This window comes from Variovorax sp. AC194 (assembly GCF_979257995.1).
Window position 1 is genome coordinate 4,262,738 of record NZ_OZ409823.1, and the last position, 111,006, is coordinate 4,373,743.

Consider the following 111,006-nt stretch of genomic DNA (forward strand, 5'->3'; position numbering starts at 1 on the left):
TCGCAGGCGCACTTCGAGCGCCTGCACGGCCAGCGCGTCGCCGTCGGCGCCGCTCTTGAGCCATTCCAGAACTTGGTCGCTGGCGGCATCGTGAGCGCAGGCGCGCAGCGCGCTCATCAGCGTGGCTGCGGCGCGCGTGGTCGAGAGCTTCCAGCCGGTTTCGTCGTGCGTGACGATGCCCTGTGCCTTGAGCTGGGCGCTGATGCGGCGTGTGAGCGCGCGGTCGGTGGCGATCAGCGCGACCGGCGCGCGGCCTTCGGCCAGGTGGCGCAGCACGCAGGCGGCGGCGAGCTCGGCCTCGTCCTCGGGGTCTGCGGCCACATGCGAAGCCGCGGGGTCCACGGGCGTGTTCGCGGGCACCAGCGAGAGATGCAGCGCGTGGTCGCCCCACTGGGTGCACAGCGTCTGGGTGAGCGGATCGGTCTGGAAGCCTTCGAGCACGATCAGCGCATCGACCTGGTTGCGCGTGCTCTCGCGCAGCAGCACGTCGGTTGCGTAGCCCGAGGTCGCGGCCCAGGCGACGGCGATGCGGATCAGCGCGCTTTCGATGCGGAACCACTCCGACTCGCTGCCTGCCTCGGCCACCTGCCCAGCACGCTGGGCCCATTCGCCGACGCGCGCATCGGGCAGCGATGCCGATGCAAGCGGCGCGAGTTGGTAGGCCAGCTCGACGACGCGGCCTGCCAAGGCGAAGCGCTCGTTGTTGAAGCCGGCCTGCGACAGCAGCGCCTGGGCGGTGATGAGATCGCGCGCCATGTCGAACGCGATGTCGTAGCCTGTCGGGAGAAAGCCGCCTGCGCTGCGCGCCCAGTTGTGCGTGGTCTCGAAGCGCGGCACGAAGCCCGCGCTGCCGCAGCGCGCCCACATGCCGCGCGCCACGCCCATCAATTGCGCATACGGCACCAGCACCACGGTGCGCGCCGCATGCAGCTTGCGCTCGGCGAGCGCGCGGACGATGCGTGCGACGACGCCGTCGGCGGGGTCGCACCACAAGGCGTGGACGGGGTGGCCTTCGTTCATGTTCTATCGAGGGGTTTGAGAGGGCGTTGAGGTGACACGCCGGGCCTTTGGCTATCGCCGCCATAGCGGTTGCGCATGGCACGTCACCCCTTGGTTTCTGTCACAATGACCTGCACTTTAGCTGCACCGAAACTCTCTGCGCACAAGGACACATCACATGGCCAGCGAACTCATCAAACACATCTCCGATTCCTCTTTCGAAGCCGACGTGCTCAAGTCCAGCCAGCCTGTGCTGGTCGACTACTGGGCCGAATGGTGCGGCCCCTGCAAGATGATCGCCCCGATCCTGGACGAAGTGTCGGCCACCTACGAAGGCAAGCTGCAGATCGCCAAGCTGAACGTGGACGAGAACCGCGACATCCCCGCCAAGTTCGGTATCCGCGGCATCCCCACGCTCATGCTGTTCAAGGACGGCCAGCTGGCCGCCACCAAGGTCGGCGCCATGAGCAAGGCGCAACTCACGGCCTTCATCGACCAGCAACTCGCCTGAAGGCATTTCACCCGGCCAATGCGCAATGCATTGGCCGGCGCGTTTTTCCTGTCATAATCTCCCACAGATCACCGGCCCTTTCAGGCAACCGGTTCGAGTTCCCCGGTTAGTGCAGCAGTTCTCGCTACACATTCAACCTCCCCCCGTTTTCCGTTTCGATTACCCCGCGAGGGGTCATTCCATGCACTTAAACGAACTCAAGGCACTGCACGTGTCTGAAGTCCTCAAGCAGGCTGAAGCGCTTGAGATCGAAAACGTCGGCCGCATGCGCAAGCAGGAGCTGATGTTCGCGATCATCAAGAAGCGCGCAAAGGCCGGCGAACAGGTCTTCGCCGACGGTGTGCTCGAAATCCTGCCCGACGGCTTCGGCTTCCTGCGCAGCCCCGACACCAGCTTCACCGCCAGCACCGACGACATCTACATCTCGCCCAGCCAGGTGCGCCGCTTCAACCTGCACACCGGCGACATGATCGAAGGCGAAGTGCGCACGCCCAAGGACGGCGAGCGCTACTTCGCGCTGACCAAGCTGGACAAGGTCAACGACGGTCCGCCCGAGCAGAACAAGCACAAGGTGATGTTCGAGAACCTGACGCCGCTGTTCCCCAAGGAACAGATGAAGCTGGAACGCGACGGCGTCAAGGGCGAAGAGAACATCACGGGCCGCATCATCGACATCATCGCCCCCATCGGCAAAGGCCAGCGCGCCCTGCTCGTGGCACCGCCCAAGAGCGGCAAGACGGTGATGATGCAGCACATCGCCCACGCGATCAGCGCCAACTACCCCGACGTGCACATGATGGTGCTGCTTGTGGACGAGCGCCCCGAAGAAGTGACCGAAATGCAGCGCACGGTGAAGGGCGAAGTCATCGCTTCGACCTTCGACGAGCCTGCCGCCCGCCACGTGCACGTCGCCGAAATGGTGATCGAGCGCGCCAAGCGCCTGGTCGAACTCAAGAAGGACGTGGTGATTCTGCTGGACTCGATCACGCGTCTGGCCCGCGCCTACAACAACGTCGTGCCCTCGTCGGGCAAGGTGCTGACCGGCGGTGTGGACTCCAACGCGCTGCAGCGCCCCAAGCGCTTCCTGGGCGCCGCGCGCAACGTGGAAGAAGGCGGCTCGCTGACCATCATCGGCACCGCGCTGATCGACACCGGCAGCCGCATGGACGAAGTGATCTTCGAAGAGTTCAAGGGCACCGGCAACTCCGAAATCCACCTGGACCGCCGCCTGTACGAAAAGCGCGTGTTCCCCTCGATCCAGCTCAACCGCAGCGGCACGCGCCGCGAAGAATTGCTGCTGGCGCCCGAGATCCTGCAGAAGACCCGCATCCTGCGTCAGCTCATGTACAACATGGACGAGATCGAGTCGATGGAGCTGATGCTCAAGAACATGAAGGCGACCAAGACCAATGTCGAGTTCTTCGACATGATGCGTCGCGGCGGCTGAGCACCACGCTCTCCCGCAAAAGCGCGTCGCCCCCCACGGGCCACGCGCTTTTTTCATGGGCGCTCGATGCGGATGGCGCGGCCTTCGACTGCACTTCGGCGGCCGATGTCGAGCAGTTCCATCAGCGCGACGGCCTGCTCGGGCGGGACCGGGTTCGGCCCGTTGCCCAGGATCGCATCGCGAACCGCCGCGTAGTAGTCGACGTAGTTGCCGGCCTGCGTCGGCAACGCGCGAAAGTGCGGCGCCCCGTCGCTGCCGATCAGTGTGAGTTCGCCATCGAGCGGATCGGCGCCCCACCCTTCGGCGGGCGGCCGCTGGCCGGCTCGCAGTGCATCTTCCTGCGGGTCGACGCCGTGCTTGACATAGCTGCCTCGCGTGCCGTGCACGATGTAGCGCGGCGCCGCATGGGCCGCGAGCGTGGTGGCGTGCAGCACCACGCGCAGGGGTGCGTGCGGGCCGCTCTCGTAGCGCAGCACGGCATGGAAATAGTCTTCGACCAGCGCGCCGTCGCGCAGAGCGGCCGTGTCCAGTTGCAGCGTGTCGGGCCGGCCGAAGAGTTGCACGGCCTGGTCGACCAGGTGCGAGCCCAGGTCCACCCAGAGGCCCGAACCCGGCACCGGTTGCTCCCGCCAGCGCTCGCGCACCTCAGGGCGGAAGCGGTCGAAATGCGACTCCAGGTACACCGGCCGGCCCAGCTCGCCGCTCGCAAGAAGGTCCTTCAACGTCAGGTAATCGGCGTCGAAACGCCGGTTCTGATAAACCGCCAGGACCCGATTGTTGCGCCGAGACAACGATTCGAGCTCCTTCGCCTCGGTCACGTCGAGCGTGAAAGGCTTGTCCACCACCACGTGCTTGCCGGCCTCCAGCGCCGCCTTGGCGACCGGATGGTGCTGGGCATTGGGCGTGGCGACCACGACCAGGTCGATATCAGCCCGGGCGACGAGTGCCGCCACGTCCGGCACCACGGCCACGCCGGGCCAGTCGGCGTGGACCTTGTGCGGCTGCGAACTCGCCACGGCGGCCAGTTCGAGCCCCGGAACCGCCGAAAGCACTGGCGCATGGAAGGTCTGGCCGGCAAAGCCGTAGCCGACGAGGCCGGCGCGCAACGCTGTGGAAGTCATCTGTGGGCCGCTTTTCGCTCAAAACGGCCAGTATGCGATAATCGCTGGCTCCGCGAAAAGTGCAGCCGGGCGTCCTGCCCAGCGATCCCTCACCCCGGGACAGCCGCCGACCCAGTCCATCTCGACCGTCGACGCGCTTGTGGCTCTCGCATCGACCGCGCATTGATTCCAACAGCGCAAAAGGAAACACCATGGCAAAAGAAGGCATCCACCCGAATTACCGCGAAATCCTGTTCGTCGACATGTCGAACGGTTTCAAGTTCGTGACCCGTTCGTGCGCGAACACCAAGGAAATGGGCAAGACCGACGACGGTCGCGAGCTCCCCCTGTTCAAGCTGGACACCACCAGCGAATCGCACCCGTTCTACACCGGCACGCAGAAGTCGGTCGACAACATGGGCGGTCGCGTCGAGAAGTTCCGCAACCGTTTCGGCAAGACCACCGGCGCTGCTTCGAAGTAAAGCACGCGCTTTGGCGTCGAGGGCAGCCCGGTTTACCGCGCTGCCCTTTTTCATTCCGAATCTCCTTCTCCCCTTCCCCCTTTCTGCCCGCCCCCCGCCCTTTGAACCAGCCCACCCCCGCGATCGTTGCCCAGAATGCCGTGCGCCGGCTGCCGCGCATCGCGCTGCTGCTGCTGTGCGCGGCCTACCTGCTGCCGGGCCTGGTCGGGCGCGGACCGTGGAAGAGCGCCGACATCACCGCCTTCGGCTACATGGCCGAACTGGCCCGCAGCACCGAAGGCATCGCGCGCTGGTTCGATCCCCTGTTGCTGGGCATGCAGCCCGAGACGCCCGCGCTGGTCCCGTACTGGATCGGCGCCATCGCGATCAAGCTCGCCCCCGCGTGGCTGAACCCCGACCTGGCCGTGCGATTCGTCTTCGCGCTGATGCTCTGGGGCACCTTCACCGCCACCTGGTACGCCGTCTACTACCTCGCCCGAACGGCACGCGCCCAGCCGGTGGCGTTCGCCTTCGGCGGCGAGGCGCGCCCGACCGACTACGCGCGCGCCATCGCCGACGGCGGCCTGCTCGCGCTGATCGCCTGCCTGGGCCTCGCCCAGCTCGGCCATGAAACCACGCCGGCGCTCGCCCAGCTGTACTTCGCCTCGCACCTGTTCTATGGCGTGGCCGCATTGCCGTACCGCCGCGCGGGCCCGGTGATCGCGCTCGTGGTCGGCACGCTCGGCATGACGTTGAGCGGCGCACCGACCGTCGGCCTGGCGCTCGCCACGGGCAGCGCGATCTACATCGCCTACGAGCGGCGCCGCACCGCCAAGGCGGGCGCGGACGCCAGCACCGACGACGGCCCCGGCTACACCCGCGGCGCCCTCTTGACGATGATCGGCGTCACGCTGCTGGCGGCGGCGCTGGTGTTCGGCCTGGGCCTCTCGCAGTGGAAGATCACGCTGGACGGCAACTCCATCGGCGGAGAGATCCGCAGCCAGGCCAAGCTCTTGCTGTGGTTCACCTGGCCGGTCTGGCCGCTTGCCCTCTGGACGCTCTGGCGCTGGCGGCGCCAGCTCGCGGCGCGCCACGTCGCGCTGCCGTTCTGGTTCGCGCTCGTGCCGCTGGCCGCCACCTGGACCACCGACTACTCCGACCGCTCGCTGCTGCTGGCCCTGCCCGCCTTCGCCACGCTCGCGGCCTTCGCGCTGCCCACCTTCCGGCGCAGCGCCGCGGCGCTGATCGACTGGTTCAACGTGCTCTTCTTCAGCGGCCTGGCCGTGCTGGGCTGGCTCTACTGGATCGCCATGCTGACCGGCATGCCGCGCAAGCCCGCGGCCAGCGTCGCGCGACTGGTGCCGGGCTTCGTGGCCGAGTTCTCCCCGATCGCGTTCGTGCTCGCGCTGGCCGCGACCATCGCCTGGTGCTGGCTCGTACGCTGGCGCACGGGGCGCCACCGCGCCGCGCTCTGGAAGACGCTGGTGCTGCCGGCCGGCGGCACGGCCCTTTGCTGGATGCTGCTGATGACGCTCTGGCTGCCGCCCATCGACTACGCACGCAGCTACCTGCCCCAGGTGCGCGCCGTCGCCGAGCGCGTGGGCCAGCCCAGCTGCATCGCCGAACTGGCGCTCAGCCGGCCGCACGCGGCTGCGCTGCGCCACCACGGCAACTTCAACCTCCAGCCGCTGTTGCTGGGCACCGACTGCCCCTGGCTGCTGGTGAGCCCCGACACGATCGAGCGGCTGCACACGATCATCCCGCTCGAGAAGTGGCGCTTCAGCGGCACCCTGCGCCGTCCCAGCAGCGCGACGGACGACCTGCTGCTCTACCAAAAGATCGTGCCCTGAACGGTGACGGGCGAACGGGGACTGATCGCACGCCACGCCGGCACGGTGCTGGTCGGCCAGCTGGCCGTGATGGCGTTCGGCGTGACCGACACCATCATCGCGGGCCGCTATTCGGAGCATGCGCTGGCCGCGCTCTCGGTCGGCGCGGCGATCTTCGTGAGCGTGTACGTCTCGCTGATGGGCGTGCTGCAGGCGCTGCTGCCGGTGTGGGCCGAACTGCACGGCGCGGGCCGCAGCGGCGAGGTGGGCCGCTCGGTGCGGCAGTCGCTCTACCTGGCCGGCATCGCCATCGCGGTGGGCATGGTGGCGCTGCTGCTGCCCGGCGGCGCGCTGCGCTGGACGCAGGTGCCGGCGGAGATGCGCGGCGAGGTCGAAACCTACCTGGCGGTGCTCGCCTTCGCGCTGGCGCCCTCCCTTCTCTTTCGCCTCTTCAGCACCCTGAACCAGAGCCTGGGCAAGCCCCAATTGGTGACCTGGCTGCAGCTCGCGTCGCTGGTGGTGAAGCTGCCGCTGTCGATCTGGTTCACCTTCGGCGGCGCGGGCCTGCCGGCGATGGGCCTGGTCGGTTGCGCCTGGGCCACGTTGTGCGTGAACTGGGCGATGCTCGGCTGCGCGATCTGGCTGCTGCGCAGCAGCGCCTTCTATCGCGGCTATGCGCTCTGGGAACGCATCGAGCCGCCCGACTGGCAGCAGATCCGCCAGTTCGCGCGCCTGGGTGTTCCCGGCGGCCTGGCGGTGCTGGTGGAGGTGACCTCGTTCACGTTGATGGCGCTGTTCATCGCGCGCCTGGGCACGACTGCGGCGGCCGCGCACCAGATCGCCTCGAACCTGCTGGCGGTGGCGTACATGATGCCGCTCTCGCTCGCCATCGCGACCAGCGCGCGCGTGAGCTTCTGGCTCGGTGCCGGCGATCGCGCGAAGGCGCGCCATGCCTGCCGCCTCGGCTTCGAGGTGGCCATGCTGTGCGCGCTGGTCTATGCGGGCGCGATGGTCGCGCTGCGCCACCAGCTTGCGAACGTGTATTCGGACAACCCCGCCGTGATCGCGCTGGCCGCTTCGCTGCTGCTGGCCGTGGCGGTCTACCACGTTGCCGATGCGCTGCAGACGCTCTGCGTGTTCGTGCTGCGCTGCTACCGCGTGACGCTGGCGCCGCTGGTCATCTATTGCGCGATGCTCTGGGGCCTGGGCCTGGGCGGCAGCTATCTGCTGGCCTATCGCGGCCTCGGTCCCTGGGCCGCGATGCAATCGCCGCTGGCGTTCTGGATCATGAGCGCCGGGGCGCTGGTGCTCACAGGCCTGCTGTTCGCGGCGCTGCTGCGCTGGACGATGAAGAAGCGGGCGGGCTGAAGCTCACTTGGCCAGCACGCGCGCCTCGCGCACCCGCGCCGCCGGAAACACCAGCGCGAACCGGCTCCCCTTGCCCACCGTGCTCTCGATGCGCAGCTCGGCCCCGTGCCGCTGTGCAATGTGCTTGACGATCGCCAGCCCCAGCCCCGTGCCGCCCGTCTCGCGCGAGCGGCTGCGGTCGATGCGATAGAAGCGCTCGGTGAGCCGCGGAATGTGCTCGGCGGCAATGCCCGGCCCGGTGTCCTTCACGGCGTACTCGCCGCGCCCATCGGGCAGCACCCGCCAGCTCACAGCCACCTCGCCGCCGCCGGGCGTGTAGCGGATCGCGTTGCTCAGCAGGTTCGACATGGCGCTCTGCAATTCGGTCGGCGCGCCCGACAGTTCCGATTCGGCATCGATGGTGAACGACAGGCGATGTCCCAGCGGCGCGAGCCGGCCCGAGAGGCCGCGCCCTTCGTCTTCGCACTGCGCAAGCAAGGCGCGGATGCGAATCCACTGGTTGCCCGAAGGCGAGGCGCTGCCCTCCAGGCGCGACAGCGTCAAGAGGTCGTTCACCAGCGTTTCCATGCGGTGCGACTGTTGGCCCATCAGCGAGAGGTAGCGCGTGCGTTCGTCCGCATCGAGCGGCAGGTTCTGCAGCGTTTCGACGAAGCCCGCCAGCACCGTGAGCGGCGTGCGGATTTCATGCGACACGTTCGCGACGAAATCGCGCCGCATCGCCTCGGCCTGCTCCAGCGCCGTGATGTCGCGCGTGAGCAGCATGCGGCGGTTGCCCGCATAGGGATGCACCTGCACCGACAGCCGCACCGGATGGCTGCGCTGGTGCGCATGGCCCGGGCCGGAGGCGTCGATGACGACGTCGCGGCTGTAGTTCCAGGAGGCCAGGTACGCCACGAAAGCCGGATCGCGCACGAGATTCGCCAGGTGCTGCAGCAGGTCGCGCTCGGCGTCGATGCCGAACTGGCTGGCCGCCGTCTGGTTGCACCATTCGATGCGGCCCTGCTCGTCGAGCAGGATCACGCCGTTGGGGGATGCCTGGATGGCGGCCAGAAATTCCTGCAGCCGGTCTTCGGCCTGTCGCGTTTGCTGCTCGCGGTCGCGCAGCAGCTTGCGGATGCGTTCGGCCAGCTCGCCCCAGACGCCCGGTCCGCGGGTCGGCAGGCCCGCCGCGTCGTTGCGCAGCACCTGCAGCAGCCGCTCGGCGCGCCAGGCGTCGAGCGCGAGCCAGAGCACCGCGCCCAGCCAGGCGCCCAGCCACCCGAACTTCCAGCCAAAAATGCCGACAGCGCCCGCGCCTATTGCAAGGGACGCTATTAAAAAGGTAGCGATTCGGAAGGGCATGGCGGGCGATTATCCGCGCCCGCGGCCAAGAGACGCCACGGCGTTCAAACCGTGACTTGGGCGGTCAGGCGGTAGCCTGCTCCCCGGACGGTTTCGACCATCGGCGCGGCGGCACCCAGCGATTCGCGCAGGCGCTTGACGTGCACGTCGACCGTGCGTTCCTCGATGTAGACGTGATCGCCCCACACCTTGTCGAGCAGCTGTGCGCGGCTGTGCACGCGCTCGGCATGCTGCATCAGGTAGGCCAGCAGCTTGAACTCGGTCGGGCCGACCTTGAGCGCAGCGCCCTGCCAGGTCACGCGGTGCGTGGAGGTGTCCAGGGCGAGCTCGCCGATTTCCACGCGCTCGGTCACCACCTCGGGCGCGCGGCGGCGCAACACCGCACGGATGCGGGCCAGCATTTCCTGCGTGGAGAAGGGCTTGGTGATGTAGTCGTCGGCACCGGCATCCAGGCCCGCGACCTTGTCGGGCTCGTCGCCGCGCGCGGTCAGCATCAGGATCGGGATGGCCTTGGTGCGCGGGTCCTTGCGCCACTGGCGTGCCAGCTGCAGGCCGCTCTGGCCCGGCAGCATCCAGTCGAGCAGGATCAGGTCGGGCAGGAAAGCGTCGATTTCGCGCTGCGCTGCGGCACCGTCTTCCGACCAGATCGGCTCGAAGCCGTTGTGGCGCAGGTTGACGGCGATCAGCTCGGCGATCGAGGACTCGTCTTCGACGATCAGGACTCGGGGTTTTTTCATGTTATCTGCTCACTTGATGGTCACCCCGGTCCCTTCCAGCGAACGCCGCGGAACCGGCTTTGCCGGGCCGCAGGCGTTGCCCCCTGCAAGGGGGTTGGCGGCCACACGAAGTGGGCAAGCCTGGGGGTTTGTCATTGAAGCGCGGACTCGATTTCCTGCATCGAAGTGTGCCGCACATCGGCACCCTTGACGATGTAGATGATGAATTCGGCGATGTTCTTGGCGTGGTCGCCGATGCGCTCGATGGCCTTGGCCAGGAACAGCAGATCGAGGCTGGCCGAGATGGTGCGGGGGTCTTCCATCATGTAGGTGACGAGCTTCCGCACGAACCCGTCGAACTCCTTGTCGATCAGGTCGTCGTCCTTCAGGATCGACAGCGCCGCGGCCGTGTCCAGGCGCGCGAATGCGTCCAGCGCGGTGCGCAGGAGGCCCGAGGCCAGATCGGCGGCGATGCGCAACTCGGTCGTGGGCAGCTGGCGGGCCGAACCGCTCTCGATGATCGACTTGACCATGCGCGCGATCTTGTTGGCCTCGTCGCCCACGCGCTCCAGGTTGGCCGTGGTCTTGCTGATGGCGATCAGGAGGCGCAGGTCGCGAGCCGTCGGCTGGCGGCGCGCGATGATCGACGAGAGCTCGCGGTCGATGTCGATTTCCATCGCATTGACGCGGTGCTCGGTCTCCATCACGCGGTCGGCGGCATCGGCGTCGAACTGCAGCAGCGCGTACACCGCCGTGTGGATCTGCGACTCGACCATGCCGCCGAGCTCCATCACGCGCGACGAGACGCCGTTGAGTTCGCTGTCGAACTGGCTGGAAAGATGTTTCTCGCTCATGGTGTCTCCTTAGCCGAAACGGCCGGTGATGTAGTCCTCGGTTTCCTTGCGCTGCGGCTTGAAGAACATCTGCTCCGTCGCGCCGAATTCGATCAGGTCACCCAGGTACATGTAGGCGGTGTAGTCGCTGCAGCGGGCCGCCTGCTGCATGTTGTGCGTCACGATGACCACGGTGTACTCGTTTTTGAGCTCGGCGATCAGTTCTTCGATCTTCGCGGTGGAAATCGGGTCGAGCGCGGAGCACGGCTCGTCCAGCAGCAGCACTTCGGGCTTGATCGCGATGCCGCGCGCAATGCACAGGCGCTGCTGCTGGCCGCCCGAGAGGCCCGAGCCGCTTTGCTGCAGCTTGTCGCGCACTTCGGTCCAGAGCGCGGCCTTCTTCAGGGCCCACTCCACGCGGTCGTCCATTTCGCTGGCCGAGAGGCTCTCGAACAGCTTCACGCCGAAGGCGATGTTGTCGTAGATCGACATCGGGAACGGCGTGGGCTTCTGGAACACCATGCCGACCTTGGCGCGGATGAGCGCCACGTCCTGCTTGGAGGTCAGCAGGTTCTCGCCATCGAGGGCGATCGTGCCCTCGGCGCGCTGCTCGGGGTAGAGCTCGAACATGCGGTTGAAGGTGCGCAGCAAGGTCGACTTGCCGCAGCCCGACGGGCCGATGAAGGCCGTGACCTTGTTCTCGGGAATCTCGAGGTTGATGCCCTTGAGCGCGTGGAATTTGCCGTAGTAGAAGTTCAGGTCCTTGACCGAGATCTTCGAGCGCGACGGTTGTGCGACGGTATTTGGCATGGGAGATCTTCTTCTTCAGTCAGTGTTTGTTGCGCGTGAGGACCCGCGCCAGGATGTTGAGGGCGAGCACGGCGACGGTGATCAGGAACACGCCGGCCCAGGCCAGCTGTTGCCAGTTCTCGTACGGGCTCATCGCGAACTTGAAGATCGTGACCGGCAGGCTGGCCATCGGCTGGCTCACGTCGGCGGTCCAGAACTGGTTGTTCAGCGCGGTAAAGAGCAGCGGCGCGGTTTCACCCGCGATGCGCGCCACGGCCAGCAGGATGCCCGTGACCACACCGGCGCGCGCGGCGCGCAGCGTGATGCTGATGATGACCTTCCACTTGGGCGTGCCCAATGCGTAGGCCGCTTCGCGCAGGCCCGGCGGCACCAGCTGCAACATGTTCTCGGTGGTGCGGATCACCACCGGAATCACGATCAGCGCGAGCGCCAGCGCACCGGCCAGGCCCGAGAAGGTCTTGAAGTAGGCCACCACCACGGCATACACGAACAGGCCGATCACGATCGAGGGCGCCGACAGGAGGATGTCGTTGACGAAGCGCGTGACCGAGGCGAGCCAGCCCTTGGGGTTGTACTCGGCCAGGTAGATGCCGGCCATGATGCCGATCGGCGTGCCCACGAAGGTGGCGAGCATCACCATCACGAAGGAGCCGAAGATCGCGTTGGCGATGCCGCCCACTTCATTCGGCGGCGGCGTCATTTCGGTGAAGGTGGCGATGGCCAGCCCGCCGATGCCAAGGCGCAGCGTTTCCCAGAGGATCCACACGAGCCAGAACACGCCGAACACCATCGCGGCGAGCGACAGCGTGAGGGCGATCTTGTTGACGCGGTTGCGCGAGGCGAACCGGGCCTGACGCGTCTCGTTGAGCGCCTTGGCGTTGAGGAGGTCTTGCGCGGTGCTCACGATTTGGTTCCTTCGCTCTTCTTCATCTTGGCCAGCAGCACCTTGGAGAGCGTCAGCACGACGAAGGTAATGAAGAACAGCACGAGGCCCAGGTACATCAGCGCCGCCTGGTGCAGGCCCGCGCCGGCTTCGGCGAATTCGTTGGCCAGGGCCGAGGTGATGCTGTTGGCAGCCTCGAACACCGACAGCGAGTTGAGCTGGTTCATGTTGCCGATCACGAACGTGACCGCCATCGTTTCACCGAGCGCCCGGCCCAGGCCGAGCATGATGCCGCCGATGACGCCGGCCTTGGTGTACGGCAGCACGACCTTGGAGACGACCTCCCAGGTGGTGGAGCCCAGGCCGTAGGCGGACTCTTTCAAGAGCGGCGGCGTCACTTCGAACACGTCGCGCATCACCGAGGCGATGAACGGAATGATCATGATCGCCAGGATGATGCCGGCCGACAGGATGCCGATGCCCACAGGGGGGCCGGACACCAGGGCGCCCAGGTACGGCACGCCGGCCAAGAGCTTCTGCAGCGGCTGCTGCACCCAGGTCGAGAGGATCGGGCCGAACACCAGGAGGCCCCACATGCCGTACACGATGGACGGCACGGCGGCGAGCAATTCGATGGCAGTGCCCAGCGGGCGCTTGAGCCAGTTGGGCGACAGCTCGGTCAGGAACAGGGCAATGCCGAAGCTCACCGGCACCGCGATCACCAACGCGATGAACGAGGTGGCCAGGGTGCCGTAGATCATCACCAGGCCGCCGTACTCTTCCTTGACCGGGTCCCACGTGCTGTTCACGAGAAAGCCGAGGCCGTACTTGGAAATGGCGGGCCAGGCGCCGGCGATGAGCGACACCAGGATGCCGATCAGCATCGCCAGCGTCAGCAGCGCGGCGCCCTTGGCGGCCCAGCCGAAGAGGCGGTCGGCCATGGGGCCGGAACGCGGCGCCTTCACCGGCGGTGGCGGCGCAGTGGCGCGGCCACGGTCGGCCGCGAGGTCGTACGTGGCGGCAGCAGGAAGAGTGGATGACACGGGTCGCTCCGGCAAAGACGAAAGCGGCGCGTCCTCGAGCGAAGTGCTGCTCATGGATGCGCCGTTCTGGGCTGGTGGGTGGATGGCTTACTTGAACGCGACGGGCTTGCCCGAAGCGTCCTTCACGTCACCCCATGCCTTGGCGATGGTGGCCTTCACGGCATCGGGCATCGGCACGTAGTCCAGGTCGTCGGCGGTCTTGTCGCCACCCTTGTAGGCCCAGTCGAAGAACTTGAGCACCGTGGTCGCGCTGGCGGGCTTGTCCTGCACCTTGTGCATCAGGATGAAGGTCGCGCCGGTGATGGGCCATGCGCCCTTGTCGGCCTGGTTGGTCAGCACCTGGTAGAAGCTCTTGTTCCAGTCGGCAGCGGCGGCGGCGGCCTTGAAGGCGGTGTCGTCGGGCGAGACGAAGTTGCCGGCCGCGTTCTGCAGCTGGGCGTAGGTCATCTTGTTCTGCTTGACGTAGGCGTACTCGACGTAGCCGATCGAGTTGGGCAGGCGGTTCACGAAAGCGGCGACGCCTTCGTTGCCTTTGCCGCCCGCGCCGGTGGGCCAGTTCACGGCCGTGCCTTCGCCGACCTTGGTCTTCCACTCGGCGTTGACCTTGCTCAGGTAGTTGGTGAACAGGAAGCTGGTGCCCGAACCGTCGGCGCGGCGAACCGGGGCGATGGCAGCGTCAGGCAATGCGAGCGAACCGTTCAGCGCCTTGATGGCGGGGTCGTTCCACTTGGTGATCTTGCCCAGGTAGATGTCGCCCAGGACCTGGCCGTTGAGCTTGAGCTCGCCCGGCTTGATGCCGGTGATGTTGACCACGGGAATCACGCCGCCGATGACGGTGGGGAACTGCATCAGGCCCTTGGCCTGGAGTTCGTCGTCCTTCAGGGGAGCGTCCGACGCGCCGAAATCGACGGTCTTGGCTTCGATCTGCTTCAGGCCAGCGCCCGAGCCGACCGACTGGTAGTTGATCTTGACGCCGGTGGCCTTGTTGAAGTCCGAAGCCCACTTGGCATACAGCGGTGCCGGGAAGCTGGCGCCGGCGCCGGTCACGTCTTGTGCGAGGGCAGGAATGGAGAACAGCGCGGCCACGAGACCGGCGGTTGCAAATTTGAACGTCGTTTTCATGAAGCTTCCTTTAGAAGTAAGAAGTAGTCCCTTTCGGGCTTGGGACGGACTCTAGAAAGCTTGTGTGACATCAATATGACACCCCGCTGTCGAGGGAAAATGCCGGCATTCCCCTCCCAGGCCGTGTGACGCTGTCACATAACCGTCATGCGGCGCGCCTAGCCTTCCCGACCTCGCCGCTTGCGCGATTCGGGAGGCGGCGCGCCTGTCACGGCGCTACGATCAAAGACAACGCCCTCTTCACTACAACTACATGCAAAACGGCACCCGCCTCGCCGCAGTCGATCTCGGTTCCAACAGCTTCAGGCTCGAAATCGGACAGGTCGACCATGGCCAGATCCACCGCACCGAGTACCTGAAGGAAACAGTGCGCCAGGGCAACGGCCTGGACAGCGCCCGCAATCTCACGACCGAAGCCATGCAGCGCGGCTGGGATGCGCTGGCGCGTTTCGGCGAGCGGCTGGCCGGCTTCAAGCGCTCGCAGGTGCGCGCCGTGGCCACGCAAACGCTGCGCGAAGCGCGCAACCGCGAAGAATTCCTGCTGCGCGCGCGCACCATCCTGGGCTTCGGCATCGACGTGATCCCGGGCCGGGAAGAAGCCCGCCTCATCTACCAGGGCGTGGCGCACATGCTCCCGCACACCGACGCCTCCGACAGCGAACGCCGCCTGGTGGTGGACATCGGCGGACGCTCCACCGAAATGATCATCGGCCGCGCGCTCGAGGCCGAGCTGGTGGAGTCGTACCGCGTCGGCAGCGTCGCCTGGTCGATGAAGCACTTCGCCGAAGGCCAGTTCACGCCCGCGGCCTTCCGCGCTGCCGAAGTGGCCGCCAAGGCGGTGCTCGACGACGCGCTCGGCAGCTACACGCGCGACCAGTGGGACGTGGCCTACGGTGCCTCGGGCACCATCGGCGCGGTCGGCGACGTGCTGGCCGCGGCCGGCGCGGAGCCCGGCCTGGTCACCCGCGAGGGCCTCGACTGGCTGCTCGACCGCCTGCTCAAGGCGGGCAGCGCCGACAAGCTGCGCATCGACGGCATGCGCGAAGACCGCAAGGCCGTGATCGGCGGCGGCGTGAGCGTGCTGCGCGCGGTGTTCGACCTGCTGGGCATCGAGGAAATGAAAGTGGCCCAAGGTGCGCTGCGTCACGGCGTGCTCTACGAACTGCTGGAACGCGACGAGAGCGTGGCCGACATGCGCACCGCCACCGTGGCCCGGCTCGCTACGCGCTTCGCGGTCGATGCCGCGCAGGCCAAGCGGGTGGGCGAAGCCGCCGCAGGCCTCTTCGTGCAACTCGCTCCGGCCGCGCGCGGCGGCAGCACCTCCAACCGCGCGGGCCGCGCGCTGCGCAAGCTCGGCTGGGCCGCCCAACTGCACGAGATCGGCGCGCTGGTGTCGCACAGCGACTATCACAAGCACGGCGCCTACATCCTCGACAACACCGACGCCCCCGGCTTCGCGGTGAACGAGCTGCACGCCCTGGGCCAGCTGGTGCTGGGACAGCGCGGCAAGCTGCGCAAGCTCGAGGCGGCGCTGGACGACGAGACCTTCGTGATGCAGCTGCTGGCGCTGCGGCTGGCCGTCATCCTCTGCCACGCGCGGCGCGATCCCGATCCGCAAGCGCTGCACCTCGCGGCACTGGGCGCGCGTGCGTTCACGATCGTGTGCGCACCCGACTGGGCCGATGCCTATCCGCAGTCGGCGCACCTCCTGCGCGAAGAAGTGCTGGCCTGGCAGAAGACCAGCAACTGGCGCGTGGAACTGAGCGGCGCTTGAGCCGGACCTAAAGGAGTTCGGGCGACTGCACCGTCACCACGACGGTCTGCACGTCGCCGTCGCGCTCGCGCGTGCGGATCCACCACAGCGCGCCCTTGCGCACCGGGCAGCTGTCTTGCTTGAGGCCCAGCAGCAGCGAGATGGCCTGCCCCACCGAGGGCTGGTGGCCGATCATCAGCACCACCGACTTGCCGTTGGGCCAACCCGCCGCGCCCAGCATGGCCTCGGCCGTGGTGTCGGGCGCCAGCTCGTCGCGCAGCTTGTACTTGCGGCCCAGCGCCAATGCGGTCTGCTCGCAGCGCCGCGCGGGGCTGCAGATGATGCGGGTGCCGTCGGGCAGTTGCCGATCGAGCCAGCTGGCCATGCGCTTGGCCTGCTTTTCGCCACGTGCGGTGAGCGAGCGCTGCATGTCGTCGCAACCCTCGGTCCAGTCCTCGGCTTCGGCGTGGCGCCAGAAGATCAAGTCCATGGTCATCGTCTTTCGAACATCAGTTGCTGGATGCATCATCGTGATGCCCTCGTGATGCATAGCGGTTCATGAGTGCAGTCTGGGCGCCGTGCGCCTCGATGGCGCGCGACGCACCCTCTTCGCCCGGGTGCGTGTCGCGTTCCACGCGCGTGTAGATGCCGTCGCCGCCCAGGTCCCAGGCGTCGCGGCCGTCGTGCAGGTAGGCCACCAGGCACTCGTCGATAAGGCGCTGGCGCAGGCCCGGGTCGGTCACGGGCCAGGCCAGCTCGATGCGCCGCATCATGTTGCGGTTCATCCAGTCGGCGCTGGAAAGGTAGAGCGATTCGTCCTCGCCGCTGCGGAAATAAAAGACCCGCGAATGCTCCAGGAACCGCCCGATCACCGAGCGCACGCGGATGTTGTCGGTGAGCCCCGGCACCTGCGCCGGCAACGTGCAAGCGCCGCGCACGATGAGGTCGATCTTCACGCCCTTCTGCCCTGCAAGGATTAGCGCCGCAATCAGCGCGTCGTCGGTCAGCGCGTTCATCTTGGCGACGATGCGCGTGGGCTCGCCATTCGATGCGGCCAGGCCCAGCGCGTCGATTTGCGCGACCAGGTTCTTGTGCAGGTCGAAGGGCGCGAGCCACATGCGGTTGAGCTTGGGAAGACGGCTCTGGCTCGCCAGGTGGACGAACACGGCCTCCATGTCGGCCGTGAGCAGCGGATCGGCCGTGAGGTGGCTGATGTCGGTGTACAGGCGCGCGGTGCGCGGGTTGTAGTTGCCGGTGGAAAGGTGCCCGTAGCGGCGCAGCTGCTTGCCCTCGCGGCGGGTCACCAAGAGCATCTTGGCGTGGGTCTTCAGGCCCACCACGCCATACACCACCTGCGCGCCGATCGACTCGAGCATCTCGGCCCAGTTGATGTTGGCCTCTTCGTCGAAGCGCGCCTTCAGCTCCACCACCACGGTGACTTCCTTGCCGCGGCGCACGGCTTCGCGCAGCAGGTCCATCAGCTCCGAATCGGCGCCGGTGCGATAGATGGTCTGCTTGATGGCCAGCACCTGCGGGTCGAGCACCGACTCGCGCAGGAAGGCGAGCACGCCGTCGAAGCTCTCGAAGGGCTGGTGGATCAGCACGTCACCGCGCTGCAGGCGCTCGAAGAACGACTGGGCGGGCGACAGCGTGACGGGGAACGAGGCGGAATACGGCGCAAAGCGCAGCTGCGGCTCGTCGATCAGGTCGATCAGCTGCGTGAGCCGCGCCAGGTTCACCGGCCCGTGCACGCGGTACAGGGCCTCGGGCGGCAGGTTGAACTGCGCCAGGAGGAAACTCGCGAGCGATTCGGCGCAGCTGGCCGACACCTCCAGCCGCACGGCCTGCCCGTAGTGGCGGTGCTGCAGGCCCTGGCGCAGCGCGGTGCGCAGGTTTTTGACGTCTTCCTCGTCCACCGCGAGATCGGAATGCCGCGTGACGCGGAACTGCGAGAAGTCGCCCACCTCGCGACCCGGGAACATGCTCGAGAGGTGCGCGCGCACCACGCTGGAGAGCGCCACGAACAGCGTCTTGCCGTCCGACACCTTGGCCGGCATCTTGATCAGGCGCGGCAGCACGCGCGGCAGCTTGACGATCTGGATCGGGTTCTCGCGCCCGAAGGCGTCCTTGCCGCCCAGGCGCACGATGAAGTTCAGCGACTTGTTGGCCACCTGCGGAAACGGGTGCGCCGGGTCCAACCCGACGGGAATCAGCAGCGGGCGCACTTCGCGCTCGAAATACTCGCTCACCCATTTGCGCTGCGCCGGGTTGCGCTCGCCGTGCGAAATGATGTGGATGCCGTGCGTCGCGAAGGTCGGCATCAGCTCGTCGTTGTACAGCGCGTATTGGCGTGCCACCAGCGTGTGCGCCGCCTCGGCCAGCCGCTCGAACGAATCGACGGTGTAGGTGCCCTTGTGGTCGCCGGCGCTGCCGGCGATCAGGTGCGGCGCGGCGCGGACCTCGAAGAACTCGTCCAGGTTGGAAGACACGATGCACAGGTAGCGCAGCCGCTCGATCAGCGGCACCTCGGGCCGATGGGCCCAGTCGAGCACGCGCTCGTTGAACGACAGGATGCTGTGATCCCGGTCGAGCAGGGTGAACGTGGGCGCCGCGACGGCGAGCGACCGGTCTGCGGGGGCTGGTGACATGGACACTGATTCTGGAGCAAGCGGCACGGGAGCAGACGTAGACTGAAATATGACAGTGTCCATGTCATTTGTGACAGTTGAATGACGTTCGCGTGACGCCGCATCGCCCGCCTTGTGCGGCTCCATCATGCCCGGGGAGTGGGCCGGCGGCCCGTCGTCAGGACGGACGGCCGCCGGTTTCATGCGCCGAGAAAATGCTTGCGGTAGCGCGCCGGCAGGTCGTCGATGCGCATCAGCATCGGCAGGTCGGCGGCGTTGAAGTCCGGGTCCCAGGCCGGCGCGCCCAGCACCTTGGCGCCCAGGCGCAGGTAACCCTTGATGAGCGCCGGCGGCTCCACGTCGAGCGTGCTGTCCAGCCGCTCGACCGGCAGCGGCAGGCGCGGTTGCACCTGGTACTGGATCGGCGCCATGTGGCTGGCCGAAACCTGCCGCCAGATGCTGGCGGCCGCGTCACCATTCGTCACACCGTTGTGTGACATCGGGATGCTCGCGCAGCCGATCATGGTGTCCAGCTTGTTGCGGTGCATGAAGCCGGCCAGGGCCCCCCACAGCGCGAGGATCACCCCGCCCTGGCGGTGCTCGGGGTGCACGCAGCTGCGGCCCAGCTCGACCATGCGCTCGCGCAGGTCACGCAGGCGAGTCAGGTCGAATTCGGTGTCGCTGTAGGTGCTGCCGACGCGGCGCGCCTGCGCCGGCGTGAGCACGCGGTAGGTGCCGATGACCTGGTTGGTGAGTTCGTCGCGCACCAGGAGGTGCTCGCAGAAGTCGTCGAACAGGTCGATGTCGTGGCCGGCCAGCGGCGAGGAGACGCGGGCGCCCATTTCGCCGACGAACACGTCGTAGCGCAGGCGCTGCGCGGCGCGCACGTCGTCCAGGTGACGGGCCCAGCCGACCGTGATGCCTTGCCGGGCTTCGACGGGCGGGGGAAGAATGACGGCGGGTGCCTGCGGCACCGACACGCGGGCCGCGGTGGAAACACTGGCGGCAGCGACCGTGGGCGCAGGCCACAGGGCCGCGCGCAGCCCGATCTGCGAAAGCGGAAACGTCGGGTTGGGCAGTTCTTTCATGGGGAACCCTTTCTGCCGAGGGAGTCTCCGCACCTGCGATGAAGCCGGCGTGTCAGGAAGATTGCACGCGTATGACGGTGTTACAGCCGGTCTGGCGCACTTCGTCGTTTAATTCGGTGAACCCGCGACATGGAGCTTGGACACATGGCCACCGCAGCAAACGGCACCGACAGCAGCCGCTTTCACCAGACCTTCCCCGTCCTCAGTGACACCGAGATTGCACGCATCGCGCGCTTCGGCAGCGTGCAGCAATTCGCGCGCGGGGAGCGGCTTTTCACCGCAGGCGAAACCGGCCCCGGCATGTTCGTGCTGCTCAAGGGCGTGGTCGCTGTCACGCAGCGCGACGGGCTCGGGCGGGTGGTGCCGATCGTGCGGCAGGGCCCGGGCGAATTCCTGGCCGAAGTCGGCCAGCTGAGCGGCCGCCCTGCCCTGGTCGACGGCCATGCCGACGAAGACGTGGAGGCGCTCCTCGTGTCGCCGCAGCAATTGCGCGCGCTGCTGGTGGCCGAAGCTGATCTCGGCGAACGCATCACCCGCGCGCTGATCCTGCGGCGCGTGGCGCTGATCGAATCGGGCGCCAGCGGGCCGGTGCTGATCGGCAAGCCGCAGTCGGCCGACATGGCGCGGCTGGAAAACTTCCTGCGCCGCAACGGCTATCCCTATCACCTGGTCGATGCCGCCGAAGACCCCGACGCGGCCGCGCTGCTCGAACAATATGGCACCTGCCAGCTGCTGGCCGTGTGCCCCGACGGCTCGGTGCTGGTGAACCCGGCCGAGGATGCGCTGGCACGGTGCCTGGGCATGGTCGACACCGTCGAGCACAACGAGCTGTTCGATGTCGCCGTGGTCGGCGCCGGGCCCGCCGGCCTTGCCACTGCGGTGTACGCCGCCTCCGAAGGCCTGCGCGTGATCGTGCTCGACTGCCGCGCGTTCGGCGGCCAGGCCGGCGCCAGCGCGCGCATCGAGAACTACCTGGGCTTTCCGACCGGCATCTCGGGCCAGGCGCTGGCCGGGCGCGCGTTCGTGCAGGCGCAGAAGTTCGGCGTGGAGATGCTGATTCCGGCGAAGGTCACGTCGCTGGACTGCTCGCGCGAGAACGAGCGCGAGAGCCTGGGCATCGCCCTGGCCGACGGCCGCACGATCCATGCGCGCACGGTAGTCATCGCGAGCGGCGCGCGCTACCGGCGGCCCGACGTTCCACGCCTGGCCGAGTTCGAAGGCCGCGGCATCTGGTACTGGGCCTCGGCCATCGAAGCGAAGATCTGCTCGCAGCAGGAAGTGGCGCTGGTCGGCGGCGGCAACTCGGCGGGGCAGGCGGCGGTGTTCCTCGCGCGCCATGCAGCCAAAGTGAACGTGCTGGTGCGCGGACCGTCGCTGGCCGCCAGCATGTCGCGCTACCTCATCGACCGCATCGAGGCCACGCCCAACATCGAGCTGCAGCCCCACACCGAGCTCGTGCGCCTGCATGGCGGCTCCGACGAGGGCCTCACAGGCGCGACATGGCGCTGCCACACCACCGGCAAGGAGCACGACTGCCCGGCGCGCAACATCTTCCTGTTCGTCGGCGCCGAACCCGAGACCTCGTGGCTCGAGGGCTGCGCCGTCGCGGTCGACAAGCACGGCTTCGTGCTGACCGGCGCGGCGGCGAGCAGCGGCTTTCCGGCGCGGCCGGCCACAGCGCTCGAATCCAGCGTGCCCGGCGTGTACGCGGTGGGCGATGTGCGCTCGGGCTCGGTCAAGCGCGTGGGTGGTGCGATCGGCGAAGGCGCTGCGGCGGTGGCGCTGATCCACCAGCACCTGTCGCAAACCTCTGCCGTCGCCTGATCTAGTTATCTTCAACCCGACATCCATCAAGGAGTTCTTCGGTGCCCATCAAAGCCTGCGACCACGTGCCCGCCACCATCGCGCAACCCCATACCCAGCACGGCCAGCGCGGCTGCGAGGACTGCCTGAAAACGGGCGACACCTGGGTGCACCTGCGCCTCTGCGTGCACTGCGGCCACGTGGGCTGCTGCGACTCGTCGAAGAACCGGCATGCCACGCAGCATTCGCGGGCCGAGGATCACCCGGTCATCAAGTCCCTGGAACCCGGCGAAGACTGGATGTGGTGCAACGCGCACCGGCTGCAGGTGGGCTGAAGAAACGCTGCCGCAAGGCGAATTCCCGGGCCGGCACGGGTTTGGATGCGCACGTATAAGCTGCGTCCCTCCCATCACATCCCTCCCCTGGAGCCCGAGACATGCCCGCATCGCCCATCGAGGTCTATTCCTGGCCCACGCCCAACGGACACAAGGTCCACATCATGCTGGAGGAGTGCGGCCTGCCCTACCGCGCGCATCCCGTGAACATCGGCAAGGGCGACCAGTTCGCGCCCGAGTTCCTGCAGATCAGCCCCAACAACAAGATCCCCGCCATCACCGACCCCGACGGGCCGGACGGCAAGCCGATTTCGCTCTTCGAATCGGGCGCGATCCTCGTCTACCTCGCGGGCAAGACCGGCAAGCTGCTGCCCACCGGCGACCGCGAACGCTACGACGTGCTGCAGTGGCTCATGTTCCAGATGGGCGGCGTCGGCCCGATGCTCGGCCAGGCGCATCACTTTCGCCTGTACGCGCCCGAGAAAATCGCCTACGCGATCGACCGCTACACCAACGAAGCCAAGCGCATCTACGGCGTGATCGACAAGCAGTTGTCCAAGACGAAATTCATCGCCGGCAAGAGCTATTCGATTGCCGACATCGCCATCTTCCCGTGGCTGCGCAGCTGGGAAAACCAGGGCATCACGCTCACCGACTTCCCGCACCTGAAGGCCTGGTTCGACGGCATCGCCGCGCGTCCGGCCGTGCAGCGCGGCGTGAAAGTGCTGGCCGACCTGCGCCAGCCGCTGACCGGCGACAAGGAGCGCCAGGTTCTTTTTGGCAAGACGCAGTACGAGAAACGCTGAGAAAGCCCGGGAGCCGGTCAATATCCGGGCTAGAATAGAAGGCTTGTCGGGGTGTAGCGCAGCCTGGTAGCGCATCTGGTTTGGGACCAGAGGGTCGAAGGTTCGAATCCTTTCGCCCCGACCAAGTTTTCTTTTCGGTATTTCTCGTTTTTGCTTCTGTCCGGCCCGGAAACTGCCCGTAGCTCAGTTGGATAGAGCACCTGCCTTCTAAGCAGGTTGTCGGGGGTTCGATCCCCTCCGGGCAGGCCAATTCAGTGCTCCACGTTGCCCCACAAGGCGCCACGAGCCGCCATCTCTCCCCTTGTAGAAGCCCGTTCTTTGCTCCACGAGCAACCACGATGAACCGTTGAGATTCGTCGAACTTGGGGGAACAGCCGGGGGAACGGGTACAGTTTCGACCTTCGCTGTCGAATTTGTTCCCCCATGCTCACCGACACTGCCTGTAAGAAGACCATCTGCCCCGCTGACAAGCTACGGCTACGACTCTCCGACTCTGGGGGCCTCTACCTGCAGATCGAGCCCAGCGGTTCAAGACGCTGGTTCTGGAAGTACCGCTTCGATGGCAAGGAAAAGCGCCTGGCGCTGGGCAGCTATCCCGAGGTGACGCTCAAGGCCGCGCGCACCGGTCGCGACGACGCGCGCAAGATTCAACAGCAGGGCATTGACCCGGCCCAGCGCCGACAACTCGAGAAGCTTGAGCGCAAGGTCGACGGCGACGCCAGCTTCGAAGCTGTGGCGCGCGAGTATCACAAGACCAAACAGTCGGCGTGGAGCCCGCGCTACGCAGCGCGCTGGGTCTCGATCATGGAGAAGGACGCGTTTCCGTGGCTTGGCAGCTTGCCTATCTCAATCATCACGGCGCCGATGCTGCTCCAAGTGCTGCGTCGCGTCGAAGCCCGCGGCGCGCATGAGACCGCGCACACGCTACGACAGTGGTCCGGCCAGGTGTTCCGTCATGGCATAGCTACCGGGCGCTGCGTCAGCAACCCGGCACCGGACCTGCAAGGTGCGCTCGTGCCGGTTCAGGTCAAACACATGGCTGCAGTCTTAGAACCCGTGAAGGCCGGCGAGCTCATGCGCGCGATCGCCGCATACGCTGGCCAGCCCTCCACACGCGCGGCGCTGCATCTCTCTGCCCTTCTCTTCCAGCGACCCGGCAACATCCGGCAGATGCGCTGGACGAATATCGACCTCGAGAAGGCGATGTGGACCATTCCCGCTGCCGACATGAAGCGAACGAAGACGGCGAAGATCAATGGCCGTCCGCACCTGGTGCCGCTGCCGAAGCAGGCCGTCGAGGTCCTAGAAGACCTCAAGCCCCTCACTGGTCACGGGCAGTACGTGTTCCCGAGCCTGCTCACTGGCGAGCGCCCGATGAGCGACAACACCGTGAACACTGCATTGCGGCGTATGGGCTTCGATAACACGGAGATGACCGCCCACGGCTTCCGTGCGATGGCGCGCACGATCATGGTCGAAGAGATGGACGTCGAGCCCGAGGTCATCGAAGCGCAGCTCGCGCACGGCAAGAGCGGACCGCTCGGCGCTGCATACGATCGCGCAGAGTTCGTGGTGAAGCGCCGCAAGATGATGCAGTTATGGGCCGACCATCTGGATGAGCTGCGCCAAGGCGCCAAGATCATCGCGCTCAAGGCGGCCTAGGAAACGCTATTCCGCTGGGCACCGAATTCAGTCTTTCGATCAATTTTCAGCTTGGCTCGCAAACACCAACAACTGCCATTTGATTCCCCCACATCGAGCGGGATGTTGGCGCGTGTTTTGCGGCGGCAACGTATGCCCTTTCGCGATCCCGATCTCATCGCCACAACCCGTGCATCGATAAATGCCCGCGTTGTAGGCCTCGACACCGGGGGAGTGAATCTTGTCGAACTCCTCGTGCTCCGATTTTTGAACGTACTGCTGCTGCTTATAGCTGGCCATTTCTTCTCCTCCGCGCAACCATGCGCACCTCCATCGTGACGGGGGAGCATCATGAAGTCCTTCGGACTAACCCTGCATTTTCTTGGGTTGACGGAGATGACGGGATATGACAGCGGCGACCGACGAACAACGTAGCATTGGGTACACGCCACCCGATCGACCGCCGCTAAGTGCCGTCGTATTCCATGAAAAAGAACCTCTGAACGCCAAAGGTTAAGGACCCCGCTGTGGTCTGCTTGCCGCAGCCCTGCTCCACTGCGTCCATGAGATGAAGCGCGAAGAGCACGCCGCAACGCACGCGCCTCGGCAGACCGCGCGCAGAAGGGCGAGCGGTTCGACGCTAGCGAACTGGGTTACCGCTGGGTGAAGCTGAAGAAGCACTGTGGAGCCACCGCCAACACGCCCGTTGCCGTGCATGCCAAGCGCCGCAAACGCATCTGGATTGACGGCCCGCACTGCTGCAACGGCCCGGACGGAACCCTCTACGTCAATCCCAAGGAGTACAACAAATGGGTTGAAGGCGCGACACCAGGAACACCCCTTGACTTGACGGTGGAGGTCCCGAGCCAATGACATCTCCCATGTTCCTCACAGACGCCGAGATCGCGGATATCTGTGAACCCTTGAAGTCTTCGGCCGCGCAGAAGCGCTTCTTGAGGTCGCTCGGCCTGGTGGTGAACGAGAAGCCCAACGGCAAGCCACTGGTCGTGCGATCGCATGCAGAGTGGGTCTTGAGTGGCCGCATTGGCCCGAGCACCGGGCACGCACTGCCGCCGCACAGTTCACTGAACGTGCAAGGTGTGCTCGACCTGCTTGCTCGCCGCAAAGTACAGCCGAAGCACGGGATATCCGCGGTACCCGAAAGAGACCCGCGCAGCGAGCCAAACGTCGAAGGGATGTTCAAGCACCTCAGCGAGAGGAGAGGGAATCGCAAGGCCGGCTAAGCGCGAGCAGCTGATTCTCGATACTCCACCTTCGCATTGCCCAGCTTGGCCGCATTGCACCTCGTGGCTTCCAACGCGCTGCGTATGCGCTTGACCTGCCGCGGGCTGACGAAGAGGTCCACGTCCTTCGCCTGCGCATATGTGATGCTGGGGAAGCCGCCCCACCCGATCTCGAGCAGGCGCGCATCGCCTGTGCCCATGGCTTCGTCGAGGATCTCGCGCTCGCGCCGCAGGTTGTAGGCAAAGCCTTGATCACACCATCCCGTGGCATCGACACCCCAAGCCAGCGTCAGTAGCTTCTCAAGCACCTCGGCCGCGCCAGCCGTGGAGCAGGTCGCGTAGTCATAGGGCGCCTCGAAGAAGACGGTGCGCTCCTGCAACTCGCGATCACGCTCGCACGCGGACGCCGGCAGAGCTACGAAGACTCGGTACAGCGTTTTCACGAGGTCAACTCCTCGGAGAGGCGCTCGGTCCCTTGGTACACCTTGAAATGAGCTTCGCCGAGCGTGACGAAGCTGTCTTCCCCCAGGTAGGTCAGCAGTACGGAGTTGAGCTGCTTGATACGAACAGCGGCCGAGCGGACGATCATCGCGGTGTCCAGGTTGTTGCCATCGAGGAGCCACGATCGCTCGACGAGCAACTTGCTCAGCGGCTCAATCTCGTAGGTGCACTGAAGCAGCAGGTCTCTGCCCTGCTGACCAGCGTCGACGAGCGGCGTGTCCCGCGAAATCTCCTTTCGCACGGTCGGCGCGTTGCTTACGCCGATGCTCTCGAGCGCATGGCCCTCAAAGCCTGGAAGGAATGCGATGGACGCATCGACCGTCATGAATGCGGAGTCGAGCAGGGCAGCGCGCTCCGGACTGATGACGTCTGTGGGGGTGTTCCTCGCTGCACGGATCAATGCGAGCGCATCGAAAATTGCGCTGGCCACAGCCGTCGACTCAACACCTTCCGCGACAGCGAGCGCCTCGACCTCGCGCAGCATGCTGGCCGCCTGCCGGGCGAGCCGCATGGTGTCGTCGCTACGCAAGTCTTCATCGAGGGCATGCACGGCGCTGAGCGCATGGGAGGCCGCAGCAGCCGCCGTTCGACATACTGAGAACTGCTTGCCGTCGGCTGGTGTAGCGCTGTTGCTGACTGCTCGCAGGCCGGTTGAAGTCGCGCGGCGCGCAACTCGCTTGGTAGGTTCAGAAACGCAGGTGTGCATCTTTCGCTCCAAAAGCCCGGGATGGGCTGTTGCAGCGATTATTCTTTGAAGCCTTTTGCGCTGTCAATGCCTAAAGGACTTTTCAGGCATTTAGGTCTTTTTTCGTTCTTTAGGTGCTTCTCGCGACCATTGGCGGGCCGACACCACGGCCACGATGCCTTCGAGCGAATCCACGTCCTCTTTCCGGATAGTGCGTCGAGTGGTATGGGGTAGGACATCGACCAAATACCCCCGTTCGTTGTCGTTCAAGAGTTCGACCAACAGCATCTTTGATTGGGAGTCGCGGCTCGCTTTGACGATGCAAAGATCGCCGGCAACCGGCACGCCTCCAGATTCGTCGATCACAAGGTATTGGCCATCTCTGATCGATGGGGCTGCGTCACTTCCGTCCATCCTGAGCGCGTAGCCATAGTGAACGCCGGAGCCAAGGACGTAGCCAAGATCTCCGTCGGTCTCGTCGATATGAACGTCTTCACCTTGGAGTCGTAGTTCTCCTCGCACCTTGATGCCGACGAGGTTGCCCGCGCCGCCCAGACTTGCACCAGCGACCGGTGGGAAGCTGTCCCAGGCTTCTGCAGGTGCCTCGCTCACGCGCATTGGCTGCCCGCTGTCGAGGAGTTCTTGGAAGTGGCGTGTGGGGATGTAGAGCAACATCGGATCCGTGTCGAGTGCCCGCGAAATCGCTTCGATGATCGCCTCCGATGGCTGGGGCGCTCCCTCGAGTACCCCGCGGATTTCCGCTTCGGGATGCTTGGTGAGTGCCGCCAGCGAGGCGCTATCGCGGACGCCTCGCACTGACATCAGTGCTTGCAGGTTCGAGCGGACCTCTGCGTCGCTGGGTAGTGCGCCGGAGAGGCCGTTTGGTCCTTTTCCTGTTGCAAGCCACAACGCGTGACATCCGAGCGTGTGGGCCAGCTGCGCGATTTTTGTTGTCTCTGCGATCACGCCCCGCTCGATCTTGGAGATGTCGCCTTGCTGCATATCGACCTTCGCCGCCAATTCGTACTGGGTGAGTCCCAGCCTAGTGCGGCAGGCCTTGATTCGTTGGCCGAGTGTTTCCATCTCGCTATTAAATCCTAGTTGAATAGACCTGTAGGTCTATGTATGATGCGAGAGAAGAGACCTAAAGGAATTTTTATGGAGCCGAGAGACTTGGTTTTGGCATTGAAGTCTGCTGGGATGACACAGGAGGCCATCGCTGCGGCGAGCGGCATCCGCCAAGCATCGGTCAGCAAGATCGAGCGAGGAGCCGCCAAAGACGTCATGTCGCGGAACTACCGAGCACTGCTTGCTATTTACGACCAGTGCGTCAAAGACGGGCGGCTCAGCCCGGCTGACACCGCGCGCTCGGAAGCTGAGGCGGCCTGAGATGTCCAGCACTTCCCTGATTGTCTCGATCAATGTCGACGAGAGTTCCCTGGTGTCGTTGCCACGGGCGGCGCACCCTCTGCGAGCTCGAGAATTCTCTGTAGCCCGACGATCATCTCTCTCGCCTGTTCTAAGTCCATGTGAAGGGCAGGAAGGGTCTGCGACTGCACTTCGCCGCCCATCCGTGTACGTTGAATCTCGTACTGCGTGCGGATGCGAGGGGTCTGCGTGCCGTCCAAGTGAACTATGTGCGCCACGCGGAGCTCGGTCGTGACTAGCGACCACGGTTCGTCGTCGATCTGCAGCATTTTGTCTGCCCCTCTCGGGGATGGTCGTGTAGGAACTTCCATTCTGCCCCGGGGGGGTGCGGACACCCTCTGTCACAGCGAGCCTCGTGCATGCCATGCGCGCCGCCGTGCAGCACCCAACGCATCAGCGTCTTCGAGCTGCAGGCACCTGCCACTGCATTGGAGCTGCAGCGCGCCGCGCTGGGCCGACAGCGTCAGCTGCGAGGTCACGACAGCGGTGGTGGAGCGGCCGGCGCCCGCGGCGTTGACGGCCATCGACGTGCGCGAACTGCGGTGCAGCACCGTGCCGTCTGGCAAGGACAGGGCGGGCACGGCCTCGAAGCGCAGGGGTTGGTGTGGTGTGTTCATGGGAATGAAGTCTCGGCTTCGTCCCGCTGAAAGACCAGCAAGACAAGGCGCCCCTCCTGCACGGTCGCATGCAGCAAAGCACCTCGGCTGGGCCAGCTGCAATTTTGCCGGCGGTGCTGCATGAGCGAGCAAGACATGCCAGCGCTGCGTGCGCGCCGCATTGCTGCAGCCGTGCTGCAGGCTGCTCAGCGCGAGTCCACTCAGGCGGCCATCGCGGCCGCCATGGGGGTCTCGGAAAGCACGATCTCGCGCCTCTTGAGCGACCACCTCGACAAGTTCGCCAACGTCCTAGCTCATGCTGGCCTGAAGGTCGTGGATTCCAGCTTTCGCTGCGTTGATGCACGCACCTTCCAGGCGTTTGAGGTCCTGTTCGAAAAGGCGATGCGGCAGACCACGCCCGCCAGACTGATTTTTGAGGATGCCGACTAATGAGCACCAACACGAAGCCACGCGGCGCCGCGGCGCAATCCATTGAGGCGGCCCAGATCCCGGACGCCCTCCTCCGTATCGAGGTCGTCAAGACCATCACGGGCCTCGGCGAGTCGACGATCCGCCGGAAGATGGCGGCGAACAACTTCCCGCAGCCGGTGAAAGACGGAGCGCGCTGCACCCGTTGGGTAGCAGGTCAGGTGCAGCTCTGGTTGCGTGAAAGAGCAGGTGCAGCATGAGCCTCGCAGACACCGCACTCACGTGCGCCAAAGCCGGCCAAGACGCGCAAAAGCTCGTCACGCAGATCAGGACCGGCGACGCGTTGCCCGATTCGTTACATGCCGCCCTGCAGGCCATCCGCGCCACCGGCAACGGAGATCAGTTGCGCTCCTTCACACGCACCGTGCAGAAGGCTCTGGAAGGCATTCGCTGATGGCGCGCATCCGCACGACGAAGCCGGAGTTCTACACCTCTGAACAGGTGATGAATCTGAGCATCCCCGCGCGCTTCGCATTTCAAGGCCTCTGGACCTTCTGTGATGACGGCGGGAACCACCCGGCTTCCGCCAAGACGCTGAAGGCAGAAGTTTTCCCCTCCGATGACATGACCTCAACGCAGGTGCAAGGCCTGGTTGACGAGATACTGGCCCAAGGACTGATCGTGATCTACGAGGCCGGCGGCAAGCAGTACTGGCACGTCACCGGCTGGCACCACCAGCGCATCGACAAGCCGAGCTATAAGCATCCGAAATTCGGCGAAGCTTCACCGCTTGCTGTCGCCTCGACTGCAGAAGCCGCGCCGACTACTCCAACGACAGTCGTCGCCTCCCCAACGAAGCAACTTGGCCCACTCGCCGACGATTCGGCGAATGCTCTCGGAACATTCTCACCCGGAATGGAAGGTATTGGAGTCGAAGGGAGTCGAGTCGAACGTAATGGAGACGAAAGTAGCGGAGTCGATGATTTTTGCATCGGCGCTATCGCACCTCCGCCGACGTCGTCGGCTCCACCAACGCCTGCCAAGCCTCGGAAGGCTGCCGAGCCGAAGCCCGAGACACCGACGGCGGGAACGTGGAAGGCCTACGCGAGCAGCTACGAGGTGCGCTACCGCGTGCCGCCGGTCCGCAATGCGCAGGTGAACGGCCAGCTGGCCAACCTCGTAAGCCGCCTCGGCGCCGAAGAAGCGCCGGCCGTCGCCGCGTTCTACGTCCGCAGCAACAACGCCCGCTACGTCGCCGCCGGTCACTCGGTCGGGATGCTGCTGATGGACGCCGAGAAGCTGCGCACCGAGTGGGCGACCGGCCAGCAATCCACCCAGACCCAAGCGCGGCTGACCGACCGGTCCCAGTCCACATACAACGCCTTCGCGCCGCTGATCGCGGAAGCACGGGCCAAGGAGGGGCAGAACCATGGCCACTCGTGAGCTCATCGAAGCGGCGGCGGTGTCCGCTGAACTGTGCGAGCGCGAATGCCCTTCAACGGTAGGGAATCACGATCTCCACCGGCTTTCCATCAATGCCTGGGCAGCTCAGGGTTACGCGCGTCGGCGGCGCCCCCCAGTCGTCGGTCAGCAGCGCATGGATAAGCGCCTTGCCACTGAAGCCTTCATGCACCAGCCGATCGTGCTTGGCCAGGATGCCGAGCGGCTCAGTCCATTCGCTGCCACTGCCGTCGACCAGATTGACCACAACTTTCACCAGCTGAGTTTGGTTATTCATGCCGCCACTGTAGCTCGCCCCATTCAGCCGTCGCGACCACGTAGCACCCTGCCTCGCGCTCTACCTCATCAAGCGCTAACCGGCGCGCGCCATCTCGGCATGCCGGCTTCCAACAGGACACTACCGTGAACACGTTTGCAATCACGATCTCCGCGATCGACCGGGCCACGGGCACGGTGCGCAAGATCAACAATTCTTTCTCGCGCCTGACGCGCCCTATCGACCAGGTGGGGAGGTCCACGAAGGCGCTGGGTCGCGAGCTGGGGCTCGACAGGATGGCGAAGTCCATCGGCAATGTCGCCAACAACGCAAGACACGCCGCAGTCCAGGTCGGCAGGATCGGCGCGCCGCTGACGGCGCTAGTGGGCGGTGGCTCCATCGTGGGCATCGCCGCGCTGGCGACGCAGTGGGCGCGGCTGGGCTCCGAGGTGGCGCGCACGTCGCGCACCATCGGTGTGTCGGCGGTCGAGCTGCAGTCTCTGCGTGGCGCGGCCAACGTGCTCGGGGTGTCGTCGGGTGAGCTCACCGGCGGTATGAAGGCGCTGGGCGACACCATGGAAGACGCGCTGTACGGGCGCAACCAGGATGCGCTCGCCGTGATGAACAAGCTCGGCATCGGCATCCACAAGACCTCGACCGGCGCGATCGACTCCACGCGGGCCTTCCGCGACCTGTCGGTGGCCATCTCGCACATCAAGAGCCCGCAGGTGCAGGGCCTGGTCGCGCGTACGTTCGGCGTTGAGGCCCTGTTGCCGATCTTGCGCGAGGGCCCAGCCGCCATCGCCAAGTACCAGCAGAAGGTCAGCGAACTGGGCGCGGTGATGGGGCCGGAACAGATTCGCCGCGCCCAGAGCTTTGGCATCGCGCTGAACTACCTGAGCGTGGCAGGGCAGGGCCTGCGCAACACGATCGGCGACGCGCTGATCCCCGCGCTGCAGCCGCTGGTCGAGGACCTGACGCGGTGGATTTCGGTGAACCGCGAGCTCATCGGCGAGCGGATCGGCCAGTGGGCGCAGCAGTTCGCCAACTGGGTGCGCGGCATCGACTTCAAGGGGCTACTGGCGGGCCTGCAGAAGACCATCACCAGCATCGGCAACTTCGTCGAATCGATCGGCGGCTGGAAGGTCGCAGCGCTTGGCGTGGCTGTCATCATGGCCGGGCCGCTGCTGCTCAGCATCACCGGCATCGCGATAGGCCTCGGCGGCCTGGCGCTGAAGACGATCCCGTTGGCGATCAAGGCGTTCGCGCTGCTGAATTTGGGCCTCGGCGGCACCGAGCTGGCCGCCGGCGCCGCGCTGTCGAAGATCTCGCTGCTCAAGGCCGCGGCGCTGGGGGTTGGCAAGCTGGGGCTGCTGGGAGCTGCGGGCGCTGGCGGCTGGATGGTTGGCACCGAGATCAACAACCAGATGGAGAAGCGCGGCTTCTCTTTGGGCAGCAAGCTGTACGACTGGATGAACCCGGAGCAATCCCGCGAGCACCTCTCGCAGGTCGGCACGGCCAAGACCGCGGTGGACTTCTTCAAGGGCAAGGGCTGGACCAACGAGCAGGCCATCGGCATCGCTGCCAACCTGAAGAAGGAAAGCAACTTTGACACTGCCGCCATCGGCGACGGCGGCAAGGCCTACGGCATCGCACAGTGGCACGACGACCGCCAGCGCAAGTTCATGAAGTGGGCGGGCAAGAACATCCGCACTTCCACGCTCGAGGAACAGATGGGCTTCGTCAACTACGAGCTCACGCAGGGCGGCGAGAAGGCCGCGGGCGACTCGCTGCGAAAAGCCACAGACGAGCAGCAGGCGGCCTCCATCGTGTCGCGTCAATACGAGCGCCCGGGTATCGACGAAGCAGCTCGCGCCCGCGAAGCGGCAGAACGCGCAAGGTCCGCAACAGCAATGAAGCAGTCGCTCCAGATTCATCTGAGCGGCCTGCCACAGGGCACAAAGGCCACGGCGCGGGATAGCGACGGTAAGAACGTGCCAGTCAATGTCGCAACCAACATGGCGGTGGGCCCGTGAGCGATCCAACCTGCGTACGGATATCTTCATGGAAGAACTAACCCTGACCGTCGGCGGCCGCGAGCTGACCGGCTGGACCGACGTGCGCGTCACGCGCGGCATCGAGCGCTGCCCTTCGGACTTCGAGATTGGCCTGACTGAGCGCTACCCCGGCCAGGTCGATGCCTTCGTGGTGCAGCCGGGCGACGCCTGCACGGTGAAACTCGGCGACGACCTGGTGCTGACCGGATATGTGGACCGTACCAACTACACGATTGCACCCGAACAACATTCGGTGACTGTAAGCGGCCGCAGTAAGTGCGAGGACCTGGTGGACTGCTCTGCCGAATGGCCCGGCGGCCAGATCAGCGGCGCCGACGCGCTGGGCATCGCGCAGAAGCTGGCGCAGCCCTACGGCATCACGGTCTCGGCCTCGGGCAGCAAGGGCGTGCGCGTCGAGCAGTTCAATCTGATGATCGGGGAGACCGCCTGGGAGATCATCGAGCGGATTGGGCGCTACAGCGCCCTCCTTGCATACGACCAGCCCGACGGCACGTTGGTGCTGACGCAGGCCGCAAAGGTTGTCGCCGCAAGCGGCTTCACCGAGGGCGAGAACGTGCAGTTCGCGTCGATGACGTACTCGAGCGACCAGCGCTTCTCGGACTACCAGTGCTTCATGCAGAGCATGGATGTGTTGGGCGACATCGGCGAGGGCGGCAACCTGCTGGCCACGGCCAAGGACCCTGGCGTCCCGCGCCACCGCGTGCGAATGATCATCTCGGAAGCGCCGACAGGGGGAAAGGACTTCGCGCAGCAACGTGCCACGTGGGAAGCCAACCGCCGCATCGGCCGCTCAGCACAACTCAACGTGGTGACGGACGGATGGCGCGACGGCGCCGGCACGCTGTGGACGCCCAACACCCTGGTACCGCTGTCGCTGCCAAGTTTGAAGTGCGGCAGCGAGGACGAGAAGGCTGTGTGGCTGGTCACCGAGGTGTCCTACCGCCGCGACAACGGCGGCACCACCTGCGGACTGACGATCATGCGGCCCGAGGCGTTTCTGCCGCTGCCAATTATTCAGATGCGCGTGCATGCCGACATCCCACTCAACCCCGGGATTGGCTGGGGCAACGAGGTGCGCCAGTAAGGCGCATCGCGATCAATTCACCACTCAAAGGAAAGCACCATGAAACAGAACCCTGTCACCGGCTTCGCCTATGCGATCCATCCGGATTTGATCGCTGCTGTCGAGGCGGTGCATGCGTCCATTAAGAAAGCGAAAAAGGTCGTCGAAATGATCGACGAGGCGGCCGCCAAGATCGTGCAACTCGAAGGCGAAATCGGTTCGCTCCGTCACGAGGTTGCTTCCGCCGAGGTGGCCGAAGCCTTGGCAGAGGACGGCGACCCGAAGGCATTGCGTAAGGCTATTGAGCGCCAGAAGGCAGAACTCGCCTCGAAAGAAGGCGACCTGCGCAGCGCGCAGACACGCGTCACGGTGATGGAACAGAAGGCTCCCGAATACGACTCCGATGTCGCGGTCAAAGGAGAAGCCCTGCGCCAGGAGCACTACACCTGGATTGCGGAGGTCAGGAAAGTACTGGCGGCCGAGGTCGACGACGCCCTCAGACCCTTGATCGACGTCATGGCGAAGGCGCGCGCAGTGGGTTGGCTTCACTACCGCGATTTCCTAGACGATGCGATGGTGCCTGATCTGCTGAGATATAGCCCGATGCACGGCGGGCCGGTGAAGGCGGCCGACATATCGACAAACCGACTCAAGGGACAGCCTGCTGGAGCGGAAGCACAGGCAATAGTGGATGCGATCAGAAGCGCAATTCAGCCGGTGGAACAGGCCCTCGCCTTAGCTAAGTCTCACCGTCCGTATGTGCCGCTCGCTGCACGCCAGAAGGCACCGTATGTGATCAAGGGCTGGACGAACGGCGTACGAGATCACCTCATAAACGAATCGAAGGTGACTACGTCTGAGGTCGCCGCGGCGCCGGCAGCCCGCCCCCAGGAACTCAACATGGGCCCGGCCATGGTCGAGAACTTCGGCCGCGCAACGCCGCAGGTCCAGCAGTAATAAGGCAGTCCCAGCCGGCGGTGGACGCTATGCAACACCGGCAGTCAATGGCGACCGCTTTCCTTCTTACGTGTGGTCAGTCGAGCGTTGGCCGCGTACTCCCCTGCGAGATGGGGAGACCCATTCATTTCGAGCAACAAGGAGTGCATATGCCCGAAGAAGAAAAACTGGCGACGAGCAAGCTGCCTGCCACCTCCGATCCGGTGGCCGCGGGGAACAAAAGAGCGACAGCAATTGTGCGAGCTCGCGCTGGTGCGACCTGTGCCGGCGACTCATTAGCGACTTGGAACGAAACCCACCAGGTCGATACGCCCTACCCCACTCACTCAACTGAACTTCCTTGAAAGGGAAAACACATGTTCGCAATCGATGATCCAACCGCAGTCGCAGTGATGCCTACGCCCGAGGCTGCGGGTACGCCTGGCTTCTTCACGGAAGGGAACCCCGGGCTTGGGCAAGCGGCAACGTATGTACGCTCATCCTGGCTCAACTCCCTGCAGCTGGAGCTGCTCGCAATCTGCACGGCGGCTGGCATCACTCCCAGCAAGACTGCATACAACCAGATCCTGATCGCACTGCGGTCCAACGGGCTGATCTACGCGAACGACACCGGGACGGCGAACACGTGTGTGACGACGTTCGCGCCCGCAATCACCGCGCTGACCGACGGCATGGTGCTGTGGTTCAAGGCGAAGTTCGCGAATACCGGCGCAACGACGCTCAACGTAAATGGGCTTGGCGCCACCCCGGTAATCGGCGGGGGGCATGTCGCGCTGCAGGGCGGCGAAATCATCGCGAACGGCCGATGCCGGGTGATCTACAACGCGACGTTCGGGTCCTTCGTCCTGCTCGGCTGCACGGGCGCTGCGCTGCAAGTCGGCCCCGCGATCCAGAGCGGCCATGCGATGCAGCTTGGCCAGGCCACCGGCCGCCTGCTGCTCACCACGATCAATTCGACGCCGGGCAGTTACGTCTTCACGCCGCAGCCTGGCACGGTCTACATCGAGGTCGAAGGCTGCAGCGGCGGCGGTGGTGGTGGCGGCGCGCAGGCCACTGGTGCGGGACAGCAGTCGGCAGGTGCGGGCGGCGCAGGTGGTGCTTATTTCCGCAAAAAAATTCTCTCTGGCTTTGCCGGCGCTACCTACACAGTCGGGGCGCCAGGAGCGGGCGGCGTGGGTGCGAGCGCGGCTGGCAACGGGGGAGCCACCAGTTTTGGGGCCATTGTTGGCTCGTCAGGCGGTGGCGGTGGCAACCCTGGCGGCGCTGTAACGACGGCGGGCTCCCCCACATTTCCAAATGGCACCGGTACTCCTGTGGGCACGAACGTAGGCACTGCAGACATCCGGGCTTCCGGTGGCGTCGGCCGTCCTGCGATCTATGGCCCCACGAACTTCATGAGCGGTGAGGGCGGCGCGAGCTTCCTGGGCCCGGGCGGCTACTACCTGCTGTCGAACGTCGGCGGCGCCGGCAACGGCCCCAACTCGGCGAGCAACGGCGCGGGCGGTGGGGGCGCGCTCAACACCGCCAGCCAGGGCGACAAGACCGGCGGCCAGGGCGGCACCGGGATCATCATCATTCGGGAGTACACAAATTGAGCACCACCTACGCACGCATCATCAACGGCAAGGTCTGGGAGATCTTCCTGCCGTACACCTGCGATGTTCCGCCCGTGCTGGACGAAGAGGGCAACGAGATCGAGCCGGCAACCACGCGGGACGTGCCGCTGGCCGAGCGCTTCCCCGAAGAGATCGTTGCCGAGTGCGTCGCTGTGCCCGCGGGCATCACCGTCGCCCAGGGCGATACCTACGCGGACGGGGCATTCGGTCCACCGCCTCCGCCGCCGGCCATGACGGCCGAGCAGGCACGAGTCACGCGCGACGGCCTGATCGCGATGGCAACGCTGCGCATCGACCCGCTGCAGGACGCGGTGGACATCGAGGAGGCCACCGCCGCCGACAAGGCGCTGCTGCTCAAGTGGAAGAAGTACCGATCGGACCTCGGCAAGGTGGAAGCGCAGGCCGGCTTCCCCGCGAACATCACCTGGCCCATCGCCCCCTGATTCACCTAACCCGCCTCGGCGGGTTCGCTGGCCTCCCCCATTCTTCACTTGAAACCTATGAACATCGTTTCGATCCATGCGGCGGCTACCTCCGGTCCGCAGTGCGTCACCTTCAATGTTGACGGTCCTATCAATCCCAATGCGCTTTCGCGCATGCGCCTAGAGGGAATCTGGCTCGGCGCACAAGGTGACCAGCTCACCGTCGAGGCCGGCGAGCCCATAACGCCAGCAGTGATTGACCGCATCCATGCTCGCTATACGGAGGTCGAGGCACAACTCGCTAGGGAAGCTGACGCCGAACACGCGAAACGCCAAACCATGCTCGAAAGCGTGATGACCACCACGGGCCTGCCGCTGGGCACTCGTGCCAACCAGTAGCGGAAGGCCATCCCATGAAGAGGCCGGCTTTCGGCTTTAAGGCCGTATCCGAAGCTGGGGCGCGCAAACGTGAAGGGCCCAAACCCAGCGTGGCCAAACTGCTGCCGAGCGTGCACTGGACGCATTTTTTCGGGTTCGGCAAGAAGAAGACAGTGACCGCGACGTCAACGCCTGCAGTGGCGGCCGCTGTCGCGGTCGGGCCGCCCGCAGCGAAGAAGGAAGCACCTGCCGCTCCCGTGCCCGCCGCGCGCAGGATGGCCAATGAAGGAGGAGATGCATGGCGAGGGGCCCATCGCCGGGGCCCGTCTTCGAGAGCGCGCACGATGCGAGGCCATTGTCAGTTCGGCCGCGGGGCTGAAGAACCCAGTGCTCGCGAAGACCATAGCGTTCACCAGCAGGATGACGCGCAAGGAAGGGATTGCTCTACTGGAGAGCATGCCTGCCGCGGCTACGGTCGACAGCCGCAACCAAGCGCGTGCTGATCGCAACCCGCACGTCGGCGCGCACCCGTCCGAATCCTCGGCGCGCCAAAGCACCGGCACGGCGCGGATGCACGGCGCTCTGTCGGCCGAGGCGGAGTGATCCGCCCAGCACGGTGCGTTGGATCGCAAAGGCGCGCGGCATGCCGCTGTCGTCCGGTGAAGACTGTCGCAACTCTAAAAATGACGCCAGCCTGCGCTCACCAATCTGCTTGAAATACAGCGAATTTGCCCTCGATGGCGAAGGTGCATGCGACAAGCTGCCATTCGAGGTCCTGGGCTGTAAGCTCGCCATAGGAGGCTCAACATGGAATGGGAATTTCTTCGAGCAGCATTGGCGGGCAGTGGGGTTACGGTGGCGATGCTTACGATTGCCGGGTTTCTTGGGCGAAGCCAGCTGGCACATTGGCTCAATAGAGATATCGAACGCATCAAGGCGCAATTCCAACGCGAACTTCAGAGCGATAAGGCTTCATTCGAACGCGACCTGGAAGCTTACAAGGTCTCGTTGATTGCTGAAGCTGAGCGAGCAAAAGCCGCACAGTCGATCAGAACGGCTGGCGCCTTGAAAATGATGGAATACAAATTCGATGCTCTAACGAGTCTTTTCAAGGCAGTTCGGGACTACGCATCGAGCGGCATCGGCTACTGCGCGGTGACGTTCCCAACCGTTGAGATCTATGTCGAGCATCAAACTTCAATCACCGGGCGGATGCAGCAAGCTGCCATAGCTATCGAAGCCGTATCGCCCTTTATCCCGCACGCTGAGTATCAGCAGTTGCTTTCCCTACACAACGCAGTAATTGGCGGCATTCGCGAAAGAACACGGGCTGAGGTTCCCCTGGCGCCGGAACGACTTGAGGAATTCAAGCAGCAGGTGATACCGATGCAAGCTGTTGTGAACAACGTTTTGCAGAGACACATCACAGCCATGTTTGAAGTGGCATAGATTCCGCGGTGTAGCGCGGCCGAGCAGCTGGTGCGCTCCAACTTCAACAGGGTGATGGGCAAGACGTTGGGCCGAGCCATCGCAACAGCGCGGTGACAGCCCCACGCAGCCCCAAGGCCGAAGGAGGCACCAAGGTGGTGCTAACGCCATTGTGTTGCATAAATGCAACGGGTCCTTCCCCGACCTTCCTGTCATGCGGGCATTGCGCGCCGCGTTTCTCGACCCGCTCTGAGGTCAAAACAATGTCCGCACAGGATGTCCGCACCTATGGCTGAAGCTGTCACGCGTCGCGAGTTCGCGCGGCTGGAAGGTTGCGACGAGAAGCAGGTGCGGCGGGCTCTGGCGCGCGGCCTGTTGGTGGCCGACGCCGAGGGAAAACTGGATTCGGCGCAGGTCGCCAGCGGCTGGCGCAAGCCCCGCGCGGACAGCAGGGAAAAAGCGGCGAAGCCCGCGGCTGGAACGCCCGCGAAGAAGAGTGCGGACACTGCTGCGGACATAGCCGAGGTTCCCAAGAATGTCCGCAGCATAGGCAATGTCCGCACTATGTCCGCAGCAACGGCATGGATCTCGAGCTCGCGCTCGGCGCGGTGCCGATGCGGTCCAATATGCGCTCCCAGGATGGAGTGAGAAATGAAAGAAAAGCTGATAACCGTGGGCACCTTGGTGTCCCTCGTCGTGCTGTCGAGCCTTTTGCTGACCTACGCGCTGGTGATCTTTCCGGGCGTGCCAGCGATCCGATGGTTTCTGGTTACTTCTGCGGTCGTGCTCGGGAGACTGGACGCCCCCGCTTGGGTGCAGGCAGTCGGTTCCGTAATCGCAATCCTCGTTGCGGTCGCGGTTCCAATGTTTCAGCGGCGCGCGGAACGATCCGATGCAAGGCGTGCAGCTGCTGCGGTCACGATGGTGATCGGAGCGGAAATTAGTTCCACCGTCGATATGGCCATTGCTAACGCGCGTTCGTTGCTGTCGGACATCAAAAAACCGGCACATCCGGACACTATTGTTCGGGCGAGGTTCTACGCGGAACTTCTAGAGAAAGCGCCGCTGCCTAGCGAGGCGCAACTCCTGCAGGTTGCTCCAGCTTTGCCGGAGGTAGCGGCCGACGTTGCCTACGGCGTCGCTTCGTTGCGCAGAGTGCATCGATCTCTCGAGCTCATACTGACGAGAGCCAAGGTGGGCGCCCCGCAAGCTGCGGTGCTCGAGAGGAACTACTCTGGGAATCGATTGAACCTTTTGCTCTCGATGCGTGCTCTGAGAGCGGCGCAGAGACGATTACATGCGCCCCCAAAACTCAAGTAGATGCCCAAAACCACCCGCACCGCCGCGCAGCTGAAGGCCCTGCCGCTTGAGCGCATCGAGGCGATCCCCGACTTGCAGGGCCAGGTCGCCGACGTGCATCGCGGCCACGTGGTGGGCACGGGTGCCGGCAGCGACGGCACGCCGACCTGGACCCTGCCAGTGCTGACCGACCGCGGCACGCACCGCGCCGACATCGCGCGAGTCATTCGCCAGTTGCAGGGGCAGTACGACCTGGACGAATGAAACGCCCACGACGCGCGCTAGGATGCGCGCCAAACGAGGAGAACCTGAATGCCGACACCCGATTACTGCCTGTTCGCGATCGACTGGTGGCCGCTGTGCATGACAAAGGCCGAGTGGTCGGGATGGGCTCAGGCGGTCGGTGCAATCGTCGCCCTTGCGATCGCGATTGGGCTGCCAGTCAAAGCCCGGCGGGACGCGTACCGAGATGCAAAGGACATGGCGAAGACCTATGCTTCTCAGTTAGCGGTGATCTCCCAAGATTTCGTCAAGGCTTGCGACAGTCAGCAGTGGGCGAGGTTCGAAGCGCATAGGCACTCTCTGGCCGACGCGTGCACCATCGCGCAGATCGTTCCCATCTCGATGCTTCGAGGTAATGCATTGGCGGCATACATGACGTTGCGGTCGGAAGCGATCGAGATTCACACGCGCTCCGCCGCCCACACAGGTGGAGGCCACTGGCAGCACTGGCGCAAAGAGTTCGTTGATTTTCACAACAGCGTGCTGCAGTCGATCAACGTGATTCACAACTCGCAATGACCTCACCTTGCTGCCTCCTCAAAAAGAGAGAGCTGCCGCGCCATCCGCGCGGGCACCACGCAACCAGCAACGCGCCGGCGGCGAGCCCAGGTGAGCAGCGTGGCGCGCCAGCCCGCATGCGGCGTGGCGCGGGCCTGCGCGATGAACACGCGGGCCGTGTGGCGATCGTCCACCGTCACTGCGCCCCCGGCATGGTAAGAGCCATCGCGGCGGCGCGCCCCCCGATTTTCTGGGCCGACAGCTTGAGGGTCGTCGCTCCACGCTAGCGAAAACGCAAATGCGGAACTCCCGCATCTGCGGTGGTATGGGCGGCGCTGCTTGGACTCCTTGCCACCATGCAGCGGCGAGGCTAACGCACCTGCCCGATGACAGAGGTCTAACGTTACCCGCGGCGTGCAAGAGCGCGCTTCATGCAATCTGCTCGCATTGGATCAACGGAAGCGCATGTCATCATCCCCTGCATGCTGCACTTATTCGGCGACGAGAGCGCTTACAGATCCATCGTCACGTACGCACTCGTCTGCGTGGATGAAGAACGTCAAGCGGCCGCAGAACATGTGTTGACCAAGGTGGTCGCGATGTTCAAGGGGCCCGTCGGAGCGCGGATGCACTGCCGACAACTGTTCAACGGTGACGCGCGACGAAAGACGGAATGGGCGCATCTGACACGGCATCAACCGTTCGAGATGATGTTCTTTGTCGCCAGTCGCCTCCGTCGTGCTGGCGCGAGCTTTCGCATAGGGATCGTCGACGCGGCGGAAATCCCTGGCCAATCGCCCTGGATTGCACATGGGCGATCGACGCCGACAGGAGCAAAGCAGCTTGCCGCATTCGCTTTCGTGGCCGTCCAAGGAGGCCTAGAGGTGACGCCAGGATTGGAAAATTTGCGCCTATGGGCAGACCCTGAGACAACGAAGATTGCCTGGGGAGGAAAATCCATGCAGGCCGCTCGCATTCCAATCACCTTCGAGGGCGGGATCGGAATCGCTCGCCAGCCGATCGAGGGTTCCAAGCCCCCACTTCTCGATGCGGCCGATATGCTGGCGTACTGTGCAGCCCATGCCTATTCGAAAGAGTTGACAAAGGACCGCGATGCATTTTTTAACGCCTATCGAGCCTTTCAGCCCTTGGCATTCAAGTTCGAATTTCATCCGCAAGTATTCCTCGATTTTCCGCCACCAACGGCATCCTCGTGACGATGGCGGGTGGCCGACTCCGCCGCTAAAGCGAGATTGACGCGTGACAGCGGCGCTGCCGGCTAACCCTTTTATTCCGAGATCTTGACGTTAAGCACTCGGGCAGGAGCTCACGGGGCTAGAAGCTCGATGCTCTCCAACTCTTTGCCGAGCTGCTCCTTGGCCAGGGCCGTCTCGTAGTCCTTCTGCAGGCTGACCCAGTAGCCATCGCTGACGCCAAAGGCGCGCGACAGGCGCAGGCCGGTGTCGGCCGTAATAGTGCGCTCTCCCGAGATGATTGCAGTGATGCGAGTCAGTGGTACGTGGATCGCTTGCGCCAGCTTGTACGGCGTGACGCCCATGGGCATCAGAAACTCTTCGGCAAGAATTTCGCCGGGGTGTGGGTAAGAAAATTGGCGCGTCATAGAAACTCCTCTCTGGCGGCGGACGACCCAGCCAATGCCTGCTCTAAATCCACTATCACGTGAGAGCTTAGTAACGTCAAGCGTTACCAGCCAATAACTTCTTAAACCTCCATTGTCGTGCCTCATTCATCAGGAATATGCAGGCTGGACAGGTGGAGCGCCGGTCGATGGCCGGATCGAAGCGTCCACTTTTCCTGCACTACACCGATGGCGATGGCAATGGCCGGGTGCTCATAGCAGGTCGCAGGGGTATGCATCGTCCAGTTCGCACCCCCCACGATAGGCGGCAGAAGCGCTACCGGAAGTCCCACGGCGCAGTCCACGTCTCCCTCCAGAAATTCGGGGTGTTGCCCTGCAATTCGCAGTACCTCCGCCTGGATCTCCTCCGCGCTCTTCATGATGTAAGCCATACCTCGATCCTTAAATTCATACTGTGCCTGCGCCGTGCGGATGATCTTGGCGATGCCGATGCAATGCGACCTGCCGATCGACGTGCAGCAGCCATCGTGAGGAAGCCTATCGGCCATCGCCCGCTCTGATGGCCTGCCCGCTAGGTCTACCCTCAATCGCGCGAACCAACGCGATCTGCCGTCGGTCGATTGCTGCGACTGCCCCAGGGTCAAACGCGCCCTTTGCGATGACCTCGAGCACATCGGCGTGATACGCCACAAAAACCGATAACGGAACAAGCGTCCCGCCATCTCGTTCGGTCACCTTGACTCGCTGATTGAAGTCCGCCAGCCCAAGATCTGCAGCGGCCTTCAGGCGCTCCCTGCGCGTCTGGTGTCCTTGTTGAATCCAGGCGGCGCCCAGCGCGCCCCCGGCGCCAAGCACCGCTCCCAACGCGGTGCCCAGCAGTCCTGCGATTGCTGCATCCATCCTCGCCCCCTTGCCTTGAAACCCGCAGTATGAAGGCGCGGTCTGCAGTTCAGTAGCACTCGCTAGGGCCCCCACTAAGGCTCACTCGACCTTCGTCTTGCGATTGCCCTTCCGCTCGCGGAGATACTTTAAAAAACCATCTCTGTCCGGTTGAGTGGGTGGGTCGAATGCAGGCGCTGCGCTCGGACCAATGCTGCCACTCAGCACCCACTCTACATGCGATCGCACGACCAGTGGCTTGCCGTTGGGCTTCTCGTTCACCACCAGGCCGAGCGACCTCAAGAAGCGCTTCTGCGCGGCCGAGGCCTTCAGCGGGGCGCAGATCTCTGCGATCTCTGCATCGGAAAGGAACATCAGTTCTCCTCACCCTCGAGCAGCTCAGCCTGCTCTCGGAGGGCACACGATGAATCGGCTACGCTGCGGCCAAGCCATCCGCAGCCTCGCGGGCGGCGCCGAGCGCGGCCTCGCGCGCTTCCGATTCTGTTGCGAACAAGCCCGGAGCAACACCGGACAAGAGGTGGGTGTAGCTGTTGATCTCAGCCTCGAAAAGACTCACGGTGTAGCCGCCTACGAAGGTGCCATTGGCACTGCCGGAAATGACCGGGAAAAGCGCGTACTGACCGTACTTGGTGAAGAGCGGGTGCATATGGTGCTTCAGGATGGGAAGCGCGAAGTATCGCGCGCCTCAATCTTCGAGGTCGTACTGCCCCTGCAACTGGCGAATGACTCGCGCGATGTCGGCGCGGTGCGTGCCGCGGTCGGTCAGCACTGGCAGGGTCCAGGTCGGGAATCGCCTCGATGCGCTCGATCAGCAATTGGTGCAGCTGCTTGACGCTGCGGGTCGGCTTGGTCATGGGCTCAGATGCCGAAGTACTCCGAGATCTCGCGCCAACCTCGCGCAAATGCCGCAGCGGGATCGGATTCGTAGGAGTCACCCATCGGCAGCTTGGTGCGTTCACCCCGCTCGTCGGTGCTGTAGACGTGCACGGGCCACCTGTCTTTCGCGATGTCGTAGCCGGTCACCACTTCGAACGACTTTCCCCCGAATTTTCCAGCTTGAACAAGTCGCAGAGGGTTCTGCGGATCTGTCACCGTTTTCACCGAGAACTTTTGGACATACGACATCAGGTCGCCCCTCATGAATTGGAGCCCGCAGTATGACCTTCCTCTACACGCCCCCGACGGCGCGCTATTGGGTTCCCCCCGTCCAGATCACATTCGACTTCTTTTCTAGTGCCGACGCGGCGGGACACAGCATCCAAGACAAGCTCAGCCAATACGGGGGAACGGACGGGGGAACACTTCAAACGCTAACGAAGGGAATCGAATACTGGCACCGCCTGCAGCTCGACCTTCAATCCCCTCCGGGGCCAATCCCTCATTTCTTGCAGCTTCACGCTGCCTCGGAACTCGCACTTCTCACAGGGGTGGCGGGTTTTTCTTTGCCTGTCGTGATCTCGGGGCATGCATCGAACGCTCGTGATTTGCCAGTACTTCCGCAGGTACCTGCACAGCGTGACAAAGAGGCGCGAATGCTGGTCGAAAGTATGAACTCCGCGCCGGCAAGCGCGCGGAAAACGAGTGCCGTGCGCTCGAGGCCGTCACACCTTTGAGGCACGAACAAGGCCGGCAACTGGAGCGCGTCCTGTTCGGCTCAAAAATGAAGAGCGCCCTCATCAGTCCAGTCAACCCGCAAAATCTTTCAAATTCGCCGGGAACGTGGATTTGCCGTTCAAGACGTTAAAAAATCGATCTTCTCCGGTAATGAACGTATGAGTCACATTGATGCCACTTCTCAAGACCTTCAGTTCGGCGGCATACGGCACTTCTCCATTTTCGTAAATCAGAGCAGTCAATTGATTCAGATAGTCCTTCGCGTTAATAGCGAAAGGCAAGCTCGGCAGATCCGCATAATCTATCAATTCATAGCCCAGCATATCGCACTTCCAGCCCATATCGAATACAGCACAATCCTGATGCAACGGAAGCCCTTTCAACTGCGTGGAAACTGCGTCACTTTTGGATATCAGCCAATCGAAGCCAAAAATATCTTTGCTTAAAATGTAATACTGAGCCACTTCATACAGACATCTCAAGATCGCATGCTCTACGGAAAGCGAGCAGCCATAGCCGACGATACCTACGTTGAATTTATACTGCTCCATCCAGCCAACATAAGCAGGTATGCCGAATTTATTTGGCATTTCGAAAATAAATACCCTGCTGGAAGTTTTTTTCTCCAACCGATCGAATACATCGCGACTGCCATCCGGCAATGTCAGCGGGTTCACCATTCGCAAATGATTTTTCTTGTTCTTCAGAAAAGTATCGGCAAGAAATTTCGACAGTGAAGTCCGCTCGATACCCTCGAGGAGTCCGTGAATGATGGCTTCGTCGGCATTCATGCCTATAGCGGTCCCGGAATTATTTGAATACTGCTCCAGACGCTTGTAATTGAGGAGATCTTTTTTATGCAAATCACCGCCCATCATCTGGACATCAATATATTCCGGGCATAGCAGGGCCAGAGGATAAAAGCAGGTTTGCGGGCCGTTCACGGCGTTATATTTCAAGGAAGGAATGTCGGCATTTCCCGCATCTTTCAGGAGCACCAAGGGAAGCTGATCGCACATCGAATTGCCAAGGCAAAATTCCCGGCCATTTATATAAGATATCTTTTCCGGATCGATGGAATGGTATTTTGACAGCAGATGCTCCAATGCTTCGAACAGGCTGCCCACACGGGATGCAACCAACTCTCCTTTGCCATTTCCCGACGCAAGAAACCCGCCGCTCTCTTTATCTGTGAGCGTGCATCTGGCTGCATGAATCGATTCTCCCGCCATTTCGATCTTGTAATTCAATCCCAGATTCTGGAGCTCCTCCTGCAACGCGGCTTCCGCGCCTTGCAAGGAATAGGATCTTTCTATTGGGATTTCTGTCATGAGATTTGACCAAAAAAATGGCAGCGCCGTCTGAAGCCGGCCTGCCATCGGGAATGCTTGCTCAAGGAAAAGTGTTGGATTCTCACGCAATCAATTCAGAACTACTCCGGGTTGGCGCGAAGCTTCTCCTTGGAAATTTTTTCAGCCATTTCGTGAATCAATTTCAATAGATTTTGTTCGAATTCGGCCAGATCCTTTTTGGTTATTGGCTCGTCGCCGCTGGCGGCCTTGTCGAAGGGTTTAGGATTGTCATGTACCTTTCCGGCCCATGACAACGTAGAGTAATTACCGGCTGCGTCACCCATATAGTCTTATACCTTTGTCGATAGATATTGCTGGTAGAGAACGCTCCGCACAGCCCGCTGTCACCGCGCCGGAGAATTTTCAGGCTAGCCCCGAACCTACCTGCCGTCAAGGACCGCTTACCTCGCGGAGTTCTTCATCCTGATCTTCAGGAGAAGCGAGGCGCCCCCCAATGGCCTCGCGACCCGGTTCGCAATCAAGGCCACTAAATCGCGGTCGTGCGGGCGCACGCAGAAGAGTACGTTGGCGGTCCGGCAGCGAAGCGCACCGATGAAGTCCAGTGGGCTGCCTGGATTCAAGCTGTTCTATTTTTTCGAACGGACTCTTCGCAATTCTGATCCCACGCGCCCCACGCCCGCTGTTAGCCTTTGAGGAATGAAACGATGCGTTCGTCCCGATCGAACGCCTCCGAAACAACCCCCATCCCGCACATGACCGACCGCGCCCAATTCATTCGTCAACTGCCAAAGGCTGAGCTGCACATGCATCTCGAGGGCAGCATCGAGCCGCAGATGATGCTCAGCCTTGCCAAACGCAATGGCCTCAGCCTGCGCTGGCAAACCGCAGATGCGCTCCGCAGCGCCTATGAGTTTTCGAACCTGCAAGATTTCCTGAATCTGTACTTCGAAGGCTGCAAGGTGCTGGTGCAGCAGCAAGATTTTTACGACATCACGCGCGCCTACCTGCGCCGGTGCGCCGCGGACAACGTGCTGCATGCCGAGATGTTCATCGGCCCGCAGAGCTTTACCGAGCGAGGCGTGACGATCCGCGCTCTGATGGACGGCGTGCTGGGTGCCATGGACGATGCACGGCGCGAAGATGGCGTGAGTTCGGGTCTTCTCATCAGCGCCCATCGCCACCGCACCGAAGCAGATGCCTTTGCGCTCCTGGACAGCATCGCGCCCTGGCAAGACCGCATCGCGGGCGTCGGCATGGGCGGCCCCGAAGTGGGGAACCCACCGTCGAAGTTCGTGAACTTCTTCGCCGAGTGCAAGCGCCGTGGGTTCAAGACCTCCATTCACGCCGGAGAAGAAGGCCCCGCCGCATATGTTCGCGAGGCCGTCGAGCTGCTGGATGTCGATCGGATCGATCATGGCAACGCGGCCCTGGGCGATCCTTCATTGGTCGAACTGTTGAGGGCACGAGCAATCCCCTTGACCGTGTGCCCACTGTCCAATCTCCGTCTGAAAGGCGTGAGTTCGCTTACCGAGCATCCGCTGCGCGAGATGCTGCAGAAGGGCCTGTTCGCGACGGTCAATTCGGACGATCCGCCCTACTTCGGCGGCTACGTCAACGAGAACCTGATCGAGGTCCAGCGCAGCCTGGACCTTGGCCGCGACGACATCATCACGCTGGCGAAAAACAGTTTTCGTGCTGCGTTCATCGACGAGGCCGACAAGGCGCGCTATCTGTCGCTCATCGACCAATACGTGAAGCAGAACGCGCACTTCTGACCGCCGCGCACTGCACAGCAGTGCGTTCGACCTCGCCGAACTTCCTGCATCGCCCCCGGCCGGTGGGCGCATCGCATTCCCATGCACAGCTTTTCCGATCCGGGCACCGAGACAGCCCGGTTTCAGCGGCGCGTTGCCGTCGCGCGCGCGCTCACGTTGATCTGTTTCGGGCTCATCGCTGCCCGGCTTTTCTACCTGCAGGTCCGGGAGCATTCGTCCCTCAGCGCCAAAGCCGAACGCAACAGCACGGCCATCGTTCCCATCGCTCCGGAGCGGGGCCTGATCTTCGACCGGCAAGGCGTGGTGCTGGCGGCGAACAAGCCTGTGTTCTCACTCGAGATCACGCCGGCAAAGACGCAAGGCGGTCTCGACGCGCTCTTGAGCAGCCTCGCCGAGTTGGTCCGGATCGAAGCACGCGACATCAGTCGCTTTCGAACGCTGCTGGCGGAATCGAAGGGGCTGAATCCGATCCCGCTGCGCACGATGCTCAGCGAAGAAGAGATCGCGATCGTCTCCGCGCAACGCTTCCGTTTTCCGGGCGTGGAGATCAACGCACGAAGTCTTCGAACCTATCCTTTCGGCCCGCTTGCAAGCCACGCGCTGGGCTACATAGGCCGCATCAACGACGCAGACCGCCGCGCGCTCGAAGACGCCGAACCGGCGCGCCAGAACTACCTCGGCTCGGACCACATCGGCAAGCTGGGCATCGAGCAACGCTATGAACCCCAACTGCACGGCACCACAGGATTCGAGAGGATGGAGACCGCGGCGTCCGGTCAAGCCATGCGCAGCCTGTCGGTGCAGGCAGCCCGCGCGGGCCAGGGCGTGCAGCTCGCGCTCGATATTCGATTGCAGCGGCTCGTCGAACTTCTGCTGGGCAACCGCCGCGGTGCGGCCGTGGTGCTGGACCCGCGCAACGGGGATGTGCTGTCCTTTGCGAGCACGCCCACATTCGATCCCAACATCTTCGTCACCGGCGTCGATCGGGACACGTGGAAGGCATTGAACGAATCGCCCGATCGTCCGCTGCTCAACCGCGCTTTTCGCGGCACCTATCCGCCTGGCTCGACCTACAAGCCTTTCATGGCCATGGCCTCGCTGCAACTGGGAAAGCGCGCTCCGGGTGTCCTCATCAACGATCCCGGCTACTGGGACTTCGGTAACCATCGATTCCGCAGCCACGAAGGTGGCCTGGGTCCGATGAACCTGTTCACCAGCCTGGTCCATTCAAGCAACGTGTACTACTACACGCTGGCCAACGAGATGGGCGTCGAGACCATCCACGACTTCATGTCGCCCTTCGGTTTCGGACAGCCGACGGGCATCGACCTGGACGGCGAGGTTCGCGGCGTGCTGCCCAACCAGGCGTGGAAGCGAAAGGCCTATCGCACCGCGGCGCAACAGAAATGGCGGGCCGGCGAGACGATCTCCCTGGGCATCGGCCAGGGGTACAACAACTTCACCATCCTGCAACTCGCGACCGCCACGGCTGCCCTGGCCAACAACGGCCTCCTCCACACTCCCCGCATGGTGACGGGGCTGCAAGACCCCGACACGCACGCGATCCATCCGACCGAACCGCCGGCGCCGCGCGACCTGAAGCTGCGACCCGAGAACCTGGCGCTCGTGCGCGACGCGCTCATCGGCGTGACGGTGCAGGGCACCGCGAGAAAGTCGTTCCTCGGGGCCAGGTACGTCAGTGCGGGGAAAACCGGCACCGCGCAAGCGGTGACGATCAAGCAAGGTCACCGCTACAACGCCGCGCGCATGCAGGAACAGGAACGCGATCACGGGCTCTACATGGGCTTTGCGCCCGCCGGCGCACCGCGTGTCGCGGTCGCGGTGATCGTCGAGAACGCCGGCGGCGGCGGACAGGTCTCCGCGCCCATCGCGCGGCGCATCTTCGACTACCTGCTCGAAGGCGAATACCCCAGCGAGGAGGACATCGAAGCCGTGCAGCAGGGCATCGGCACCACACCGCGCGGAAAGCCCGTGCGCGTGGAAGACGTCAGCTGGCCCGAGGGCATGGCGCTTCATCCGGACGACATCCCGCCTCGATAACCTGCGTCAGCCCGAGGGCGCTGAGCACCGGCGGCCCGGGCAACGATCCTGAACTTCGAAGCCCGCCATCCCCTTGCATGCCCGTGCTGCGGCGATGATCGTTACCGATCGGAAAAGGGGTCAGTCGTCCGCCGTAGCGCGCCGCACCGCCTCTTGCAGGTGCTCGAGAAAGATGCGCACCGCCACCGGGAGATTGCGGTCCGTGTGCACGCAGATGTTGAGCGGCCACTTCTCGACACCCCTGCCCCGCAGCGGCACGTACTTCAGGCCGCGCGGCGGCGTCGGACCACCGAAGTATTTGTTGACGATGGCCACGCAAAGCCCCGTGGCGGCCGACGCGCGCATCAACTCGAAGGAGTTCGTCACCATGACGCCGCGCGGCTTGATCTTCGCCTTTGCGAACATCCGCACATAGCTGCCGCGGATGGTCAGCGTTTCATCCGGCAGTGCCATCTCCTCATCGCCGCACTCGCTGATGTCCACGAACTCGCGCTTGGCGAAAGGATGGCTTCCCGAGACGAGAAGGCATGGCTTGATGAACCGTTGCTCCACGACCGTGACGTCGAACGTGTCGGGGCTGATGTACGACAGCGAAATGTCGAGCTCGTCCTTCGACAGCTGTTCCACCAGCCTGGACCCTCCGGCCACCACGACCTCGAAATTGATGCCCGGGTACTGCGTGTGGAAGGTCCGCAGGAACTGCGGAAGAAACTCCCTCGTGAAGGACTCCGATATGCCCAGCCGCACCGTCCCGCGCTGCAGGGTCTGGATGGACCGGATGTCCGTCCTGACCTGGTCCAGCCCGTTCTCCACGGTGCGCGCGTAGGCCAGCACGACCTCGCCGGCCGAGGTGAGCTTCATCACCTTCTGGCCGCGGTGCCGCTCGAAGAGCGGGCTGCCCAGGTCTTCTTCCAGCAGGTGGATCTGGCGCGATATGGCGGATGCTGCAACGTGCAGTTCCTCTGCCGCGCGCCGGATGGACCCCACCCGCGCGACGCCTGCGAAATACCGCAACCCAATGCTGTTGATCAAGGAAAAAGACCTCCGACGATGTCTGCGCTTCTGCGCGGCCTGCAAATCTTATACAGGACACAAAGCAAACCTTGTGCCGTCTGCCAAAGATCGCAACGCTGCGCGAGCCCTCGATCCACCGCGCCTGGGGCGTGCGCCCAGAGGCCGCATCCACGGACGCGATCAGACGTGATCAGACGTTCCTACGCGCGATAGCCGCGACCGTCGGCAGCTTCCAGCCGCCGCTTGAAAGCATTCCATTCCCGTGCGTGCGGATCAGCCTGCGAGGCGTTCGCGCCGCCCTTCTCGAACTGCAATGCGGTCTTCTCGGACACTTCGGGCGACAGCGGCCGCACCGCCTGGCCGGAAGACTGGATGGCGAGCTGCACCCGGCATGCCCGCTCCAGATTGAACATGAGGATGAATGCTTCCGCGACGGACCGCCCCACCGTCAACAATCCGTGATTGCGCAGGATCAGCGCCTTGGCCTTGTCCCCGAGGCTCGCCACCAGCCTCGCCCGCTCGTCCAGATCGAGCGCCAGCCCTTCGAAGTCGTGGTAGGCCACCCGGCCGTAGAACTGCAAGGCCCACTGGTTCGTCGTCTGAAGGCCATCGCGCAGCGACGCCACCGCCATGCCGCCCACCGTGTGCGTATGCATCACGCAGGCTGCGTCGTGCCGCGCCGCGTGGACCGCGCTGTGGATCGTGAAGCCCGCGGCATTGACTTCGCTCTCGCTGGCGTCCACCTTGTTGCCATCCAGATCGATCTTGACCAGCGAAGACGCCGTCACCTCGCTGAACAGCAGGCCGAAGGGATTGATCAAGAAATGATCATGCCGGCCGGGCACACGCACCGAGAGATGCGTGTAGATGGCGTCGTCCATTCCGAACAACGCGAACAGACGGTAGGCGGCGGCCAGGTCCTCTCGCACCGCCTGCTCGCTGCGTTCGCGCTGTTCGCCTGAAACAGCATCGTGCTGCGTGGTGCTCATGACTGCGTTCTCGGTGTTCATGACCCGCACCCTCAGGCCTGCGCGAAGCGGCTCGCGGCGCGCTTCTCGACGGCGATCTTCGGCGCGATGGCCCGCGCATGCGTTCCCTTGCCGATGATCCCCGCACCATCTTCGGCCCACACCTCGAAGAGGAAGAGAGGCCCCTTCTTCTCCAGGAACCTCGCGTGCGCGGTGATCTTCTGGCCGACCGGCGTCGGCGCGAGATGCTCCAGCTCCACCTTCGCACCGACGGAGAGTTGCCCTTCCGCAAGAAGCGGCCGGAGTACCTTTGCCGCGGCACGCTCGAGCTGCGCGAGCAGCCACGGCGTCGAGAAGACCTCGGGAAAGAACTCGCCGGGCTCGGAAGAAAGGCCGGCGGCGAGATGGGTTTCGGTGACCGTGACGTCGACCGATGCGTGTGCGTTTTCTTGAAGTTGTTCCATGGCTTGAGGTCCTGTGTGTAGAGAGGGGAAGAAGCCCCTCGGATCAGCGCGCGCCGGCTTCAGGCACCGACGATTTTTTCGGCTTCATGGTTGACCCAGAAAACCACCTTGCGCTTGATGAGATCGACGGCGCCGTGCAGCAGGATGCCCATCACGGAAAGGATGATGAGAATGGCGAACACACCCGCGGTGTCCATCGAGAAATTGCGCTGCAGGATCAGGTAGCCCAGCCCGGCTTGCGAGCCCACGAACTCGCCGACGATGGCACCGATCACGGCCAGCACGATGCCCACGTCGAGGCCGACGAAGATGTACGGAAGGGCATTGGGTACCTTCACGTACTTGAAGGTCTGCCAACGCGAACCGGTGAACGCGGTGATCAGGTCGATCTGCTCCCGAGGCGAGGAGCGCAGACCGACGATCGTGTTCGCCAGCACCGGGAAGAACACGATGGTGGCGGTGATGACGATCTTGGACGTGACGCCGAAGCCGAACCAGATCACGAACAACGGCGCGATGGCGACCTTGGGAATGGTCTGGAAGGCCACCACGTACGGATAGAGCGTTCGCTCCACCAAGGTGAACTGTCCGATCAGGGCGCCCAGAACGAGGCCGAACAACGCGCCGACAAAAAAGCCCACGAGCGTTTCGTACAAGGTCACGCCGGTGTGCCACACGAAGGTGTTGTCGGCCAGGCCGTTCCACAAGGAGATCACCGTTGCGGTCGGCGACGGAACCACGAGGGACGAGACTTCGAGAAGCCTGACCGCGAGTTCCCACCCGCCGATGATGACGATGAACAGGAGGATGGAGAGCGGGCGCTCGGGCTTGCGGCCAAGAAGCCCCGGGCCGCCGCGTTTTGGCGTGCTGGTGGTGGTCATGCGTCGAGCGCTCCTTGTGAACTGAAATACTTGCGGATGTGAGAGACCACCTCCCCGAACGGCGCCGAGTTGATCATCTCCAACCTGCGTTCCGCCGGCAGGTCGACGTTGAGGATTTCGGTGATCCGCCCCGGACGCGGCGACATCACGATGACCCGGTCCGCCAGGAACACCGCCTCGGGAATGCTGTGTGTCACGAGCAGCACGGTCTTCTTGCTGGCGGCGCGAATGCGCAGCAGGTCGAGGTTCATGTTCTCGCGCGTCATGGCATCCAGCGCACCGAAGGGTTCGTCCATGAGCAGCAGCGCCGGATCGTGGGCCAGCGCCCGTGCGATCCCCACGCGCTGCTGCATGCCGCCCGACAGTTCATTGGGGTACTTGTCCTCGAATCCGGCGAGCCCGACCATGGCCAGGTACTTCCTGGCGTCGGCGCGGTTCGCATCCGTGATGGCGCCATGCAGCTGGCTCGGCAGCAGGATGTTCTCGAACACCGTGCGCCACGGCAAAAGTACCGGCGCCTGGAACACCACGCCGATCTGGCGATTCGGACCGTCGATCGGACGTCCGTCGATCTCGACCGAGCCGGACGTGCGACGCAGGATGCCCGCAAGAATCTTCAGCAACGTCGATTTGCCGCAACCGCTGGGGCCCACCACCGTGATGAACTCTCCGTCGGCCACCGAAAAATTGACGTCGGACAGCGCGTGGATCTCGTTCCCCTCGCGTGTCGCGTACATCTTGTTCAGGCCTGAAACATGAATCATCGGATCTCCTCAAGCAGCGTTGGTGCGAGCGTTGTCGCCGGACCGGGAAGCGGTCCCGGGTAAAGCGAAGCGCTCGTCTCGCCACTTGAACGCAGCCTTCATGCCATCGCGCCCCATGCGTTCGAAGAATTCCTTCGCTTCGTCCGACTCCGACATCAAGACCTGGGTGAAGATCTCCGCGCCGTACTCGATCGCCGGCTGGAACCCGCGCAGCTCGTAGGAGCGATTGAGTCCGAGCTTGTTGAGCTCGACCGCCGGCGGAGGCAGCTTCGCGAGCCGCAGCGCGGTGTTCATCGCCTCGGCGCGAAGCTGGTCGGCAGGCACCACGCGGTTCGCGATGCCAAGGCGCACCGCGTCCTCGGCCGACACCCGATCGCCGAAGAGCAGAAACTCCTTGGCGCTTTTCATTCCCATGATCCAGGGCGTGATGTTGAAGGGCGGCGCGGACTGGAACTGGATCTCCGGCTCGCCGAACACCGCCGCCTCCGAGGCAAGCGTGTAGTCGCAGACCATGGACAGGTCGCACCCTCCGCCAAGCGCGAAGCCGTTCACGGCCGCGATCACCGGCAGGCGCGACTTCCAGATTCGCCACCACGTGTCGTTCCCGAGCTTCACGTGACCGCGCCAGTCCTGCACGCTCGTGAACGGCTTGTCGCGCGGCGCGAGATCGAAGCCCGCGCAGAAGGCCCTGCCCTGCCCCGTGATGATCAGCACGCGCACGCCGGTGTCGTTCTCCAGCATGTCGAGGGCGTGCTGCATGTCGATCAGGATCTGATCGTTCAGCGAGTTCATCTTGTCCGGCCTGGCGAGCTCGAGCGTCGCCACCGTGTTCTCGATGCTCAGTTCGATGCATTCATATTTCATTTTTGCTTGTCTCCTGGTTTTTCGATGCAGGCACCTTCGGCGCGGCTATTGCCGAGCCTTCGGGATCACCAGCGCGTCCAGCACCACCGCACCTTGGCCTTGCGCGAGGACTGCGACGGGATTCAGGTCGATGGCTTCGATCTCGTTGGCGTAGACCACTGCAATGTCGGACAGCCGTTCCAGCGTTCTTGCCAACGCGTCACGGTCCGCCACGACACCGCCTCGGTAACCGGCCAGCAACTTGCCCAGCCGCGTCTGGTCGATCAGCGCGGCGGCGGTCTTCACGTCCACCGGCGCGAGCTCGAACGTGGCGTCCTGCAGGATCTCGACCAGCACGCCGCCGGCGCCGACCACGACACCCGGTGCAAAGGGTCGATGCGTCACGACACCCAGGATGGCTTCGACACCACCGCGAACCATCTGCTGCACCAGCACGCCGGCAACCCGCGCTTCGGGCGCCTTCTTTGCAACGCTGTCCAGGATCTGACGGTATGCCGCTCGCACAGCGGCTGCGTCCGGTAGATCGACGACGACGCCACCTACTTCGCTCTTGTGGGGAAGGTCCGCGGATTCGATCTTCAGCACCACGGGATACCCGATGGCATCGGCGTTTGCAACGGCGTCTTCCTCGCTCGATGCCAAGCGCTCAGCGGTCACGCGGATTCCGTGCGCCTCCAGGAACGACTTGCTCTCCCGCTCGGTCAGCGGCTCCGCGGATTCGAAGCGGCGCGCCCATTGCTGTTGACGTTCAATACCCGGCGTCTTGGGAATGACCTCGGTGGCGATGAACGCCGCATGGTCCACCAGATGCTTGATGGCACGCAGCGCATTGCGCATTCCGCACAGCGTGGGCACTTCGCTCAACGGCGCGAGCACGGCCGGATGAATCCTGGCGGACAGGTTGTTGAAGAACACGACGGGCTTGCGCGCCCGCGCGCTGCGTTCGGCCACGGTGATCGCGAGCTTCTCGTAGATCGACGCCTGGTCTTCCCCCATGGAGGCCGGGCAATCCTGCGACACGGCAACGATATGGATCGCAGGATCGTTCAGCAGCGCGTCCAGGCAGTCGCCGTACATCCGGGTGTCGAACACACCGACACCCGTTGCATCGAGCGGATTGCGCGGAGCGCCGAACGCGGGGAGCACGGTCTTGAGGTGCGCCACGGTCGCATCGTTCAATTCCGGCAGATCCAGTCCGCAGCGCTCGGCGATGTCGCAGGTCATCGACAGTTCGCCGCCGCTCACATTGAGAACGCCGAGTCCCGCGCCCTGCGGCATCGAGCCGATCGTGGAAAACAGCGCGACGGTCTCGACCAGTTCGTCGTAGTCTTCGACCAGGGTGACGCCGTGGCGCCTGAAGAATGCCAGCAGCGCCGTGTCGGAGCTCGCGATCGCACCGGTGTGCGCGGCGCTCGCGGCAGCACCGGACACGGACCGGCCGACCTTCAATGCCACGATCGGCTTGCCCGCCTTTCGCATCTGCGCGGCGGCGCGTGCGAAGGCCGAAGGATCGCGCAACGTCTCCACGAAGAGCGCGGCGACCTTGGTGCGCGGGTCTTGCGCCACATAGTCGAGGTACTCGGGAATATCGGTCACCGCCCCGTTGCCCAACGACACCAGGTGGCTGAACTTGAAGCGGTTCAGGCTGCTCAAGGCGATGCATGCAGAACCCGAATGCGAGATGAGCGCGATGTCGCCCGCCTCCAGCCCCGCCGGCACGGCAGCGCTGTACAACGCCACGCCGTTCTCGACACTGAAGATTCCCAGGCAATTGGGTCCGCAAAGATTGATCTGGTTGTCGCGGCAGAAGGTGCTGATCTCCACCTGCAGAGCCGCCCCTTGTTCTCCGGTCTCGGCGAACCCGCTTGCGTACAACACCGCGCTGCGCGCACCGGCGGCATGCGCGTTCTTGAGGGCATCGAGGGCCTTGTCCGCGCCCAGCGCGATCACCACGCAATCCACCGATCCGGACAACGCCGTCAGGTCGCGATGGCATGCCAGACCCAGCACGGAATCGGCGCTGGGATGAATGGGATAGATGGCCCCGGCATACCCGACGCGCAGGAGATTCTTGATCACGGTATTGCCCATCGCCTCGGGTCGCGGCGACGCGCCCAACACCGCGATGGACTTGGGATTCATGAGCGTGGACAGGTAATGCAAAGAGGGGCTCCTACGGGCTTGAGAGGCATCGCTCGATCGCCGCGTGAGATGCGGCACCGATGTCGAGAACCGCGACTCTAGGGAGCGCACATGTGCGGGTCAATCACAGATTTTCGGCATCCGCGTACTAATTTTTGACACACACCAGGAGCGCTCGAACACTAGAATTTTTGTTCACCGAGGAGCGCTGCAACGATCACGCCCGCCACTGCGCGAGCTGCGATCCGTCAGGCTCGGAAGACTGCCCGAACCGGCATCCTTAACTGCGCTCACCGACAGAGTGCGGTGAGCCCCCGGTGTTCATCTCGCTCTGACGACAACCCATCACAAGGAGCAAGAGATGAGCGAAAGATTGACATCGAGCCCAACCGGCGATCACGTCGTGGCGGACATCGCGTTGGCCGGCTGGGGCCACAAGGAACTGCGCATCGCGGAGACGGAGATGCCGGGCCTCATGGCCATCAGAAACGAGTTCCTAGAGCAGCAGCCGCTCAAGGGCGCACGCATCGCCGGGTCCCTGCACATGACCATCCAGACCGGCGTTCTCATCGAGACGCTGCAAGCGCTGGGCGCCACCGTGCGCTGGGCGTCGTGCAACATCTTCTCGACGCAGGACCACGCCGCGGCGGCGGTGGCTTCGAAGGGAACTCCCGTCTTCGCCTTCAAGGGCGAAACGATGGAGGAGTACTGGGACTACACCCACCGGATCTTCGAGTTCGGAGGGCCTCGCGGCGAACCTGAAGAAGGCCCCAACCTGATCCTTGACGACGGTGGCGATGCGACCACGCTGATGCACCTGGGCAGCCGCGCAGAAAAGGATCGCAGCGTGATCTCGCAGCCGGCCACTTCGGAGGAGCGCATCCTCTTCGCAGCCATCGAGAAGAAGCTGGCCACGGACCCCACGTGGTACAGCCGCCGTCTGCGTCACATCATCGGCGTGACCGAAGAAACGACCACCGGTGTCTTCAGGCTCAACGACATGAGCATCAAGGGCGAACTCGCCATCCGCGCCATTGCCGTGAACGACTCCGTGACCAAGAGCAAGTTCGACAACACCTATGGCTGCCGGGAGTCGCTGGTCGATGCGATCAAGCGCGCGACCGACGTCATGATCGCCGGAAAGATTGCCGTGGTGGCCGGCTTCGGCGGCGTCGGCAAGGGCTCCGCGCAGGCGCTGCGCGCCCTCAGCGCCCAGGTCTGGGTGACGGAGATCGATCCCATCAATGCGCTGCAGGCGGCCATGGAGGGCTACCGCGTCGTGACCATGGACGAGGCGGCAAGCCAGGCGGACATCTTCGTCACAGCGACCGGCAACCGCGACGTCATCACCTTCGAACACATGAAGCGCATGAAGGACCAGGCGATCGTCTGCAACATCGGGCACTTCGACAACGAGATCGACGTGGCGTCGCTCGAGGCCTGCCAATGGGACGAGATCAAGCCGCAGGTGGACCATGTGATCTTCCCCGATGGAAAGCGGATCATCCTGCTCGCCAAGGGCCGCCTCGTGAACCTGGGGTGCGCGACGGGCCACCCCAGCTTCGTCATGTCCGCCAGCCTTGCGAACCAGACGCTGGGACAGATCGAGCTTTTCACAAGACAGGCGGCCTATGAAAAAGGCAAGGTCTACGTGCTGTCCAAGCTCCTGGACGAAAAGGTCGCGAAGCTGCATCTTGCAAAGCTGGGCGCGCAGTTGACGGAGCTCTCCGACGCGCAGGCCGCCTACATCGGCGTGAGCAAGACGGGCCCGTTCAAGCCCGAGGCCTACCGCTACTAGGGCACGTGCTGCACGTGCTGCACGTGCTGCACATAGCCTTTGCCCGGCGATGTGCGGCAAGTGCTTCGTCGATCAGTCAGCGGTCGGCGGCAACCGAACGCACCGCCGTGCGCAGGTGCTCCACGAAGATGCTTGCGGCCGCGGGCAGGTCGCGATCGGCATGGATGCTGACGTTCAGCGGCCAGCGATCCAGCCCCTGCCCGCGCAGCGGCACATAGGTCATCCCCGCGGGCGCTTCGTGATCGCCGAAGTACCTGTCCACGACGGCAATCGTCAGACCCGCGCCCGCCGACGCGCGCATCAGCTCGAACGAATTGGTGACCAGCAACCCACGCGGGCGAATCCTGGCTTTCGCGAACATGCGAACGTAGCTTTCCCGAATGGTCAGCGACGCATCGGGCAATGCGATGTCTTCGCCGGCGCACTCCGCAACATCGACGAACTCCCGCTGCGCGAACGGATGGCTGCGCGCCACCAGCAAGCAAGGCGTTGTCATGGCCTGTTCGACCACAGAGACATTGAAGGCGTCCGGCGTGATGTACGACAGGGACACGTCGATGTCGTGATTGGCCAGCATTGCAGTGAGCTTGTTGCCGCCCGCGACGATGACCTCGAACACGATGCCCGGGTACGCGGCATGAAAGCGATGCAGGAACTGGGGAACGAACTCCCGCGTGAAGGATTCGGAAATGCCGAACCGGACCTTGCCGGTCCGGATGGTCTTGAGCGACCGGATATCGTCGCGAACCGCGTCCAGGCCCGCTTCGATGCTCTTCGCATAGTTCAGCACCACCTGGCCTTCGGCCGTGAGCTTGAGACCCTTGTGCCCCCGGTGCCGCTCGAGCAGTTCGGCGCCCAGTTCCTCCTCCAGCAACTGGATCAGCCGGGAGATCGCGGAGGCCGCCACTTGCAATTCTTCCGCGGCGCGGCGTATCGAACCCGACCTCGCAACGGCCACGAAGTATTTGAGCGCGTTGCTGCTCACCGGGCGCAGCTCCGCCTTTCGCCGGCCCTGCGGCCCGACGGACGCCGGACCCGTCGCAGTCACCAGTTCGCGCACTTTTCGGCGGCCTGCCGGATCGCCGATGCATCGAACTGATTGGCTCTCCGATAGAAATCCGCGTCGGCAATCATCAGTGCGCTTGCCGGCACCGCGCGGCTGACCTGGCCCGACTTGCGCATGAATTGCTCCAACCGGGACACCGCGGCTGCGTCGACGTTGCCCCAGTATTTTCCGCCGTTGACCTTGTATGCGTCGCGGAAGGAATCGAGCTGGGCCTTGAGCAGATTGGCATCCCACTGCGCCAGCACCGACGGCTCCACCTGCCCCGTGGGCTTCGTGTTGGGCCAGGATTTCCACTGGATTCGGCGAACGCAGTCGGGGTTGGCAAATGCAAACTCGGAAGCTTTCGCCATGCCGCGTGCGATGGCTTCCACCATCTTGGGGTCCGATTCGATCGTCTTGGACATCGCCGCGATGCTGAAGTCGGGCAAGGCACGCCAGTCTTCGCCGCGCAGGTAGCGCATCTTCAAGCCCGCGTTCTCGAAGCCCGCCATGGCAGAGGCCCAGAACATCAGGCCCTGTACACGCCCGCTCTTGAGCGCGTCGATGGCCGGTGCGCCCGCGCCGGTGGCGATGAACTGGACATCCTTGTCCGGATCGATGCCCTTCTCCTTGAGGTAGGCGCGCAGGATGGCGACCCCGCCCGACCCCAGGCCGAACACGCCGATGGTCTTGCCCTTGAAATCGGTGATCGAGCGCAGGGGCGAATCTTCGAGCACGCCGATGCTCCAGTCGACCACGCCGTTGTTCACGACGAGCTTGACCGGCTGGCTGTTGAGCGACTGCGCCTGCACCGCGACGCTCGCGTTGATCTGCGCGAAATCCGCCTGGCCTGCAATCAGCAGCGCGATGGTCTGTGCCGGCGGCGCCAACGGAATGAGTTCGACGTCGTAGCCTTCGTCGCGCCAATAGCCGAGCGCCAGGGGAAGGTTCAGCGTCGGATAGGAGATGTTGAGAACCTGCGTCCCCACCACGATCCGCACCTTCTTCCTCGGCGTTTGCGCCTCTGCGTGCGTGACCGTGAGCATCGCGACGGCTCCCACCAAGATGCCGATCCATCTGACTGCGCTTTTGAACATTTGCTTCACCTGTGAGGAAATCGGATCGACCAGAACTGGTCCCGGCCGGCCATCGGTTCTGCCTTGCGTTCCGTTGGCGCGAAGGAAGCTTGAAAGCCATTGCGCAACAGCGAAGAGACATCGCCATCCGACAGCTGAAGTGCGGACGCGACGGGCATGAGGCTCTCGTTCATGCGCGGGGGATGGCTCTTTGGGGAGGCCGCCACGCATCGATGATTTCGTCTGCGTCGCCTCGCCGGCCTGTTGGGGTGGGTTCATTTCACAATCCTAGGGATTGTGAAAGGTGCCCGGGTTAGCATTTTTCGGTGGCCGTGTTCGCAAAAGTCGCACACCTGCGAAGACCTCGGCAACCGGTCGGCTCGTTCCGTGAAAGTTCTGTCGCCATGGTTGGCCGTGATGTTGAGCCGCCAGGAGCGACAGAAACCCGGAGCCGCGATCGCGCAGGTCTTCAGCTCCCGGTCGCGCCCGCGCAGAGCCATTGCGACGGCGAGCTCTGGTCGAAGGCGCGTTGGGCGTGGGTCGCGTTGGTTGCGTCGCCTCCGCGGTGGTTCGCGGTGCCGCCTGCAGCGACGTTCACCGTCGCGCGACCGGTGTGGCGCTGTCCGACGGAGAACTGTCGCTCGTTCCAGCGGAGTTGCTCGCCGTCACGGTGTAGTAGTAGGTGGTGCCGTTGACCACGGAGGTGTCCGTGTAGCTGCTGCCCGCAACGCCGGACGCGACGGCCTCGTAGGGTCCGCCGCTGAAGGCGGAGCGGCCGACCGTGTAGCCGGTGGCCCCGAAGGATGCCTGCCAGCGCAGCGGGACGGCGCCATCGCCCGGCGAGGCCAGCAACATGGCGGGAGCCGCGGGGACGACGCTCGGCGCACCGCTGTCGCCACCGGTGACCTGCACGTTGCTGAAGACGCTGTTGTTCAGCTTGCCCGTGACCGAAGAGACCACCAATCCAACATAGACCGTGTCGGGAACGGGAGCGTCGATGCGGCCGACATCGGTGGCGGCCCAATTGGTGCCATCGGGAGAAACGTAGCCGGTGATGATGTTCCCGATGCGCTCGAGCTTCACCCAGTGAGTGGGCCCGGCGCTCGCAACCTTGTTCGCGTAGTTCGAGCCCCCGTACACCGCCAGCTTCGTCATGTTCTGCAAGACTTCACTTTTGTAGTTCATCGCCATCCAGGCGCGCGGAGCGCCTGGTTCCAGGCTTGTGCGCATCATCACGCCCGCCACCGCGGACGGGTGGGTGTTCTCGAGCGACTCGACCTTCGCGACGATGGTGCCGTTGCCGGTGATCGCCTTGTAGGCGAAGTGGCAACTGTCGCGTTCGCCCCAGATGTCGTAGCCCGCCCCGGCCACGTTCCATTTGCCGGCGGCATAGGTGGCCGAGCCGGCCGGGCTGGCGCCACCGATGTCGGCACTGCTGAACCCCAAGGTGATCGACGCGGCCGAGGGAATGGGCAGCGCCGGCGGCGGCGTCGCCTTCGACGTGTCGGCGTCCTTCAGGAACATGAAGCTGGCGCCGTCCACCGGCATCCGGAGGCGCCTCTGCGCGATGAAGGGTGCCTGCAGGCCCTTGCGCAGCACGTAGGCGCCATAGATTTGTGTCAGCGCCAGGCTCCCGCCATTGGCGCCGTCCCAGCCGTGCCCGGTGACATCGGTGAGGTAGTAGCGATCGGTGGTGCCGAACGGAAGCGCCGGCGTGGGCACGCGCTCGTTCACCCTCGCGAAATACTCGCCCGCGGCCAAGAGGCGGTTGTCGAAATCGGAATAGATGTCGATGCCTTGGCTCCAGAGCGCCTCGGCCAGCACGGTCAGCGACTTGAGCTGCCCATAGGCATGTCCCTGGTCGCGCAGCGAGTCGCCCAGCATGCCGATGTCGTTGGAGTTGCGCAGCCCGATGTGGGCCAGCGTGCGGGTCTGATAGACGACCCTGTCCAATGTCTCGATGTCGTCGGTGTAGATCGCCATCAGCCCCAGCGCGGCGAGGGACAGTGCGCCCTTGTTGGCTGCACCGAACGAGCTTTCGCCATAGGGGTTCGCCGCCGGCATCAGCACGTCCTTGAAGTACTTCTTGACGACCGCCGTGTCGGCCTCTTTCCAGCCGGGCCAGGTGGTGCGCAGGATTTCCGCGCCGCCCACGAACTGGAGCGCGTAGTCGCCCAGGTCGAGCATCGACTCGCGCCCCGAAAACTCCGTGTGGGTGGTGGCCCACCCGAGCAGGAACTTGCGCGCGTTCACCGCGTACCGCTCGTCACGGGTGAAGTACCACATCAGCGACAGATTCGAGATCGCGACCATGTCGTTGCGCCAGGCCCAGAGGTTCTCGTCAGGGGCGCGGCTCACTTTCGCGAACGGGCCATACCCTCCGTAGCTGAGCCTGGACATGGGGCTGCCCGCCACTTGCTTGAAGCCGGACGTCCACGGCTCCCTGCCCTGGTCGATGTATGTCTTGAGCGTCGCGAGATCCGAGAGCGAGACCCCAACGCCCGGGTGCTTGATGACGCGGGCCACCGGCGTGTCTGCCGGGGCGGCGGGAATCTCCGGTGTGCCTCCCGTCGCAACGGGAACCGCGGGGGCGCCTCCCGTCGCAACGGGAACCGCTGGTGTCTCTCCTGTCGCAGCGGGGGTCTGCTGCGTGCCGCCCGGCAGGGCAAACCCCTCGCTTCCGCCACCGCAACCCGGGAGCACGACCGAGCTCAACACGAGCAACGCAGCAGCAAAGTTTTTTTTATCGAACATGGAAGCCTTCTTGGCGAATGCATGGAAAGTCGCGAAGCCCGATATGGCACCGCAAGATTTTTTCGAGGTGTTGATTTCAGCGATGAGCCTGCGATCCGCATCGGAGGATTTTCGGCGCGCGATGCGGGCCAATCCTGGCACTCATCCAAGAGTGAAATATGAGCACCGAAGTATCGATTTCCATCGGATGCGAATCCGCCCTCTTTGTGGGCCGTGGCTCAGCTGGGGACAAGGTTAAGCCTTTGGTTTTCTATTGAAGTAGGACTGCATAGATGAGGTGCGCCGCCCCGTGTTGTACCGGGCGCTGTGATCAAGAGGCCGCCCTCGCAGACGAGGCGACAGATGGGACGACTCCTCCCACCGAATCAACAGTTTCACATATGGCAACAAAATAGCAGGCACCGGATTGCACTGAAAAATGAGTGGCTGAATTTCATTTTTGGCGCAATGGCTGCCCTCGCGCGATGCTGGAGGCGCACGAGCAACCGGATCGCTCGACGGGCTCTCAGCCGAAACGATCTTTCGGGAGTGGCCTCAAGGCGGGCGCGTGTTTCATGCGGGGCGCCATAGGCCCGGCGCCGAAGCGACACCATCCACGGCTCGCGCGCTCAACCAGTTGGCGACATCGGCGCAAAGATGCCTTGGAACGGAATCGGAACCGGAGTTGTAGTTGGAGCTGGGCGGTTGGTCGGGCAGCCTTGCCGACTGGCTGCAGCCCCGCATGGGAGACGGGAGCTGGAGCGTTGGAGCGGGTGAAGGGAATCGAACCCTCGTATGAAGCTTGGGAAGCTGCCGTTCTGCCATTGAACTACACCCGCATTGGCAACCCGTTGAATTCAGACGGGTTGCAGACCCAAGCGCGCGATTCTACAGAGGAATCACGGGCGCTCTGCGCCGGGCGTCGCCGCTGCGCGGGGCGGCCCGCATCACTTTCCGCATATCGAAGCACGTTTTTGTTCGTTAACGAAAGAAGCACCGCTGCCTAGCATCCGGCCTCATTCAACCGGTCATGACAGGTCAGCCGCATGTCTTTCGCCAGGGCGCTCGAGCCCATCGCCTTTTCACCCGTTCCGCTCTACACGCAGGTTCGCGAGACGCTGCGCGAGCGCATCCTCGACGGCACCTACGCGCCGCATGCGCAGTTGCCCTCCGAGAGCGAAATGGTCGCGCTCTTCAAGGTCAGCCGCATCACGGTGCGCCAGGCGCTCAGCGACCTGCAGCGCGAGAACCTGATCTTCAAGATCCCGGGCAAGGGCACCTTCGTTGCCAAGCCCAAGGCGTTCCAGCAACTGGGCCAGCTCGAAGGTTTTGCCGAATCGATGGGCCGCATGGGCTACGAGATCCGCAACCAGGTCACCAGCCACAAGACAGTGCCCGCGTCACCCCGCGTGGCGCAGCGCCTGGGCCTGGCCGAGGGCGCGCCGGTCGCGCAGATCAAGCGCGTGCGGCACCTGAACCGCGCCCCGGTGTCCTACGAGGTGACCTACCTGCCCCACGCCATCGGCGAGCGGCTGCGGCAGGCGGACCTTGCGGGGCGCGACATCTTCCTCATCCTGGAGAACGACTACGGCATCGCGCTCGGCCACGCCGACCTGCAGATCGACGCGATGCTCGCCGACGAACTCCTCGCCCGCTCGCTGAGCGTGCCCGAAGGCACCGCCGTGCTGCGCGTGGAGCGCCTCACGCACACGGCCGAGGGCGCGCCGCTGGATTTCGAAGACCTCTATTTCCGCGGCGATGCGTTCCAGCATCGCCTTCGCATCGCGCGCAGCCACCCCACGAAGGCCCACCCATGAACATCCTCACCCGCACCGTCGACGTGCTGGTCATCGGCGGCGGCACGGCCGGCCCGATGGCGGCCGTGAAGGCCAAAGAAGCCAACCCCAAGCTCGAAGTGCTGCTGCTCGAGAAAGCCAATGTCAAGCGCAGCGGCGCCATCTCGATGGGCATGGACGGCCTGAACAACGCCGTGGTGCCCGGCTTCGCCACGCCCGAGCAGTACGTCAAGGAGATCACCACCGCCAACGACGGCATCGTCAACCAGAAGACGGTGATGGCCTATGCGCGCAACAGCTATTCGATGATCGAGGAGCTCGACCGCTGGGGCGTGAAGTTCGAGAAGGACGAGACCGGCGACTACGCGATGCGCAAGGTCCACCACATGGGCACCTACGTGCTGCCGATGCCCGAGGGCCACAACATCAAGAACGTGCTGTACCGGCGCCTGAAGCGCACGCGCGTGGAGATGTCGCAGCGCCTGGTGGTCACGCGCCTCTTGACGGCGGCCGACGGCAGCATCGCGGGCGCGATGGCCTTCGACTGCCGCACGGCCGAGTTCCACGTGATCCGCGCCAAGTCGGTGGTGCTGGCGACAGGCGCGGCCGGGCGGCTGGGCCTGCCTGCGTCGGGCTACCTCTTCGGCACCTACGAGAACCCGACCAACGCGGGCGACGGCTACAGCATGGCCTACCACGCGGGCGCGGAGCTCTCCGGCATCGAGTGCTTCCAGATCAACCCGCTCATCAAGGACTACAACGGCCCCGCCTGCGCCTACGTGACCGGCCCCTTCGGCGGCCACACCACCAACAACAAGGGCGAGCGCTTCATCGAGTGCGACTACTGGAGCGGCCAGATGATGATGGAGTTCTACAACGAGCTGCAGGGCGGCAACGGCCCCGTCTTCCTCAAGCTGAGCCACCTGGCCGAGGAGACCATCGCCACCATCGAGCAGATCCTGCACACCAACGAGCGCCCCAGCCGCGGGCGCTTTCACGCCGGGCGCGGCACCGACTACCGCGAGCAGATGGTGGAGATGCACATCTCCGAGATCGGCCTGTGCAGCGGCCACTCGGCCTCGGGCGTGTGGGTGGACGAGCACGCACGCACCACGGTGCCGGGCCTGCACGCCGCGGGAGACCTCGCCTGCGTGCCCCACAACTACATGCTCGGCGCCTTCGTCTACGGCCGCCTCGCGGGCGAGAGCGCGGCGCGGCATTGCGCGGAGACCGAGCTGCCCGCGCTCGATGAAGAACAGGTCGCACGCGAGCACGCCCGCGTCAGCGCCCCGCTCCTTCGCAGCGGCGGCCTGCCCCCCGCGCAAGTCGAATACAAGCTGCGCCGCATGGTCAACGACTACCTGCAGCCGCCCAAGGTCACGCGCAAGATGGAGATCGGCCTCTCGCGCTTCGAGCAGATCCACGAAGACCTCGAACAGCTCGCCGCGCCCGGCCCGCACGAGCTGATGCGCGCGATGGAGGTGCATGCGATTCGCGACTGCGCCGAGATGGCCGCGCGCGCCTCGCTCTACCGCACCGAGAGCCGCTGGGGCCTCTACCACCACCGCGTGGACTTTCCCGAGCGCAACGACCGCGACTGGTTCTGCCACACGCAGCTGCAAAAGCGAGGCGACGCGATGGTGAGCTTCAAGCGCCCGGTCGACGCGTACATCGTGCCGCTCGACGCGCACGAGATGTCCGCCTACCAGCACCTGCGCGTGCCCGCCGCCGCGCGCGAGCCGGTCGCGGCCTGACGCCTGCACCACGACAAAAAAGAGAACCCCACATGCCCATCGCCTTCAACCCCACCAGCGTGCCCGTGCGCATCGACGACGACAAGTGCATCGCCCACAAGGGCTGCACCGTCTGCGTGGACGTGTGCCCGCTCGACGTGCTCGCCATCGACCTCATCAAGGGCAAGGCCTACATGAAGTTCGACGAGTGCTGGTACTGCATGCCCTGCGAGAAGGACTGCCCCACGGGCGCGGTCACCGTCGACATCCCCTACCTGCTGCGCTGAGCCGCGGCGCCCGCATTTCAACCCGGAGCATTACGATGAAGACCCAGAGAATCCTGTCCCTGTGGGGCGCAACCCTCGGCCTGCTGCTGACTCTTCCCACTGCGCAGGCCGAGACCATCCGCATCGCCATCGGCACGCAGGACACCACCATCAACTGCGCCACCGGCGGCCTCCTGATCCGCGAGCTCAAGCTGCTGGAAAAATACCTGCCCCGCACCGGCAAGTACAAGGACGCGCAGTACCAGATCGAGTGGAAGAACTTCACCTCCGGCGCGCCGCTCACCAACGAGATGGTCGCGGGCAAGCTCGACCTGGGCTCGATGGCCGACTTTCCGGGCAGCTTCAACGGCGCGGCCTTCCAGAAGGCGGGGCGCAAGAGCATCTTCATCACCGTGCTCTCGGGCAGCACCACGGGCAGCGGCAACGGCATCGTCGTGCCGAAGGATTCGAAGGTGCAGTCGCTCGCCGAATTGAAGGGCAAGACCATCTCCGTGCCCTTCGCCTCGACCGCGCACGGCATGCTGCTGCGCGCCGTGCAGGCGCAGGGCTGGGACCCGCTGAAGGACGTGAACATCACCACCCAGGCGCCCGAGGTGGCGGGCCCCGCGCTGCAGGCCGGCAAGGTCGAGGCGCATGCGGACTTCGTGCCCTTCGCCGAGCTCTTTCCGTACCGCGGCTTCGCCCGCAAGATCTACGACGGGTCGCAGGCCAACGCGCCCACCTTCCACGGCAGCCTGGTCGACGAGGAGTACGCGAAGAAGTACCCCGAGGTCGTCACCGCGTACCTGCGCGCCGCACTGGAGGCCGACCGCCTCGTGGCCGCCGAGCCCGAGAAGTACAGCGAGCTGATCGCCAAGGTCACGGGCATCGAGGCGGAGGTCAACTACCTCTTTCACGGCCCGCTCGGCCTGCAGACGCGCGACCTGAGCTGGAAGCCCGAGTACCGCCAGGCGGTGAAGACATCGCTCGACACGCTGCGCCTCTTGAAGCGCACCGACAACGACATCGACGCCAATGCCTTCGTGCAGGACGGCTACATCCGCACTGCGTTCACGGAGGCGGGCCTGGACTACGACAAGCAACTGAAGAACTACGCCCGCGCCCCGCTGGTGGCCAAGGACGCATCGACCGGCAAGCCCATCACCGACGTGAGCCGCGTGGCCCAGGTGTGGGTCGCAGGCGAGCCGCTGGTGCGCCACTACGCCTCGCCCGAGAACGCGCTGGGCGACCTGCAGAAGCTGGAGAAGGCCGGCAAGAAGGCGCGCGTGGTCTATGCGCAAGACCGCAACAGCGGCAACAAGCTGCTGGCCGCCGATGCGTGGTTCGTGCTCGGCGCCAAGGGCGAGGTCGATGCCTTCCTGCTCAAGGACCAGGCCGAGGGCTGGGCCGCCAAGCACGGCGGCAAGGTGCAGGACTTCGCGGGCGTGCGCGCCGCACTCGCGGGCTGACGCCCTCCTCTGTTTAGAGAACGTCACCATGGCCAGCTCCTTGAACGACAAGCTGCCCCGCGCCGCGTGGCGCATCGCCGCGCTGCTCCTGTGCGTGCTCGCATGGCACCTGGCCACGCGCGAGCGCATGAACCTGGGCTTCATCACTTTCCAGAACGTGCCGCCGCCGCGCGAGGTGGCCGAATCGGCGTGGTCGCTGGTGCAGTCGCCGCTGGTGCTGCAGCACCTGTCGGCGAGCCTTCGCCGCGTGTTCATCGGCTTCGGCCTCGCCGCTGTCGCCGGCGTGGCGCTGGGCCTGGCGATCGGCCGCGCCCGCTGGGCCGAGGACACGCTGCTGCCGCCGCTCGAAGTGCTGCGGCCGATTCCCGCCGTCGCGTGGATTCCGCTGGCCATCCTGATGTTTCCGTCGTCGGAGGCGTCGATGGTGTTCATCACCTTCGTCGGCGCGCTCTTTCCCGTTCTGCTCAACACCGTGCACGGCGTGGAGGCGGTGGATGCGCGCCTGGTCGCCTCGGCGCGCAGCCTGGGCGCGGGCCGCCTCGCGGTGTTCCGCGAGGTCGTTCTGCCGGGCGCGCTGCCCAGCGTCGTTACGGGCCTTGCCATCGGCATGGGCACCGCGTGGTTCTGCCTGGTCACGGCCGAGATGATCTCGGGCCAGTTCGGCATCGGCTACTACACGTGGATGTCGTACACGATCCAGAACTACGCGGACATCGTGGTCGGCATGCTCTTCATCGGCGTGCTCGGCATGGGCAGCAGCGCGCTGGTGCGCCGGGTCGGCCAGTCGCTGATGCCCTGGCGCGCGGTGCAGGAGCAACGCGCATGAAGGCCGACGTGCAGACCGGCCGCATCGCCATCGACGATTTGCGCGTGCGCCTCGGCCAGGGCGCGCAGGCCTTCGATGCGGTGCAGGACATCACGCTCCATGTCGAGCCCGGCGAGTTCGTCTGCCTGCTCGGGCCTTCGGGCTGCGGCAAATCGACACTGCTGGGCGCGCTCGCGGGGCACCTGACACCTGCGAGCGGCGCGATCCGCGTGGACGGCGAGCCGGTGCGCGGACCGCACCCGGACCGCGGCCTCGTGTTCCAGCACCACACGCTCTTCCCCTGGAAGAAGGTGCTCGACAACGTCGCCTTCGGCCTGAAGATGCAGGGCGTCGGCCGCCGCGAGCGCCATGCGCGCGCGCACGAGATGCTGCGGCTCGTGGGGCTGGACGACTTCGCGGGCTTCTACCCCTCGCAGCTCTCGGGCGGCATGCAGCAGCGCGCGGAGATCGCGCGGGTGCTCATCAACCACCCGCGCGTGATGCTGATGGACGAGCCCTTCGGCGCGCTCGATGCGCAGACGCGGCTGATGATGCAGCGCCAACTGCTCGATGCGTGGGCGCGCGTGCGCACCACCATCGTCTTCATCACGCACGACATCGACGAGGCGCTGTTCCTCGGCGACCGCGTGCTCGTGATGGGGCCGCGGCCGGGGCGCATCGTGGCCGAGTTCGCGCTCGACTTCGCGCGGCCGCGCGATCCGTCGCTGGTCACCTCGCCTGAATTCACCGCGCTCAAGCGGCACTGCCTGCAGTTGCTGCATCCGCACGCGGCCGCCAGCGCGCCGCTGGAACGCCTCACGCCGCTGGGCGCGCCCACCGCTGCGCAACTGCGCTTTGCCATCTAGAAAAAGAATGAACCCCTCGACCCTCGACGACCCCGAACTGCAGGCCATTGCCGAACGGCTGGCCTCGCCCGACGCCGAAGTGCGCCGCATCGCCGTGATGGACCTGGGCGACCTCTCCGACGAGGCGCACACGCCGCTGCTGGTCGCGGCCCTGCGCGACGACACGCCGGCTGTGCGCGCCGCCGCCGCGTTGGCGCTGGAGACCATGGAAAACCAGTCCGCCGTCGAAGGACTGGCAGAGGCGCTCGACGATACCGATGCGCAGGTGCGCGAAGCCGCCGCCCACAGCCTGGCCGAGCTGAAGGAGCCCGCATCGGCTGCGTGGCTGCTGCCGCATGCAGGCACCGGGCCGGCGCGAGTGCGCGCCGCCGTGCTGCGCGCATTGCGCGAGCTGCGCGTGCCTGCAAGCGCCGCGCCCGCGCTGGCGGTGCTGCAGGAGCCGCGCGCCGCGCAGGACACCGCCGATGCCATCGCCCTGCGCCGCGAAGCGATCGGCGTGCTCGGCTACCTGAAGCACGCGGCCGCGCTGCCTGCGCTGGCCGCGCTCGCCGCCTCCGACCCCGTGGACGAAGTGCGCCGCGCGGCCGTGGGCGCCCTCGCCTTCGCGGCCGGCGACACCGATGCGCGCGAGGCACTGGAAACCGCGCTGCGCGATGCGAGCTGGCAGGTGCGCGAAGAAGCGGCCACCGCGCTTGGCAAGCTGCAGCAGCCCGCCGCGACCGCCGCGCTGCTCGTGGCGCTGGACGATCCCTACTGGCAGGTGCGCCTGCGTGCGGCCCGCAGCCTGGGGCGGCTGCGCAGTGCCGAGAGCGTCGCGCCGCTGCTCGCCGCGCTGGGCCACAGCATCAGCAACCTGCGCAAGGAAGCCGCGCTGGCGCTGGGCGAAATCGGCGATGCCGCGGCGCTGCCCGCGCTCGAACTTGCTGCGGACGATGCCGATCCGGAAGTGCGCAAGTCCGCCCGGCTGGCGATCGTGCAGATCGGGAAGGCGGGCCATGGCGCCTGAGTCCATCGTCGACCATCGCGCGCGCGCTGCGCTGGAGTTTTGCTGGGGCGATGGGGAGCGGTATCTGGCCACGTACCAGCTGCTGCGGGACAGTTGTCCTTGTGCGGATTGCAAGGTGCTGCGGGCGGCTGGTCGCGATGGCGATGCAGTCGATGTGCAACTCGCGGACATACAGCCGGTGGGGGCCTATGGGGTGCAGTTCGTGTTCAGCGATGGGCACGACCGGGGGATTTTTCCTTGGGTGTTTTTGAGGGAGTTGCTGGGAGCGTGTGTGATCGGCCATGACACCCTGATCAAGTCATAGCCTTTTCACTCCAAGGTCTGGATCTCGGCGGTCCGGCCAATAGCCGGCACTTACGTGGCTGCGCTCAATGTCTGCTTGGACTGGTTGCAGTCAGTCGCCTGAGGGCAGGTGTTGGACAACCCTTAACCGAAGCCGACATCGCTTCTTACCGAAAAGTGGTCGGTCGAGTCGAGAGCCTGGTTCCGGCCCGATCACGACAACATGCGGCCGGCTACATCCGGCCAAGATGAGCCAGTCGCGGCTAGTAGAAGCTGACGCTCAATGGTTGAACCGAGCGGCACGACTCAGTTGATCAGGGTTAAATTTCACTTCTTGTCGGTGAGTGCATTAATGCCTTTGATAGTGAACCTCTTTGAGTAAAGCGGCGATCTAAAGTAGGCAGCCGACGCTCGTGTGCATGATTCAATGAGGTTGCGGACTGCGCCTTCAAGTCCTTCTTCTGCGTAGGCAGTGGACTCATCGTTCGAGTACGGAAGATCGGGATCTCGCGTTATGCACGGAATAGAGGGGTGGCCAATTTCTTCCAAATACTCGAAGAATGCGCTTTTGGCGATGACTGTCCCGAACATGCGCCACGCGTACTTTTTCCCCCAGTAGTACCCCTCCGTGGCTGAATGGGAAACGCGCTGATCGTTCTTCGCTTTCTCGATAGAGAAGTTTCCCCCAGCGATATGCTGTGCGGCTAGAAAGCTCAGCATCGGATTGACCTGTGAAGTGAGCGATAGTGCCGAGAGGTCAATGATGTTTCGGCTAGCCGAGTCGATCGTGTATCCAATGTTGTATCGCTCTCCTTCAGTGATTACCGGCGTCGCGTTAGCCTCAAATTCATAGATAGTGGCTGTAGTCGCGGGGGTGAACTGATGTCGGTACCTGCCGGATGGCAATTTTTTTATTGAATAATTGCTTGCAATTAAATCGTGAATTGTAAAAAGCTCCCTAGACTTCATAATGCGCCTCCCATCTCATAACATCTAACATAAGATTTGCCAAAATCGCGGAATGGCTTCCGCGCGAACAAATCTTTATGACTATTGAGTGTGCAATTCAGAATCCAGCCAACGAGACAAACCGACTGCATCGGATTCCTCAAGGCCGAGCTTATCCACAAGCCGATAATGCCCCATTTTCGGACTATAGGTGCACGATTTTCCTACAGGGTGAAGTAATGAAACCAACACAAGGTCTGTATCGACATTCCAGTCGCTTTCAAAGGATGTTCCTTTAAGGGGGGCGACAACAACGCCAAAACTCCCCCCATTTCCTAAGTCGACTCGTTTAACCAACATGATGTACAACCTATTAAGTGAAAAATCTAATGTAATGTACCCTACAGATCCTGCGTAATCAACTGGAAGATGCGGGCTCGTGAACTTCCGGAGCAGGACTCGCACAACGCTCATCCAGAGTTTTGATTAGCTAGGTTGGGAGTCGCAGACCACATTAAGGAGCAATGCCCTTCGGCGCTTAAGGCCCTCAGCGGTGCTGTGGCCACTCGCCGAAGCAGCCTCTCAACGCCTGAATTAAGCGGAACTGGAAACCGGCGTCGGCTTGAATGAACTGTTAGGCAAGCGATAACCAGCCGTCATTTTCTTCACACCAGTCGTAGAGAATAATTATTTGTTCGAGCTCGTAGAGGCCACGAAACAAATCACCGTAGAGTTTTCGTTCAGTGAAGTTGGCGATTGAGCAGGCGATCTCTGTATTGACGAGGAACTCGTGTGCCATATTATTTCGGTGATTGACGACGCCATCCAGGTAATTGAGAAAATCTGGCCGAAGCCCCCGCTGGCTGAGTTCGTTCTTTGTTTTTCCGAGCGTCCAGCGCTCCATATCTTCCAACGGAACGCTAAACTTACGAGCGAGCAGTCCCTTAAGTCGGAATTCCAAAATTTGAGCCTTACCCATGAATATGGCGTACTGCTCAAGCACGCTCCGACTCTTGTACTGATCAAGCTTGGCGAGAACCTCTTTTTCGATCTGCTCTCTAGATAATGCGGTGACTTTAGGCATATTTTGGTCTTTGTGGCATCAATAAGCATTTAATACTTGACGTGATTGACTTGGTCCGATTTGCCGGGGCTAGTCCTTTTAAAAAAAGATTAGCCTGCACCGCGAACGGCTTGAATAAGGGCCCAAATGTCCTTGTAGTTTGACACGATGCAAGAGAGGACGATTCCAATAATCGCCCACCGCACTGTAGCTCGAACCCCACTTTTGCCCTCCTCTTGTACCGGCCTTAGGATATTTCGATACACGTCATCGTAATTTTCAGCAACCCTCCGAATGCTCTCAAAGTGTCGGCTGATGTCGTCGAGAGGCGATTTGAGGGAGGCAAGAATCGGGTTCCTCTGTAGTTGATCCCTCGCCTCAGCAATGTGCCGCTCCGATTGCGCAATGTCTTCACGTAGTCTATTTGGATCATGCTTAAGAAGGGACTTAACTCTGTCGTCAAGTAGGTTGATTTCACCCGTTATTGCTGACAGGCAGCCGAGAAGATGGTCAAGTGTCTGTCGGCTGACGGAACAAATAACAATCGGTACGAATCCGTCTTCTCCAATCTCTTCATATTGAATAGCGTTGGCCTCATTGAGTTCAAAGAGGTAGTCATTGATACGGTGATCCAGTTCCCATAGTTGGCTTGCAGTTGGTTGCTTAAGGTCGACATTTCGCTCGTCGTCTGCCAGTTTGAGCAAGGTGGCAAGAATCTTCGCTTTAAGACTTGGTTGCTCTGCGATTGGGCGGCTCACTGAATTCCTTCATTGGTGTGGATTAGCCTTTGCATATTCGGCGCTCGGTGATCTTGCCATGAGGTTCATCGCATGTCTTCCGCCTTGCTGCCCTCTGCTATGCGTACATGTGTGTATTCACCTTCCGCATCATTGATATCGCGGTCAGCCTCCCGAACGAGGACATGGCGGTGTCCAGCCCGCTGAACCGAACGATGTTCAGGCGCGAGGCAGGGCTATGAAAGTCTGTTTCCCAACTTGTTTATTCCACAGCTACCAGCGGCTGCTTCCGCTGCAAAGCGAACGCTCGCAACCTATATATCAACGTCAGCTTTGGAGCACCAATCTACCTCTGATCTGCACTCCCGGTCCTGCGGAAATAGCTCATCTCGATGATTGGGCTGGCACATCACGCCCATCACCGCATTGCCGATTGCTCGCGCAGCGCTTCGACAAGCTCAGCGTGAACGGACAGTGATTTCGCCTTGATCTCAATCGCCGTTCGTGGCGGAGGTCACACGCCCGCTGCAAGCAGCAAACATCCGCTGGCTATACTCCGCCCGTCACGTCAAAAACAGGCGTGATCGGGCTTGGACCTCCCGCTGAAATCACTTGCGACGCACGCCGCAGTCACTCTTGCAGTGCCTGTGGCTTTGTTCAAGTAACCAAAGCTCTTGGAGGCCATACATGGCTCACGTTCCCCCGTCCCCCGAACCCTTCGCCCCTCACAGCGCCGCATCGCTCGCGCTCCAGACCTGCGACGACATCGACAGCCTGCACGACGTGCGGCTCGCCTACGCGTGCATCGAGAAGCTCGTCGTTCCGACGCATGCGAGCGACGCGGAAGATGCCTCTCCCCTCCGCACCGAGTTGAGCGCCCTGATGCGGCTGGTGAACGAGGCGCTGCAGCGCCGCATCGAGACGGCCGATGCCACGATGCATGCGCTGCGCCTGGCAGTGAACAAGGCCGACGCGGCGCCGTGCTGAGGTCTTCGGTCGTCGGCGTTCGTCAGAAGGCGCTCTTGACGACGCCGCCATCGACGCGAAGGGCCGCACCCGTGGTCGCCGAGGCGAGCGGACTCGCCACGTAGGCCACGAGCGAGGCCACCTCCTGTGGCGTCGCGAAGCGCTTGATCAGCGAGGTCGGGCGCACGTGGTCGAAGAACTCCGCCTCGACCTGCTCGAAGCTCTTGTCGCTCGAGCGCGCCATGCCCTCCACGAAGTCGCCGACGCCGCGCGATTTCGTCGGGCCGGGGAGCACGCTGTTCACCGTGATGTTCGTGCCCGCGAGCGATTCCGCGAGCCCGCGCGACACGGCGAGCTGCGCGGTCTTGGTCATGCCGTAGTGAATCATCTCGGTGGGGATCTGCACCGCGCTTTCGCTCGAGATGAAGATGATCCGCCCCCAGTTCGTGCGCTTCATGTCCGGCAGCACCAGGCGTGCAAGGCGCACGCCGCTCAGGACGTTGACGTCGAAGAAGCGCTGCCAGTCTTCATCGGGAATGTCTTCGAAAGCCTTGGCCTCGAAGATGCCCAGGTTGTTCACCAGGATGCCGATGCCGGGGTGGCGGCGCACGGCTTCCTCGGCAGCATCGGCCCGGCTGAGGTCTCCGGCGTAGCCGAGAACGGTGCCGTTCGTTTCCGAGCGGATGCGCTCTGCCGCCTCGTCGACCGCCGCCTGCGACCTGCCGTTGACGATGACGCTCGCGCCCTCCTGGGCCAGCGTGCGCGCGATGGCATAGCCGATGCCTGCGGTGCTGCCGCTTACCAGCGCGAGCTTGCCGTTGAGTTGAAGGTCCATGTCGATGCTCCTTGGTCAGTTCGAGGTTTGTGTCCGTTGGCGGCATGCGGTGGGCACCCGCCGTTCGGCGACGGGGCCCATTTTTCGCTATGCCAGGAAGTTGATCAACGCCGGAATGACCTGCTCCGGCGCCTCTTCCATGAGCCAGTGCCCGGACCCCTTGACGATCACGCCCTGCACGTTGGTCGCCACCATCCTGCCCTGCTCGATCAAAAAGGTGCCGCCGGCCTTCTCGCCGGAGAGCACCAGCATGGGCATGGGCAGCGGCGTCTTGCCCAGTTCGGCGAACTCGGCCGCGTCCTGCTCGAAGGCCTTGAAGTATTCGAATCCGGCGCGCATGCCGCCGGGCTGCGCGTAGGCCTTGGCGTAGAACCGGCGATCGGCCTCGGGCACCGAGTGCTTGGGGTCGGCCGCAAAGTCGTTCCAGAAGTGCTCGAAGTAGATGCGCTCGCGCCCGCTCACGAGCGCCAGCGGCGTCTTGCCGTGGAAATGGAAGTGCCAGAGGTCGCGCAGGAGCCAGACGTTCTGCCATTGGCCGATGCCGGGCAGGAAGGCGTCCATGAGCACCACCTTGTCGGTCTCCGAAGGGAACTGGGCGGCATACGCGTAGGCCACCATCAGGCCGATGTCGTGGCCGACGATGCTCGCGCTGCGGATGCCGAGCGAGCGGACGAGCTCGTGGATGTCGACGGCCATGTTCTTCTTGCCGTAGCCCGTCTCGGGCTTGGACGAACTGCCGGCTCCCCGAAGGTCGGGCACGACCACGGTGTGCGTTTTCGCGAGCAGCGGCATCAGCGGGTTCCACATGTGCGCGGTCTCGGCGTAGCCGTGCAGCAGCACGACGGCCGGCCCGGTGCCGCCGATGCGGTAATGGATGCGGGTGCCGTTCACCTCTGCGGAGCCCGCGCGAAAGCCCGGCACCGCGTCGGCGGCAGGTGCGGCGTGCGCTGCGGAGCCCACCGTCAGGGTGGCGCCGAGCGCGACTGCGCCGGCAATCAGCGAGCGGCGGGTGGGTGCGGGGGTGAGAGTGGCATCGGTCATTTTCGAAGGTCCTTTCTGTTGGGGATGGCGTGAATTTATGATTCAGCTTCGCTTTCAGGAAGGGCGCAAAGATGGTTAAATCATTCAGCTTTACTGAATGATCAAAGACCGCCCCCATGGACCGATTGCGCGCGTACGAGGTCTTCGTCACCGTCGTGGCGAAGGGCAGTTTCACCAAGGCGGCGGACGCGCTGGACACCTCCCCGGCCAATGTGACGCGCTACGTCAACGAGCTGGAAGCGCACTTGCGCACGCGGCTGATCAACCGCACATCGCGCCGCCTGTCGCTCACCGAAGGCGGCGAAGCATTGTTCGAGCGGGCCACGTCGATCCTTGAAGAAGTGGCGGAGACCGAGGCGCTGGCCACCACCGCGTCGCTCCAGCCCCGTGGGCGCCTGCGCATCAACGCGCCGCTGAGTTTCGGCAGCCTCGTGCTGGCGCCCCTGTGGCCCAAGTTCATGGCGATGTACCCGGATGTGGAGCTCGACATCGCGCTCATCGACCGCGTGGTCGACATCGTCGAAGAGGGCTACGACCTGGCCATCCGCATCTCTCGCACCACGTCGGGCAACCACATCGCGCGCCGGCTGGGCGGCTCGCAGAACCTGGTCTGCGCTTCGCCCGCATACCTGGCGACCCATGGCATGCCCAAGGTCCCGGCGGACCTTTCGCGGCATGCGTGCCTGGGCTACACGTACGGTGCGACCTCCGACGAGTGGCAGTTCGCCGGCCCCGGCGGGACGCTGGCATCGGTGCGCGTGCGCTGGGCCCTGCGTGCCAACAATGGCGAGACCGCCCGCGCCGCGGCGCTCGCTGGTGCCGGCGTCATCTGGCAACCGAGCTTCGTGATCGGCGAGGATGTGCGGGCCGGTCGATTGGTCGAGGTCATGACCGGTTATCACATGCCGCCCGTCGACATCCTGGCGATCTACGCGAGCCGCCGCCATCTGAGCGCGAAGGTGCGGGTGATGGTCGACTTTCTGGTCCACGCGTTTCACGGCTCGCCGCTGGTGGTGAAATGAATCGACGCGGCGCCATGCCGAGGTCTTCGATCGCCGGCTTGGCGCCGCCGCGATCCGTGCACTGAACCCGGCAGCCTCACCGCCCCAGGATCAACACCCCGAGCAGCACCACCGACACGATCGCCAGCAGCGCGGTGGTGCCCTGCCAGAAGCGCACGGGGTGCCTTTCGATCAACGGCGGCAGGCGCGGGCGCAGAAACTCCTGGCCCGGCGCCCGCAGGTCGTGCGCGAGTTCGGACACGGCCTCCTGCCGCTTCAGCGGATTCGGATTCAGCGCCTTCTGCAGCACCGCATCGACCCACTCGGGCAGCTCGGGCCGCAGGTGGCGCGCCGGCACGTAGCGCAGCCGGTTCACATCGGCCGGCGACCGCACGCGCGACGCGTGCAGCCCGTAAGGCAGCTGGCCCGTGAGCATCTGGTAGACGATCACCGCCATCGAGAACAGGTCGGACCGCGCACTGCCGCCCTGCCCCGTGAAGTACTCGGGTGCCGTGTACTGCAGCGTGCCCGTGATCGCGAGCGGCCTGCCCTCGCCCGCACCGTCGGCGAGCCCCGCCACATGCGTCGTCGCGAGGTCGATGATCCGCACGGTGCCGGTGCGATCGATCATCACGTTCTCGGGGCGCACGTCCTGGTGCAGCATCTCCTTGCCGTGCAGCGCCTGCAGGCCGCTCGCGAGCTGCTCGGCGATGCGGCGCACGCTGTCGAGCGATGGCTTCGGGTGGTCGACCATCCATTGCGCGAGCGTCTGGCCATCGACGTATTCCATCGCGACGTACAGGTGCCCGCGCGCGCGATCGATTGCGCTGGCCTTCAGCACATGCACGTTGTCGATGCGCCGCGCCACCCATTCCTCGAGCACGAAGCGGTCGAGGTATTCCGGGTCGTCGCGCAGGTCGACCGACGGGAGCTTCAGCACCACCTGCTGCCCGCTCGCGTCGTCCACCGCCAGGTGCACATGGCTGCGCGAACTCACATGGAGTTCGCGCACGAGCGTGAAGCCTTCGAAGCGCGCGCGAGGCGCGAGCGGCGGCGCGATGGCGAGGCCCTCGCGCTGCAGGGGCAGCGGCGCGGCGTCGGCGGGCGGGAGTTCGTCGATGCGCACGAGCTGCACCGTGCAGTCGTCGTCGCTGCCACGATGTCGCGCGGTCTCGGTGAGAAGGCGCGCGGCTTCGTCGAAGTCGTCGCCGCACCGCGCGATCGCGTCGTGCACCGCGGCGGCATCGAGGTACGCATAGGCGCCATCCGTGGCCAGCAGATAGACCTCGCCCACCTCCGCCTCCCAGCAGCGGTAGTCGATCTCCACGTTCGGCCCCGCGCCCAGCGCGCGCCCGAGGTACGACTCCACCGACGACAGGTGCACGCGGTGGTCTTCGGTCAGTTGCTCCAGCCCGTTCGCATGCAGGCGATGGATGCGCGCATCGCCCACGTGCAGCATGTGCACGTCGCGGCCCTTGAAGATGAGCGCGCTGAAGGTGCAGACGTAGCCGCTGTCCTTGTCGAAGCGCGCGTCGCTGCGCATGGTCTGCGCGTGCAGCCACGAGTTGGTGGCACTCAGCACGCGCTGGGCCGCGCGGCGCACCGACCACGCATCGGAGGTCGCGTAGTAGTCGTCCAGAAAGCCCCGCACCGCCGCCGCGCTCGCCACCTGGCTCACGCGGCTGGAGCCGATGCCGTCGGCCAGCGCCACCGCGATGCCCTTGGACAGGCGCAGCGTGCCCTCGGGCAGCATCGCGCCGTGGAAATCCTGGTTGACCTGGTTGACCTGGTTCGCTGCATCGGGCTTGGCCAGCGAGTGCTGGCCGAGCGCAACGCGCAGCGCCTTGTGCGTGGGCATCAGCATCGAAGCGATGCGTGTGCGTCTGAGCGACCGGCGCTCAGCTGGCCTTGCGCTTGGGCGCCGTCTTGTAGTGCGTCGAGTACAGCGTCAGCCCCACGAAGGTGAGGCCGCCGACGAGGTTGCCGATGACGGTGGGAATCTCGTTCCAGATCAGGTAGTCCATCAATGTGAACTTGCCGCCCAGCAGCAAGCCGGTGGGGAACAGGAACATGTTGACGATCGAGTGTTCGAAGCCCATGTAGAAGAACACCATCACCGGCATCCACATGCCGATGGCCTTGCCCGACACGGTGGTGGACATCATGGCCGCGACCACGCCGGTGGAGACCATCCAGTTGCACATCACGCCGCGGATGAACAGCGTCAGCATGCCGGCCGCGCCGTGCGCCGCATAGCCCACGGTGCGGCCTTCGCCGATGTGGCCGAGCTTCTCACCGATGGCGTTGGGCGCCTCGCTGAAGCCGAAGGTGAAGATGATCGCCATGAAGACGGCCACCGTGAGCGCGCCCGCGAAGTTGCCCACGAACACCAGGCTCCAGTTGCGCATGACGCCGCCCCAGGTGGCGCCGGGGCGTTTGTCGAGCACCGCGAGCGGCGCGAGCGTGAACACGCCCGTCAGCAGGTCGAAGCCCAGCAGGTACAGCATGATGAAGCCGACCGGAAAGAGCATCGCGCCCACGAGCGCATTGCCGGTGTTCACGGTGATGGACACGGCGAAGGCCGCGGCGAGCGCGAGGATGGCACCGGCCATGTAGGAGCGGATGAGCGTGTCGCGGGTGGACATCAGCAGCTTGGATTCGCCGGCATCGACCATCTTGGTCACGAACTCGGCGGGGGCTAGGTAGGCCATCAGGGTTCCTTGAAGAAGCGGGGAAGAGAAAGAATCGAAAGAATCGAAAGTGCGCGGCTCAGCCGAGCGCGACCAGCACACGGCCTTCATGCACGCGCACCGCATGCGCGCGCACCGAGTACTCGGGCGCTTCGAGGCATTCGCCGCTGCGCAGGTCGAAGTGGTTCTTGTAGAGCGGCGAGGCGACGACGATGCGCTCGCCCAGGCTGCCCACGAGGCCGCGCGACAACACGCTGGCGTTGGCCTTCGGGTCCACGTTGTCGATGGCGTAGAAGGCCTGTTCCCGGCCCACGTTGAAGATCGCGACATGCACGCCCTCCACGAGCGCGCAGACGCCGGTGTCGGGGAGGATGTCGGTGGCCGCGCACACGGCGGTCCATTGGAGGGTGTCGGTGGTCATCGTGGAGATCCTCGGTTTTCGTCAGACGGTTTCGGCATCGGCTTCGGTGCTGCGCTCTTCGGCGCGGGCCGGGCGGATCTGGCCGCGCTCCTTCACGAACACGATGTGCTCGTCGGGCTTCTCGCTGTTGACGAAGGAGCGAAAGCGCTGGCGCACGGCGGGGTCGTTCACCGCGGTCTTCCATTCGCACTGGTAGGTGTCGACCACGTTCTGCATCTGCGCTTCGAGTTCGCCCGTGATGCCCAACGTGTCTTGCAGCAGCACACCCTTCAGGTAGTCGAGGCCGCCTTCGAGGTTCTCGCGCCAGGTGCTGGTGCGCTGCAGGCGGTCGGCCGTGCGCACGTAGAACATCAGGAAGCGGTCGATCAGCTGGATGAGCTGCGCCTTCGTGAGATCGGAGGCGAAGAGCTCCGCGTGGCGCGGCTTCATGCCGCCGTTGCCGCAGACGTAGAGGTTCCAGCCCTTCTCGGTGGCGATGATGCCCACGTCCTTGCCCTGCGCCTCGGCGCATTCGCGGGTGCAGCCCGAGACGCCGAACTTGATCTTGTGCGGCGCGCGCAGGCCCTTGTAGCGGTTCTCCAGTTCCACGGCCAGGCCCACGCTGTCGTCCACGCCGTAGCGGCACCAGGTGGAGCCCACGCAGCTCTTCACCGTGCGCAGCGACTTGCCATAAGCGTGGCCCGATTCGAACCCCGCGGCGATGAGCTCTTCCCAGATCGAGGGCAACTGCTCCACGCGCGCGCCGAACATGTCCACGCGCGCGCCGCCGGTCACCTTGGTGTAGAGGCCGTATTTCTTGGCGACCTGCCCCACGGCGATGAGGCCATCGGGCGTGACCTCGCCGCCGGGCATGCGCGGCACGACCGAGTAGGTGCCGTCCTTCTGGATGTTGCCGAGGAAGTAGTCGTTGCTGTCCTGCAGGCTCGCGAGGTTTTTCTTCAGCACGAACTCGTTCCAGCACGAGGCGAAGATGCTCGCCGCCGTGGGCTTGCAGATGTCGCAGCCCAGGCCCTTGCCGTGTTTGGCCAGCAGGTCGTCGAAGGTGCGGATCTCGCCCACGCGGATGAGGTGGTAGAGCTCCTGGCGCGAGTACGCGAAGTGCTCGCACAGGTGGTTGTTCACGGCCATGCCGCGCTTGGCCATCTCCACCTTCATCACCTGCCCCACCAGCGCCACGCAGCCGCCGCAGGTGGCGCCCGCCTTGGTGCAGGCCTTCATCTCGGCGACGGTGCAGGCGCCCTCGCCCACGGCCGCGCAGATCTGGCCCTTGGTCACGTTGTTGCAGGAGCAGATCTGCGCCGTGTCGGGCAGTGCATCGACGCCGATGCCGGGCCTCGCCTTGCCATCGCTCGAGGGCAGGATCAAAAACTCCGGGTCCGCCGGCAGCGCGATGCCGTTGAGCGCCATCTGCAGCAGCGTGCCGTACTCGGCTGCATCGCCGACCAGCACCGCGCCCAGCAGTTGCTTGCCGTCTTCGCTCACCACGATCTTCTTGTAGATCTGCTTGTGCTCGTTGATGTACTGGTAGGCGCGCGAATGCGGTGTCTTGCCGTGCGCGTCGCCGATGCTCGCGACGTCCACGCCCATGAGCTTGAGCTTGGTGCTCATGTCCGCGCCGATGAAGGCGGCGTCCTGCTGGCCGGCGATGTGTTTCGCGGCAACGCGCGCCATGTCGTAGCCGGGTGCGACGAGGCCGAAGGTCTGCTCGTTCCACGAGGCGCATTCGCCGATGGCGTAGATGTCGTGATCGCTCGTGCGGCAGTGGCTGTCGATCGCCACGCCGCCGCGCGGGCCGATGGCCAGCACCGACTGGCGCGCCAGTTCGTCGCGCGGGCGGATGCCGGCGGAGAACACGATCATGTCGGTCTCCAGGTAGGTGCCGTCGGCGAACACCATGCGGTGCCGCGCGGCGGCGCCGTCGACGATCTCCACCGTGTTGCGGCCCGTGTGCACATGCAGGCCCAGCGCCTCGATGCTGCTGCGCAGCGCGCGGCCGCCGCCGTCGTCGACCTGCACGGCCATGAGGCGCGGCGCGAACTCGACCACGTGCGTCTCCAGGCCCATGTCGCGCAGCGCCTTGGCGCATTCCAGGCCCAGCAGGCCCCCGCCGACGACCACGCCACTCTTGGAGCGCGCGCCGCAGGCCTTCATCGCTTCGAGGTCTTCGATGGTGCGGTAGACGAAGCAGTTGGGCCGGTCGCGCCCGGGCACGGCGGGCACGAAGGGCGAGGAGCCCGTGGCCAGCACGAGTTTGTCGTAGGCCACCACTTCGCCTTCGGCGGTGGTGAGCGTGTTGTTGCGGCGCTCGATGGCCACGGCCTTGGCCGCGAGGCGCAGCGTGAAGCCGCTGCGCTCGAAGAAGCCTGGCTCCACCAGCGACAGATCTTCGGCGGTCTTGCCCGCGAAGAATTCGGAGAGATGCACCCGGTCGTAGGCCGCGCGGGGCTCTTCGCAGAACACCGTGACCTCCGCCTGCGCGACGCCGAGTTCGTGGAGCTGCTCTAGAAACTTGTGGCCCACCATGCCGTGGCCAATGACTGCGATTTTCATGTCGGATCCTGCGTTCGGTGCAGCCGGCCATGCGTCAGTCCGCCGAGGACCCCGTCGGGAAGACGGCAGTCAGGCGAGCCCCCGCAAGGGACGGATGCGAATCGGGTTGGAACGGACGCACTGCCGGCCTTGGTTGAACAAAGCTTGCAGTGCGCTCGGGTCCGCCGTCGTTAGCGGAGGCACTGTGAGTGCCGCGGCGGCGTTGCCGCGGAACAGTGCAAGACCCTGCGCAACATCCGTGCCAGGCGATTCAGCCGAGGGTCGGGTCCCCAGCCCTCAGGTCGCACAAAGATGGCGCCGCCGCGGGTCTGGCGCGCGGCGGCGTGCGCCGTTGTGGCGCATGCGTCGTCCCGTTTGGTGCAGGAAAGCGAAGGCGCTCAGCGCAGGTAGCGCCCGCCCGGCGCCACCATCACCAGCTCGACGAAGTGCGAGCCGTGGTGGTTCTCGGGGCTGTAGTCGACCGTGTAGCCGCCGATGTCGGCCATGCGCATGCCCTCCATCGCCGCGACGAGCTTCTGGGGCGTCACGCCCCTGCCGGCGCGCTTCAGGCCCTCCAGCAGCACGGTGATGTTGAGGTAGCCGAAGAAGTGGTCGTAGTCCACCGGCAGGTCCGCGGCCGCCATGGCCGCGTGGTAGTTGCGCGTGAGCGTGCTCGTGGCGCGAAAGGGGTACGGCACGATCTGCGCGACGGCCAGGCCCCGCGCCTCGTCGCCGAGCGCTTCGATCAGCGTGCGCGAGTTGGCGATGCTCACGCAGTAGATGGGCGCGGCGATCTTCTGCCGCGCCGCCTTGACGAACGGCACCATCGACGGCCCGAAGGACATGAAGATCAGCGCCCGCGGCTTGGCGGCCGCCAGCGTGGCGACGGCGGCCGCCGCATCGCTGCCGCTGACTTCGAGCGGCACCTTGGCCACGAGCGTCGCGCCCAGCTCCTTGCAGGTTTCCTCGACCACGGGCGCCATGAGCTGGCCGAAGGGGCTGTTCTGGTAGACGAGGCCGATCTCGGCCTGGTGCAGCGTGACGAGGTTGCGCACCATCTGCACCACCTCGTCGCGGTAGCTCGCCATGGTCGTGAAGAAGTACGGGTTGTGCTTGGCGCGCAGTGCGGGCGAGCCGCTGTACACGCCCACGAGCGGCACCTTTTTCTCCACGAGCAGCGGCAGCACCGCGCCCGCGCCGGCCGTGTTGGTGAGGCCGAAGAGCGCGACCACGTCGGGGCGCGCGAGCAGCTCCTTCGCGTTGGACACCGTCTTCTGCGCGTCGTAGGCGTCGTCCAGCGTGACGAGGCTCACGCGCCGGCCCTCGACGCCGCCCTTTTGGTTGAACGCCTCCAGCGCCATCTCCTGGCCGCGCAGCACGGCCCGCAGCGTGGGCGCGAGCGGGCCACTCAGATGGGCGCTCTGGCCGATGACGATGTCGCCGCCGGGCTTGGTTGCGGTGGAGGCCGTGGTGGCCGTGGTGGCTGCGGTCGTGGCAGCGGAGGCGGGCCGTGCCGCCATGCCGAGGGCCGCACAGGCCATCGAAATGGCCGCTCGCCGCCGGGTGATCGGACGCACCGGTTCCTGGGTCATGAATGTCTCCTCGTTCTTGTTGAAGGCGCCGGATGCTGCGGCCCTTGCGAGGTCTGACAATGTCCTTTGGGCGACAACGCGCCCGAAAAAGTCGGCTGGGTTGCCTACTTTTTCACTAACCCGCCCGCCCGAGTGCTACCAATAGTGAAAACAAAGGGTTGCACCTCTTGATGGGCCCGGCCGGCTTGTTTTATGGCGCCCCGGGCCTCATGCACGAACGCTTCGGCAAGCTCTCCAACGCCCTGCGGCCCGCAATTGCGCGCTGCTACATTGCTTGCCGTTCGCACATCACTTGGAAACGCAATGGCCAGCCCACGGGGAAGCATCGACAAGCAGCACTTGGAGGCACTGTCCGATTTCAGGTTCAGGCTGCGCAGCTTTCTGCGCTTCAGCGAAGACGCCGCGCGGGCCGAGGGCATCACGGTGCTGCAGTACCAGCTGATGCTTCACACGCAGGGTTTCGCGGGCCGCGAATGGGCCACGGTCAGCGAGATCGCAGAGCGATTGCAGGCGCAGCCGCACGGCGTTGTGGCGCTCGTGTCGCGCTGCGAGGAGGCGGGGCTGGTCAGGCGCAAGCCCAGCAGCATCGACCGGCGGCAGGTCGAGGTGCACCTCCTGGCCGCGGGGCGCAAGAAGCTGGAGCGGCTCGCGGTGCTGCACGAAGACCAGGTGGCGCAGCTGGCGCAAGTGGTCGCGCTCGCGCGCAGGGGCGGCGCGTAGCGGACCGGAACCCGCGGCCGGCCCGCCGCAGCGGGCGTCAGCGCCCTGCCGACACCTCGATCTCCACGCGCCGGTTCGGCGCCAGGCAATCGATCAGCGCCGCGCGGCTGGTTTGCGCGCACTGCACCTTCGGCTCCGATTCGCCCTTGCCCTGCACCTGCACGCGCTCGGCCGGCACGCCGGCCTGCACGAGGTAGCCGCGCACGGTCTCGGCGCGCGCGAGCGACAGCGCCTGGTTGTAGCTCGCGCTGCCGAGCCGGTCGGTGTGGCCGGTCACGCGCACCGCATCCACCGGTTGCGCGCTGGCCTTGATGTCGCTGGCCAGCGCATCGAGCTTGCGCCGGCCTTCGGGCAGCAGGTCGGCGAGCGAGCGGCCGTCGAAGCGAAAGAGCCCGTCGGCGCCGAGCGTCGTCGTCTTCGCGGGCGAGGACTGAATGACCGCGGCAGGCCTCGCGGCCACGGGCGCCGGCTTCAGCAAATCGGCGCAGCCCGGCCCCTTCCAGTACATGCCGTTGGTCAGCACGTCCGCGTTGTAGCGGACCATGTACTGGCAGGTGATGTACGCCGGCCCCGCGCCGGTGCGGAAGTGAAAGATGTAGTTCCACTCGCGCACGCCGCCCAGCCCTTCGCTGAAATGCGGATAGCCCAGCAGCCCGCGCACCTGGTCCTTGCCCATGCCGGTGTGCATGGCGCGCAGCGCCTCGATGCTGGGGAAGGCGCCCTGCTGCCACTTTGCGGAATCGAGCGCGGGAAAGTCCGCGTCCTTCGGCGGCGCCGGGTTCTCCGCGGCGGCGCGGGCCTGCATCTCGGGGGTGATGGTGTAGCTCGCGCAGCCGGCGGCCGCAAGCGCGGCGAGGCAGAGGGTGGCGCGGATCGCGCGGATCGCCAAAGAGGTCCTGGCTTGTGAATGCTTGTTCATGGTGAGTTCGTCCAGTTCTTCTCGATGGCGATCAGTTGAAGACCCATTCCGCGCCGACGGTCGCACCGACGCCCGCGCGGCTGGTGGCCACGCCGCCGGTGATGCTCCAGGCGTTGTTCTCGGCGGTGCGCCGGAAACTCACGCCCACCGCGCTCTCGCCCTTGAACGAACCCGCGCCGATGCGCATCACCGTCTTGCCGGGCACGTAGCTGCCGGGCATCTGCAGCGCCATGGCCGCGGCCACGCCGGCATAGGCGTTCTTCTCGACGCCGTCGATGCGGTCGTTCACCGCGTTGATGCGGTTGTTCAGGCCCCCGCCCAGCGCGTTCAGCTGGTTGACGTTGACCGCGTCGGTGCCCGCCACGCCCGGCGCCACGTTGTGCACGGTGACCGGGCCGGTGGCGTTGCTGCCGCCCATGCTCACGCTGTTGTAGTTGACCGAGCCATCGGCGTTGCTGTCGTACTTGACCGTGGACTGGTCGATGGCCGCGACCGTGCCCTGCACGCCGCGCAGTTGCGACACGTTGACCGCATCGCTGTCGGCCGTGCCCGCGGCCACGCCGGTGATCTGGCGGAACTGCCCGCTCGCCGCATTGCCCACCGAGACGGCCGCCAGCGTGCTGGTGGTCGCGCCGATGGCGATGCGTTGCGCGTCGGTGGCCGTGGGCGGCACGTAGCCCGCAACGCCCGCGGCCGTCGATGCCACCGCGCCCGCGCCGAGGGCCACGCCGCCGGCCTGCGTCACGCTGCTGCCCGCGCCGAGCGCCACGCCCTGCACGCCGGCCGCCGAGGCGCCCGTGCCCATCGCGATCGAATCGGCCAACTGCGACGTGGCGCCCTGCCCGATCGCGATGCCGCCCGGCGCGCTCTGCTGCACCACGGCGCCGTTGCCGATGCCCACGCCGTTGTTGCCGTTCACAACGGTCTGCGGCCCGACCGCCACCGACTCCGCGCCGACCGCGAGCGAATCGGCCGCGGCAGAGTTGGCGTGGAAGTACTTGATCGGCGTGACCGCGAAGGCCTGCAGCGCGCCGCTCAGCTGCCGCACCGTGACCGCGTCCTGCGCCTGCGTGCCGTCGGCCACATTGGTGATCTGGCGGTAGGTGGTGGCGCTGCCCACCGAGAGCGCGCCCAGCAGCGTGCGGTCGGTCGTGTTGAAGGGAATCAGCGCGCTGCCCGCGGGAATGTTGCCGGTGCTGCCCGCGATCGCGCGGTCGGAGACCGCGCCCGCGCCGATCGCCACGCCGCCATCGACGGTGGCGCTCGCGTCCTTGCCCGACGCGATGGCGTCCGCGCCGGTTGCGCCCAGGTTGTCTTCGTTGCCGCCGCCCTTGGAGTTGACGCTGTAGTAGCGGTTCTTGTTCGCCGTGACCGTGCTGCTCAGGTTCTCGATCGACTGGTTGGTGGCAAAGAGCTGCGAGCCATTGATGGCATCGGTCGAGGTGCCCGAGATGCGCCCGGCCGCCACGTTGGTGATCGTGCGTTCGTTGCCGGCCGTGCCGATGCTGAGCGTGCCCACCGGTGCGACGCCCTGGAAGTTGTAGACCTTGCCGTCGATCGTCGCGCTCGCCGTTCCCACGGCCGTGTCGGTGACCGAGCCCGCGCCCAGCGCCACGCTGTTGGCCGTGCCGGCCGTCGCGCCCAGGCCCATCGCCACGCTCGAGGTGCCCGCGGCCGTCGCGTTCTTGCCCGAGGCGATCGCATCGGTGCCCGTGGCGCCGTCGTTCAGTTCGTTGCCGCCGCCCACCGAGTTGACCTGGTAGTACTTGGTCTTGCTGCCGGCCACCGTGGTGTTCAGCTGGTTGATGTTCACTGCATCGGTGCCTGCGACGCCGGGCGCCACATTGGTGATCTGCGTGCCGCCGGCATTGATGCCGGTGTTGGTCACGCTCGGGCCGCCGACGATCGTGAGGCCGTTGTTGTCGATCTTCGTGTTGCCCGTGGTCACCGAGTTGAAGACCGGGTCCGCCGACACGTCCACGCGGATCTGGTTGCCCGTGCGCGTGACCGTGGTGTTGCTGCCGTTGGCGAAGTCCGCCGTGCCGCCCGGCGCGATGTTCTGCGGCGCGCCGCCGTTGGCGCTCAGGTTCCAGCCCTTGGCGACCGTGCCCGCCACATCGGTGATCGCCGAGTTGGTGGCGAACAGTTGCGAGCCGTTGATGGCATCGGTCGAGGTGCCCGAGATGCGGCCGGCCGCCACGTTGGTGATCGTGCGCTCGTTGCCGGCCGAGCCGACGCTGACCGTGCCCACCGGCACCGCGCCCTGGAAGTTGTGGACCGTGCCGTTGATCGTCGTGCTCGCCGTTCCCACTGCGGTATCGGTCACCGAGCCCGCGCCCAGCGCCACGCTGTTGGCCGTGCCGGCCGTGGCGCCCAGGCCCATCGCCACGCTCGAGGTGCCCGCGGCCGTCGCGTCCTTGCCCGAGGCGATGGCGTCGGTGCCGGTCGCGCCGTCGTTCAGTTCGTTGCCCCCGCCCTTGGAATTGACCTGGTAGTACTTGGTCTTGCTGCCGGCCACCGTGGTGGTCAGCTGGTCGATGTTCACGGCGTCGGTGCCGGCCACGCCGGGCGCCACATTGGTGATCTTCGTGCCGCCGGCATTGATGCCGGTGTTGGTCACGCTCGGGCCGCCGACGATCGTCAAGCCGTTGTTGTCGATCTTCGTGTTGCCCGTGGTCACGGAGGTGAAGACCGGATTGGCGGACACGTCGACCCGGATCTGGTTGCCGGTGCGCGTGACCGTGGTGTTGCTGCCGTCGGCAAAGTCTGCCGTGCCGCCCGGCGCGATGTTCTGCGGTGCGCCGCCGTTGGCGCTCAGGTTCCAGCCCTTGTTCGCGGTCGCGGCCACGTCGTCGATGGCCGAGTTGGTGGCGGCGAGCTGCGAGCCGTTGATGGCATCGGTCGAGGTGCCCGAGATGCGGCCGGCCGCCACGTTGGTGACGGTGCGCTCGCCACCGCCCGCGCCCACGCTCACAGTGCTCGTCGGCGCGATGCCCTGGAAGTTGTAGAGCTTGCCGTTGATCGTCGCGCTCGGCGTGCCGACCGCCGTGGCCGTGACCGAGCCCGAGCCCAGCGCCACGTCGTTCTTGTTGGTGGCCACCGCCGTGTCGCCGAACGCGACCGCGCCCGCGGCCAGCGCCTTGCTGGTGCTGCCGATCGCAACGCTGCCCTGGCCGACCACGGTGTTCTGGTAGCCGATGCCCACCGCGCCCTGCGCCGGCGTGCCGGGCACGCTCACGTCCTGCCCGCCGCCGCCCACCTTGTTGGTGTTGCCCATGGCCACCGAGCCGTCGCCGGTGGCGGTGTTGTCCAGGCCGTTGGCGATGGCGCCGTTGCCGGTGGCGGTGTTCGGATCGCCGATGGCCACCGCGCCGTTGCCGTTCGCGACGTTGCCCGAACCGATGGCCACCGCCTTGCCGCCGGTGGCCGTGGAGCCGTTGCCGATGGCGACGGCATCGGCGGAATCGGCGATGGTGTTATTGCCCATCGCGATCGCATTGAGCGCCGAGGCCTTGGCGCTCGCGCCGATGGCCACGGCCTGGTCGGCGGAGGCGCTCGCGAGCGCGCCGACGGCGGTGGCGTTCTGGCCGGCCGCGGCGGTGCCGAACCCGAGCGCGGTGGCACGGGTGAGCGTTGCCGCGGCGTTGTTGCCGACCGCGACGGCGCCGTCTGTCGCGGCATTGGCGCCCGAGCCCGCCGCCACGGCGCCGACGCCGGACGACAGGGCCTGGTTGCCCAGGGCCAGCGCGAAATCCGCCGACGCGTTGGCCAGGTTGCCGAACGCGGCCGAGCTGATGCCCAAGGCATTGGACCGCGTACCGACGGCCACCGCATCGGCATTGCCGGCGTTGGAGCCCCAGCCGCCGGCGAAGGCGCGCGCGGCGCTGGCCGTCGAGCTCACGCCGACCGCGGTGGAGTTGCCTCCGGTGGCCTTGGACAAGGTGCCCAGCGCACTGGCGCCGGCCGAGGTCGCCGTGGCGGTTGCGCCGAGCGCGACCGCGTTGGTGCTGCTTGCCACCGTGCCGGTCCCCAGGGCCATCGCAGAGGTGTCCGAGGCCGCCGAATTCGGGCCGATGGCCACCGATGTGGCGCCGGTCGCCTTGCTCTGGAAGCCCACGGCGGTCGCGTTGTTCTCGGACGCCGTCACGTCCGTGCCGATGGCAATGGCGCCTACACCCGTGGCACCGGTTCCCGCGGCGGTGCGCGAGCCGATGTAGATGGCGTTCAGCTGGCTGGCGATCGACTGGAAGCCGACGGCGATGGCATTCTGGTCGCCCGCGGCCGCGGAATTGCCCTGCGCCACCGAATCCACCCCGTCCGCGGTGGCCCGGTACCCCAGCGCGAGGCTGCGCAGCCCGTTCGCCTTCGCGGCGTAGCCGACGGAAGCCGCGTACTTGGTGGTCGAGGCCGCCAGCGAGCCCACTGCAATGGTGTCCCCGGCGCTCGCGGTGACGTCCGTGCCGATTCCGATGGCTCCGTCAGCCAAAGCACCGGTGCCGACGACGGTGCGGGCACCCAGATAGATGGAGTTGACGCCGGCGGCGTAGGCCTGGTAGCCCAGCGAGACGGAATTCACCTGGGCGCTATGGGCTTTGAAGCCGACGGAAAGCGCCCCATTGGTATCACTGGCGGCGCCGGAGCCCAGCGCGGTGGCGCCGACACCGTTCGCGGTGGCGTTGAGCCCCATGCACGAGACGGAGCCGCTGTACAGGTTGAAGGGTGATGCGGTGCAGTTGACCGCCTGCGCCTGCGCGAGCGAAGACCACCCCAGGCCGCTCATCGCCACCAGCGCCGCCGCAATGCCCGCCAGCAGCCCGCCCGCCGGTCGCGGACGCGCCGCGCGCATGCCCGCGGCCGCGGAAAGCGCCACGCGGCTGCCGCCGGGTTTTCCGCGAGCGCGGGAAACCTCCGAGGCCGCCACCCAGGCACCGAGGGATTCATTCCAGAGAGAGCGATAAGTTCGATTCATGACCTGTCCATCCGTTTTGAAGAATCGTTGAATGGCGCAATGCCATTTCGCTCCCTGTGCAATTTATTTGAATTGTTTTATCAATTGATCTTAGGAAATGGATGGAATGTTGCAACTGGCAACGTTGCATTTTGGAGTCATTGAGAGGAATTGATTTATATTTTTTATCGATCTATGATTATGAATAGTAATATAAAGTTACTAATGAATAGAGCGCTTACCACGTCTTTTTTCGAGGATCAATGTAGTTATATTTATTAATCATCATTCGGGTAGTGAAGGATGCTAAAACGGGTATGCCTCATTGGCGGCAACCGCTCGTCGCCCGCTTGACGAAAACTTGTCAATCGTCCAAATCAATTCAATAGATATTTGAAATCGGCCGACATGCGCGCAATTCGACGTGGCCGATGAAGCTAATTCTTATTTGGCCGAAAAATCAACGCGCCAGGAATGCCAGCGCCCTGGGCACGAAATCGTCGTGGAATTGAAATACCGCGCCGTGCCCCGAGTCCGGGTAAATGACCAAGCTCGCTGTTCGGCAGGCGCCGGGCCAATTCGCGTGTATTGCTGCTGGGCACCATGCGGTCGCTGTTCCCCATTGGCCACCAGCACCGATCCCGCCCATCGAGAAGCCGAAGAGATCGACCGGCGGGCCCGCGTTCCGCGCCCCGAGTTCGCGTCAGACGAGCCGCACGCCGCCCGCGGTGACCGTGCGCGTCGGAGCGCTCTTCCAGGTCGCGGGCGGCTCGCGCTTCATGACGCGAGGCTCCGTTTGATTTGCTGGGTGATCTCGTCGGCCAGCACTTCGCTCAGGCCCGCTTCAAGCCCGTCGAGCGCGCGGCCGACGATGTCTTCAGCGCTGGACTTGGGCACCTCGAAACCGCGCGTGAGGTCGGTATCGACGTAGCCCATGTGCAGCCCGAGCACCTGCGTCTTCTGCGGCGCGAGTTCGCTGCGCAGCGCGTTGGTGAGCGACCAGGCTGCGGACTTGCTCGCCGAGTACGCGGCCAGATCGCCGCCGTTCATCCACGAGGCGACCGACAGCACATTGAGCAACGCGCCGCCGCCGTTGGCCGCGAGCACCGGCGCGAAGGCCTTGCTCACGCGAAGCACGCCGAAGAAGTTGGTCTCGAAGATGCGCCGCGCAACCTCTTCGCTGTCCGGCGCCAGGAAGCCGCCGGCTTGCGCGATGCCCGCGTTGTTGATCACGAGCGTCACGTCCGAGGCCAGCGCCGCCGCGGCGGCCACCTCCTCGGGCTTGGTGACGTCCAGCCGCAGCGGTTGAACACCGGCTTGCGTGATGGTGGCCGGGTCGCGCGCGGCCGCGTAGACCTTGCGGGCACCGCGTGCGAGCAGTTCGCGCGTGAATACCAGGCCGATGCCGCGATTGGCGCCCGTGACGAGGACGACGGCGTTTTCGATGTTCATGGGAATGCTCCAGGTTTGCAGGATTGTGGGTTGAAAAAAACAGCTTCACTTGACCTTGACGACGACCTTGCCCTTGGCACGGCCGCCTTCGACATAGGCCAGCGCCTCGTTGGTCGAATCGAATGGAAAGACGCGATCGATCACGGGGCGGATGGCGCCGGACTCGATGAGCCGGGTGATCTCGCGCAGTTGGTCGCCGCTCGCCCTCATGAAGAGAAACGAATAGCCGATGCCGCGTGCGCGCGCCCTTCGCCGGATGCCCGCGCTCAGCAACCGCATGACCAGCCCGACGAACGCGGGCGCCGCGATGCGCTTGGCGAATTCGGGGTCGGGCGGGCCGGAGATGGAGATGAGTTTTCCGCCGCGCTTGAGCACGCGCAGGGACTTCGCGAGCGTCTTGCCGTCCTGGCTGTTCAGCACCACGTCGCAGTCGCTCAGCAGGTCTTCGAAGTCCTGCGTGCGGTAGTCCACGACCACGTCCGCGCCCAGGCTCTTGGCGAACGCGACGTTGCCGGTGCCGGTGGTCGTGGCGACGGTGGCGCCCAGATGCCGCGCCAGCTGGATGCCAAAGCTGCCCACGCCGCCGGAGCCGGCCTGGATGAAGACCTGCTGCCCCTTCTTCAGCCCGGCCTTCTCGACCAGCGCCTGCCACGCGGTCAGGCCGACCAGGGGGATGGAGGCGGCCTCCTCCATCGTGAGGTTCCTGGGCTTGAGCGCGAGCGAGGCTTCCTTCACGGGCACGAACTGCGCGAAGGTGCCGATGCGGAAATCGTCGACCCGCGCATAGACCTCGTCGCCCGGCTTGAACTGCTGCACCTGAGGGCCCGTCTTGACGACGACGCCCGCGACGTCGTGCCCCAGCACGAGCGGCAGGCGGTACGGCAGGATGAGCTTGAACTCGCCGTCGCGGATCTTGGCGTCCAGCAGGTTCACGCCCGCGGCGTGGACCTCGACCAGCACCTCGTCGTCGCGCAGGGTGGGCACCGGCACGTCGGCCGACCGCAGCGCGCCCTGCTTGCCGTATCGATCGAGAACGAATGCCTTCATGGTATTTCCTTGTTGCGAAGCGGTTCAAAAAACTCAAAAATCCGAATTGGCATGATGACCGTCATATTCAGAGGCAAACGAAAAGCCGACGTCCTTCCGATGGAATCAGGCGTCGGCGGGGAGCAGTTGATTCAGCGCGGTTTCCCGCAGGCGGTCCGCAAGGCCGGGCTCGTCGACCGCGCGCGCCAGCATCAAGGCGCCGACCATGGTGGAGATGGCCACGAGCGCCTGTTCGTGCGCGCCGGGCTGGCCCCAGTCGGGCGACTGGCGGGCGACAAGATCCACCATCGCCTTGACGTGCCGCGTGGTCGTGCGGCGCACTTCGGGCGTCTGGCGCGGCGTTTCCGAGCCCAGCGCGGCCAATGGGCAGCCGATGTCCGCATGCGCCTGGTGCTCCTTCGAGAGATAGGCGCGCAGCATGCGCTCCAGGGCCTTGCCGTCGGGTGCGCTGGCCACGGCATCGGCCGCGGCGGCTGCGGACTCCGCGCAAGCGCGGCCGGCGGCTTCGGCCAGCATGGCTTCGCGCGAGGGAAAGTGCGCATAGAAGGCGCCGTGCGTGAGGCCCGCCTCTTTCATGATGTCGGCCACGCCGGTGCCGTCGTAGCCGCTGCGGCGGATGGCGCGCGCGGCCACCGCCACGATGCGTTCGTGCGACGCCTCCTTGGCGGCGGTCCTGGCATTGATTTTTGCGTTTGGCATGACACGCATCATATTAGATTTGCGTGAGATGCGCAACCCCCGCCGGCGCCCCTGCCCCGTCAACCCAGGGCGTCGTTCACCTGCTCGTTGAATTCCGTCTGGTTGAGCGCCGCGCCGACTTCGCGCGGCAGCGCATCGCGCACCGAGAACACGCCCAGGATCTTCGCGCCCGACACCAGCGGCAAATGGCGAAAGCCGCGCTCCAGCATCAGCACCACGGCGTCGGACACCAATGTCTCCGGCGGCACGCAGATCGGGTTGGGCGTCATCACCTCGCGCACCGGCGTACGGTCGGGGTCCAGGCCCTTGGCGAGCACGCGGGTCATGAGGTCGCGCTCGGTGAGGATGCCCAGCAGCGTGTCGGGCAACTCCATCACGAGCACGCTGCCGCAGTTGGCGCGCGTCATCACGCAGGCGGCATCGCGCACGCTCGCCTGCGGGCCCAGGCTGATGACGTGCTTGCGCGTGACGGATTGGAAAACAGTGCGCTCGGCCATGGTGCACCCTCCAGAAAGTCAGGTCGATCGGGCCGCCCGCGCGGTGTCAGCGCAAGGAGGCGTTGAGCTTTTCGAGGGCGCCCGCGCCGGGGCACAGCGCCTCGGCCTCCAGCGTGTTGAGCGGGCGGTCGCAGGTGTTGAGCGCCGTGTGCAGGTCGGTGGCGAGCGGGTCGACGTACAGCAGCCCCGTCACCACCTCGCCCATTTCGTGGTGGCGCTGCATGTAGGCCATCGCGGCGTAGCGGTCGCCGGGGTTGTAGTCGGGGTGGAGGCTCCGCAGCCGCAGCAGCGTGCCGTCGTGCTGGCGCACGTCCATCACCTCGCCTGGGCCGATGTCGGCGGTGATTTCTTCCCGCCCGCTGATGAAGTCGATGCGGCTCACCGCCTCGTTGTGCTCGCGCACATAGTCGTAGCTCTTGGTGCTGCCCGGGTGGTTGTTGAAGGCGACGCAGGGGCTGATGACGTCGATGAAGGCCGAGCCGCCGTGGCTGATCGCGCCCTTGATGAGCGGCACCAGCTGCGCCTTGTTGCCCGAGAAGCCGCGCCCCACGTAGCTCGCGCCCAGCTGCAGCGCGAGCGCCACCAAGTCCACCGGGCTGTCGGTGTTGACCACGCCCTTCTTGCTCTTGGAGCCCTGGTCGGCCGTGGCCGAGAACTGGCCCTTGGTGAGGCCGTAGACACCGTTGTTCTCCACGATGTAGGCCATGCGCACGCCGCGCCGCATCGCATGCGCGAATTGGCCGAGGCCGATGGAGGCCGAATCGCCGTCGCCCGAGACGCCCAGGTACAGCAGGTCGCGGTTGGCCAGATTGGCGCCGGTCAGCACGCTGGGCATGCGGCCGTGCACGGTGTTGAATCCGTGCGAGGCGCCGAGGAAATAGTCCGGCGTCTTGGAGCTGCAGCCGATGCCCGAGAGCTTGGCCACGCGGTGCGGCTCGATGTCCAGCTCCCAGCAGGCCTCGATGATGGCGGCGGAAATCGAGTCGTGGCCGCAGCCCGCGCAGAGCGTTGAGATCTTGCCCTCGTAGTCGCGCCGCTTGTAGCCGACCTTGTTGGTGGCGAGCGTGGGGTGGTGCAGCCGGGGCTTGGCCAGATAGGTCATGCGGACTCCTTCGGGGTGGCTACAAGCGCCGCCGTCTTTCGCACATGCGCGGCGATCGCCTGGCCGATGAAGCGCGCCGTGATCGGCGTGCCGTCGAAGTGCAGCACGCGCACAAGCCGCGCCGGATCGAACTCCAGCTCGTTCACGAGCAGGCTGCGCATCTGCGCATCGCGGTTCTGCTCGACCACGAACACCTGCCGGTGGTCGGCGAGGAACTGCGCGACGCTCTCCGGAAACGGAAACGCGCGCAGCCGCATCGCATCGAGGTGGATGCCCTCTTCTTCCAGCGCGTCGAGCGCCTCGTGCATCGAGGGACTGGTCGAGCCGAAATAGATCACGCCCAAATCGGTCTTCTCAGCCGCGGGCCGCAGCACCGGCTGGGGCACCATCGTGGCCGCGGTCGCGAACTTCTTGAGCAACCGCTCGACGTTGTAGATGTAGTCCGGCCCGCGCTCCGAATACCGCGCATAGGCATCGCGCGTGGTGCCGCGCGTGAAGTAGCTGCCCTTGCTCGGGTGCGTGCCCGGCAGCGTGCGCCAGGGAATGCCGTCGCCGTCCACGTCCTTGTAGCGGCCGAAGTCGCGGCCCGCCTCGAGCTCCTCGGCGGTCATGACCTTGCCGCGGTCGTAGGCCTTGGCGTCGTCCCACGCGAAAGGCTCGCACAGGCGCTGGTTCATTCCGATGTCCAGGTCGGTCATGAGGAACACCGGCGTCTGCAGGCGATCGGCCAGGTCGAGCGCCGCGGCTGCGTGCTCGAAGCACTCGTGCGGGTCCTCGGGGAACAGCAGCACGTGCTTGGTGTCGCCGTGCGAGGCGTAGGCGCACGAGAGGATGTCGGCCTGCTGCGTGCGCGTGGGCATGCCCGTCGAGGGTCCGCCGCGCTGCACGTTGATGAGCGTGACCGGAATCTCCGCGAAATACGCCAGGCCGATGAACTCGGTCATGAGCGAGATGCCCGGCCCCGAGGTCGGCGTGAAGGCGCGCGCGCCGTTCCATCCGGCGCCCACCACCATGCCGATGGAGGCGAGTTCGTCCTCGGCCTGCACGATGGCGAAGCGGTGCTGGCCGGTGGCCGGGTCCACGCGGAACTTGGTGCAGTACTTCTGGAACGCCTCGGCCACCGATGACGAAGGCGTGATCGGATACCAGGCCGCGACCGTCGCGCCGCCGTACACGCAGCCCAGGGCCGCGGCGCTGTTGCCGTCCACGAAGATGCGGTGGCCCACGCGGTCCGCGCGCCGCACCTTGATGCCCAGCGGTTCGCGCAGGTTCTCGCGCGCGAAATCGCAACCCAGGTGCAGCGCCTGCACGTTGGAGGCCAGCAGCTTTTCCTTGCCCTTGTACTGCTCGCCGAAGAGTTTTTCGACCACCTCGGGCTCGATGCCCAGGAGGATGGCCAGCGCGCCCACGTAGACGATGTTCTTGAAGAGCTGCCGCTGGCGTGGGTCTTGATAGACCGCGTTGCAGATCTCGGTGAGCGGCATGCCGATCACGCGGATGTCGGTGCGGAACTTCGAGGGCGGCAGCGGCCGCGTGCTGTCGTAGAAGAGGTAGCCGCCGGGTTCCAGTTCGGCCAGGTCGGCGTCCCAGGTCTGCGGGTTCATCGCCACCATCATGTCGGTGCCGCCGCGCCGCCCGAGGTGGCCCGCCTCGGTCACGCGCACCTCGTACCAGGTCGGCAGGCCCTGGATGTTGCTCGGGAAGATGTTGCGCGGGCTCACCGGCACGCCCATGCGCAGGATCGCCTTGGCGAAGAGTTCGTTGGCCGAGGCCGAGCCCGAGCCGTTGACATTCGCGAACTTGATGACGAAGTCGTTGATGCCTTCGATCTGCGGGATGACACTCGCCGCGCTCGCCGAGGAAGCCTTCGCGCCTTCGGGCGGTCGCACGGCGCTCATGCCGCCACCTCCTGCCCTTGCCCCGCTGGCGTCATCTTCAGCAGGAACTTCTGCATATCCCACGCCCCCGTCGGGCAGCGCTCGGCGCACAGGCCGCAGTGCAGGCAGACGTCTTCGTCCTTGACCATCACGCGGCCCGTCTTGAGGCCGCCGGACACATACAGGTCTTGCGCGAGGTTCAGCGCCGGCGCCTTCAGGCGGGTGCGCAGCTCGGCCTCCTCGCCGTTGGCTGTGAAGCTGATGCAGTCCATGGGGCAGATGTCCACGCAGGCGTCGCACTCGATGCAGGCCGGTTCGGTGAAGACGGTCTGCACATCGCAGTTCAGGCACCGCTCGGCCTCCTTGAAGGCGGTGGCGGCGTCGAAGCCCAGCTCCACCTCCACGCGGATGCTCGCGAGCGCCGTCTCGGCCTGCGCCCACGGCACCTTGTAGCGCAGGTCGTTGGAGGTGTCGTTGTCGTAGCTCCACTCGTGGATGCCCATCTTCTGCGAGACCAGGTTGGTCATCGGCGCGGGGCGCACGTACACGGGCTCCGCGCGCAGCAGCTTGTCGATCGACACAGCCGCCTCGTGGCCGTGCGCCACGGCCGTGATGATGTTCTTGGGGCCGAAGGCCGCATCGCCGCCGAAGAACACGTTGGGCACCGTCGACTGGAAGGTGTTCTTGTCGAGCGTCGGCAGGCCCCACTTGTCGAAGGCGATGCCGCTGTCGCGCTCGATCCACGGGAAGGCGTTTTCCTGCCCCACCGCGACCAGCACCTCGTCGCATTCGAAGAATGCATCGGGCTCGCCGGTGGGCACCAGCGTGCGGTGGCCCTTGTCGTCGTACTCGGCGCGGACCACCTCGAAGCTCATGCCCTTCAGGTGCCCCTGGTCGTGCACGAAGGCCTTGGGCACATGGAAGTTGATGATCGGAATGCCCTCGTGCTGCGCGTCTTCCTTCTCCCAGGGCGAGGCCTTCATCTCGTCGAAGCCGCTGCGCACGATGACCTTCACGTCGGTGCCGCCCAGGCGCCGCGCCGAGCGGCAGCAGTCCATCGCGGTGTTGCCGCCGCCCAGCACGATCACGCGCCGGCCGATGCTGCTCACATGGCCGAAGGACACGGAGTTGAGCCAGTCGATGCCGATGTGGATGCTGGCCGCCGCTTCTTTCCGGCCCGGCACGTCGAGGTCGCGCCCGCGCGGTGCGCCGCAGCCGATGAAGATCGCATCCCACTCTTGCGCGATCAGCGCCTTCATCGAATCGATGCGCTCGCCGCCGCGGAATTCGACGCCCAGGTCCAGCACGTAGCCGGTCTCCTCGTCGATCACCGATTCAGGCAGCCGGAAGCGCGGGATCTGCGTGCGGATGAAGCCGCCGGCCTTGGCCTCGGCATCGAACACCGTCACCTCGTAGCCCAGCGGCGCGAGGTCGCGCGCCACGGTCAGCGAGGCCGGCCCCGCGCCCACGCAGGCCACGCGCTTGCCGTTCTTCGCGGCGCTCTTGGGCATGCGCGCGCGCACGTCCTCCTTCATGTCGGCGGCCACGCGCTTCAAGCGGCAGATGGCCACCGGCTCGGGCATCTTCGCGTTGCTTTCTTCCACGCGCCCGCGCCGGCAGGCCGGCTCGCAGGGCCGGTCGCAGGTGCGCCCCAGGATGCCCGGGAAGACGTTGGAGGCCCAGTTGATCATGTACGCGTCGCCGTAGCGGCGCTGCGCGATCATGCGGATGTACTCGGGGACGGGCGTGTGCGCCGGACAGGCGTACTGGCAATCGACGACCTTGTGGAAATAGGCCGGGTTGGCAATGTCGGTTCGCTGCAATGCGTGTCTCCTGACAGTCGCCCTGGCCCCGAAGGGGCCGTCATGTGGGTTTGGCGCAGTATGCGCCGCACTGGCGGCTGCACCACCTTGGTGAAATCCCGCAGCCAGCGCGCCCCGGCAGGAACCGTCAGGCCGGTTTTGCGCCCCGGGATGAATGCTTTTTCGCGCCCGCCCGCGCAAAGACCGACGGTGCCGCCAGCAGGAACCCGCGCACCCGGTCGGCCAGCACCGCGTCCAGGTCCGTGGGCATCGGCTGCCCGTAGATCCAGCGTCGCAGGCCGATGTAGAAGATGCCGCCGTGCATGCCCCACATCAGCTCGAGCTCGCGCTCGGTGGGCTTGTCGCGGTTGGAGATGCCCAGCTCGTGGCGCACCTCGCGCCAGATGTGCGGAAAGAGCCGCTCCTTGAGCAGCTGCATGTACTGGTCGGGCACGTAGCCGTCCGAGAGGCCCGAGAACACCAGGATGCGCACCCACTCCTTGGTGAGGATGGCCCGCGCGTAGTCGATGTAGAAGCGCACGAGCCGGTCTTCCAGCGGCTGCGAGCGGTCTTCGATCCACGCCTCCCATTCGTTGCGCCAGCGGCCGAGGTAGACCTCCTCGTACACCCGCTCGATGAGCGCGCGCTTGTTCGGAAAGTAGTGATAGAGCAAAGGGTGCGTGATGCCGATCTGCTGGGCGAGCTCGCGCGTCTGGCCATCCAGGCCGCGCTCGGAGAAGAACGCGATCGCGCCATCGAGGATCTGCCGCTCCCTGTTCTCGGTCGACAGCCGCTGGCGCAGCGGCTTGGCGGCCACCGCGATCTTCGTGTCCCCGGCTCTCTTGCGACGGCCCCCGGCCGTGCGCGGGCCGGTGTCGTCTTCTGGTGGCAGTTCTTTCATGGATGCCTTGTTGGTTTGAGCAGTCGCTAATTTACCTCATGGTAAGTACCGATGATCTTATTGACCAAACGTTAAACACTAGCGCCAACAAAGACGGAGACACGGATGGAACTGCAAGGCGAACAGTGGGTGCAGGCTTCTCGCGAAGCGGTCTGGCGCGCGCTCAACGACCCGCTCGTGCTCGCCAAGTGCGTTCCCGGGTGCGAGGAAATGCGCCGCGTGAGCGAGACCGAAATCGAGGCGCGCCTGCTCGCCAAGATCGGCCCGGTGCGCGCGCACTTCAGCGGCCGCATCCAGATGCACGACGTGGTGGCGCCCGAGCGCTGCCGCATCGCCTTCGAGGGCAGCGGCGGCGCGGCGGGCATGGCCAAGGGCGAATCGAAGGTCACGCTCGCCGAAGACAACGGCGGCACGCGCCTGTCGTACACGGCCGAAGCGGCGGTCGGCGGCAAGCTCGGGCAGATCGGCGGGCGCCTCATCAATGCATCGGCGCGGAAGATGGCCGACGAGTTTTTCCAGGCGCTCAACGCGCAGTTGGCGCCGAGCGCACCGCCCGCCCCTGTCGGTCCAGCGAGCGATACGGTCACGACTACCGCCCCCGCACCCGCACGCGCGGCATCGCCCGCCGTCGCGCCCTCTCCCGCCGGCGGCCCCGTCTGGGCCAACGAGTTCCAGCGCATCCTCTGGCTCGCGATCGGCATCGGCGTCGGCTGGCTCGCCTGCCGCGCCTTCTCCTTCTGAGCGAAGGACCGGCACGATGAAGGCCCCCGCTTTTTCCTACCTGCGCGCAGAAAGCCTCGCGCACACCTCGGCGCTGCTGCGCGAGCACGGCGACGCGGCGCGCCTCCTGGCCGGCGGCCAGACGCTGCTCGCGACGCTGAACATGCGGCTGTCCAAGCCGCAGCTGCTGATCGACATCAGTTCATTGGTCGAGCTGCGCGGCATCGGCCTGCGCGGCGAGTACCTGCGCATCGGCGCGCTCGCTCGGCACGTCGACATCGAATGCTCCGACGTGGTGGCGCGGCACCTGCCGCTGCTCACGCAGGCCGCGCCGCACGTGGCGCACGCGGCCATCCGCAACCGCGGCACGATCGGCGGCTCGATCGCCTTCGCCGACCCCGCGGCCGAGTGGCCCGCGTGCGCGCTCGCGGCCGATGCGGAGCTCGTCCTCAGCGACGGCCAGCGCGAGCGCCGCGTGATGGCGGGCGACTTCTTCATCGACCTCTACGAGACCGACCTGCGTCCGCACGAGGTGCTGGTCGCGCTCGAATTCCCGCTGCCCGGCCCGGCGCGCCGCTTCGCGTTTTCCGAACTCGCGCGGCGCCACGGCGACTACGCGATCGTCGGCATCGCCATGGCCGCCGACGTGACGGCCGGCGTGCTGTCGGACCTGCGCATCGCGTTCTTCGGCATGGGCAACACGCCGATGCGCGCGCTCGGCGCCGAGACCTGCCTGACCGGCACCGCGGCCGATGCCGCCGCCATGTACACGGCCATCGAGAGCCTGGACGAAGACATGCACCCCGACGCCGACCTGCACAGCAGCGCCGCCGCCAAGCGCCACATGGCGGGCGTGCTGCTGCAGCGCGCGGTGCGCGCCATCCTGAACCCCGAAGCGGCGCCATGAACGAAGCGAAGATCCTCACCCGCATCCGTGTGAACGGCGAGCTGCACGCGCACTGGGTCGAGCCGCGCCAGCACCTGGTGGACTACCTGCGCGACGAGATCGGGCTCAAGGGCACCCGCGTGGGCTGCGAGCACGGCGTGTGCGGCGCCTGCACCGTGATGCTCGACGGCGAGATCGCGCGCGGCTGCTTGATCCTCGCCGTGCAGGCCGACGGCCACGAGGTGCAGACCATCGAGGGCGTCTCCGACGCGGGCGCCATCGCCGACTTGCAGCAGGCCTTCGTCGCGCGCAACGCCGCGCAGTGCGGCGCGTGCACGCCGGGCATGCTGCTCACGGCCCACGCCCTGCTGCGCCACGAACCGAACGCGGGCCGCGCCGAGATCCGCGAACAGATCTCGGGCAACTACTGCCGATGTACCGGCTACCACGCGATCGTCGATGCCATCGTGCTCGCGCGCGACCAGCGGCTTCAGGACGGAGGCGCACATGAATGACGTGACCGCCCCCGCACCGGTGATCGACACCGAGGCCGAGCGCTTCATCGGCAAGCCGGTCACGCGCACCAACATCCATCGCCTGGCGCAGGGCCGCGGCCAGTACGTCGACGACCTGGTGCTGCCGCGCATGCTGCACGTGGTGTACCTGCGCAGCCCGCATGCGCACGCGCGCATCGTGCGCATCGATGCCGAGGCGGCGCGCCGCATGCCGGGCATCGCCGCGATCGTCGACGGCCGCGAAATGGCCGCCGTGTGCGCGCCGTGGGAGGCCACGCTCAAGCACCTGACGGGCATGCGCTCGCCGCCGCAGCATGCGCTCGCCATCGACCGCGCGACCTGGCAGGGCGAGGCGGTGCTGGCCATCGTCGGCCAGACCCGCGCGCTGGCCGAGGACGCGCTCGACGCCGTCACGGTCGAATGGGAGCCCCTGCCCGCCGCCGTGCACATGGACACCGCGCTGGACGCGGCCACGCCCGTGATTCATCCTGCGCTCGGCAACAACCTGTGCTTTCACCGCGAGATCGACACCGGCGGCGTCGAGGCGATGTTCGATGCGGCCGACGTGGTGGTGGAAGAGGTCTTTCGCTTCGGCCGCCACACCGGCGTGACGCTGGAGCCGCGCGCGGTGCTGGCCGATTTCGCGCCCACCGACCGGCGCCTGACGGTGCACCACTCGCACCAGGCGCCGCACATGATGGCCGACCTGTACGCGCGCCAGCTGGGCCTGCACGAAGCCGACGTGCGCGTGATCTGCCGCGACGTGGGCGGCTCCTTCGGCATCAAGGTGCATGCCTACGCGGACGACTTCGCGACGGTCGCGCTCTCGGTGATGCTCGGGCGGCCGGTCAAGTTCGTCGCCGACCGCCTCGAATCGTTCGTGACCGACGTGCATGCGCGAGAGCACCGCGTGAAGGCCCGACTCGCGCTCGCCAACGACGGCCGCATGCTGGCCTTCCAGATCGACGACCTCACCGGCATCGGCCCGTACTCGATGTTTCCGCGCACCAGCGCGATCGAGGGCAACCAGGTGCTCAACATCACGGGCGGCCCGTACAAGCACGACCACTACAAGGCCGCGCTCGACGTGGTGTTCCTCAACAAGGTGCAGACCAGCCAGTACCGGGGCGTGGGCCATCCGATCGCCTGCGCGGTCACCGAGGGGCTGGTCGACCTGGCCGCGGCGAAGCTCGACATCGACCCGCTCGAGCTGCGCCGCCGCAACGTGATGGAGGACGACAGCTATCCGCGCAAGGGCGCCTCCGGCATCCTGCTCGAAGGGCTGTCGCACCAGGCTTGTCTCGCAAAGATCGAGACGATGATGGATTACCAGGCGCTGCGCCGCGAGCAGGCAGAGTTGCGCACACAGGGCATCCATCGCGGCATCGGCATCGCGGCGCTCATCGAGCTGACCAACCCGGGCCCCGCGTTCTACGGCGTGGGCGGCGCGCGCATCGCGGCGCAGGACGGCGCCACGCTCCGGCTCGACCCCACCGGCATCGTGCACTGCGCCACCGGCGTGGGCGAACAGGGCCAGGGCACCGAGACCATCTTCGCCCAGATCGCGGCCGACACGCTCGGCGTGCCGATGGCCTCGGTGCGCGTGCTCACCGGCGACACGGCTGCCACGCCCTACGGCGGCGGCACCTGGGCCTCGCGCGGCGCGGGCATCGGCGGCGAGGCCGTGCTGCTGGCGAGCCGCCAGCTGCGGCAGAACATCCTCGAGCTGGCCGCCGCGCACCTGAAGCGCCCGGCCGAAGGCATGCAGATCGCGCGGGGCGAGGTGATGTGCCTCGCGACGGGCGAGGCGCTGGTCTCGTTCGCGGAGCTGGGCCGCATCGCGTACTTCCGCCCCGACCTGCTGCCGCCGGGCTTTCAGCCCGAGCTGGTCGTCACACGCCATTACGCGCAGCGCGACTACCCCTTCGTCTTCACCAACGGCGTGCAGGCGTCGTATGTGGAGGTCGACGTGGAGACCGGCTTCGTCAAGCTGCTGCGCCACTGGGTGGTGGAGGACTGCGGGCGCGTGCTCAACCCGATGCTGGTCGACGAGCAGATCCGCGGCGCCGTGGTGCAGGGCATCGGCGGCGTGCTGTACGAGGAGTGCCTCTACGACGACAACGGCCTCATGCGCAACGGCAGCATGGCCGACTACCTGGTGCCGATGGCCTGCGAGATGCCCGACATCGAGGTGGCCCACATCGAGACGCCCACGCGTACTTCGCAGCTGGGCGCCAAGGGCGCGGGCGAGGCCGGCACCGCGGGCGCGCCGGCGGCGGTGCTGAACGCCATCAACGACGCGCTGCGGCCCTTCGGCGCGCGCGTCTCGGACCAGCCCGTGACGCCCGACAAGTTGCTGCGCGCGCTCGGGCGCATCTGAACGCGCTTGCGTTTTTTGCTTTTGCTTCCACTCGAACGACAGGAGACGACGACCATGGCTTCCACACCTCTGACCCCCTCCGCTTCTTCCCTGCCATTGCGCCGGCGCTCCGTGCTCAAGGCCGCCGGCGGCGCGCTGCTCGCCTCGGGCGGCACCGCATCGATGCCGCTCTGGGCGCAGGCCGAGACGATCCGCGTCGGCCTGCCCATTCCGCTGACCGGCCCGTTCGCCAACGAGGCGCGCGCGGTGCAGCAAGGCGCCGAGCTCGCGATCAAGGAATTCAACGCAGCGGGCGGCGCCGGTGGCCGCAAGGCCGAGCTGCTGGTGCGCGACGACAAGCTCAACCCGCAGGAGGCCGTGACGCGCACCGTCGAGCTGATCGAGAAAGACCGCGCGCACTTCATCGTCGGCTCCGTCTCGGCAGCGGTGCAGCTGTCTGTCAACAACGCGACCAAGCAGCGCAAGATCATCTACAACTCGGTGAGCCAGTCCGACTCGATCAACGAGGCCAAGGACTTCAGCAAGTACACCTTTCATGAGTGCCTGAACCCGCACATGACCGCGGGCGCCGTGGCGCGCTATGCCTTCCCCAAGATGGGCAAGCGCGTGGTGTTTCTCACGGCCGACTACGCCTACGGCCAGGAGATGGCGCGCGGCTTCGTCACCGCCGGCAAGGCCTTCGGCATCGAGGTGCTGGCGGACATCCGCCATCCGCTCGGGCAGACCGATTTCTCCAGCTACTTCCCGCGCATCCTCGCGCTCAAGCCCGACGTGCTGGTGGTGTGCAACTTCGGACGCGACCAGTCGATCGCGTTCCGCCAGGCCGGCGACTTCGGCGTGAAGCAGAAGGCCAAGCTCATTGCGCCGCTGCTCATGCACTCGGGGCGCATGGTGGACGGGCACGACGTGTATGCCGACGTCATCGGCGGCACCGGCTACTACTGGGGCATGGAAGAAACCACGCCCTCCGCGCGCGCCTTCAACGCCGCGTTCCGCGCGGCCAACGGCGGCGTGGCGCCCACCGACTACGCCGGCCTCGGCTATGCGGGCGTGCGCAACGTGCTGGCCGCGGCGAAACAGGCCAACAGCACCGACAGCGACCGCGTGGCCGAGGCGCTGCAGGGCATCAAGGGCGATGTCTACAAGGGCAGCACCTACTACCGCGCCTGCGACCACCAGTCGGTGCAGTCGGTGCTGATCGTCGAGTCGAAGCCGCCCGCGCAGGCCAAGGGCAAGGACGACATCTTCCGCATCGTGGCCACCGAGGCGCCCGACGAATCGCGCATGCGCAGCTGCAGCGAACTCGGCCACGCCTGAGCGGCCATCAACGCGCCCGCCTCTTTTCGGAACCCGCCGTGGAAATCTCCGCCTCCCTTCTCGTCCAGCAACTGTTCGTCGGACTGGCGCTCGGTGCCATCTACGTGCTCGTGGCGGTCGGCCTGTCGCTGATCTTCGGGCTGCTGGGCGTCGTCAACTTTGCGCACGGCGCCTTCTACATGCTGGGCGCCTATGTCGCCGTGTACGTGTACGGGCTCACCGGCAGCTTCTGGTGGTGCCTCCTGCTGGTGCCGCTCGCGGTGGGCCTGCTGGGCCTCCTTGCGGAGCGCTGGCTGATCCGGCCGCTCTACGGGCGCGGCGTCGACTACCCGCTGCTGCTGACCTTCGGTCTGGCCTACGTGCTGGTCGACAGCGTGCGCATGGTCTGGGGCGTGCAGGGCGAGGCCTTCGCCACGCCCGAGGCGCTGCGCGGCGCGGTCGACGTGGGCTTCGGCGTGTTCCCGCTGTACCGGCTGTTCCTCATCGGCCTGTGCGCGGTGCTGCTTCTGGCGCTGTGGCTCTTCATCGAGAAGACGCGCCTGGGCCTGGTCATCCGTGCCGGCGCGCGCGATCCGCTGGTGCTCAAGGTGCTGGGCATCGACGTGGGCCGCGTGTGGCTCCTGATCTTCGGGCTGGGCACCGCGCTCGCGGGGCTGGCCGGGCTGCTCGCGGCACCGCTGCGCGGCGTGAACCCCGAGATGGGCGGCTCGGTGCTCATCGAAGCCTTCGTCATCACGGTGATCGGCGGCATGGGCTCGCTGGTCGGCGCGATCGTCGCGGGCCTGCTGGTGGGCGTGGTGGTCGCGATGACCACGCTCTTTCAGCCCGACTTCGCCGAGCTCGCGATCTTCGCGCTGATGGCGGCGGTGCTCATCCTGCGGCCGAACGGGCTGTTCGGAAAATCATGATGAAAACACGCTCCACGCTTTCCACAATCTCGCCCGCCGCGACGCGCCACCGCGTGCTGCTGAGCATCGCGGTGCTCGCGCTCTTCCCGCTGGTCATGCCCTTCCATGCGCTGGCCATCAACATCCTCCTGTTCGGCCTGTTCGCCGCGGGCTACAACCTCACCTTCGGCTACACCGGCAAGCTCTCGTTCGGGCACGCGGCCTTCTACGGCACCGGCGCCTATGGCTGCGGCATCCTGATCGCGAACCACGGCGTGCCCTGGCCGCTCGCGGTGGCCGCGGGCGTCGTGCTCGGTGGTCTCGTGGCGCTCTTGATCGGCATGCTGGCCATCCGCACGCGCGGCATCTACTTCGCGATGGTGACGCTGGCGCTCGCGCAGTGCGTGTACTTCGCGGCCTTCCATTCCACGTCGTTGACGGGCGGCGACAACGGCCTGCGCGGCGTGAACGTGCCCGCGCTGCAGCTGGGCGGCTGGCAGCTCGATCTGCTGCAGCCGCTGAACCGCTATTACTTCATGCTGGTGTTCGTGGCCGTCGCCATCTGGGTGCTCTCGCGCATCCTCAACTCGCCGTTCGGCGCGGTGCTGGAAGCGATCCGCGAGAACGAGCAGCGCGCCCGCGCCTCGGGCTTCGACGTGGAGCGCACCAAGCTGCTGTCGTTCGTGATCTCGGGCCTGTTCTGCGGGCTGGCCGGCGCGCTCACCGCGATCAACCTGGCCACCGTGGGCATCGACATGCTCTCGTACCACACCTCGGGGCAGGTGATGATGGTCGCGCTGCTCGGCGGCATGGGTACCTTCTTCGGGCCCTTCATCGGCGCGGGCACCTTCCTGGCGATGGAGCATGCGCTGACAGCCGTCACCGAGCGCTGGCAGCTCATCGTGGGGGTGATGTTCATCGGGCTGGTGCTGTTCTTTCCGAAGGGCATCTGGGGTTCGCTGCTCGCGAGGATGGAACGATGAAGACCACCGATCAGGACGCCATCCTGGAGACGCGCGGCGTCACCAAGCGCTTCGGCCAGTTCACCGCGAACGAGGGCATCAGCGTGGTGTTTCCGCGCGGCAAGCTCACGGCCATCATCGGTCCGAACGGCGCGGGCAAGTCCACCTTCTTCAACATGGTCTCGGGCGCCTTCGCGCCGACCGAGGGCGCGATCTGGTTCGACGGGCGCGAGATCACCGGCCTCGCGCAGCACCGCTTCGCGCACCTGGGCATCGCCAAGTCGTTCCAGGTGACGAACCTCTTTCCGGACCTCAGCGTGCTGGAGAACGTGCGCGTGGCGGTGCAGGCGCTCGAATCGGGCTTCGACTTCTGGCGCCCGCGCGCCGCGCGCCGCGACTGGACCGACAAGGCCGAGCGACTGCTGCAACGCGTGGGGCTGCAGGACAAGCGCGCCTTCCGCGCGGCGCGCCTGTCGCACGGCGAGCAGCGCGCGCTGGAGATGGCGGTGGCGCTCGCCGCCGACCCCAAGCTGCTGCTGCTGGACGAGCCCACCGCCGGCATGAGCCCCGAGGAGACGCGCACGATCATGGACCTGATCCTCGCGCTTGCCCAGGAGCGCACGGTGGCGCTGGTCGAGCACAAGATGAAGCTCATCATGGGCGTGAGCGACCGCATCGTCGTGCTGCACCAGGGGCGGCTGCTGGCCCAGGGCAGCCCCGACGACATCCGCGCCAACGAAGAGGTGCGGCGCGTCTACCTCGGCAAGGGAGCCCACTGATGCACGAAAAGAACGACAGGCAACCCCTGCTCGCGGTGAAGAACCTGGAGGCCTGGTACGGGCGCAGCCACATCCTGCAGGGCGTGGATCTGGAGGTGCTGCCGGGCGAGATCGTGTGCCTGGTGGGCCGCAACGGCGCGGGCAAGACCACGATCATGCGCAGCATCATGGGCCTCATGGACAAGGCGCGCGGCAGCGTGGTGTTCGACGGGCTCTCGCTCCTGGGCCTGCCGCCGCACCGGCGCTTTCGCCAGGGCCTGGCCTATGTGTTCGAGGAGCGCCGCATCGTGCCGGGGCTGACCGTGCTGGAGAACATCCGCCTGGGCATCCTCGCCTCGGACCAGCGCCACCGCGAACGCGAGCTGATCGACGAGATCGCCGAGACCTTTCCGCGCCTGAAG

The 111,006-nt window shown here is 65.3% G+C and carries 111 protein-coding genes, 3 tRNA genes and 1 riboswitch (2 of these 115 only partly in view); of the genes, 56 read left to right on the top strand and 58 right to left on the bottom strand.

Going from position 1 to position 111,006, the window contains the following annotated elements; genetic code table 11:
* Nucleotides 1-1,020, bottom strand: the beginning of a protein-coding gene (locus ACZYRS_RS20285; protein ID WP_463420688.1) for a PD-(D/E)XK nuclease family protein. Its footprint begins 1,536 nt before the window's first position; the window shows 1,020 of its 2,556 coding nt (coding positions 1-1,020); its start codon is at nucleotides 1,018-1,020; the stop codon falls past the left edge of the window.
* Nucleotides 1,021-1,177: 157 nt separating this feature from the next.
* Between ACZYRS_RS20285 and trxA the strand changes: the two genes are divergently transcribed.
* Both trxA and rho read left to right on the top strand, forming a co-directional pair.
* The gene (gene trxA, locus ACZYRS_RS20290; protein WP_042578306.1) at nucleotides 1,178-1,510 is read left to right on the top strand and encodes a thioredoxin TrxA; all 333 of its coding nucleotides are present in this window, start codon (nucleotides 1,178-1,180) and stop codon (nucleotides 1,508-1,510) included.
* 181 nt (nucleotides 1,511-1,691) lie between these two features.
* A complete protein-coding gene (gene rho / locus ACZYRS_RS20295; RefSeq protein WP_013540932.1) occupies nucleotides 1,692-2,957 on the top strand; it encodes a transcription termination factor Rho in 1,266 nt (421 codons plus the stop codon).
* A gap of 53 nt (nucleotides 2,958-3,010) precedes the next feature.
* Here the strand turns inward: rho and ACZYRS_RS20300 are convergent, their stop codons facing one another.
* Entirely contained in the window at nucleotides 3,011-4,078 is a 1,068-nt protein-coding gene (locus ACZYRS_RS20300; RefSeq protein ID WP_463420689.1) for an oxidoreductase, read from the bottom strand.
* 191 nt (nucleotides 4,079-4,269) lie between these two features.
* On the opposite strand from ACZYRS_RS20300, the gene ACZYRS_RS20305 reads away from it, so the two are divergent.
* From ACZYRS_RS20305 to ACZYRS_RS20315, 3 genes are all read left to right on the top strand, one after another.
* Nucleotides 4,270-4,539, top strand: coding sequence for a type B 50S ribosomal protein L31 (locus tag ACZYRS_RS20305; RefSeq protein WP_007836661.1), 270 nt, complete (start codon nucleotides 4,270-4,272; stop codon nucleotides 4,537-4,539).
* A 101-nt stretch (nucleotides 4,540-4,640) separates the two neighbouring features.
* Nucleotides 4,641-6,368 (top strand): hypothetical protein, encoded by a 1,728-nt coding sequence (locus ACZYRS_RS20310; RefSeq protein ID WP_463420690.1) that lies wholly within the window; start codon nucleotides 4,641-4,643, stop codon nucleotides 6,366-6,368.
* A gap of 3 nt (nucleotides 6,369-6,371) precedes the next feature.
* Complete coding sequence (locus tag ACZYRS_RS20315; RefSeq protein ID WP_463420691.1) at nucleotides 6,372-7,715, top strand: MATE family efflux transporter; 1,344 nt, start codon at nucleotides 6,372-6,374, stop codon at nucleotides 7,713-7,715.
* Between the two features lie 3 nt (nucleotides 7,716-7,718).
* Here ACZYRS_RS20315 and phoR read toward each other — a convergent pair whose 3' ends face one another.
* The 7 genes from phoR to pstS all read right to left on the bottom strand — a co-directional run bounded on the left by phoR (nucleotide 7,719) and on the right by pstS (nucleotide 14,463).
* A complete protein-coding gene (gene phoR, locus ACZYRS_RS20320; protein ID WP_463420692.1) occupies nucleotides 7,719-9,056 on the bottom strand; it encodes a phosphate regulon sensor histidine kinase PhoR in 1,338 nt (445 codons plus the stop codon).
* Between the two features lie 44 nt (nucleotides 9,057-9,100).
* Nucleotides 9,101-9,793, bottom strand: a complete 693-nt coding sequence (gene phoB / locus ACZYRS_RS20325; RefSeq protein WP_056580146.1) for a phosphate regulon transcriptional regulator PhoB — start codon at nucleotides 9,791-9,793, stop codon at nucleotides 9,101-9,103.
* Between the two features lie 131 nt (nucleotides 9,794-9,924).
* Nucleotides 9,925-10,626 (bottom strand): phosphate signaling complex protein PhoU, encoded by a 702-nt coding sequence (phoU, locus tag ACZYRS_RS20330; RefSeq protein WP_198784329.1) that lies wholly within the window; start codon nucleotides 10,624-10,626, stop codon nucleotides 9,925-9,927.
* A gap of 9 nt (nucleotides 10,627-10,635) precedes the next feature.
* Nucleotides 10,636-11,415, bottom strand: coding sequence for a phosphate ABC transporter ATP-binding protein PstB (gene pstB, locus ACZYRS_RS20335; protein WP_093435048.1), 780 nt, complete (start codon nucleotides 11,413-11,415; stop codon nucleotides 10,636-10,638).
* Between the two features lie 19 nt (nucleotides 11,416-11,434).
* Complete coding sequence (gene pstA / locus ACZYRS_RS20340; RefSeq protein ID WP_198784330.1) at nucleotides 11,435-12,319, bottom strand: phosphate ABC transporter permease PstA; 885 nt, start codon at nucleotides 12,317-12,319, stop codon at nucleotides 11,435-11,437.
* Nucleotides 12,316-13,395 (bottom strand): phosphate ABC transporter permease subunit PstC, encoded by a 1,080-nt coding sequence (gene pstC / locus ACZYRS_RS20345; RefSeq protein WP_198784331.1) that lies wholly within the window; start codon nucleotides 13,393-13,395, stop codon nucleotides 12,316-12,318. The genes pstA and pstC overlap by 4 nt, the downstream gene beginning before the upstream one ends.
* 33 nt (nucleotides 13,396-13,428) lie before the next feature.
* Nucleotides 13,429-14,463, bottom strand: coding sequence for a phosphate ABC transporter substrate-binding protein PstS (gene pstS, locus ACZYRS_RS20350; RefSeq protein ID WP_198784332.1), 1,035 nt, complete (start codon nucleotides 14,461-14,463; stop codon nucleotides 13,429-13,431).
* Nucleotides 14,464-14,716: 253 nt separating this feature from the next.
* Between pstS and ACZYRS_RS20355 the strand changes: the two genes are divergently transcribed.
* Entirely contained in the window at nucleotides 14,717-16,237 is a 1,521-nt protein-coding gene (locus tag ACZYRS_RS20355) for a Ppx/GppA phosphatase family protein (RefSeq protein ID WP_198784333.1), read from the top strand.
* A gap of 7 nt (nucleotides 16,238-16,244) precedes the next feature.
* Here the strand turns inward: ACZYRS_RS20355 and ACZYRS_RS20360 are convergent, their stop codons facing one another.
* From ACZYRS_RS20360 to ACZYRS_RS20370, 3 genes are all read right to left on the bottom strand, one after another.
* On the bottom strand, nucleotides 16,245-16,706 hold the full coding sequence (locus ACZYRS_RS20360; RefSeq protein ID WP_198784884.1) for a SixA phosphatase family protein: 462 nt from the start codon (nucleotides 16,704-16,706) through the stop codon (nucleotides 16,245-16,247).
* 19 nt (nucleotides 16,707-16,725) lie between these two features.
* The gene (ppk1, locus tag ACZYRS_RS20365) at nucleotides 16,726-18,864 is read right to left on the bottom strand and encodes a polyphosphate kinase 1 (protein ID WP_233101509.1); all 2,139 of its coding nucleotides are present in this window, start codon (nucleotides 18,862-18,864) and stop codon (nucleotides 16,726-16,728) included.
* 179 nt (nucleotides 18,865-19,043) lie between these two features.
* Nucleotides 19,044-19,931, bottom strand: a complete 888-nt coding sequence (locus ACZYRS_RS20370) for a GNAT family N-acetyltransferase (RefSeq protein ID WP_198784335.1) — start codon at nucleotides 19,929-19,931, stop codon at nucleotides 19,044-19,046.
* 144 nt (nucleotides 19,932-20,075) lie between these two features.
* Between ACZYRS_RS20370 and ACZYRS_RS20375 the strand changes: the two genes are divergently transcribed.
* From ACZYRS_RS20375 to ACZYRS_RS20400, 6 genes are all read left to right on the top strand, one after another.
* Nucleotides 20,076-21,755, top strand: a complete 1,680-nt coding sequence (locus ACZYRS_RS20375) for an FAD-dependent oxidoreductase (protein ID WP_463420693.1) — start codon at nucleotides 20,076-20,078, stop codon at nucleotides 21,753-21,755.
* Nucleotides 21,756-21,796: 41 nt separating this feature from the next.
* The gene (locus tag ACZYRS_RS20380; RefSeq protein ID WP_332875185.1) at nucleotides 21,797-22,069 is read left to right on the top strand and encodes a UBP-type zinc finger domain-containing protein; all 273 of its coding nucleotides are present in this window, start codon (nucleotides 21,797-21,799) and stop codon (nucleotides 22,067-22,069) included.
* Nucleotides 22,070-22,170: 101 nt separating this feature from the next.
* Complete coding sequence (locus tag ACZYRS_RS20385) at nucleotides 22,171-22,875, top strand: glutathione binding-like protein (protein WP_463420694.1); 705 nt, start codon at nucleotides 22,171-22,173, stop codon at nucleotides 22,873-22,875.
* 47 nt (nucleotides 22,876-22,922) lie between these two features.
* A tRNA-Pro gene (locus tag ACZYRS_RS20390) sits at nucleotides 22,923-22,999 on the top strand.
* A gap of 48 nt (nucleotides 23,000-23,047) precedes the next feature.
* A tRNA-Arg gene (locus ACZYRS_RS20395) sits at nucleotides 23,048-23,124 on the top strand.
* A 174-nt stretch (nucleotides 23,125-23,298) separates the two neighbouring features.
* The gene (locus ACZYRS_RS20400; protein ID WP_463420695.1) at nucleotides 23,299-24,537 is read left to right on the top strand and encodes a tyrosine-type recombinase/integrase; all 1,239 of its coding nucleotides are present in this window, start codon (nucleotides 23,299-23,301) and stop codon (nucleotides 24,535-24,537) included.
* 39 nt (nucleotides 24,538-24,576) lie between these two features.
* Here ACZYRS_RS20400 and ACZYRS_RS20405 read toward each other — a convergent pair whose 3' ends face one another.
* Nucleotides 24,577-24,816, bottom strand: a complete 240-nt coding sequence (locus ACZYRS_RS20405) for a hypothetical protein (protein WP_463420696.1) — start codon at nucleotides 24,814-24,816, stop codon at nucleotides 24,577-24,579.
* Between the two features lie 363 nt (nucleotides 24,817-25,179).
* On the opposite strand from ACZYRS_RS20405, the gene ACZYRS_RS20410 reads away from it, so the two are divergent.
* A complete protein-coding gene (locus ACZYRS_RS20410; RefSeq protein ID WP_463420697.1) occupies nucleotides 25,180-25,389 on the top strand; it encodes a hypothetical protein in 210 nt (69 codons plus the stop codon).
* A gap of 8 nt (nucleotides 25,390-25,397) precedes the next feature.
* A complete protein-coding gene (locus ACZYRS_RS20415) occupies nucleotides 25,398-25,760 on the top strand; it encodes a hypothetical protein (protein ID WP_463420698.1) in 363 nt (120 codons plus the stop codon).
* Here the strand turns inward: ACZYRS_RS20415 and ACZYRS_RS20420 are convergent.
* From ACZYRS_RS20420 to ACZYRS_RS20430, 3 genes are all read right to left on the bottom strand, one after another.
* On the bottom strand, nucleotides 25,757-26,203 hold the full coding sequence (locus ACZYRS_RS20420) for a hypothetical protein (protein ID WP_463420699.1): 447 nt from the start codon (nucleotides 26,201-26,203) through the stop codon (nucleotides 25,757-25,759). The two genes, ACZYRS_RS20415 and ACZYRS_RS20420, sit on opposite strands and share 4 nt — an antisense overlap.
* Nucleotides 26,200-26,967 (bottom strand): hypothetical protein, encoded by a 768-nt coding sequence (locus ACZYRS_RS20425; protein ID WP_463420700.1) that lies wholly within the window; start codon nucleotides 26,965-26,967, stop codon nucleotides 26,200-26,202. Before ACZYRS_RS20425 ends, ACZYRS_RS20420 begins: the two co-directional genes overlap by 4 nt.
* Before the next feature lie 90 nt (nucleotides 26,968-27,057).
* On the bottom strand, nucleotides 27,058-28,029 hold the full coding sequence (locus ACZYRS_RS20430) for a helix-turn-helix domain-containing protein (RefSeq protein ID WP_463420701.1): 972 nt from the start codon (nucleotides 28,027-28,029) through the stop codon (nucleotides 27,058-27,060).
* Between the two features lie 75 nt (nucleotides 28,030-28,104).
* On the opposite strand from ACZYRS_RS20430, the gene ACZYRS_RS20435 reads away from it, so the two are divergent.
* Nucleotides 28,105-28,335 carry a helix-turn-helix domain-containing protein gene (locus ACZYRS_RS20435; protein WP_463420702.1) on the top strand — a complete coding sequence of 77 codons (231 nt, stop codon included), beginning with the start codon at nucleotides 28,105-28,107 and terminating at the stop codon, nucleotides 28,333-28,335.
* A gap of 380 nt (nucleotides 28,336-28,715) precedes the next feature.
* On the opposite strand, the gene ACZYRS_RS20440 is transcribed toward ACZYRS_RS20435, so the two are convergent.
* Entirely contained in the window at nucleotides 28,716-28,991 is a 276-nt protein-coding gene (locus ACZYRS_RS20440) for a hypothetical protein (RefSeq protein ID WP_463420703.1), read from the bottom strand.
* Between the two features lie 120 nt (nucleotides 28,992-29,111).
* Between ACZYRS_RS20440 and ACZYRS_RS20445 the strand changes: the two genes are divergently transcribed.
* Genes ACZYRS_RS20445 through ACZYRS_RS20460 form a run of 4 tightly spaced genes read left to right on the top strand, consistent with a single transcriptional unit; the run spans nucleotide 29,112 to nucleotide 30,842 of the window.
* The gene (locus ACZYRS_RS20445; RefSeq protein ID WP_463420704.1) at nucleotides 29,112-29,420 is read left to right on the top strand and encodes a helix-turn-helix domain-containing protein; all 309 of its coding nucleotides are present in this window, start codon (nucleotides 29,112-29,114) and stop codon (nucleotides 29,418-29,420) included.
* Nucleotides 29,420-29,659 carry a helix-turn-helix transcriptional regulator gene (locus ACZYRS_RS20450; RefSeq protein ID WP_463420705.1) on the top strand — a complete coding sequence of 80 codons (240 nt, stop codon included), beginning with the start codon at nucleotides 29,420-29,422 and terminating at the stop codon, nucleotides 29,657-29,659. The genes ACZYRS_RS20445 and ACZYRS_RS20450 overlap by 1 nt, the downstream gene beginning before the upstream one ends.
* Nucleotides 29,656-29,853, top strand: a complete 198-nt coding sequence (locus ACZYRS_RS20455; RefSeq protein ID WP_463420706.1) for a hypothetical protein — start codon at nucleotides 29,656-29,658, stop codon at nucleotides 29,851-29,853. The genes ACZYRS_RS20450 and ACZYRS_RS20455 overlap by 4 nt, the downstream gene beginning before the upstream one ends.
* Nucleotides 29,853-30,842, top strand: coding sequence for a hypothetical protein (locus tag ACZYRS_RS20460; RefSeq protein ID WP_463420707.1), 990 nt, complete (start codon nucleotides 29,853-29,855; stop codon nucleotides 30,840-30,842). The genes ACZYRS_RS20455 and ACZYRS_RS20460 overlap by 1 nt, the downstream gene beginning before the upstream one ends.
* Before the next feature lie 52 nt (nucleotides 30,843-30,894).
* Here the strand turns inward: ACZYRS_RS20460 and ACZYRS_RS20465 are convergent, their stop codons facing one another.
* Nucleotides 30,895-31,137 (bottom strand): hypothetical protein, encoded by a 243-nt coding sequence (locus ACZYRS_RS20465; RefSeq protein WP_463420708.1) that lies wholly within the window; start codon nucleotides 31,135-31,137, stop codon nucleotides 30,895-30,897.
* A gap of 176 nt (nucleotides 31,138-31,313) precedes the next feature.
* Between ACZYRS_RS20465 and ACZYRS_RS20470 the strand changes: the two genes are divergently transcribed.
* The 12 genes from ACZYRS_RS20470 (at nucleotide 31,314) to ACZYRS_RS20525 (ending at nucleotide 41,158) form a co-directional block, all read left to right on the top strand.
* Nucleotides 31,314-33,152 (top strand): phage tail tip lysozyme, encoded by a 1,839-nt coding sequence (locus ACZYRS_RS20470; protein WP_463420709.1) that lies wholly within the window; start codon nucleotides 31,314-31,316, stop codon nucleotides 33,150-33,152.
* A 28-nt stretch (nucleotides 33,153-33,180) separates the two neighbouring features.
* A complete protein-coding gene (locus ACZYRS_RS20475) occupies nucleotides 33,181-34,278 on the top strand; it encodes a phage baseplate assembly protein (RefSeq protein WP_463420710.1) in 1,098 nt (365 codons plus the stop codon).
* A gap of 39 nt (nucleotides 34,279-34,317) precedes the next feature.
* A complete protein-coding gene (locus ACZYRS_RS20480) occupies nucleotides 34,318-35,214 on the top strand; it encodes a hypothetical protein (RefSeq protein ID WP_463420711.1) in 897 nt (298 codons plus the stop codon).
* A gap of 356 nt (nucleotides 35,215-35,570) precedes the next feature.
* Nucleotides 35,571-36,809, top strand: a complete 1,239-nt coding sequence (locus tag ACZYRS_RS20485) for a glycine-rich domain-containing protein (RefSeq protein WP_463420712.1) — start codon at nucleotides 35,571-35,573, stop codon at nucleotides 36,807-36,809.
* Nucleotides 36,806-37,273: a tail fiber assembly protein gene (locus tag ACZYRS_RS20490; protein ID WP_463420713.1), complete on the top strand. Its 468-nt coding sequence runs from the start codon at nucleotides 36,806-36,808 to the stop codon at nucleotides 37,271-37,273. The genes ACZYRS_RS20485 and ACZYRS_RS20490 overlap by 4 nt, the downstream gene beginning before the upstream one ends.
* A gap of 57 nt (nucleotides 37,274-37,330) precedes the next feature.
* Nucleotides 37,331-37,651 carry a hypothetical protein gene (locus ACZYRS_RS20495; protein ID WP_463420714.1) on the top strand — a complete coding sequence of 107 codons (321 nt, stop codon included), beginning with the start codon at nucleotides 37,331-37,333 and terminating at the stop codon, nucleotides 37,649-37,651.
* A gap of 261 nt (nucleotides 37,652-37,912) precedes the next feature.
* Nucleotides 37,913-38,233 (top strand): hypothetical protein, encoded by a 321-nt coding sequence (locus ACZYRS_RS20500; RefSeq protein WP_463420715.1) that lies wholly within the window; start codon nucleotides 37,913-37,915, stop codon nucleotides 38,231-38,233.
* Nucleotides 38,234-38,437: 204 nt separating this feature from the next.
* The gene (locus ACZYRS_RS20505; RefSeq protein WP_463420716.1) at nucleotides 38,438-39,079 is read left to right on the top strand and encodes a hypothetical protein; all 642 of its coding nucleotides are present in this window, start codon (nucleotides 38,438-38,440) and stop codon (nucleotides 39,077-39,079) included.
* A gap of 267 nt (nucleotides 39,080-39,346) precedes the next feature.
* The gene (locus ACZYRS_RS20510; protein ID WP_463420717.1) at nucleotides 39,347-39,706 is read left to right on the top strand and encodes a hypothetical protein; all 360 of its coding nucleotides are present in this window, start codon (nucleotides 39,347-39,349) and stop codon (nucleotides 39,704-39,706) included.
* A 3-nt stretch (nucleotides 39,707-39,709) separates the two neighbouring features.
* Nucleotides 39,710-40,378: a hypothetical protein gene (locus ACZYRS_RS20515; protein WP_463420718.1), complete on the top strand. Its 669-nt coding sequence runs from the start codon at nucleotides 39,710-39,712 to the stop codon at nucleotides 40,376-40,378.
* A complete protein-coding gene (locus ACZYRS_RS20520) occupies nucleotides 40,379-40,621 on the top strand; it encodes a hypothetical protein (RefSeq protein ID WP_463420719.1) in 243 nt (80 codons plus the stop codon). It abuts the gene before it with no gap.
* Between the two features lie 48 nt (nucleotides 40,622-40,669).
* A complete protein-coding gene (locus ACZYRS_RS20525) occupies nucleotides 40,670-41,158 on the top strand; it encodes a hypothetical protein (RefSeq protein ID WP_463420720.1) in 489 nt (162 codons plus the stop codon).
* Nucleotides 41,159-41,160: 2 nt separating this feature from the next.
* On the opposite strand, the gene ACZYRS_RS20530 is transcribed toward ACZYRS_RS20525, so the two are convergent.
* Entirely contained in the window at nucleotides 41,161-41,331 is a 171-nt protein-coding gene (locus ACZYRS_RS20530) for a hypothetical protein (protein ID WP_463420721.1), read from the bottom strand.
* Nucleotides 41,332-41,568: 237 nt separating this feature from the next.
* Between ACZYRS_RS20530 and ACZYRS_RS20535 the strand changes: the two genes are divergently transcribed.
* Nucleotides 41,569-42,354, top strand: a complete 786-nt coding sequence (locus tag ACZYRS_RS20535) for a hypothetical protein (protein WP_463420722.1) — start codon at nucleotides 41,569-41,571, stop codon at nucleotides 42,352-42,354.
* A 110-nt stretch (nucleotides 42,355-42,464) separates the two neighbouring features.
* Here the strand turns inward: ACZYRS_RS20535 and ACZYRS_RS20540 are convergent, their stop codons facing one another.
* The 6 genes from ACZYRS_RS20540 to ACZYRS_RS20565 form a co-directional block, all read right to left on the bottom strand.
* The gene (locus tag ACZYRS_RS20540; RefSeq protein ID WP_463420723.1) at nucleotides 42,465-42,758 is read right to left on the bottom strand and encodes a HigA family addiction module antitoxin; all 294 of its coding nucleotides are present in this window, start codon (nucleotides 42,756-42,758) and stop codon (nucleotides 42,465-42,467) included.
* A 122-nt stretch (nucleotides 42,759-42,880) separates the two neighbouring features.
* Complete coding sequence (locus tag ACZYRS_RS20545; RefSeq protein ID WP_463420724.1) at nucleotides 42,881-43,168, bottom strand: hypothetical protein; 288 nt, start codon at nucleotides 43,166-43,168, stop codon at nucleotides 42,881-42,883.
* 106 nt (nucleotides 43,169-43,274) lie between these two features.
* Complete coding sequence (locus ACZYRS_RS20550; protein ID WP_463420725.1) at nucleotides 43,275-43,637, bottom strand: hypothetical protein; 363 nt, start codon at nucleotides 43,635-43,637, stop codon at nucleotides 43,275-43,277.
* An 81-nt stretch (nucleotides 43,638-43,718) separates the two neighbouring features.
* Complete coding sequence (locus tag ACZYRS_RS20555) at nucleotides 43,719-43,991, bottom strand: DUF4224 domain-containing protein (protein WP_463420726.1); 273 nt, start codon at nucleotides 43,989-43,991, stop codon at nucleotides 43,719-43,721.
* Nucleotides 43,992-44,049: 58 nt separating this feature from the next.
* A complete protein-coding gene (locus ACZYRS_RS20560) occupies nucleotides 44,050-44,283 on the bottom strand; it encodes a hypothetical protein (protein ID WP_463420727.1) in 234 nt (77 codons plus the stop codon).
* A 212-nt stretch (nucleotides 44,284-44,495) separates the two neighbouring features.
* On the bottom strand, nucleotides 44,496-44,777 hold the full coding sequence (locus tag ACZYRS_RS20565) for a hypothetical protein (protein WP_463420728.1): 282 nt from the start codon (nucleotides 44,775-44,777) through the stop codon (nucleotides 44,496-44,498).
* Nucleotides 44,778-44,794: 17 nt separating this feature from the next.
* Here ACZYRS_RS20565 and ACZYRS_RS20570 point away from each other — a divergent pair, with 17 nt between their 5' ends.
* Entirely contained in the window at nucleotides 44,795-45,250 is a 456-nt protein-coding gene (locus tag ACZYRS_RS20570; protein WP_463420729.1) for a hypothetical protein, read from the top strand.
* Nucleotides 45,251-45,322: 72 nt separating this feature from the next.
* Here the strand turns inward: ACZYRS_RS20570 and ACZYRS_RS20575 are convergent, their stop codons facing one another.
* Complete coding sequence (locus ACZYRS_RS20575; RefSeq protein ID WP_463420730.1) at nucleotides 45,323-46,672, bottom strand: YcaO-like family protein; 1,350 nt, start codon at nucleotides 46,670-46,672, stop codon at nucleotides 45,323-45,325.
* An 11-nt stretch (nucleotides 46,673-46,683) separates the two neighbouring features.
* The gene (locus ACZYRS_RS20580; protein WP_463420731.1) at nucleotides 46,684-46,887 is read right to left on the bottom strand and encodes a hypothetical protein; all 204 of its coding nucleotides are present in this window, start codon (nucleotides 46,885-46,887) and stop codon (nucleotides 46,684-46,686) included.
* Between the two features lie 429 nt (nucleotides 46,888-47,316).
* On the opposite strand from ACZYRS_RS20580, the gene ACZYRS_RS20585 reads away from it, so the two are divergent.
* Nucleotides 47,317-48,339, top strand: coding sequence for an adenosine deaminase (locus ACZYRS_RS20585; RefSeq protein ID WP_463420732.1), 1,023 nt, complete (start codon nucleotides 47,317-47,319; stop codon nucleotides 48,337-48,339).
* A gap of 81 nt (nucleotides 48,340-48,420) precedes the next feature.
* Entirely contained in the window at nucleotides 48,421-50,400 is a 1,980-nt protein-coding gene (gene mrdA, locus ACZYRS_RS20590) for a penicillin-binding protein 2 (RefSeq protein WP_463420733.1), read from the top strand.
* A 120-nt stretch (nucleotides 50,401-50,520) separates the two neighbouring features.
* Here the strand turns inward: mrdA and ACZYRS_RS20595 are convergent, their stop codons facing one another.
* The 7 genes from ACZYRS_RS20595 to ACZYRS_RS20625 all read right to left on the bottom strand — a co-directional run bounded on the left by ACZYRS_RS20595 (nucleotide 50,521) and on the right by ACZYRS_RS20625 (nucleotide 57,497).
* Entirely contained in the window at nucleotides 50,521-51,432 is a 912-nt protein-coding gene (locus ACZYRS_RS20595; RefSeq protein WP_198784888.1) for a LysR family transcriptional regulator, read from the bottom strand.
* Between the two features lie 182 nt (nucleotides 51,433-51,614).
* Complete coding sequence (locus ACZYRS_RS20600) at nucleotides 51,615-52,403, bottom strand: class II aldolase/adducin family protein (RefSeq protein ID WP_463422515.1); 789 nt, start codon at nucleotides 52,401-52,403, stop codon at nucleotides 51,615-51,617.
* A 32-nt stretch (nucleotides 52,404-52,435) separates the two neighbouring features.
* Nucleotides 52,436-52,846, bottom strand: a complete 411-nt coding sequence (locus ACZYRS_RS20605) for a thioesterase family protein (RefSeq protein WP_463420734.1) — start codon at nucleotides 52,844-52,846, stop codon at nucleotides 52,436-52,438.
* A 59-nt stretch (nucleotides 52,847-52,905) separates the two neighbouring features.
* A complete protein-coding gene (locus ACZYRS_RS20610) occupies nucleotides 52,906-53,727 on the bottom strand; it encodes an ABC transporter permease (RefSeq protein ID WP_463420735.1) in 822 nt (273 codons plus the stop codon).
* On the bottom strand, nucleotides 53,724-54,464 hold the full coding sequence (locus tag ACZYRS_RS20615; RefSeq protein ID WP_463420736.1) for an ABC transporter ATP-binding protein: 741 nt from the start codon (nucleotides 54,462-54,464) through the stop codon (nucleotides 53,724-53,726). Before ACZYRS_RS20615 ends, ACZYRS_RS20610 begins: the two co-directional genes overlap by 4 nt.
* Before the next feature lie 36 nt (nucleotides 54,465-54,500).
* Nucleotides 54,501-55,316, bottom strand: coding sequence for an enoyl-CoA hydratase/isomerase family protein (locus tag ACZYRS_RS20620; RefSeq protein ID WP_463420737.1), 816 nt, complete (start codon nucleotides 55,314-55,316; stop codon nucleotides 54,501-54,503).
* A gap of 84 nt (nucleotides 55,317-55,400) precedes the next feature.
* Nucleotides 55,401-57,497: an acetate--CoA ligase family protein gene (locus ACZYRS_RS20625; protein WP_463420738.1), complete on the bottom strand. Its 2,097-nt coding sequence runs from the start codon at nucleotides 57,495-57,497 to the stop codon at nucleotides 55,401-55,403.
* Between the two features lie 194 nt (nucleotides 57,498-57,691).
* Nucleotides 57,692-57,796: riboswitch (S-adenosyl-L-homocysteine riboswitch) on the top strand.
* 62 nt (nucleotides 57,797-57,858) lie between these two features.
* Here ACZYRS_RS20625 and ahcY point away from each other — a divergent pair.
* Entirely contained in the window at nucleotides 57,859-59,295 is a 1,437-nt protein-coding gene (ahcY, locus tag ACZYRS_RS20630) for an adenosylhomocysteinase (RefSeq protein ID WP_463420739.1), read from the top strand.
* Between the two features lie 76 nt (nucleotides 59,296-59,371).
* Here the strand turns inward: ahcY and ACZYRS_RS20635 are convergent, their stop codons facing one another.
* The 4 genes from ACZYRS_RS20635 to ACZYRS_RS20650 form a co-directional block, all read right to left on the bottom strand.
* Nucleotides 59,372-60,355, bottom strand: a complete 984-nt coding sequence (locus tag ACZYRS_RS20635) for a LysR family transcriptional regulator (RefSeq protein ID WP_463420740.1) — start codon at nucleotides 60,353-60,355, stop codon at nucleotides 59,372-59,374.
* Entirely contained in the window at nucleotides 60,340-61,695 is a 1,356-nt protein-coding gene (locus tag ACZYRS_RS20640) for an ABC transporter substrate-binding protein (protein ID WP_463420741.1), read from the bottom strand. Before ACZYRS_RS20640 ends, ACZYRS_RS20635 begins: the two co-directional genes overlap by 16 nt.
* 315 nt (nucleotides 61,696-62,010) lie before the next feature.
* On the bottom strand, nucleotides 62,011-64,302 hold the full coding sequence (locus ACZYRS_RS20645; protein WP_463420742.1) for an alginate lyase family protein: 2,292 nt from the start codon (nucleotides 64,300-64,302) through the stop codon (nucleotides 62,011-62,013).
* A gap of 612 nt (nucleotides 64,303-64,914) precedes the next feature.
* Nucleotides 64,915-64,988, bottom strand: a tRNA-Gly gene (locus tag ACZYRS_RS20650).
* A gap of 207 nt (nucleotides 64,989-65,195) precedes the next feature.
* Here ACZYRS_RS20650 and ACZYRS_RS20655 point away from each other — a divergent pair.
* Genes ACZYRS_RS20655 through ACZYRS_RS20690 form a run of 8 tightly spaced genes read left to right on the top strand, consistent with a single transcriptional unit; the run spans nucleotide 65,196 to nucleotide 72,394 of the window.
* Complete coding sequence (locus tag ACZYRS_RS20655) at nucleotides 65,196-65,966, top strand: GntR family transcriptional regulator (protein ID WP_463420743.1); 771 nt, start codon at nucleotides 65,196-65,198, stop codon at nucleotides 65,964-65,966.
* Nucleotides 65,963-67,699 (top strand): fumarate reductase/succinate dehydrogenase flavoprotein subunit, encoded by a 1,737-nt coding sequence (locus ACZYRS_RS20660; RefSeq protein WP_463420744.1) that lies wholly within the window; start codon nucleotides 65,963-65,965, stop codon nucleotides 67,697-67,699. The genes ACZYRS_RS20655 and ACZYRS_RS20660 overlap by 4 nt, the downstream gene beginning before the upstream one ends.
* A 32-nt stretch (nucleotides 67,700-67,731) precedes the next feature.
* Nucleotides 67,732-67,965 (top strand): 4Fe-4S dicluster domain-containing protein, encoded by a 234-nt coding sequence (locus ACZYRS_RS20665; protein ID WP_463420745.1) that lies wholly within the window; start codon nucleotides 67,732-67,734, stop codon nucleotides 67,963-67,965.
* A 35-nt stretch (nucleotides 67,966-68,000) separates the two neighbouring features.
* A complete protein-coding gene (locus ACZYRS_RS20670; RefSeq protein WP_463420746.1) occupies nucleotides 68,001-69,413 on the top strand; it encodes an ABC transporter substrate-binding protein in 1,413 nt (470 codons plus the stop codon).
* Nucleotides 69,414-69,441: 28 nt separating this feature from the next.
* Entirely contained in the window at nucleotides 69,442-70,239 is a 798-nt protein-coding gene (locus ACZYRS_RS20675) for an ABC transporter permease (RefSeq protein WP_463420747.1), read from the top strand.
* Nucleotides 70,236-71,084, top strand: coding sequence for an ABC transporter ATP-binding protein (locus tag ACZYRS_RS20680; protein WP_463420748.1), 849 nt, complete (start codon nucleotides 70,236-70,238; stop codon nucleotides 71,082-71,084). The genes ACZYRS_RS20675 and ACZYRS_RS20680 overlap by 4 nt, the downstream gene beginning before the upstream one ends.
* A gap of 7 nt (nucleotides 71,085-71,091) precedes the next feature.
* Nucleotides 71,092-72,090, top strand: a complete 999-nt coding sequence (locus ACZYRS_RS20685; RefSeq protein ID WP_463420749.1) for a HEAT repeat domain-containing protein — start codon at nucleotides 71,092-71,094, stop codon at nucleotides 72,088-72,090.
* Nucleotides 72,080-72,394, top strand: a complete 315-nt coding sequence (locus ACZYRS_RS20690; RefSeq protein WP_463420750.1) for a gamma-butyrobetaine hydroxylase-like domain-containing protein — start codon at nucleotides 72,080-72,082, stop codon at nucleotides 72,392-72,394. The genes ACZYRS_RS20685 and ACZYRS_RS20690 overlap by 11 nt, the downstream gene beginning before the upstream one ends.
* Before the next feature lie 305 nt (nucleotides 72,395-72,699).
* Here ACZYRS_RS20690 and ACZYRS_RS20695 read toward each other — a convergent pair whose 3' ends face one another.
* The 3 genes from ACZYRS_RS20695 to ACZYRS_RS20705 all read right to left on the bottom strand — a co-directional run bounded on the left by ACZYRS_RS20695 (nucleotide 72,700) and on the right by ACZYRS_RS20705 (nucleotide 75,141).
* Nucleotides 72,700-73,341 carry a hypothetical protein gene (locus tag ACZYRS_RS20695; RefSeq protein ID WP_463420751.1) on the bottom strand — a complete coding sequence of 214 codons (642 nt, stop codon included), beginning with the start codon at nucleotides 73,339-73,341 and terminating at the stop codon, nucleotides 72,700-72,702.
* Nucleotides 73,342-73,954: 613 nt separating this feature from the next.
* Nucleotides 73,955-74,404: a hypothetical protein gene (locus ACZYRS_RS20700; RefSeq protein ID WP_463420752.1), complete on the bottom strand. Its 450-nt coding sequence runs from the start codon at nucleotides 74,402-74,404 to the stop codon at nucleotides 73,955-73,957.
* 89 nt (nucleotides 74,405-74,493) lie between these two features.
* The gene (locus ACZYRS_RS20705) at nucleotides 74,494-75,141 is read right to left on the bottom strand and encodes a hypothetical protein (RefSeq protein ID WP_463420753.1); all 648 of its coding nucleotides are present in this window, start codon (nucleotides 75,139-75,141) and stop codon (nucleotides 74,494-74,496) included.
* A 666-nt stretch (nucleotides 75,142-75,807) separates the two neighbouring features.
* Here ACZYRS_RS20705 and ACZYRS_RS20710 point away from each other — a divergent pair.
* Nucleotides 75,808-76,107, top strand: coding sequence for a hypothetical protein (locus ACZYRS_RS20710; RefSeq protein WP_463420754.1), 300 nt, complete (start codon nucleotides 75,808-75,810; stop codon nucleotides 76,105-76,107).
* Nucleotides 76,108-76,129: 22 nt separating this feature from the next.
* Here ACZYRS_RS20710 and ACZYRS_RS20715 read toward each other — a convergent pair whose 3' ends face one another.
* Nucleotides 76,130-76,921: an SDR family NAD(P)-dependent oxidoreductase gene (locus ACZYRS_RS20715; RefSeq protein ID WP_198784379.1), complete on the bottom strand. Its 792-nt coding sequence runs from the start codon at nucleotides 76,919-76,921 to the stop codon at nucleotides 76,130-76,132.
* Between the two features lie 87 nt (nucleotides 76,922-77,008).
* Nucleotides 77,009-77,962: an alpha/beta fold hydrolase gene (locus ACZYRS_RS20720; protein WP_198784380.1), complete on the bottom strand. Its 954-nt coding sequence runs from the start codon at nucleotides 77,960-77,962 to the stop codon at nucleotides 77,009-77,011.
* A 116-nt stretch (nucleotides 77,963-78,078) separates the two neighbouring features.
* Here ACZYRS_RS20720 and ACZYRS_RS20725 point away from each other — a divergent pair, with 116 nt between their 5' ends.
* On the top strand, nucleotides 78,079-78,984 hold the full coding sequence (locus tag ACZYRS_RS20725) for a LysR family transcriptional regulator (RefSeq protein WP_463420755.1): 906 nt from the start codon (nucleotides 78,079-78,081) through the stop codon (nucleotides 78,982-78,984).
* Nucleotides 78,985-79,060: 76 nt separating this feature from the next.
* Here the strand turns inward: ACZYRS_RS20725 and ACZYRS_RS20730 are convergent, their stop codons facing one another.
* The 5 genes from ACZYRS_RS20730 to ACZYRS_RS20750 form a co-directional block, all read right to left on the bottom strand.
* A complete protein-coding gene (locus ACZYRS_RS20730; RefSeq protein ID WP_463420756.1) occupies nucleotides 79,061-80,827 on the bottom strand; it encodes a protein kinase domain-containing protein in 1,767 nt (588 codons plus the stop codon).
* Nucleotides 80,828-80,861: 34 nt separating this feature from the next.
* A complete protein-coding gene (locus ACZYRS_RS20735; protein WP_013540903.1) occupies nucleotides 80,862-81,674 on the bottom strand; it encodes a formate/nitrite transporter family protein in 813 nt (270 codons plus the stop codon).
* Between the two features lie 58 nt (nucleotides 81,675-81,732).
* A complete protein-coding gene (gene nirD, locus ACZYRS_RS20740) occupies nucleotides 81,733-82,074 on the bottom strand; it encodes a nitrite reductase small subunit NirD (protein ID WP_463420757.1) in 342 nt (113 codons plus the stop codon).
* 21 nt (nucleotides 82,075-82,095) lie between these two features.
* Entirely contained in the window at nucleotides 82,096-84,624 is a 2,529-nt protein-coding gene (gene nirB, locus ACZYRS_RS20745; RefSeq protein WP_463420758.1) for a nitrite reductase large subunit NirB, read from the bottom strand.
* 377 nt (nucleotides 84,625-85,001) lie between these two features.
* Entirely contained in the window at nucleotides 85,002-86,195 is a 1,194-nt protein-coding gene (locus tag ACZYRS_RS20750) for an ABC transporter substrate-binding protein (protein ID WP_198784385.1), read from the bottom strand.
* Nucleotides 86,196-86,498: 303 nt separating this feature from the next.
* Here ACZYRS_RS20750 and ACZYRS_RS20755 point away from each other — a divergent pair, with 303 nt between their 5' ends.
* A complete protein-coding gene (locus tag ACZYRS_RS20755; protein WP_463420759.1) occupies nucleotides 86,499-86,915 on the top strand; it encodes a MarR family winged helix-turn-helix transcriptional regulator in 417 nt (138 codons plus the stop codon).
* Nucleotides 86,916-86,952: 37 nt separating this feature from the next.
* Here ACZYRS_RS20755 and ACZYRS_RS20760 read toward each other — a convergent pair whose 3' ends face one another.
* From ACZYRS_RS20760 to ACZYRS_RS20805, 10 genes are all read right to left on the bottom strand, one after another.
* A complete protein-coding gene (locus ACZYRS_RS20760; RefSeq protein WP_463420760.1) occupies nucleotides 86,953-87,834 on the bottom strand; it encodes an OmpA family protein in 882 nt (293 codons plus the stop codon).
* A gap of 31 nt (nucleotides 87,835-87,865) precedes the next feature.
* Nucleotides 87,866-92,803, bottom strand: a complete 4,938-nt coding sequence (locus tag ACZYRS_RS20765; protein ID WP_463420761.1) for an ESPR-type extended signal peptide-containing protein — start codon at nucleotides 92,801-92,803, stop codon at nucleotides 87,866-87,868.
* Nucleotides 92,804-93,559: 756 nt separating this feature from the next.
* Complete coding sequence (locus ACZYRS_RS20770; RefSeq protein WP_463420762.1) at nucleotides 93,560-94,234, bottom strand: SDR family oxidoreductase; 675 nt, start codon at nucleotides 94,232-94,234, stop codon at nucleotides 93,560-93,562.
* A gap of 45 nt (nucleotides 94,235-94,279) precedes the next feature.
* Nucleotides 94,280-95,281, bottom strand: a complete 1,002-nt coding sequence (locus ACZYRS_RS20775; RefSeq protein WP_463420763.1) for an NADP-dependent oxidoreductase — start codon at nucleotides 95,279-95,281, stop codon at nucleotides 94,280-94,282.
* 105 nt (nucleotides 95,282-95,386) lie between these two features.
* Nucleotides 95,387-95,992: a TetR/AcrR family transcriptional regulator gene (locus tag ACZYRS_RS20780; protein WP_463420764.1), complete on the bottom strand. Its 606-nt coding sequence runs from the start codon at nucleotides 95,990-95,992 to the stop codon at nucleotides 95,387-95,389.
* A gap of 47 nt (nucleotides 95,993-96,039) precedes the next feature.
* Entirely contained in the window at nucleotides 96,040-96,477 is a 438-nt protein-coding gene (locus tag ACZYRS_RS20785; protein ID WP_198784392.1) for a CBS domain-containing protein, read from the bottom strand.
* A 46-nt stretch (nucleotides 96,478-96,523) separates the two neighbouring features.
* The gene (locus ACZYRS_RS20790) at nucleotides 96,524-97,579 is read right to left on the bottom strand and encodes a 2-oxoacid:ferredoxin oxidoreductase subunit beta (protein WP_198784393.1); all 1,056 of its coding nucleotides are present in this window, start codon (nucleotides 97,577-97,579) and stop codon (nucleotides 96,524-96,526) included.
* Nucleotides 97,576-99,477 carry a 2-oxoacid:acceptor oxidoreductase subunit alpha gene (locus ACZYRS_RS20795; RefSeq protein ID WP_463420765.1) on the bottom strand — a complete coding sequence of 634 codons (1,902 nt, stop codon included), beginning with the start codon at nucleotides 99,475-99,477 and terminating at the stop codon, nucleotides 97,576-97,578. The genes ACZYRS_RS20790 and ACZYRS_RS20795 overlap by 4 nt, the downstream gene beginning before the upstream one ends.
* Complete coding sequence (locus ACZYRS_RS20800; RefSeq protein WP_463420766.1) at nucleotides 99,474-101,279, bottom strand: FAD-dependent oxidoreductase; 1,806 nt, start codon at nucleotides 101,277-101,279, stop codon at nucleotides 99,474-99,476. The genes ACZYRS_RS20795 and ACZYRS_RS20800 overlap by 4 nt, the downstream gene beginning before the upstream one ends.
* Before the next feature lie 127 nt (nucleotides 101,280-101,406).
* Nucleotides 101,407-102,159, bottom strand: a complete 753-nt coding sequence (locus ACZYRS_RS20805) for a TetR/AcrR family transcriptional regulator (RefSeq protein WP_463420767.1) — start codon at nucleotides 102,157-102,159, stop codon at nucleotides 101,407-101,409.
* Nucleotides 102,160-102,264: 105 nt separating this feature from the next.
* Between ACZYRS_RS20805 and ACZYRS_RS20810 the strand changes: the two genes are divergently transcribed.
* The 9 genes in view from ACZYRS_RS20810 to ACZYRS_RS20850 are tightly spaced (at most 54 nt apart) and all read left to right on the top strand, a layout consistent with a single transcriptional unit that may run on beyond the window.
* Nucleotides 102,265-102,900 (top strand): CoxG family protein, encoded by a 636-nt coding sequence (locus ACZYRS_RS20810; protein ID WP_463420768.1) that lies wholly within the window; start codon nucleotides 102,265-102,267, stop codon nucleotides 102,898-102,900.
* A 16-nt stretch (nucleotides 102,901-102,916) separates the two neighbouring features.
* On the top strand, nucleotides 102,917-103,786 hold the full coding sequence (locus tag ACZYRS_RS20815; protein ID WP_463420769.1) for an FAD binding domain-containing protein: 870 nt from the start codon (nucleotides 102,917-102,919) through the stop codon (nucleotides 103,784-103,786).
* Nucleotides 103,783-104,280 (top strand): (2Fe-2S)-binding protein, encoded by a 498-nt coding sequence (locus ACZYRS_RS20820; RefSeq protein WP_463420770.1) that lies wholly within the window; start codon nucleotides 103,783-103,785, stop codon nucleotides 104,278-104,280. The genes ACZYRS_RS20815 and ACZYRS_RS20820 overlap by 4 nt, the downstream gene beginning before the upstream one ends.
* On the top strand, nucleotides 104,273-106,660 hold the full coding sequence (locus ACZYRS_RS20825; protein ID WP_463420771.1) for a xanthine dehydrogenase family protein molybdopterin-binding subunit: 2,388 nt from the start codon (nucleotides 104,273-104,275) through the stop codon (nucleotides 106,658-106,660). The genes ACZYRS_RS20820 and ACZYRS_RS20825 overlap by 8 nt, the downstream gene beginning before the upstream one ends.
* A gap of 54 nt (nucleotides 106,661-106,714) precedes the next feature.
* Complete coding sequence (locus ACZYRS_RS20830) at nucleotides 106,715-107,977, top strand: ABC transporter substrate-binding protein (protein ID WP_463420772.1); 1,263 nt, start codon at nucleotides 106,715-106,717, stop codon at nucleotides 107,975-107,977.
* A gap of 38 nt (nucleotides 107,978-108,015) precedes the next feature.
* On the top strand, nucleotides 108,016-108,885 hold the full coding sequence (locus ACZYRS_RS20835; protein ID WP_463420773.1) for a branched-chain amino acid ABC transporter permease: 870 nt from the start codon (nucleotides 108,016-108,018) through the stop codon (nucleotides 108,883-108,885).
* Nucleotides 108,885-109,847, top strand: a complete 963-nt coding sequence (locus ACZYRS_RS20840) for a branched-chain amino acid ABC transporter permease (protein ID WP_463420774.1) — start codon at nucleotides 108,885-108,887, stop codon at nucleotides 109,845-109,847. The genes ACZYRS_RS20835 and ACZYRS_RS20840 overlap by 1 nt, the downstream gene beginning before the upstream one ends.
* The gene (locus ACZYRS_RS20845) at nucleotides 109,844-110,605 is read left to right on the top strand and encodes an ABC transporter ATP-binding protein (RefSeq protein WP_463420775.1); all 762 of its coding nucleotides are present in this window, start codon (nucleotides 109,844-109,846) and stop codon (nucleotides 110,603-110,605) included. Before ACZYRS_RS20840 ends, ACZYRS_RS20845 begins: the two co-directional genes overlap by 4 nt.
* Nucleotides 110,605-111,006, top strand: partial view of an ABC transporter ATP-binding protein gene (locus ACZYRS_RS20850; protein ID WP_463420776.1) — the 5' portion only. It continues 330 nt past the right edge of the window; 402 of the gene's 732 nt are visible here — the first part of the coding sequence; its start codon is at nucleotides 110,605-110,607; its stop codon lies off the right edge, out of view. Before ACZYRS_RS20845 ends, ACZYRS_RS20850 begins: the two co-directional genes overlap by 1 nt.

Bases quoted from the DNA above. Each gene is read 5' to 3' on its own strand.
- ACZYRS_RS20615 (WP_463420736.1), bottom strand. From the start codon at position 54,464: ATGTACGCGACACGCGAGGGGAACGAGATCCACGCGCTGTCCGACGTC.
- ACZYRS_RS20585 (WP_463420732.1), top strand. From the start codon at position 47,317: ATGACCGACCGCGCCCAATTCATTCGTCAACTGCCAAAGGCTGAGCTG.
- ACZYRS_RS20500 (WP_463420715.1), top strand. From the start codon at position 37,913: ATGAAGGAGGAGATGCATGGCGAGGGGCCCATCGCCGGGGCCCGTCTT.
- ACZYRS_RS20795 (WP_463420765.1), bottom strand. From the start codon at position 99,477: ATGAGCGCCGTGCGACCGCCCGAAGGCGCGAAGGCTTCCTCGGCGAGC.
- ACZYRS_RS20660 (WP_463420744.1), top strand. From the start codon at position 65,963: ATGAACATCCTCACCCGCACCGTCGACGTGCTGGTCATCGGCGGCGGC.
- ACZYRS_RS20550 (WP_463420725.1), bottom strand. From the start codon at position 43,637: ATGGATGCAGCAATCGCAGGACTGCTGGGCACCGCGTTGGGAGCGGTG.
- pstC (WP_198784331.1), bottom strand. From the start codon at position 13,395: ATGAGCAGCACTTCGCTCGAGGACGCGCCGCTTTCGTCTTTGCCGGAG.
- nirB (WP_463420758.1), bottom strand. From the start codon at position 84,624: ATGAAAATCGCAGTCATTGGCCACGGCATGGTGGGCCACAAGTTTCTA.
- ACZYRS_RS20300 (WP_463420689.1), bottom strand. From the start codon at position 4,078: ATGACTTCCACAGCGTTGCGCGCCGGCCTCGTCGGCTACGGCTTTGCC.
- trxA (WP_042578306.1), top strand. From the start codon at position 1,178: ATGGCCAGCGAACTCATCAAACACATCTCCGATTCCTCTTTCGAAGCC.
- ACZYRS_RS20465 (WP_463420708.1), bottom strand. From the start codon at position 31,137: ATGAATAACCAAACTCAGCTGGTGAAAGTTGTGGTCAATCTGGTCGAC.
- ACZYRS_RS20560 (WP_463420727.1), bottom strand. From the start codon at position 44,283: ATGCACCCGCTCTTCACCAAGTACGGTCAGTACGCGCTTTTCCCGGTC.
- ACZYRS_RS20690 (WP_463420750.1), top strand. From the start codon at position 72,080: ATGGCGCCTGAGTCCATCGTCGACCATCGCGCGCGCGCTGCGCTGGAG.
- phoU (WP_198784329.1), bottom strand. From the start codon at position 10,626: ATGAGCGAGAAACATCTTTCCAGCCAGTTCGACAGCGAACTCAACGGC.
- phoB (WP_056580146.1), bottom strand. From the start codon at position 9,793: ATGAAAAAACCCCGAGTCCTGATCGTCGAAGACGAGTCCTCGATCGCC.
- ACZYRS_RS20830 (WP_463420772.1), top strand. From the start codon at position 106,715: ATGGCTTCCACACCTCTGACCCCCTCCGCTTCTTCCCTGCCATTGCGC.
- ACZYRS_RS20790 (WP_198784393.1), bottom strand. From the start codon at position 97,579: ATGACCTATCTGGCCAAGCCCCGGCTGCACCACCCCACGCTCGCCACC.
- ACZYRS_RS20730 (WP_463420756.1), bottom strand. From the start codon at position 80,827: ATGCTGATGCCCACGCACAAGGCGCTGCGCGTTGCGCTCGGCCAGCAC.
- ACZYRS_RS20725 (WP_463420755.1), top strand. From the start codon at position 78,079: ATGGACCGATTGCGCGCGTACGAGGTCTTCGTCACCGTCGTGGCGAAG.
- ACZYRS_RS20610 (WP_463420735.1), bottom strand. From the start codon at position 53,727: ATGACCACCACCAGCACGCCAAAACGCGGCGGCCCGGGGCTTCTTGGC.
- ACZYRS_RS20710 (WP_463420754.1), top strand. From the start codon at position 75,808: ATGGCTCACGTTCCCCCGTCCCCCGAACCCTTCGCCCCTCACAGCGCC.
- ACZYRS_RS20775 (WP_463420763.1), bottom strand. From the start codon at position 95,281: ATGAAGGCATTCGTTCTCGATCGATACGGCAAGCAGGGCGCGCTGCGG.
- ACZYRS_RS20770 (WP_463420762.1), bottom strand. From the start codon at position 94,234: ATGAACATCGAAAACGCCGTCGTCCTCGTCACGGGCGCCAATCGCGGC.
- ACZYRS_RS20785 (WP_198784392.1), bottom strand. From the start codon at position 96,477: ATGGCCGAGCGCACTGTTTTCCAATCCGTCACGCGCAAGCACGTCATC.
- ACZYRS_RS20460 (WP_463420707.1), top strand. From the start codon at position 29,853: ATGGCGCGCATCCGCACGACGAAGCCGGAGTTCTACACCTCTGAACAG.
- ACZYRS_RS20505 (WP_463420716.1), top strand. From the start codon at position 38,438: ATGGAATGGGAATTTCTTCGAGCAGCATTGGCGGGCAGTGGGGTTACG.
- ACZYRS_RS20355 (WP_198784333.1), top strand. From the start codon at position 14,717: ATGCAAAACGGCACCCGCCTCGCCGCAGTCGATCTCGGTTCCAACAGC.
- ACZYRS_RS20565 (WP_463420728.1), bottom strand. From the start codon at position 44,777: ATGAGGGGCGACCTGATGTCGTATGTCCAAAAGTTCTCGGTGAAAACG.
- ACZYRS_RS20520 (WP_463420719.1), top strand. From the start codon at position 40,379: ATGCCCAAAACCACCCGCACCGCCGCGCAGCTGAAGGCCCTGCCGCTT.
- ACZYRS_RS20455 (WP_463420706.1), top strand. From the start codon at position 29,656: ATGAGCCTCGCAGACACCGCACTCACGTGCGCCAAAGCCGGCCAAGAC.
- ACZYRS_RS20545 (WP_463420724.1), bottom strand. From the start codon at position 43,168: ATGGCTTACATCATGAAGAGCGCGGAGGAGATCCAGGCGGAGGTACTG.
- ACZYRS_RS20370 (WP_198784335.1), bottom strand. From the start codon at position 19,931: ATGAAAGAACTGCCCAACCCGACGTTTCCGCTTTCGCAGATCGGGCTG.
- ACZYRS_RS20425 (WP_463420700.1), bottom strand. From the start codon at position 26,967: ATGCACACCTGCGTTTCTGAACCTACCAAGCGAGTTGCGCGCCGCGCG.
- ACZYRS_RS20720 (WP_198784380.1), bottom strand. From the start codon at position 77,962: ATGACCGATGCCACTCTCACCCCCGCACCCACCCGCCGCTCGCTGATT.
- phoR (WP_463420692.1), bottom strand. From the start codon at position 9,056: ATGCCCTTCCGAATCGCTACCTTTTTAATAGCGTCCCTTGCAATAGGC.
- ACZYRS_RS20415 (WP_463420698.1), top strand. From the start codon at position 25,398: ATGTTCCTCACAGACGCCGAGATCGCGGATATCTGTGAACCCTTGAAG.
- ACZYRS_RS20655 (WP_463420743.1), top strand. From the start codon at position 65,196: ATGTCTTTCGCCAGGGCGCTCGAGCCCATCGCCTTTTCACCCGTTCCG.
- ACZYRS_RS20780 (WP_463420764.1), bottom strand. From the start codon at position 95,992: ATGATGCGTGTCATGCCAAACGCAAAAATCAATGCCAGGACCGCCGCC.
- mrdA (WP_463420733.1), top strand. From the start codon at position 48,421: ATGCACAGCTTTTCCGATCCGGGCACCGAGACAGCCCGGTTTCAGCGG.
- ACZYRS_RS20485 (WP_463420712.1), top strand. From the start codon at position 35,571: ATGTTCGCAATCGATGATCCAACCGCAGTCGCAGTGATGCCTACGCCC.
- ACZYRS_RS20375 (WP_463420693.1), top strand. From the start codon at position 20,076: ATGGCCACCGCAGCAAACGGCACCGACAGCAGCCGCTTTCACCAGACC.
- ACZYRS_RS20480 (WP_463420711.1), top strand. From the start codon at position 34,318: ATGAAACAGAACCCTGTCACCGGCTTCGCCTATGCGATCCATCCGGAT.
- ACZYRS_RS20400 (WP_463420695.1), top strand. From the start codon at position 23,299: ATGCTCACCGACACTGCCTGTAAGAAGACCATCTGCCCCGCTGACAAG.
- ACZYRS_RS20825 (WP_463420771.1), top strand. From the start codon at position 104,273: ATGAATGACGTGACCGCCCCCGCACCGGTGATCGACACCGAGGCCGAG.
- ACZYRS_RS20815 (WP_463420769.1), top strand. From the start codon at position 102,917: ATGAAGGCCCCCGCTTTTTCCTACCTGCGCGCAGAAAGCCTCGCGCAC.
- ACZYRS_RS20535 (WP_463420722.1), top strand. From the start codon at position 41,569: ATGCAATCTGCTCGCATTGGATCAACGGAAGCGCATGTCATCATCCCC.
- pstB (WP_093435048.1), bottom strand. From the start codon at position 11,415: ATGCCAAATACCGTCGCACAACCGTCGCGCTCGAAGATCTCGGTCAAG.
- ACZYRS_RS20440 (WP_463420703.1), bottom strand. From the start codon at position 28,991: ATGAACACACCACACCAACCCCTGCGCTTCGAGGCCGTGCCCGCCCTG.
- ACZYRS_RS20540 (WP_463420723.1), bottom strand. From the start codon at position 42,758: ATGACGCGCCAATTTTCTTACCCACACCCCGGCGAAATTCTTGCCGAA.
- ACZYRS_RS20430 (WP_463420701.1), bottom strand. From the start codon at position 28,029: ATGGAAACACTCGGCCAACGAATCAAGGCCTGCCGCACTAGGCTGGGA.
- ACZYRS_RS20760 (WP_463420760.1), bottom strand. From the start codon at position 87,834: ATGAACAAGCATTCACAAGCCAGGACCTCTTTGGCGATCCGCGCGATC.
- ACZYRS_RS20840 (WP_463420774.1), top strand. From the start codon at position 108,885: ATGAAAACACGCTCCACGCTTTCCACAATCTCGCCCGCCGCGACGCGC.
- ACZYRS_RS20405 (WP_463420696.1), bottom strand. From the start codon at position 24,816: ATGGCCAGCTATAAGCAGCAGCAGTACGTTCAAAAATCGGAGCACGAG.
- ACZYRS_RS20665 (WP_463420745.1), top strand. From the start codon at position 67,732: ATGCCCATCGCCTTCAACCCCACCAGCGTGCCCGTGCGCATCGACGAC.
- ACZYRS_RS20695 (WP_463420751.1), bottom strand. From the start codon at position 73,341: ATGAAGTCTAGGGAGCTTTTTACAATTCACGATTTAATTGCAAGCAAT.
- ACZYRS_RS20495 (WP_463420714.1), top strand. From the start codon at position 37,331: ATGAACATCGTTTCGATCCATGCGGCGGCTACCTCCGGTCCGCAGTGC.
- nirD (WP_463420757.1), bottom strand. From the start codon at position 82,074: ATGACCACCGACACCCTCCAATGGACCGCCGTGTGCGCGGCCACCGAC.
- ACZYRS_RS20445 (WP_463420704.1), top strand. From the start codon at position 29,112: ATGAGCGAGCAAGACATGCCAGCGCTGCGTGCGCGCCGCATTGCTGCA.
- ACZYRS_RS20305 (WP_007836661.1), top strand. From the start codon at position 4,270: ATGGCAAAAGAAGGCATCCACCCGAATTACCGCGAAATCCTGTTCGTC.
- ACZYRS_RS20670 (WP_463420746.1), top strand. From the start codon at position 68,001: ATGAAGACCCAGAGAATCCTGTCCCTGTGGGGCGCAACCCTCGGCCTG.
- ACZYRS_RS20450 (WP_463420705.1), top strand. From the start codon at position 29,420: ATGAGCACCAACACGAAGCCACGCGGCGCCGCGGCGCAATCCATTGAG.
- ACZYRS_RS20625 (WP_463420738.1), bottom strand. From the start codon at position 57,497: ATGAATCCCAAGTCCATCGCGGTGTTGGGCGCGTCGCCGCGACCCGAG.
- ACZYRS_RS20700 (WP_463420752.1), bottom strand. From the start codon at position 74,404: ATGCCTAAAGTCACCGCATTATCTAGAGAGCAGATCGAAAAAGAGGTT.
- ACZYRS_RS20810 (WP_463420768.1), top strand. From the start codon at position 102,265: ATGGAACTGCAAGGCGAACAGTGGGTGCAGGCTTCTCGCGAAGCGGTC.
- ACZYRS_RS20820 (WP_463420770.1), top strand. From the start codon at position 103,783: ATGAACGAAGCGAAGATCCTCACCCGCATCCGTGTGAACGGCGAGCTG.
- ahcY (WP_463420739.1), top strand. From the start codon at position 57,859: ATGAGCGAAAGATTGACATCGAGCCCAACCGGCGATCACGTCGTGGCG.
- ACZYRS_RS20675 (WP_463420747.1), top strand. From the start codon at position 69,442: ATGGCCAGCTCCTTGAACGACAAGCTGCCCCGCGCCGCGTGGCGCATC.
- ACZYRS_RS20765 (WP_463420761.1), bottom strand. From the start codon at position 92,803: ATGAATCGAACTTATCGCTCTCTCTGGAATGAATCCCTCGGTGCCTGG.
- rho (WP_013540932.1), top strand. From the start codon at position 1,692: ATGCACTTAAACGAACTCAAGGCACTGCACGTGTCTGAAGTCCTCAAG.
- ACZYRS_RS20385 (WP_463420694.1), top strand. From the start codon at position 22,171: ATGCCCGCATCGCCCATCGAGGTCTATTCCTGGCCCACGCCCAACGGA.
- ACZYRS_RS20570 (WP_463420729.1), top strand. From the start codon at position 44,795: ATGACCTTCCTCTACACGCCCCCGACGGCGCGCTATTGGGTTCCCCCC.
- ACZYRS_RS20640 (WP_463420741.1), bottom strand. From the start codon at position 61,695: ATGAACCCACCCCAACAGGCCGGCGAGGCGACGCAGACGAAATCATCG.
- ACZYRS_RS20845 (WP_463420775.1), top strand. From the start codon at position 109,844: ATGAAGACCACCGATCAGGACGCCATCCTGGAGACGCGCGGCGTCACC.
- ACZYRS_RS20755 (WP_463420759.1), top strand. From the start codon at position 86,499: ATGGCCAGCCCACGGGGAAGCATCGACAAGCAGCACTTGGAGGCACTG.
- ACZYRS_RS20555 (WP_463420726.1), bottom strand. From the start codon at position 43,991: ATGTTCCTTTCCGATGCAGAGATCGCAGAGATCTGCGCCCCGCTGAAG.
- ACZYRS_RS20685 (WP_463420749.1), top strand. From the start codon at position 71,092: ATGAACCCCTCGACCCTCGACGACCCCGAACTGCAGGCCATTGCCGAA.
- ACZYRS_RS20360 (WP_198784884.1), bottom strand. From the start codon at position 16,706: ATGGACTTGATCTTCTGGCGCCACGCCGAAGCCGAGGACTGGACCGAG.
- ACZYRS_RS20735 (WP_013540903.1), bottom strand. From the start codon at position 81,674: ATGGCCTACCTAGCCCCCGCCGAGTTCGTGACCAAGATGGTCGATGCC.
- ACZYRS_RS20680 (WP_463420748.1), top strand. From the start codon at position 70,236: ATGAAGGCCGACGTGCAGACCGGCCGCATCGCCATCGACGATTTGCGC.
- ACZYRS_RS20600 (WP_463422515.1), bottom strand. From the start codon at position 52,403: ATGAGCACCACGCAGCACGATGCTGTTTCAGGCGAACAGCGCGAACGC.
- ppk1 (WP_233101509.1), bottom strand. From the start codon at position 18,864: ATGTCACCAGCCCCCGCAGACCGGTCGCTCGCCGTCGCGGCGCCCACG.
- ACZYRS_RS20605 (WP_463420734.1), bottom strand. From the start codon at position 52,846: ATGGAACAACTTCAAGAAAACGCACACGCATCGGTCGACGTCACGGTC.
- ACZYRS_RS20515 (WP_463420718.1), top strand. From the start codon at position 39,710: ATGAAAGAAAAGCTGATAACCGTGGGCACCTTGGTGTCCCTCGTCGTG.
- ACZYRS_RS20475 (WP_463420710.1), top strand. From the start codon at position 33,181: ATGGAAGAACTAACCCTGACCGTCGGCGGCCGCGAGCTGACCGGCTGG.
- ACZYRS_RS20580 (WP_463420731.1), bottom strand. From the start codon at position 46,887: ATGGGTGACGCAGCCGGTAATTACTCTACGTTGTCATGGGCCGGAAAG.
- ACZYRS_RS20750 (WP_198784385.1), bottom strand. From the start codon at position 86,195: ATGACCCAGGAACCGGTGCGTCCGATCACCCGGCGGCGAGCGGCCATT.
- ACZYRS_RS20510 (WP_463420717.1), top strand. From the start codon at position 39,347: ATGGCTGAAGCTGTCACGCGTCGCGAGTTCGCGCGGCTGGAAGGTTGC.
- ACZYRS_RS20715 (WP_198784379.1), bottom strand. From the start codon at position 76,921: ATGGACCTTCAACTCAACGGCAAGCTCGCGCTGGTAAGCGGCAGCACC.
- ACZYRS_RS20525 (WP_463420720.1), top strand. From the start codon at position 40,670: ATGCCGACACCCGATTACTGCCTGTTCGCGATCGACTGGTGGCCGCTG.
- ACZYRS_RS20805 (WP_463420767.1), bottom strand. From the start codon at position 102,159: ATGAAAGAACTGCCACCAGAAGACGACACCGGCCCGCGCACGGCCGGG.
- ACZYRS_RS20435 (WP_463420702.1), top strand. From the start codon at position 28,105: ATGGAGCCGAGAGACTTGGTTTTGGCATTGAAGTCTGCTGGGATGACA.
- pstS (WP_198784332.1), bottom strand. From the start codon at position 14,463: ATGAAAACGACGTTCAAATTTGCAACCGCCGGTCTCGTGGCCGCGCTG.